The organism is Streptomyces sp. NPDC090022 (assembly GCF_044748145.1).
GTDB lineage: Bacteria > Actinomycetota > Actinomycetes > Streptomycetales > Streptomycetaceae > Streptomyces.
The window spans coordinates 57,231-166,333 of record NZ_JBIVFN010000008.1; the positions used below are offsets into that span (position 1 = coordinate 57,231).

Genomic DNA, 109,103 nt, shown 5'->3' on the forward strand with positions numbered 1-109,103 from the left:
CTTCTTCGGCGTCGCCGAACTCACCCGGGCCGTTCTCCCCCACCTGCGCGCCTCGGGCGGCCGGGTCATCACCGTGACCAGCGTCGGCGGCGTGGTCGGCCAGCCGTTCAACGAGTCCTACTGCGCGGCGAAGTTCGCCGTCGAGGGCTTCATGGAGGCCCTGGCCCCGGTCGCCGCGTCCGCGGGCGTCCAGGTGGCCGTCGTCGAACCGGGCGCCGTCTCCAGCGAGTTCGTGAACAACATCGAACTCGACGTACCGGCCCTGCTCACCGCGGCCGGGCCGTACGCCCCGGCACTCCGGGGCTACATCGACCACGCCATGCGGTCGTTCGGCAGCGACACCGCGCAGACCCCGCAGGAGGCCGCGGCGCCGGTCGTCGAGGCGCTGACCGCCGAGACGATGCCGTTCCGGATCCAGACCTCCGACTGGGCCCGCGACTTCGTGGGCCGCAAGCTCACGGACCTGGACGGCTCGGCCGTACAGACCGAGACGACCGCCTGGCTCGGCTAAGCGGCGGCTAAGCGGCGGCTAAGCGGCCTGTATCGAAAGTGGATCTCGGGCGTGCGAGGATCCTGGTTCATGGACCCGGCGGCAGCTGATCGACGGCATACGGTGGCGGACCCGGACCGGAACGCCATGGCGGGACGCTCCGGAGCGGTACGGGCCCTGGGGCCGGGCGTACGACCTGTTCCGCCGCTGGCAGCGGGACAGCGCCCTGGCCGCGGATCTTCACCGAACTGCAGGACCTGGCCGACGCCAGGGGCCTGATCACCTGGGACCTCGACGTCGACTCCACTGGCTGCCGGGCACACCAGCCCGCCGCCGCGGGGCGAGGGAAAGGGGGACCTGCAACAGCGGCCCATGTCGATCGTGGTCACGGCCGGGCAGTGCGGGGACCCCCACAGTTCGAGCCCGTCCTGGAGAAGGTCCGCGTGCCCCGCATCGGGCCGGGCAGGCCCCGCACACGGCCCGATCGCGTGCGCGCCGACAACGCGAGGACCGTCAGCGGTGGCCCAGCACGTTGACCACCCGGCCGTTGGGGTCACGGACGAGGAACCGGCGCACCCCCCACTCCTCGTCCTGCAGGGGGTGAACGATCTCCGCGCCGCTCTCCCGCATGGCCGCGTAGGCCGCGTCCACGTCATCCACTTCGACGCTCATGTCGGGCGTGACAGGTGCGGTCTTGTCACTGACCATGAAGCTGATCTGCGCTGTCGGACTGGACGGGGACGCGAGCGTCATGATCCAGCCGTGGTTCATGACCTCCTCGAATCCGAGCAGGCCGTAGAACTCCCGGCTCTCCTGCGCAGCCTCCGACTGGACATTGGGTACGACACGGCGAACGGCCATCGGTAACTCCAAGGTGACAACAGACCGGCATTGAGGCTCTCCAGGAGTACAACGCCACACCGGCCGCCGTACAGACCGAGACGACCGCCCGGCTCGGCCAGTGCCGCGCGGCGGACCACGGCCAGGGCCCCCGGGCCGCCGGCGCCGTGCCGGAGGCCCGCGGGCGGGCCTACAGCAGGCCGGCCGCCGACAGCAGGTACGCCACCATCGGGTCGTAGAAGCGCGGGTCGCGCACGTGGTCGTCCAGCGGGACCGCGACCTGGAGGGTGCCCTCCACCTCACCGATGAACAGGGCGGGGTCGTTGCAGTCGGCGTAGCCGACGGCGTCCAGCCCCCGCTGGGCCGCGCAGCCCGCCCACCCGTGGTCGGCGACGACCAGATCGGGCTGGGAGCGGTTCTCGGCGGCCAGGCCGTCGAGGATCGCGGCCATCGGCTCCGGCGAGTGCGTGTGCCACAGCGTCGCGCCCCGCTCCTGGACGGCGACGTCGGCGACCTGCCACACCGAGCCCTCGTCCGCGGTCAGGCCGCGCGGGATCACCACGATCTCGCAGCCGGCGGCCCGCAGCGCGGCCGCGGTCGCGCGGTGGACATCCAGGAGCCCACCCGGGTGACCCGTGGCGAACAGCACGCTCTGCTGGTCCAGCGCGGCCTTGCGCAGGCGCGCCGCCATCCGCTCCAGACCGTCGGCCGTGAGCTCCGGGTCGATGGTGTCCTGGCCGAAGCGGTGGGCGGGGTCGTCCACGACGCCGACCCGCTCGGCCATGACCGCGAGGACGTCCTGCTCGTCCGTCCAGCGGTCGCCGAGCTCCAGGCCGAGCCAGTAGTGGCGGTCGCCGTTCGCGAGCTTGCGGTAGTGGGAGAGGTTGTTCTCCCTGGGCGTGGCGACCTGCCCCGCGATCCGGGTGCGGACCAGGTGGTCGACGAGTTCGGCGCGGCTGGGTACGGACGTCTCAATCGGCTCTATCGGCATGATGCACATTCTGCCGTCGCCGCGCCCGGGGCGCGGCCTGCCGTCCCATCAACCGGACAGCGCGGCAAAGGCTCCGTGCGCCAGCCGGCGCAGCAGCGACTCCGTCGCCGCCCGCCCCAGCGACCCCAGGTGCGGGGTCGAGTTCAGCAGGCCGAAGACCGCGTGCACCGCGACCCGGGTCTCCGCCTCCGGCACCTCGGGATGCAGCTCCCGTACGACCTCCACCCACAGCTCGACGTACTGCCGCTGGAGCTGGCGCACCAGTTTGCGGTCGGCTTCGCGCAGCCGGTCCAGCTCGCGGTCGTGCACGGTGATCAGCGCCCGGTCGTCGAGCGCGAAGTCGATGTGGCCGTCGATCAGGGAGGACAGGACGGCCGCCGGGCCGCCCGTGGCCTCGGCCACGCGGCGCCGGCCGCCGGTCAGCAGCCGCTCGCTGATGCCGACCAGCAGCTCGGCCAGCATCGCGTCCTTCCCCGCGAAGTGCCGGTACAGGCCGGGGCCGCTGATGCCCACCGCGGCCCCTATCTCGTCCACGCCCACACCGTGGAATCCGCGCTCGGCGAAGAGGCGGGCAGCCTCGCCGAGGATCTGCTCGCGACGGGTGGGGGCGGCCGCTGAAGTGCTCATGGGAATCCATTCTAGACAGGGCCGTTAGCGGTCGTTAACCTGGCCGTGTACGCGTTAACGCTCATTAACCGAGCAAGGGAGCTCGAGCGATGCAGCAGGCACCAGTGCTTCACAGCGCCGCCGATCCGGCGTCCGAGGCCTGGCGGACCAACGAGGCCGCCCACCAGGAGCTCGCGGAGGGCCTGCGTGCCCGGCTCGCGGCGGCCCGCGAGGGGGGCGGGGAGAAGGCCCGCGCCCGCCACACGGCCCGCGGGAAGCTGCTCCCCCGCGACCGTGTCGACACCCTCCTCGACCCCGGCTCGCCCTTCCTGGAGCTGGCCCCGCTGGCCGCCGAGGGCATGTACGGGGGCGCCGCCCCGGCGGCCGGCGTGATCGCCGGCATCGGGCGGGTCAGCGGCCGCGAGTGCGTGGTCGTCGCGAACGACGCCACCGTCAAGGGCGGCACCTACTACCCGATGACGGTCAAGAAGCACCTGCGCGCCCAGGAGGTCGCGCTGGAGAACCGGCTCCCCTGCCTCTACCTCGTCGACTCCGGCGGCGCCTTCCTGCCCCTGCAGGACGAGGTCTTCCCCGACCGCGAGCACTTCGGCCGCATCTTCTACAACCAGGCCCGGATGTCCGGCGCCGGCATCCCGCAGATCGCCGCCGTGCTCGGCTCCTGCACCGCGGGCGGCGCGTACGTGCCGGCGATGAGCGACGAGGCCGTCATCGTCCGCGGCCAGGGCACGATCTTCCTGGGCGGACCGCCGCTGGTGAAGGCCGCCACCGGCGAGGTCGTCACGGCCGAGGAGCTCGGCGGCGGCGAGGTCCACTCCCGGACCTCCGGCGTGACCGACCACCTCGCGGAGGACGACGCGCACGCGCTGCGGATCGTACGGAACATCGTGGCGACCCTGCCCGCGCGCGGGGCGCTGCCCTGGAAGGTCGAGGCGCCCGAGGAGCCGAAGGTGGACCCGTACGGGCTCTACGGCGCCGTCCCGGTCGACTCGCGCACCCCCTACGACGCCCGCGAGATCATCGCGCGGCTCGTGGACGGCTCCCGCTTCCAGGAGTTCAAGTCCGAGTTCGGCACGACGCTGGTCACCGGGTTCGCTCGGATCCACGGCCACCCGGTCGGCATCGTCGCCAACAACGGCATCCTCTTCTCCGAGTCCGCCCAGAAGGGCGCGCACTTCATCGAACTGTGCGACCAGCGCGGCATCCCCCTCCTCTTCCTCCAGAACATCTCCGGCTTCATGGTCGGCCGCGACTACGAGGCGGGCGGCATCGCCAAGCACGGCGCGAAGATGGTCACGGCCGTGGCCTGCACCCGGGTCCCGAAGCTGACCGTGGTCGTCGGCGGCTCCTACGGCGCGGGCAACTACTCGATGTGCGGGCGGGCGTACTCGCCCCGCTTCCTGTGGATGTGGCCCAACGCCAAGATCTCCGTGATGGGCGGCGAACAGGCCGCCTCCGTGCTGGCCACGGTCAAGCGCGACCAGATCGAAGGCGCCGGGCAGGAGTGGGCGGCCGAAGAGGAGGACGCCTTCAAGGCGCCGATCCGGGCGCAGTACGAGGAGCAGGGCAACGCGTACTACGCCACCGCCCGGCTGTGGGACGACGGGGTCATCGACCCGCTGGAGACCCGGCAGGTGGTGGGGCTCGCCCTGACCGCGTGCGCCAACGCCCCGCTGGGTGAGCCCGGCTTCGGCATCTTCCGAATGTGACGTGTGACGTGAGGACCTCTTCGATGTTCACGACTGTTCTGGTCGCCAACCGAGGCGAGATCGCGGTCCGCGTCATCCGCACGCTGCGGGCGCTGGGCGTGCGGTCGGTGGCCGTCTTCAGCGACGCGGACGCCGACGCCCGGCACGTACGGGAGGCCGACACGGCCGTCCGGATCGGCCCGGCGGCGGCCGCCGAGAGCTACCTGTCGGTGCCCAAGCTGATCGACGCGGCCCGGCGTACGGGAGCGCAGGCGGTCCACCCGGGCTACGGCTTCCTGGCGGAGAACGCGGCCTTCGCGGCCGCCTGCGCCGAGGCCGGGCTGGCCTTCATCGGGCCGCCCGCCTCCGCGATCTCCCTGATGGGGGACAAGATCCGCGCCAAGGAGACGGTGAAGGCGGCGGGCGTGCCCGTGGTGCCCGGCTCCTCGGGCAGCGGCCTGACGGACGCGCAACTGGTCGCGGCCGCCGAGGAGATCGGCATGCCGGTGCTGCTGAAGCCCTCGGCGGGCGGCGGCGGCAAGGGCATGCGGCTGGTACGCGACGCCGGCCTGCTGGCGGACGAGATCGCGGCGGCGCGCCGCGAGGCCCGCTCCTCGTTCGGCGACGACACGCTGCTGGTGGAGCGGTGGATCGACCGGCCGCGCCACATCGAGATCCAGGTGCTCGCCGACGCCCACGGCAACGTGGTCCACCTGGGCGAGCGCGAGTGCTCGCTGCAGCGCCGCCACCAGAAGGTCGTCGAGGAGGCGCCGAGCGTCCTGCTGGACGAGAAGACGCGCGCGGCGATGGGCGCGGCGGCGGTGGACGCGGCCCGCTCGTGCGGGTACGTCGGCGCGGGCACGGTGGAGTTCATCGTCCCGGGCGGGGACCCGTCCTCGTACTACTTCATGGAGATGAACACCCGCCTCCAGGTCGAGCACCCGGTGACGGAGCTGATCACCGGGCTGGACCTGGTGGAGCAGCAGCTGTGGGTGGCGGCGGGCGAGTCCCTCGGCTTCTCCCAGGACGACGTCACGCTCACCGGGCACGCGATCGAGGCCCGTGTCTGCGCGGAGGACCCGGCCCGCGGGTTCCTGCCGTCCGGCGGTACGGTCCTGGCCCTGTCCGAGCCGGACGGCGGCCCGGTGCGCACCGACTCGGGCCTGACGGCGGGTGTGCCGGTGGGGTCGACGTACGACCCGATGCTGTCGAAGGTCATCGTCCACGGGCCGGACCGGGCCACCGCGCTGCGGATGCTGCGGGCGGCGCTGGCCGACACGGTGATCCTGGGCGTCCAGACCAACGCCGGGTTCCTGCGGCGGCTGCTGGCCCACCCGGACGTGGTCTCCGGTGACCTCGACACCGGTCTGGTCGAGCGTGACCTGGACGGACTGCTGCCGGAGGGGGTGCCGCCGGAGGTGTACGCCACCGCCGCGCTGCTGGCCGACCGGGGGCTGCGCGGCCACCGGGGCTCCGCCCCGGACCCCGGTCCTCGAACGCCGGACGGGCCGAACACGTGGGTCGATCCCTTCGACGCCGGCGACGGCTGGCGCCTGGGCGGCGTACCCGCCTGGACGGTCCACCACGTACGCCTCCCGGGCCGGGACCCGGTCGAGCTCCGGACCCGGACACCCGGTGCGGACACCGAACTGCTCCTGGCGGACGGCGCCGACCATGCTGCCCCGCCGGCCCGTGGCCGGATCGTCGCGTTCACCCCGGACGCGGTCACCGTCGAACTCGGCGGTGTCACGCACCGCTTCGCCCACGCCGCCTCCCCTGAGGGGGTCTGGCTCGGCCGGGACGGCGACAGCTGGCACGTCCAGCGGCACGACCCCGTCACCGCCAAGGGCGCGGCCGGCGGCGGCGCCGACACGCTCGCCGCCCCCATGCCGGGCACCGTCACCGTCGTGAAGGTCGCCGTCGGCGACCGGGTGAGCGCCGGTCAGAGCCTGCTCGTCGTCGAGGCGATGAAGATGGAACACGTCATCTCCGCCCCGCACGCCGGCACCGTCAGCGAGCTCGACGTGACCCCCGGTACGACCGTCGCCATGGACCAGGTGCTGGCCGTGGTCACCCCGGACGAGGACGAGGAGGGCGCATGACCGGCCTGCCCATGACCGTGCCCGCCCCCGAGCTGCCGGCCCGGGTCCGGATCCACGAGGTCGGCGCCCGCGACGGCCTCCAGAACGAGAAGTCGGTCGTCCCCGTCGAGGTGAAGGCCGAGTTCATCCACCGGCTGGCCGCCGCCGGGCTGACCACCATCGAGGCGACCAGCTTCGTGCACCCCAAGTGGGTCCCGCAGCTCGCCGACGCCGAGCAGCTGCTGCCGCTCCTGGCCGACGTACGGGCGGACCTGCCGGTGCTCGTGCCCAACGAGCGGGGTCTGGAGCGGGCGCTGGCGCAGGGGGTGACCCGGATCGCCGTCTTCGGCTCCGCCACCGAGACCTTCGCCGCCCGCAACCTCAACCGTACGGTCGACGAGTCCCTGGCGATGTTCGAGCCGGTGGTCGCCCGCGCCCGGCAGGAGAAGGCCCACGTGCGCGGCTACCTGTCGATGTGCTTCGGCGACCCCTGGGAGGGCCCGGTCCCGGTCCACCAGGTGGTCCGGGTCGCCAAGGCGCTGATCGACCTCGGCTGCGACGAACTGAGCCTGGGCGACACCATCGGCGTCGCCACTCCCGGGCACGTCCAGGAGCTGCTGAGCAGCCTCAACGAGCACGGCGTGGGCACCGACCGGATCGGGGTGCACTTCCACGACACCTACGGCCAGGCCCTGTCCAACACCCTGGCCGCCCTCCAGCACGGCGTCACCACCGTCGACGCCTCCGCCGGCGGCCTCGGCGGCTGCCCGTACGCCAAGAGCGCCACCGGGAACCTCGCCACCGAGGACCTGGTGTGGATGCTCGACGGCCTCGGCATCGAGACCGGGGTCGACCTGGCCGCCCTCACCGCCACGAGCGTGTGGATGGCCGAGCGGCTGGGCCGTCCCAGCCCGTCCCGTACCGTCCGCGCCCTCTCCCACAAGGAGTAAGAGACCCATGTCCCTCGACCACCGGCTCACCCCTGAGCACGAGGAACTCCGTCGCACCGTCGAGGAGTTCGCGCACGACGTCGTCGCTCCGAAGATCGGCGACTTCTACGAGCGGCACGAGTTCCCGTACGAGATCGTCCGCGAGATGGGCCGCATGGGCCTGTTCGGCCTGCCGTTCCCGGAGGAGTACGGCGGCATGGGCGGCGACTACCTCGCCCTCGGCATCGCCCTGGAGGAGCTCGCCCGGGTCGACTCCTCGGTCGCCATCACCCTGGAGGCCGGCGTCTCGCTGGGCGCGATGCCGATCTACCGCTTCGGTTCCGAGGAGCAGAAGCGGCAGTGGCTGCCGAAGATGTGCTCCGGCGAGGTGCTGGGCGCGTTCGGCCTGACCGAGCCGGGCGCGGGCTCCGACGCCGGCGGGACCCGCACCACCGCCGTCAAGGACGGCGACGAGTGGGTGATCAACGGCTCGAAGTGCTTCATCACCAACTCCGGTACGGACATCACCGGGCTGGTCACGGTCACGGCCGTGACGGGCCGCACCGAGGACGGCCGGCCGCTGATCTCCTCGATCATCGTGCCGTCGGGCACCCCCGGCTTCGCGGTGGCCGCCCCGTACTCCAAGGTCGGCTGGAACGCCTCGGACACCCGCGAGCTGTCCTTCGACGGCGTACGGGTCCCGCTGGCGAACCTGGTGGGCGAGGAGGGCCGCGGCTACGCGCAGTTCCTGCGGATCCTGGACGAGGGCCGGATCGCCATCTCCGCGCTCGCCACGGGCCTGGCGCAGGGCTGTGTGGACGAGTCGGTGAAGTACGCCAGGGAGCGGCACGCCTTCGGCCGCCCGATCGGCGACAACCAGGCCGTCCAGTTCAAGCTGGCCGACATGGAGATGCGCGCGCACATGGCCCGCATCGGCTGGCGCGACGCGGCCTCCCGGCTGGTCCTCGGTGAGCCGTTCAAGAAGGAGGCGGCGATCGCGAAGCTGTACTCCTCGACGGTGGCCGTGGACAACGCCCGCGAGGCCACGCAGATCCACGGCGGGTACGGGTTCATGAACGAGTACCCGGTGGCCCGGATGTGGCGCGATTCCAAGATCCTGGAGATCGGCGAGGGCACCAGCGAGGTGCAGCGCATGCTGATCGCCCGCGAGCTGGGCTTCGCCGGCTAGGCGGACGGGGCACGGTCCGGGCGCCGGGGTGCACCATCCGGCGCCCGGATGGCCGGATTTCGCCGGTCTGCGTGCGGCCGGGGGCGGTCGGCGAGCGGTCGGTGCGAGGAGTCGATGCGAGGGGGCCCGAAAAAACTTAGGGCCCCCTTATCGTTTTCGGCCAAGGTTAGGCTAACCTTCCCTCCGAACGGCCCAGTGGCCGCCCGGCACGCACGAAAACGGACACCGACATGCCCAAGTCCCGCAGTTCCCTCCTCACCCGCCGCGGTCTGATCGCGGCCGGCGGCGCCCTCGGCCTCGTCGCGACGCTCACCGCCTGCGGTGGCTCCGACAAGAAGGCCGACGCGGACGCCAAGGACAAGGGCGCGGCGGCCTCGGGCCCCTGGACGTTCAAGGACGACCTGGGCAAGGACATCAGCCTGAAGGCCAAGCCGAAGAACATCGTCGCGTTCACCGGCACCGCCGCCGCGCTGTACGACTACGGCGTGCCGGTCAAGGGCGTGTTCGGCCCGACCAAGGCGGCCGACGGCAAGCCCGACGTCCAGGCCGGCTCGATGGACATCTCCAAGGTCGAGATCCTCGGCAACGTCTACGACGAGTTCAACGTCGAGAAGTACGCCGCCCTCCAGCCCGAGCTGCTCGTCACCAACACCTGGGACGGCTCGTACTGGTACGTTCCCGAGGCCTCCAAGGACAAGATCCTGAAGCTGGCCCCGGCCGCCGCCATCTCCACCGGCGGCGACGCGACCCTCGACAAGTCCCTGCAGCGCACCGCCGAGCTCGCGCAGGCCCTGGGCGCCGACATGAACGCCAAGTCCACCGTGGACGCCAAGGCCCGCTTCGAGGCCGCCGCCGCCAAGGTCCGCGAGGCCACCAAGGCGAACCCGGGCATCAAGGTGCTCGTCGGCTCCGGCTCGGACCAGCTGTTCTACGTCTCCACCCCGAAGACCTCGGCCGACCTGAAGTACTTCGAGACCCTGGGCGTCGAGTTCGTCACCCCGGAGCAGGACAAGCTGGACGCCGGCGGCTTCTTCGAGAGCCTCAGCTGGGAGAACGCCGGCAAGTACAAGGCCGACCTCGTCCTCCTCGACAACCGCACCGGCACCCTGCAGCCGGAGCAGCTGAAGGCCAAGCCCACCTGGGCCGAGCTGCCCGCCGTCAAGGCCGGCCAGGTCACCCCGCGCGTGACCGAGCCGATCTACTCGTACGCCAAGTGCGCCCAGATCCTGGAGGACCTCGCCAAGGCCATCCAGAACGCCAAGAAGGTCGGCTGACCGCTCCAAACCGCACTCGGGGGAACTCACCGCATGACCGTCTCCGCATCCGACGCCCCGGCCGTCGCCCACTTCCGCTTCTTCGAGCTGGAGGTGCTCCGCACCCGGCGCCTGGGCCACTCCTTCCTGCGGGTCACGTTCGGCGGTGAGTCCCTCGCGGACTTCCGCTCGGGCGGCTACGACCAGAGCCTCTCGCTCTTCCTCCCGCTGCCCCACCAGGAGCACACCGTCCTGCCGTCCACGGACGAGGACACGTGGTTCGCCGCCTGGCGCGGCGTCCCGGACGAGGAGCGCCCGGTGATGCGCTCGTACACCGTGCGCGAGCAGCGCCGTATCCCCGACGGCACCGACGGCAGCGTCGAGGTCGACATCGACTTCGTCCTGCACGGCGACGCGTCGCCCGCCTCCGCTTGGGCGGGGCGGGCCTCGGCCGGCCACCGCATCATGGCGATCGGCCCGGCCGTCGCCGAGAACAAGTCCGTCCGGTTCCAGCCGCCCGCCGGGACCGACGCGCTCGTGATGTACGCCGACGAGACCGCGCTGCCGGCGGCGGCGGCGATCCTGGAGCGGCTGGACGCCGGCCTTCCGGTCACGGCCTTCTTCGAGGTCCCGCACGCGGACGACCGGCTGGAGCTCGCCACCCGCGCGGACGCCGACATCACCTGGATCGTGCGCGAGGGCTCCGGCCCCGGGCGCACCGAACAGGTCCTGGCCGCCCTGCGCGGGGCGGCCTTCCCGGACGCGGGCACGCCGTACGGCTGGATCGCCGGCGAGGCCGGCACCGTCCGCGCGGTGCGCCGCCACGTCGTGCAGGAACGTCACTTCGACCGGCGCGCGGTGCGTTTCACCGGTTACTGGCGCCTCGGCGCGAGCGAGGAACAGCTGTTGGCGGAGGCCTACGCGGGCCAGGCACCCAGCGAGGATCCCAACTCCGCGCTGTAGAGGTATCTTTGCGCGAAGAGCCCCGGTTTGTACCGGGGCTCTTCGTTATTTGTTCATCAAATAAGGTTAGGCTAACCTAAACCAAGCAACTCCCGCCCCACTCTTCCCTGCCCGGAGGAACTGTTGATGCGTTCGCATCTGCTCAATGAGACGACCGCTGACCTCTACCGGCGATCCGTCACCGAGGGCGTCGAACGCGTGGCCGCCAAGCTCGCGTCCACCGACAAGCCCCACACGGGCATATCCGTCGACGACCTCGCCCCGGTCATCGCCGGCATCGACCTGGACCGGCCGCTGGCCGACCCGGCGGCCGCCCTCGACGAACTGGAAGAGGTCTACCTGCGCGACGCGGTGTACTTCCACCACCCGCGCTACCTCGGCCACCTCAACTGCCCGGTCGTCATCCCGGCCGTGCTGGGCGAGGCGATCCTCTCCGCCGTCAACTCCTCCCTGGACACCTGGGACCAGTCCATCGGCGGCACGCTCATCGAGCGCCGCCTCATCGACTGGACCGCCCAGCGCATCGGCCTCGGCCCCGGCGCGGACGGCATCTTCACCTCCGGCGGCAGCCAGTCCAACTTCCACGCCCTGCTGCTGGCCCGCGACGAGGCCTGCCGGACCGTGATGAAGAACAGCGAGCGCGAGCTGCCCAAGTCCGAGGTGCTGCCGAAGCTGCGCATCTTCACCTCCGAGTGCAGCCACTTCTCCGTGCAGAAGTCCGCCGCCATGCTGGGCCTGGGCTACGAGGCCGTCATCTCCGTCCCCGCGGACCGCAACCGCCGCATGGACACCGCCGCCCTGGCCCTGGAGCTGGAGAACTGCGAGCGCGACGGCCTCTTCCCGATGGCCGTCGTCGCCACCGCCGGCACCACCGACTTCGGGTCCATCGACCCGCTCCCCGAGATCGCCCGCCTGGCCGCCGAGCACTCCGCCTGGATGCACGTGGACGCCGCGTACGGCTGCGGACTGCTGGTCTCCCCCACCCGCCGCCACCTGCTGGACGGCATCGAGCTGGCCGACTCGGTCACGGTGGACTACCACAAGTCCTTCTTCCAGCCCGTGTCCTCCTCCGCCATGCTGGTGCGCGACCGCGACACCCTCAAGCACGCCACGTACCACGCGGACTACCTCAACCCGCGCCGCATGGCCGAGGAGCGGATCCCCAACCAGGTCGACAAGTCGATCCAGACCACGCGCCGCTTCGACGCGCTCAAGCTCTGGATGACCCTGCGCGTCATGGGCGCCGACGGCATCGGGCAGCTCTTCGACGAGGTCATCGGCCTGGCGGCCGAGGGCTACGAGGTCATCGCCGCCGACGCGCGCTACGAGGTCGTGGTCCGGCCGCAGATCTCGACCCTGGTCTTCCGCTACGTCCCGGAGGGCGACGTACGCCCCGATCTGGTGGACGAGGCCAACCTGCACGCGCGCAAGGCCCTGTTCGCCTCCGGCGACGCGGTCGTGGCCGGCACCAAGGTGGACGGCCGCCAGTACCTGAAATTCACGCTTCTCAACCCGCAGACCACGACGGCCGACCTGCGCGCCGTCCTCGACCTCCTCGCGTCCCACGCCGAGCAGTTCCTGGGAGAATCCCTTGTCCACGCCTCGTGACCCCCGCCGAGAGCTCGACTTCATCGGTATCGGCCTCGGCCCCTTCAACCTGGGGCTCGCCTGCCTGACCGCGCCGATCGACGAGCTGAGCGGGCTCTTCATCGAGTCGAAGCCGCACTTCGAGTGGCACGCGGGCATGTTCCTGGACGGCGCCCACCTCCAGACGCCGTTCATGTCGGACCTGGTGACGCTGGCGGACCCGACCTCGCCGTTCTCGTTCCTGAACTACCTCAAGGACCAGGACCGGCTGTACTCCTTCTACATCCGGGAGAACTTCTACCCGCTGCGCACGGAGTACAACGACTACTGCCGCTGGGCCGCCGACCGCCTCGAGAACGTCCTGTACTCCACCTCCGTGACCGAGGTGACGTACGACGAGCAGGCCGGGGTGTACCTGGTCGCCACCGACGCCGGTGAGACGTACCGCGCCCGCCGGCTGGTGCTGGGCACCGGCACCCAGCCGTACGCCCCGCCGGCCTGCCAGGGCCTGGGCGGCGACTTCGTCCACAACTCCGCCTACATGCAGAACAAGGCGGAGCTGCAGAAGAAGAAGTCCATCACGCTGGTCGGTTCCGGCCAGAGCGCGGCGGAGATCTACTACGACCTGCTCTCCGAGATCGACGTCCACGGCTACCGGCTCAACTGGGTCACCCGCTCCCCGCGGTTCTTCCCGCTGGAGTACACGAAGCTGACCCTGGAGATGACCTCCCCCGAGTACGTGGACTACTTCCACGCGCTGCCGGAGGACACCCGCTACCAGCTGGAGACCCAGCAGAAGAACCTCTTCAAGGGCATCGACGGCGAGCTGATCAACGCCATCTTCGACCTGCTCTACCAGAAGAAGGTCTCCATGCCGGGCGCCGTCCCGACGACCCTGCTGACCAACAGCTCGCTCAACAGCGCCGCCTACGACTCCTCGACCGGCGCCTACACGCTCGGCCTGCGGCAGGAGGAGCAGGAGCGGGACTTCTCCCTGACCACCGAGGGCCTGGTGCTGGCCACCGGCTACAAGTACAACGTGCCGGAGTTCCTGAACCCGGTCCGCGAGCGGCTGAACTTCGACGGCCGCGGGCGCCTGGACGCGGCCCGCAACTACACCGTCGACGCCGCCGGCACCTCGGTGTTCCTGCAGAACGGCACGACGCACAACCACTCCATCACCTCGCCCGACCTGGGCATGGCGGCGTACCGCAACGCGTACATCGTCGGGGAGCTGCTCGGCCGCGAGTACTACAAGGTCGAGAAGTCGATCGCCTTCCAGCAGTTCACCGCCCCCGAGGGAAACCTGGCATGAGCACTACCGAGACCACCGGAACCACTGGCACCACCGGCAGCACCGGCAGCACCGAGATCCGCTTCACCCGCACCGACGACGCACTGGGCACCTTCGCCGTCCGGCCGCTGGACCCCTTCGCGGACGCCGAGCTGCTGCACGGCTGGGTGACGCACCCCAAGGCCGCGTTCTGGATGATGCAGGAGGCCTCCCTCCCGGACGTCGAGCGCGAGTACATGCGCATCGCGGCGCACGAGCACCACGACGCGTTCATCGGTCTGCACAACGGCGAGCCCGCCTTCCTGATGGAGCGCTACGACCCCTCGCAGCTGGAGCTGGTCGGCCTCTACGACGCCCAGCCGGGCGACGTCGGCATGCACTTCCTCGTCGCGCCGAGCGACACCCCGCTGCACGGCTTCACCCGTGCCGTGATCACGACCGTCATGGCGGCCCTGTTCGCCGACCCGGCGACGAAGCGCGTGGTCGTCGAGCCCGACGTGCACAACACCGCCGTCCACGCCCTGAACGAGGCCGTCGGCTTCGTGCCGGAGCGGCCGGTCCAGAAGCCGGAGAAGGAAGCCCTCCTCAGCTTCTGCACCCGTGCCCAGTTCGAGGCCGCCACCGGAATCTTCGCGAGCTGCCAGGAGGCGGCGATATGACCCTCCCTCTCTCCGACGGGCTCTCCGGCGCGGTCGCACACCTCGACCCGGAGCTGTGGGCCCGCGCCAACCGGGCCATGGTCCGCAAGGCGCTGGCCGAGTTCTCCCACGAGCGGCTGCTGACCCCGGCCGACCTCGGCGAGGGGCAGTACGCGGTCCGCAGCGACGACGGCAGCGTGGAGTACCGTTTCACCGCCGCCCGGCACGCCCTGGACCACTGGGCGGTCGACGAGGCCTCGGTCACGCGGACGGTCGGCGGCGAGCAGCGTCCACTGGACGCGCTCGACTTCCACATCGAGCTGAAGGACACCCTGGGCCTGAGCGCGGAGGTCCTGCCGGTCTACCTGGAGGAACTCTCCTCCACGCTGGCGGGCTCGGCGTACAAGTACACCAAGCCGCAGATCCCTTCCTCCGTCCTCGCGAAGTCCTCCTTCCAGGACATCGAGACGGGCATGACCGAGGGCCACCCCTGCTTCGTGGCCAACAACGGCCGGCTCGGCTTCGGCGTCCACGAGTACCGCGCGTACGCCCCGGAGACGGCCACCGCCGTCCACCTGGTGTGGGTGGCGGCGCACCGCTCGGTGACCACCTTCACGGCGGGCGAGGGCCTGGACCACGACTCGTTCCTGCGCGAGGAGCTGGGCGAGACGGCGGTGGCGGGCTTCGCCGCGAAGCTGTCCGCCCTGGGCCTGGACCCGGCGGACTACCTCTACCTGCCGATCCACCCGTGGCAGTGGTGGAACAAGACGACGGTCACCTTCGCGGCCGAGATCGCGAACCGGCGCCTGGTGCTGCTGGGCGAGGGCGAGGACGCGTACCTGGCGCAGCAGTCGATCCGCACCTTCTTCAACACCACCACCCCCACCAAGCACTACGTCAAGACGGCGATCTCCGTCCTGAACATGGGCTTCATGCGGGGCCTGTCGGCCGCGTACATGGAGGCCACCCCGGCGATCAACGACTGGCTGCACCGCCTGATCGAGTCGGACGAGGTGCTGCGGTCGGTCGACTTCTCGATCATCCGCGAGCGGGCGGCCATCGGCTACCGGCACATGCAGTACGAGCGGGCGACCGACCGCTACTCGCCGTACCGCAAGATGCTGGCGGCGCTGTGGCGCGAGTCCCCGGTGAACTTCCTGCGGGACGAGGACGAGCGGCTGGCCACCATGGCCTCGCTCCTCCACGTGGACTCCGAGGGCAAGTCCTTCGTGGGCGCCCTGATCGCGGAGTCGGGCCTGCCGCCGGCGGAGTGGCTGGCTCCATACCTCCGCGCGTACCTGGTCCCCCTCCTCCACTGCTTCTACCAGTACGACCTCGCGTACATGCCGCACGGCGAGAACACCATCCTGGTGATCAAGGGCGGCGTCGTGCAGCGGGCGATCTTCAAGGACATCGCCGAGGAGATCGTCGTCATGGACCCGGACGCGGTCCTGCCGCCGGCGGTGGAGCGCATCCGCGCGGACATCCCGGAGGACATGAAGCTCCTGTCGATCTTCACGGACGTCTTCGACTGCTTCTTCCGCTTCCTGGGCTCGATCCTGGCCTCCGAGGGCATCTGCGAGGAGTCCGTGTTCTGGCGGGCCGTGGCCGACTGCGCCCACGACTACCAGGCTTCGGTCCCTGCCCTGGCCGACCGCTTCGAGCGCTACGACCTCTTCGCGGACGAGTTCCAGCTGTCCTGCCTCAACCGCCTGCAGCTGCGCAACAACAAGCAGATGGTCGACCTGGCCGACCCCTCTGCCGCGCTCCAGCTGATCGGCAACCTCAAGAACCCCGTCGCGCCGTACGCGCGGCGGTGATCGCGGGGCGGGTCCGTCCCGGCCGACTACGGTCCCTCGGCCGGGACACCCGCCCCCACCCGCGTCGGCGGGTTCGCGAAGCCCTGACTGGCCCTCTTCGCGGACCCGCCGCGCCCTTTTGTTCAGTGGGGCCTCAGCGCCCGCCGAAAGTCGGTGACGATCCGCCGGTACCCGGTGTGCCCGGTCCCACGCGCGTGCCGCAGCGCCCACACGTCGGCGGCCCCCTCCTCGTCCCCGGCCCCGGACCCCTCATGACACGAGGTGCACTCCACTTCGTAGATGGCCCCACTCCCGCTCCGGTCGGCGGTGAGCAGCCAGTTACTCATGCCTCCCCCTTCACGGACACCTCGGCCCATACCCGCTTCCCGGGCCCGCCGCGCTCCCCGACGGCCCACCGGTCCGCGACGGCCGCCACGAGCCATAACCCGCGCCCGCCGTCCCCGTACGGCGCCTCCTTGAGGACGGGCCGCACCGGGCAGGCGTCGTGCACCTCCACCCGCACGCCCCGCGCGAGCCGCACGTAGCGGGTCTCGATCTCCCGGTCCCGGGGCGCGACGGCGTGCCGCACGGCGTTGGTCACCAGCTCGGACGCCACGAGCAGCGCGTCATCGGTGACCTCCTGGAGCCCCCACCGCAGGAGCGCCTCCCGCAGTTCCTCCCGCGCGAGCCCCACGCACCGCGGCTCCCGCCGCCACCGCCGCACGACCTCGTCGCTCTGCCCACACCCGCTCACCGGCACACCCCGATAAAATGCAGCACGTTGACGCTCCTCTGGTTAAGCGTTGGCCATGCCCCCGGACTGTTGGCCCAGTCGCGGGGGTTTTACGCGTCCGACATCACGCATCGTCGTGACGCGGGCACCCGTTGATGGCGCCAGCCTGCTCCGGACCACGCTCAAGTGGCAAGCCAATCCGAGCGATTGGCAAAATTGCCAACCATAGTTCCCTCCTGTGAGTGACTCCGTGCCAGCATGTGGATCTGCCGGGCCGGGAGAGCAAGACTTGTCGGCAGCAACGGAAGGGACACGTGCCCGTGACAGCACCAACCGTGCGGCGCAGGCGACTTGGCTCAGAACTACGCCGTCTTCGCGAGGGCGCGAAACTGAAGCTCGAAGAGGTCGAGGCGCGATCAGGTCTGAGCGCGTCGAAGGTGTCACGCATCGAGAGCGCCACCCGTGGAGCGAAGCCCGCCGACGTCGAACGGCTCCTGACCGTCTATGGCGTGGACAGTCCCGACGTGCGCACCTTCCTGGTCGCACTGGCCAGGGACGGCAGCAAGCGCGGATGGTGGCAGACGTACGAGCTCACGCCCAGGTACGCCGACCTGATCAGCATGGAACACGACGCAGTCACCTTCTGCACATTCGAGCCCATGCTGATCCCCGGGCTATTGCAGACCGCCGGATACGCCCGCGCCGTCATCAGCACGCTCAGCATGTCGGCCACGGCCGAGGAGATCGCGCCCCTGGTGGAGGTCCGCATGGCGCGGCAGTCGGTGCTCACCCGGCCGGATCCACTGAGGCTGCACGCCGTCATCCACGAGGCAGCCCTCACCGCCCGCGTCCCGGGCCTCGGCGTCATGCGCGATCAGCTGCAACGGCTCGCCGACGCGGCCGCATATCCCCACGCGACGATTCAGGTGCTCCCGTTGGAGTCCCCGTTGCACCCGGGAGCGGCGGGCGGCTTCGCCACGCTCGGTTTCGGCCGGCCTGGACTCGACGTCGTCCTGCTGGAGCAGCTTGACCGCAGCCTCTACATCGAGGAGCCTCACGAAGTGGCCCACTACGCCCACGCGTTCGAACGGCTCACCGCTTCGGCCCTGTCGCCGGACGAGTCGCTTTCGCTCATCTCCGCGAGAAGGGATGCCACACAGTGACGACTCAGGCACTCGAACCGCCCCAGGCGGCGCTGCGGTGGCGGAAGAGCAGTCACAGCGGCGCCGACACCAACTGCGTCGAGGTGGCCGTGACGGCCGACGGCGGGCGGGCCGTACGGGACAGCAAGGACACCGCCCGCCCCGGCATCCACTGCACCGGCGGAGCCTGGGCGGCGTTCCTCCGCGGAGTGGAGCGCGGCTAGCTAGGGCACGTCGAAGGCGGGGGCGCTGCCGTAGGACGTGGTCTCAGTGCCCTCGTGGACGAGGGTCCACTCACCGGGCGCGCGGGGCGGGGTGGAGGTCAGGACCACACCGCCCCGGCCGGTCGTCAGGTCGGCGACGGGCTGCCAGAGCGAGCCGCCGTACGGGATGTACTCCAGCCGGACCCGGAGCCCGGCGGGGGCTCCGATGTACCCGCCGTTGTCCCAGTCGGCAAGGGTCAGGCGGCCGACCACGCCGTGCGGGTAGCCGGGGCGTGGGCGTTTGGGGAACACGTCGATGGTGAGCTGGGACAGCCTCTGGATGCGGACGGAGTCGAGGTTGCCCGCGGTGACCAGGCCCCCGGAGCCGGTGTGCGGATCGAAGTCGTTGGACGTGACCAGGGCCCAGAGGCGAAAGGTGCCGGCGTCGGCGTTGGTGAGCGTGCCGCTGTTCACGGTGAAGGTGAACCGGCAGGTCGCGCGGGTGGGGCTGGTCGGTGTACAGATGCTGCTGCCGGACGGGGGGCGGTCGGACGTGAGATCGGTCGGACCGGGGCCGTCCAGGATCGCCTCGCCGCCGTCGGGCCGGATGCCCGAGTCGTCCTCGGCGTCGAACGAGACGCTGAAGGTCCGGGATCCCTCCGGACCCACCGCCACTACCGAGGGGTGGATGTTGCCGGACAGGATGCGCGGCGGAATGGCGCGATCGGCCCGAGCCGCGGTGGGCGCGGCGAAGAGCGTGAGGGCTGCAACGGCGGTGGCGAGGGTGGCGGTGACGGGTCTGCGCATGGGAACCCCCTGGAGTGTCTCGTGCGCACACCGTAGGACGGGCTCGTCACCTTGTTGAGGGGGCCGACGCCGACGGGTACCGGCCCATGACAGTCGGGACGCGCTCGTGACAGCCATGACCCGACGGTCACCGAGCGGCCGACCTTCACCGCCACCCGCACCTGAGTCCCGGCCGTTCCGCCCCCGGAACCTGAGCCGGGTGCCGGGCCATGTCCCATGAGTCCCCGCCCGGACATCAGTGCACCGGTCGGCTCACGTCGGCTCCACGTGCCTCACCCGCCCCGGAGCGTGACGTACCAAGAGGCCGGAACCGGGACGGTGAGACACCCGATACGACAAGACTTCTGACAGCTACCTCACCAGGACCACCCGGTGATCACAACTCGATACGCGCCCCAACCAATCGGTCGCCTTGCCCTCCAGCCAATCCAGGACCCAGAGGGACCGGTCGAGTTCGCGCTGGTGGACGTCGGGCCGGCGGCGGGCCAGCTCCCGGTGCACGGCCACCGCCTCGGTGACCGTGGCCAGGGCTCCCTCCCACTGCCCGAGGTCACTCAGCCGGACGGACAGGTTGTTCAGGCTGGCCGCGAGCCCGGGGGTGTCTCCCACGGCACCTCCGGTGAGCGGTGGAAGGCGATTCCCTGCGCGTCCAGACGGGCCGTCTGGGCCGCCAGACGCAGCCGGTAGCGGTCCCAGTCGTGGGCGGTCGCCGGGGACCAGCCGAGTTCGGCGATACCCAGGACGCGGGGGAAGGCCAGGTGCTCCAGGTCCGCCACCGTCGCCACGGTCTCCGTCCACAGCGGCGCCTCGACCCCGAGCACCGAGGACTCCGGCACCCCGTCCAGATACGCCCCCGGGTCCCAGTCGTAGGCGCGGCGCACCGGGACGTACCCGGCCCACGCCAGGCCCGGCTTCGTCGCCTTGTCGTACTTCATGTCCAGGTACGCGTGGTCGGCCGGCGAGAGGATCACCGGGTGGCCCGCCTTCGCCGCCGCGGCCACCTTCGCCCGCTCCGCGGCCGCCGTCCGGTCGTGCCCCCACCACTGCAGGACCGCGCCCGGAGCCGGCCTCGCCCCGGCCAGCTGGTGCCAGGCGACGACCCGCTTGCCGTACGCCGCCACGGTCCTCTGCGCCCGGTCCATGAACGCCGCGTAGTCCGCCGCGGGCGTCGCGTTCGCCTCGTCGCCGCCGATGTGCAGGTAGCGGCCCGGGGTGAGCTCGGCGACCTCCCGCAGCACGTCGTCGACGAAGGCGTACGTCAGCTCCTTGCCGACGCACAGCGAGCTGAAGCCGACCTTGGTCCCGGTGTACCGCTCGGGGGCCTTCCCGTCGCAGTTCAGCTCCGCGTACGAGGCGAGGGCGGCGTTGGTGTGGCCCGGCATGTCGATCTCCGGGACCACCTCCACGTACCGCTCGGCCGCGTACCGGACCACCTCGCGGTAGTCGTCCCTGGTCCACGCCCCGCCCGGGCCGCCGCCGACCTCGCTCGCCCCGCCGTACGCCGCCAGCCGCGGCCAGGAGGCGATGTCCAGGCGCCAGCCCTGGTCGTCGGTGAGGTGCAGGTGCAGGGTGTTGACCTTGTACTGGGCGAGCTGGTCCACGTACCGCTTGACCTGCTCCACGGTGAAGAAGTGCCGCGCGATGTCCAGCATCGCCCCGCGGTACGCGAACCGGGGCCGGTCGGTGATCCGCCCGCCCGGCACCGTGCCGCGCCCGGCCGCCGGGACCAGCTGGCGCAGGGTCTGCACGGCGTGGAAGAGCCCGGCGGGCGTGCGCGCGGTCAGCGTCACGGCGGCGGGGGCGGAGTCCAGCCGGTAGCCCTCCTCCCCCAGCTCCCGCGTGCCCTCGCCGCCGTCCAGCCGCAGCACGATGCCGGAGCCCGCCCCGGGGCCGCCGGAGCCGTCGGCCACCGGCAGCGGCGGGGCGCCGGGCGCGCGCAGCGCCTCGGCCAGCCGCTCGCCGATCCGGCGCACCTCGGCGTGGCCGGGAACGGTACGGATCACCGTGCCGGGGGCGAGCTCGTAGCCGGGGCCGCCGCCCTGGGCGGAGACGGGGGCGGGCAGCAGCCGTTCGTACGGCGCGAGGTCCACCGCGCGGGACCGCCCGCCGGCGCTCGCGCCCCCGGTGCTCGCGTCGCCGGGCTTCGCGTCGGCGGGGCTGCCGCCCCCGGCCGCGGTGCAGGAGACCGCGGCCACGAGGGCCAGCAGGACGCCGAACGTGCGCAGGACTCTCATGTCCACCAGGTATAGGCCCCAACTCCCGCCCCGTCGTGGGTGCGAGAATCGAAGGATGGCGGAAATCATCCAGAAGGACGGCACTTGGAGCTTCGACGGGGACGCGGTGCACATCGTGCCGGGCCGCGACAAGGGGGTCGGCCTGCTGCGCCAGACCCTCGGCGCGGTGACCGTGCCGCTGCACGCGATCGCCGGGGTCAGTCACGAGCCCGGCCGCAAGGCGGGCCGGCTGCGGCTGCGTGACGGGGCGGACCCGCTGCTGCGGGTGACGGCCGGACGGCTGCCGGACTCCTCGGACCCGTACCAGCTGACGGTGGAGCCGGACCGTACCGGCGTCGCCGAGTACCTCGTCGACGAGGTCCGCAACGCGCTGCTGCTGGACCAGGTGGACGCCGGCCCGGTGGCCACGTACCTGCTGCCCGGCCCCCCGGTGCCGCTCACCGTGGGCGCGGGCGACGGGACCGCGGCCTTCGACGGCTCCCGGGTCTCGCTGACCTGGAACTGGAAGACGGAGGAGGCCAAGAGCTCCGGCGGCCCGCGCACCTTCGCCGTCGAGGACCTCGCGGCGGTGGAGTGGTACCCGGCGATGGGCCTGGACAACGGCTACCTCCGCTTCACCCTGGCCTCCGCCACCGGCTCCGCGCCCGAGCCGAAGTACGACCCGCACAGCGTGGAGCTCTTCGGATTCAAGAAGGACCCGCTGATGGCGCTGGTCGCGGCGGCCGTGGCCGTCCGGATGCCGCACCCGGCCGCCGCCCCCTCGGGCCCGGCCGCCGAGGCGGCCCTGACCAAGGAGCTCGACCGCGCCCCGGAGGGTGCGCAGGATCACGACGCCCTGCTGCGGCGGCTGCGGGAGCTGGGCGAGCTGCACCAGGGCGGGATCCTGACCGCCGACGAGTTCGCGGCGGCGAAGCAGGCCATCCTGCGGCGGTTCTGAGCCACCTCCCGCATCCATCCTGGTCCAGACCAGAGGGATCCTGCCCGATATCGGGCAGGATCTTTGCGTTCCCGGGCGCGACCGGTCAGTATCTACGGGTGCTCGACCGCCGCCCGTCGCATGACGACCTTGTGGACCACCTGGTGCGCAGCACCGCGCTGCAGCGCGGTGAGGCCGCCCGGGTGATCCTCGACGTCCTCGCGTACTTCGACGAGACGACCGAGGAGTTCGTCCGCCGCCGCCACCGCGAACTGCAGTCGGGCGGCGCGGTCAACGCCGAGATCTTCGAACGGATCGCGGCCGAGCTGCCGCACCGCGCGGTGGCGCCGGCGGAGCTCTCGCTCCGGCAGCTGCGCCGCATCGTCTACGGCTGAGCACCACCACACGGCAACACCTCAGGAGGGGCAGAACTCTATGTGCGGAATCGTCGGATACATCGGCAAGCGTGACGTGGCACCGCTGCTGCTGGAGGGCCTGCAGCGCCTGGAGTACCGCGGGTACGACTCCGCGGGCATCGTCGTCAACAGCCCGAAGTCCGGCGCGCTGAAGATGGTCAAGGCCAAGGGCCGGGTCCGGGACCTGGAGGCGCGCGTCCCCAAGCGCTTCGCGGGCACCACCGGCATCGCCCACACCCGATGGGCCACCCACGGCGCGCCCAGCGACATCAACTCGCACCCGCACCTGGACCCCGAGAACAAGGTCGCCGTCGTCCACAACGGCATCGTCGACAACGCCGCCGAGCTGCGCGCGAAGCTGGAGGCCGACGGGGTCGTCTTCGCCTCCGAGACCGACACCGAGGTCATCACCCACCTGATCGCCCGCTCCCAGGCCGACTCCCTGGAGGAGAAGGTCCGCGAGGCGCTCAAGGTCATCGAGGGCACGTACGGCATCGCCGTCATGCACGCCGACTTCGCCGACCGCATCGTCGTCGCCCGCAACGGCTCGCCGGTCATCCTCGGCATCGGCGAGAAGGAGATGCTGGTCGCCTCCGACGTGGCCGCGCTGATCGCCCACACCCGCCAGGTCGTCACCCTCAACGACGGCGAGATGGCCACCCTCAAGGCCGACGACTTCCGTACGTACACCACCAGCGGTACGACGACGAACGCCACCCCGGAGACCGTGGAGTGGGAGGCCGCCTCGTACGACATGGGCGGTCACGACACGTACATGCACAAGGAGATCTCCGAGCAGCCCGACGCGGTCGACCGCGTGCTGCGTGGCCGGATCGACGACCGCTTCAACACCGTCCACCTGGGCGGCCTGAACCTGGACCCGCGCGAGGCGCGCGGCATCCGCCGGGTGAAGATCCTGGGCTGCGGCACCTCCTACCACGCGGGCCTGATCGGCGCGGGCCTGATCGAGGGCATGGCCCGGATCCCCGCCGACGCCGAGCCGGCGTCGGAGTTCCGCTACCGCAACCCGGTCGTGGACCCCGACACCCTCTACATCGCGGTCTCGCAGTCCGGTGAGACCTACGACGTGCTCGCCGCCGTGCAGGAGCTCAAGCGCAAGGGCGCCCGCGTCCTCGGCGTGGTCAACGTGGTCGGCTCGGCCATCGCCCGCGAGGCCGACGGCGGCGTGTACGTGCACGCCGGCCCCGAGGTCTGCGTGGTGTCCACCAAGTGCTTCACCAACACGGTCGTGGCCTTCGCGCTGCTCGCCGTCCACCTCGGCCGGATCCGGGACCTGTCGGTCACCGACGGCAAGCGGATCATCGAGGGCCTGCGCAAGCTGCCCGAGCAGATCCAGGAGATCCTGGAGGGCGAGGAGGACATCAAGAAGCTGGCGGCCGAGTACGCCGACGCCAAGTCGATGATGTTCATCGGCCGCGTCCGCGGCTACCCGGTCGCGCTGGAGGCCTCCCTCAAGCTCAAGGAGATCTCCTACATCCACGCCGAGGCCTACCCGGCCTCCGAGCTCAAGCACGGCCCGCTGGCGCTGATCGAGCCCTCGCTGCCGACGGTCGCGATCGTCCCGGACGACGACCTGCTGGAGAAGAACCGCGCGGCGCTGGAGGAGATCAAGGCCCGCAGCGGCCGGATCCTCGCCGTCGCCCACCGGCCGCAGGAGAAGGCCGACCACACGATCGTCGTCCCGAAGAACGAGGACGAGCTCGACCCGATCCTGATGGGCATCCCGCTCCAGCTGCTGGCGTACCACACGGCCCTGTCCCTGGGCCGGGACATCGACAAGCCGCGCAACCTGGCGAAGTCCGTCACCGTCGAGTAGTCGCGACCGGGCGACCGGGGGCGACGCCCCCGGTATGCGCAGAGGCCCCTCGTGCACCGTGTGCACGAGGGGCCTCTCCCGTTCCCCGCCGTGGGCCCCGCCGTGGCGCGGGGCCGCGCGTCAGCTCGAGGCGACCGCCCCGCGGCCGGACGCCTTGCCGAGGGCCATGGGCCATGTGGCCAGCGCGGCCGTGGTGCCGTACCAGGCCAGCAGCCCGGAGACGGCCGCGACCCAGCCGCCGGCCTTGGCCAGGCCGCCGCTGTCGGCGAAGGACGCTATCGCCAGCAGCACCAGGGACAGGAACAGCAGCCCGTACATGCCCTGGCTGAACAGCCCGCTCGCGGCGCTCACCGTGAGGGTCAGGGCGAGCATGGCGAACAGGACCAGAAACGTTCCGGCTGCGCCGTCGGAGACCTTGTCCCCGGCTCCGCTGGCCCAGGTGAACCAGAAGGCGCCGAGACCGGCGAACGCCGTGCCGTTGAAGCCGTTGCCGCCGCGGAACTCCAGGAGCCCGAGGAGGAAGAGGCCGATGCCACCGACGAAGGTGGCGAGGGAAACGGAATCCGCCGCGGACACACCGTCGATCACTCCGGTGTGGCCGATTCCGAAGGCGAGAAGGGTCAGCCCCAGAGCCAGGTGCCCCAGGGTCGAAGTCGTGGCCGTGCTTCCCGCGGAGACGTCATTGTCCACGGCGGGCTCCCTTCGATCTGCAGTTTTGTGCTGCTACCCAGCGACTTTTATCTACCCTTTACAAGGGAGCGCAACCGCACGATCCGCAGTCGGCCGGTCACGGAGGGATTACGGAATGACAACGACGGGCCGCTGGGCCCGCTTGGCGAGCCGGCCGGCGACGGAGCCGAAAATGCGCCCCACGATGCCGTGCGTGGAACCGACCACGATGGCGTCGGCCGAGTACTCGCGGCCGACCTCCTCCAGCTCGTGGCAGATGTCCCCGCCGCGCTCGACCAGGATCCACGGCACCTCGGCCAGGTAGTCGGCGCAGGCCAGTTCCAGGCCCAGCACCTCGGTGCGGTGGTCGGGCACGTCCACGAAGACGGGCGGCTCGCAGCCCGCCCACACCGTGGTGGGCAGCCGGTTGGCCACATGGACGATGATCAGGCCCGATCCGGACCGGCGGGCCATGCCGATCGCGTAGGCCAGGGCCCGCTCACTGGAGGTCGAGCCGTCGAAGCCCACCACGACGCCGTGCCGGAAGGCCGGGTCGCACGGATGGCGTGCCTCTTCCACCGCGCGCAGATCGGCCGACGCGGGGTCGGCGAGGCGCTTGCGCTTGCGGTCCGCGGGTTCGGGGTATTCGTGACCGGCCATGGGTGTCTCGGCGAAGAGTCCTCAGAATTCGGCAACGGAGGGTGACGGAGCTTGCGTCCGGGAAGCATCTTCCCAAGCCCTTACCCACCAGGGTACGGCGACACTCCTGTCCAGGACAGGGCTTGCCGCCCTTGGAGAGCGTCCCACGGAGCATGCCGGAGCGGGGCCGCCTTGGCAATGGCCGCTGGCGCATACAGGCAGTGACGAGCCACCTGTTGGGCACAGTGACCGAGTCGGGCCGCGCCGCGTTGGTCATTCGTCCGACCGTCCAGGAAGAGCCCGCAGGGAGCACGCCGTGCCCGGCCATCCGGTTCACCCCGTCCAGCCCGCTCAGCCGACGCAGTCAGCCCACCCCGCCCACCACCACACCCACCCCACCCACCCCGCTCCCCGCCACGGCGTTCACCCGTCCGTGCGCCCCGCACGCCGGCCCCGGCACGACGACCCTGCGGGTGACGTGGTGCGCTGGGCGGCCTTCAGCTGCCTGCTCGTCCCCGTGGTCCTCGTCGTCTACGGAACGTCCTTCGACGGGGCGGCGGTGGCGACCCTGGGCCTGGTCGCGGTCACGGCCGCGTGCCGGGTGATGCTGCGCCACTCCGAGAGGACGGCGCGAACGGCCCGAACGGCAGGGACGGCACGGCCGGTACGGACCGCGCGGCGCGCACCGGCCGCCCCGGCCCCGGTCCCCGCCCGGGCCCTCGCGGCCGGGCCCCTGCCCTCCGCGCACCGCGGCCGGCACTCCCGCTCAGGAGCCGGCGCGCACCGCGGCTGCCACGCCTCCGGCGGGTTCTCCCCGCACGACTGACCGGTTCGCACACGCGCGCCCGCATGTTTTCAGCCAACTTCGCGACCCCTGGCAACCGTTGCCGGAATGTCCACCCAACCCCCCTACCACCAGCGACGACGGAGCCGGGGTGCCGCGAGGACCCTATGTGTACTGGCCACAGGCGGACGGCGTGCTTCCCCCCAAGGTCGCGGAGTGGAACGCTTCCTGATCGAATGCTTTTCGCCAAGTTGCCAAGTCGACATAGCGCTGCGTGCTGAACTTGTCACGCCGACACCACGGGACGCAGTAGATTCGATCATGTATTTACGGCGGGGGACCACGTGCAAGGCCGAGGGGAAACGTGCAGGTGCGACCAGACCAAGGAGTCGCGACACCCAAGGGGGGCTTAGCGCCATGAGCCAGGACTCCACCGCCGTCGTCGCGGACGCCGGCCGGAAGCTCGCGGGGCGGCGCCGCAGGGAGATTGTCGCGGTGCTGCTGTTCAGCGGCGGTCCGATTTTCGAGAGTTCCATTCCACTCTCCGTGTTCGGCATCGACCGGCAGGACGCGGGAGTTCCACGCTACCGACTGCTCGTGTGCGCCGGTGAGGACGGTCCGCTGCGGACCACCGGCGGGCTCGAACTGACCGCGCCGTACGGGTTGGAGGCGATCGCCCGGGCAGGCACGGTCGTCGTTCCGGCCTGGCGCTCCATCACATCGCCGCCGCCTCCGGAGGCGCTGGACGCCCTGCGTCAGGCGCACGAGGAGGGCGCCCGGATCGTCGGACTGTGCACGGGGGCCTTCGTGCTCGCCGCCGCCGGTCTGCTGGACGGCCGGCCCGCGACGACGCACTGGATGTACGCGCCGACGCTGGCCAAGCGGTACCCGTCCGTCCACGTCGATCCGCGCGAGCTGTTCGTCGACGACGGCGACGTGCTCACCTCCGCGGGCACCGCGGCCGGAATCGACCTGTGCCTGCACATCGTGCGCACCGACCACGGCAGCGAGGCGGCCGGGGCCCTGGCCCGCAGGCTCGTCGTCCCGCCGCGGCGCACGGGCGGCCAGGAGCGCTACCTCGACCGGTCCCTGCCGGAGGAGATCGGCGCGGACCCGCTGGCCGAGGTCGTCGCCTGGGCACTGGAGCACCTCCACGAGCAGTTCGACGTGGAGACGCTCGCCGCCCGTGCGTACATGAGCCGGCGGACCTTCGACCGCCGCTTCCGGTCGCTGACCGGCAGCGCGCCGCTGCAGTGGCTGATCACCCAGCGGGTGCTCCAGGCACAGCGGCTGCTGGAGACCTCCGACTACTCGGTCGACGAGGTCGCCGGACGGTGCGGGTTCCGTTCGCCGGTCGCGCTGCGCGGGCACTTCCGGCGGCAGCTGGGGTCCTCCCCGGCGGCCTACCGCTCCGCCTACCGGGCGCGCCGGCCGCAGGCCGACGTACCGGTGTCCGAGCTCTCGGGCGGTCCGGTTCCGCACCAGCGCACCCCGCAGCCCCAGCGGGCCGCGGCCGCGCTGGCGGCCACCGGCCCGACCGTGACCGAGCTCTACGCCCCGGGCCGCGCCCTGCGCGAGCACGCGTAACGCCCGGACGGCACGGCACACCCTGCGCGAGGTCCCCGCACCGGTCACCACCGGTGCGGGGATCTGGCGCATAAAGTGGACGCATGAACGATCGCATGGTGTGGATCGACTGCGAGATGACCGGGCTCTCGCTGACGGACGACGCACTTATCGAGGTGGCCGCACTGGTCACCGACTCGGAGCTCAACGTGCTCGGCGACGGCGTGGACATCGTGATCCGCCCGCCGGACGCCGCACTGGAATCCATGCCCGACGTGGTGCGCGAGATGCACACCGCCTCCGGCCTGCTCGAGGAGCTGGCCGGCGGTACCACCCTGGCCGACGCCGAGGCGCAGGTCCTGGCGTACGTACGGGAACACGTGAAGGAGCCCCGCAAGGCTCCGCTCTGCGGGAACTCGGTCGGCACCGACCGCGGCTTCCTGCTGCGCGACATGCCCGCGCTGGAGAGCCACCTGCACTACCGGATCGTGGACGTGTCCTCGGTCAAGGAGCTGGCCCGGCGCTGGTACCCGCGGGCCTACTTCAACAGCCCGCCGAAGAACGGCAACCACCGCGCGCTCGCGGACATCAAGGAGTCCATCGCCGAGCTGCGCTACTACCGCGAGGCGGTCTTCGTGCCGCAGCCCGGTCCGGACTCGGACACCGCGCGGGCCATCGCCGCCAAGCACGTCCTGCCGGCCGAGTAGCGCGGCGGCGGGAGCCCCGGAGGAGGGGTGGCGGGAAACGGGGGAGCGAGCACCCTTCCGGACCCTGTACCCTTTTCTTCGGCCGGTCGGTTTCCGACCGGACATGGTGGGTGTAGCTCAGTTGGTAGAGCACCTGGTTGTGGTCCAGGTGGCCGCGGGTTCGAGTCCCGTCACTCACCCTGATCGGAAGGTCCCGGTCCGCGCGAGCGGACCGGGACCTTCCGCGTTCTGCGGGACCCCGGCCCGGTCCGGTCCGAAGGACCCGGCCTACGACGACTGCCGGACCACCAGCTCGGTCGGCAGCACCACGGACGGGGCCGGTTCCGCGGCGCCGCCGTCCCGCGCGATCCGCTCCAGCAGCACCCGCGCCATCGTCCGGCCCATCTCCTCGATCGGCTGGCGCACGCTCGTCAGCGGCGGGTCCATGTGCCGGGCCACCACCGAGTCGTCGAAGCCGACCAGGGCCACGTCCTCGGGGGTGCGGTGTCCCGCCGCGCGCAGCTCGTGCCGGGCCCCGGCGGCCATGACGTCGGAGGCGGCGAAGACGGCGTCCGGGGCGGGGCCGCGGGCCAGCAGCTCGCGCATGGCCCGGCGGCCGCCCTCCTCGGTGAAGTCGCCGTACGCGATCAGCGCCTCGTCCGCGCGGTGGCCGGCCTCGGCCAGGGCCTGCCGGTAGCCCTCCAGGCGGCACTGGGAGGCGTACACGTCGAGCGGGCCGGTGATCGTCGCGATCGTGCGCCGGCCGCGGGCCAGCAGGTGCCGTACGGCGGCCCGGCCGCCCTCCAGGTTGTCGGAGTCCACGCACGGCAGCGGTTCGTCGGCCGAGCGGCGGCCGCTGATCACGGCCGGGATGCCCAGCTCGGCCAGCAGCTCCGGCAGCGGGTCGCCGGCGTGCACCGAGACCAGCAGGACGCCGTCCACGCGGTGCCCGGACAGGTACTGCGCCAGCCGGCGCCGCTCGCGGTCGGAGCCGGCCAGGGTGAGCACCAGCTGGACGTCGGTCTCGGCGAGGGCGGCGCCGACCCCGCGGACCACGTCCGAGAAGTACGGCTCGGCGAAGAACCGGTCCTCCGGCTCGGGGATGACCAGGGCGACGGCGTCGGTCCGGTTGGCCGCCAGGGCCCGGGCGGCCCGGTTGGGTACGTAACCCAGCTCGGCCACCGCGGCCTCGACGGCCGCCCGGGTGTGCTCGCTGACCTTGGACGACCCGTTGATCACGCGGGACACGGTGCCGCGCCCGACCCCGGCCCGCACGGCCACCTCCTCCAGGGTCGGCCGTCCCCCGCCGCGCACACGCCCGTTCATGGCTTCCTCCCGATGGTGAATCTACCCCTTGACGCCGGTGGGAGCGCTCCCACACTGTGGCACACAACACACGGCACGTTCACTCCTCAAGGAGGACGCACATGCGAGCCCGAAGAGCCCGAGGAACCCTGGCCGCCGTCGTGGGCGCCGCCCTGCTGCTGGCGGGCTGCGCGCAGGACCCGGCGGACGGCCCGGAGGAAAGCGGCAAGGGCGGCGGCAAGGGCAGCGGCGCCGCGCGCGTCACCCTCACCGTCGGGGTCTTCGGGGCCTTCGGCCTCAAGGAGGCCGGCCTGTACGACGCCTACATGGAGCAGAACCCGGGTGTGCTGATCGAGCAGACCTCGATCGAGCGGAACGAGAACTACTACCCGCAGCTGCTGACCCACCTGGGCACGGGCAGCGGACTCGCCGACATCCAGGCCGTCGAGGTCAACAACATCGCCGAGATCACCGCGACGCAGAGCGAGAAGCTGGTGGACCTCGGCAAGGTGGCCGGGGTGGACAAGGCGGCGTACCTGCCGTGGAAATGGGCGCAGGGGACGGCGAAGAACGGCGCCACGGTGGGGCTCGGCACCGACATCGGGCCGCAGGGCATCTGCTACCGCAAGGACCTGTTCGCGGCGGCCGGGCTGCCCACCGACCGGGCGGCGGTCGGGGCGCTGTGGGCGGGCGACTGGAACAAGTACCTGGAGGCGGGCCGGCAGTACAAGGCGAAGGCGCCCGCCGGGACCTCCTTCGTCGACTCGGCCTCGGGCGTGATGGCGGCGGTGACCGGCGGCAGCGCGCAGCGCTTCTACGACGAGCAGGGCAAGGTCGTGTACAAGACCAACCCGGCGGTGCGCGCGTCCTTCGACCTGGCCGCGTCCTTCGCGACGGAGGGCCTGAGCGCGAAGCTCCAGCAGTTCACCCCGGCCTGGGACCAGGCGTTCGCCAACGGGACGTTCGCCACCGTGTCCTGTCCGGCCTGGATGCTCGGCTACATCCAGGACAAGGCGGGCCCGGCGGGCCAGGACAAGTGGGACGTGGCACAGGCCCCCCGGCCCAGCAACTGGGGCGGCTCGTTCCTGGTGGTGCCCAAGGCCGGGAAGAACGCGGCGGAGGCGGCGAAGCTGGCGGCGTGGCTGACGGCGCCCGCGCAGCAGGCCCGGCTGTTCGAGAAGCGGGGCAGCTTCCCGAGCGCGAGCGCGGCCTACGCCCTGCCGACGGTCTCGGGGGCCAGGCACGCCTACTTCGGGGGCGCGCCGATCGGGGAGATCTTCGCGCAGGCGGCGCAGGGGGTGCCGGTGACGGTGGTCGGCCCCAAGGACCTGGTGATCGCCCAGAACCTGGCCGACATCGGGATGCTCCAGGTCGACCAGAAGGGGCGGTCCCCGGAGGAAGGCTGGCAGGCGGCGGTCAAGGCGATCGACAACGCGCTGGACCAGTAGCCGATGGCCGACGAGACGACGGGGACCGCGGTCCTGCCCACGTCCTCCCGCGCACCGCGGGAGGACCGGGCGGGCCGGGCGGGCCCGGCCTGGCGGTCCCGGCGCTACCGCTGGGACCTGCGCCTGAGCCCGTACGCGTTCGTGGCGCCGTTCTTCCTGTTCTTCGCCGCCTTCGGGCTCTTCCCCCTGCTGTACACGGGCTGGGCGGCGCTGCACCAGGTGGAGCTGACCGATCCGGACGCGATGCGCTGGGTGGGCCTGCGCAACTTCAGCCGGCTGCTGGACGACACGTTCTTCTGGAACGCGCTGCGCAACACGGTGACGATCGGGCTGCTGTCGACGGTGCCGCAGCTGGCGGTCGCGCTGGGGCTGGCCCATCTGCTGAACTACCGGCTGCGCGGCTCGACGTTCTTCAAGGTCGCCGTCCTCACCCCGTACGCGACCTCGGTGGCGGCGGCCACCTTGGTCTTCGTGCTGCTCTTCGGCCGGGACCACGGGATGGTGAACTGGGCGCTGGACCTGGCCGGGTTCGGGCCGGTGGACTGGCAGAACGGCACCTTCGCCTCGCAGTTGGCGGTCTCGACGATCGTGATCTGGCGGTGGACGGGCTACAACGCGCTGATCTACCTGGCGGCGATGCAGGCGGTGCCGGGTGAGCTGTACGAGTCGGCGGCGCTCGACGGGGCCTCCCGGTGGCAGCAGTTCTTCCACGTGACCGTGCCGTGCCTGCGGCCGACGATCCTGTTCACCTGCGTGGTCTCGACGATCGGGGCGACGCAGCTGTTCGGCGAGCCGCTGCTGTTCAACGGCGGGGCGGGCGCGACGGGCGGCTCGGACCACCAGTTCCAGACGCTGGGCCTGTACCTGTACGAGCAGGGCTGGGTGAACCTGCACCTGGGGCGGGCCTCGGCGATCGCGTGGACGATGTTCCTGATCCTGCTGCTGGTCGCCGGGGTGGCGCGGCTGCTGCGCGGGCGGGGTGAGCGGTGAACTCACTGCGCGCGAGCCGGCTGACGTATCTCGTCCTCGGTCTCTTCACGGCGGTCTCCCTCTTCCCGCTGGTGTGGACGGCGGTCGCGGCCTCGCGGACCAGTACGCGGCTGGCGCAGACCCCGCCGCCGTTCTGGTTCGGCGGGAACCTGGGCCGCAACCTCACCGTGGCCTGGAACGACGCGAACATGGGCACGGCCCTGCTCAACACCGTGGTGGTGGCGGGCACGGTCGCCGCGGGCACGGTCCTCTTCTCGACCCTGGCCGGGTTCGCGTTCGCCCGGCTGCGGTTCCGCGGCCGCCGGCTGCTGCTGATGCTGGTGGTCGCCACCATGCTGATCCCGCCGCAGCTGAGCGTGGTGCCGCTCTACATGCTGATCGCGAAGCTGTCGTGGACCGATCAGCTGCAGTCGGTGATCCTCCCCTCGCTGGTCTCGGCCTTCGGGGTGTTCTTCATGCGCCAGTACCTCACCCAGGTCCTCCCGGCGGAGCTGGTGGAGGCGGCCCGGGTGGACGGCGCGAGTTCGCTGCGGATCGTGTGGCACGTGGTCTTCCCGGCGGCCCGCCCGGCGATGGCGGTCCTGGGCATGCTGACGTTCGTCATGGCCTGGAACGACTTCTTCTGGCCGATCGTGGCGCTCACCCAGAACGGCAGCCCCACGGTCCAGGTGGCCCTGACGGGCCTGGGCCGCGGCTATATCCCGGACCAGTCGGTGATCATGGCGGGCGCGCTGCTGGGCACGCTCCCGCTCCTCCTCGTCTTCGTCGTCTTCGGCCGCCAGATCGTGGGCGGCATCATGCAGGGAGCAATCAAGGGATGAGCACACCCACGACGCTGACCTTCCCGGAGAAGTTCCTCTGGGGCGCGGCCACGGCGGCCTTCCAGATCGAGGGCGGCGCGGACAGCCGCGGGCCGTCGATCTGGGACACCTTCTGCCGCACCCCGGGCAAGGTGCACGCCGGTGACACGGGCGACGTCGCCGTGGACCACCACCGGCTGTGGCGGCAGGACGTACGCCTGATGGCGGAGCTCCATCTGAACTCCTATCGCTTCTCGGTCTCCTGGCCACGGGTACTGGCGGGCGGCATCGGCTTCTACGACGCCCTGGTGGACGAACTCCTGGCGTTCGGCATCGAGCCCTGTCTGACGCTGTACCACTGGGACCTGCCGCAGTACCTGGAGGACGCGGGCGGCTGGGCGGAACGGGAGACGGCGTACGCCTTCGCCCAGTACGCACATGACGTCGGCGCGGTGCTCGCCGACCGGGTCCGGTTGTGGTGCACCCTCAACGAGCCCTGGTGCAGCGCCTTCCTCGGCTACGCCTCGGGCGTGCACGCCCCGGGCCGGACCAGCCCGGCGGACGCGCTGCGCGCGGCGCACCACCTCAACCTCGCCCACGGCCTGGCGGCGCGGGCGCTGCCCTCCGCCGCCCACGTCGGCATCGCGCTCAACCCGAGCGCGGTCCGCCCGCTGACGGCCTCCCCCGCCGACCGGGACGCCCGGCGCCGCATCGACGCGCTGGCCAACCGCGTCTTCACCGGACCGCTCCTGCACGGCGCCTATCCCGACGACCTGCTGACCGACACGGCCACCGTGACGGACTGGTCGTTCGTCCACGAGGGTGACGAGAGCCTGATCCAGCAACCCCTGGACTTCCTGGGGGTGAACTACTACAGCCCCGCCGTGGTCTCGGCGGCCACCGCCGGCGACGGCCCCCGCAGGGACGGCCACGCCACGACCGTCCACTCCCCCTGGCCCGCGGCGGAGACGGTGGCCTTCCACCAACCCCCGGGCGAACGGACCGACATGGACTGGTCCATCGATCCGACGGGCCTGTACGACCTGCTGATGCGCTTCTCCAAGGAGGCCCCCGGCCTGCCGCTGATGGTCACGGAGAACGGCGCGGCCTACCCCGCCGACCTCCACGACCCGCTGCGGATCGCCTATCTGGAGGCCCACCTGACCGCCGTCCACCGGGCCCTGTCGGACGGCGCCCCGGTCGAGGGCTACTTCCTGTGGTCCCTGCTGGACAACTTCGAGTGGTCCTACGGCTACAGCAAGCGCTTCGGCATCGTCCACGTCGACTACGCCACCCAGATCCGCACGCCCCGGTCCAGCGCCCACTGGTACGCCCGGCTGGCCCGCACGGGCCGGCTGTGAGCAGCGGGGGCGCGGGTCAGGAGAAGGCCTCCGCGTGGTCCTCGGCCCAGGTCTCGAAGGTGCGGGCGGGGTGGCCGGTCAGACGCTCGACCTCGTCGGTGACCGACATCGCGATCCCGTCCTGGGCGGCCCAGTGGGCGAGCAGGGCATCGGCATAGGAGCCGGGTACGAAGCCCTCCACGTCGGCCTTCCACTGCTCGGGGGTGATGGTCTCGAAGGGGACGGACCGACCGAGGACGCCGGAGAGGACCGCGAGCTGCGCGGCGAAGGTGAGGGACTGCGGGCCGGTGAGCGTGTACGCCCCGCCGGCCAGGGCGGGGTCGGAGAGGACGGCGACGGCCGCGTCGGCGATGTCGGCCTCGTGGACCGGGTCGGCGTACGCACCGGGGTAGGGCAGCCGGATGGGCGTCCCGGACTTCATGGCCCAGGCCCAGCCGAGGGCGTTGCTCGCGAAGGCGCCGGGGCGCAGCAGGGTGGTGCGCAGCGGCGAGGCGAGCAGGGCCTGCTCGACCGCGAGGTGGGAGGCGGCCAGGGCGTTCTCGGTGGCGTCGGCGCCGAGGACGCTGGAGGAGGACAGCAGCACGACATGCTCGACGCCGGCGGCGGTGGCCTCCTTGACGAAGGCGTCGATCGCCGCCGCCTCGGCGTAGAGGAAGACGGTGCGGATGCCCTCCAGGGCCGCCGGGAAGGTGGCGGGATCGGTCAGGTCCAGATGCACGGCGCCCGGGGCGCCGGACGCACCCGACGCGCCGGGAGGCCCGGGCTCGCGGGAGCCGAGGCGGAACGGGATCGCGCGCTCGGCCAGGCGGGCGGCAACGGCGCGGGCCACGGCGCCGCGGCCACCGGTGACCAGGACGGACGGCCCGTACGACGAAGACGACACCGACGACGTGGCTGACGCGGACAGAGACCGGGACGGAGACGGCGACGCGGACGCGGACGCGGATGCGGATGCGGATGCGGATGCGGACGGGAACGATGCCGGGAGGGAGGCCGCGGACATGGAAGGCTCCTTGTGATCGGACGCGACACGGCTACAATCTCCGTGACGCAGATTCTGTGCGACGCATTCCCTGCGTCACACAGATAAATTTGGAGCACGGAGAAGCCGATGTCAACCGATTCCCCCCGTTCGGGTGAATGGAGCCGCGCGGAGCTGCTCGCGCGCGTCATCACGGAGAGCCAGAAGCACTACGCCGACTACTCCGTCTTCAACCAGGCGATGGCCGACCACGTCGGCCTGCACCCCACCGATATGCAGTGCGTGGCCCTGCTCGACCTCGAACCCGACCCCGTGAGCACCGGCGACGTCGCCCGCCTGACCGGCCTGACCTCGGGTTCCGCCACCCGCCTCGTCGACCGCCTGGTCAAGGCAGGCGTCGTCGAACGGCACGCGGACCCCCACGACCGCCGCCGTTCCCTGGTGGCCCTCTCCCCCACCGCCCGCACCCGCATCTCCACCGCCTGGGACACCCCCGGGCGCGCGTTCGGCGAGGTCCTGAGCGGCTACTCCGACGCCGAACTGGCCGTCATCGCCGACTACCTCCACCGCACCGCCGCGGTCGGCCGCGAGCAGGCCGAACGCCTCTCCCACACCCCCCACGCGGCCCCCGGCACCCCCTGACAAGCGGGTGCGCGGGTGCGCGGGTAAATCGATGGGTGCGCGCGGCCGCTCAGCCCGGGGTCGCCGCCATCGCCTTCAGGCCCCGCTCCAGACCTTCGCGGTCCATCACCGGAGCGACCTCGATCTCGGCGCCCAGCTCCATGAACAGGCCCTCCAGCACCGGCGGCAACGACGCGCTGTCGTCCATGTCGAAGACGATCCAGCAGGAGCGGACGCCCTCCGACAGGCCGAAGTAGGCCGCCTCCGGCTGGAGGGCCTTCAGCAGCTTCTCCATCGTCCGCTGCAGCGACCCGCTCTTGAGGGCCTCGTTGCCCGCGGTGGTGTCGATGTGGGCCCGGAGCATGACTCTCATGCGTGGCTCCCTTCCGTCACGCCCACCCTCGGCGGCCCCACCGGGGGCGGCAACTGTTGCGCACCCGTCAGTGGCCGCCCCAGGCCCCGCCGCCGCCCGCGCCCTGGATGTGGAAGTTGAAGTCGGTGTGCCCGAGGGTGCCCATCAGGCGCAGCCAGACCGGCAGCAGCATCTCCGTGCCGCGCGCGGACTCGATGCCACCGAGGTCCAGCACGCTCGATTCCGGCCAGCCGAAGGAGTACAGCAGCTCCCGCACCGTCTTCTTGGCCTCCGCGTCCTCGCCGGAGACGAAGACGTGGTGCTCGCCCGCGACCCGGCTCGGGTCGACCATGACGGCGCAGTTCATGGTGTTCAGGGACTTCACCACCCGCAGGCCCGGGAAGGTCCGCTGGATCCGCTCCCCGAGGCTGTCGGTGTTCACCGGGTCCAGCGAGGGCGGAAACCCGTGGCTGAAATCCAGCGGGTTGGCGATGTCCAGCAGCACCTTGCCCTCCAGGTGGGCGGCGTCGGCGGCGGCCAGCGCGTCCAGGCTGACCCGGCCGCCCGTGGCGTTCACCAGCACCTCCGCGGCCGCCGCGGCCCCGGCGAAGGGCGCCAGCGCCACGTCGGGATGGGAGGCCTGCCAGACGGCGTACGGGCCCACGCCCGTCTCGCCGGGCTCCGTACGCGCGAGGGTGGCGGCCGGGTCACGGGTGCCGATGACCACCTCGTGGCCGAGCGAGACGAGCTTGGCGGCAACGGTCCGGCCGACGATTCCGGTGCCGAGGACGGCGTAACGCATGGCGGACTCCTTCTGGAGCGGGACGGACGAGTCCAGGATGCCCACGCCGGAGTGGAAACGGGTACCGCGCCGTACCGGGGACCCGCCCCCTCACCCCCGTCGCTTGCGCCGCCCCCGCCGCGCCTGCGGCCCGCCCGCACCGCCCCGGCTGCGCCCGTCCAGCGCGATCCACACCCGCACCTCGGTGCCGCCGAGCACCGAACGCCCGATCCGTACGTCGCCGCCCGTCGACTCCGCCACCCGGCGGACGATGTCCAGCCCCAGCCCGGTGGAACCGTCCCGGCCCCCGTCGTTGCCGCGCCGCAGCGCGGCGTCCGGGTCGGCGATCCCGGGGCCGGCGTCGGAGACCAGCACGATGACCGCGTCCCCGGCGTCGTGCACGTCCACCGCGAACGGGGTGCCCTCGGGGGTGTGCCGGAAGACGTTGCCGAGCATGGCGTCCAGGGCGGCCGCGAGCTCCGGGCGGGCCACCGGGATCCGTACCGTCCGGTCGACGCCCGCGAGGCGCACCTCGCGGCCCTCGTCCTCGGCGAGCGCGGACCAGAAGTCCATCCGGTCGCGGATCACCTCGGAGGCGTCGCAGCCCGCGCCGGCCCCCTGCGTCGCCGGCCGCTGCTCGCGCGCGGTCCGGATGATCGTGTCGACCTCGCGCTCCAGCTGCTCGACGGCGGCCCGGGTCTGGTCGGCGGCCGGTCCGTCCCCGAGGGAGGCCGCGTTGAGCCGCAGCACCGTCAGCGGCGTCCGCAGCCGGTGCGAGAGGTCGGCGGCCAGCTCCCGCTCGTTGGCGAGGAGTTCGACGACCTGGTCCGCCATCGAGTTGAACGCCACGGCGGCCGACCGCAGTTCCTTGGGCCCGGCCTCGGGCACGCGCGCGCCGAGCCTGCCCTCGCCCAGCTGGTGCGCGGCGTCCGCGAGCCGCTCGGCGGGCCGCACCAGACGGGCGCCGAGCCGGTCGGCGACCGCCACCGAACCCACGATCAGGGCGAGCCCGACGCCCGCGAGGACCAGCCAGGCGGTGGTGACCCCGTTGCTGACCTCGCTCTCCGGTACGAAGATCTCCACGACCGCGATGTCGCCGGTGCCGATGGCGGTGGGCTGGAGGAGCGCCGAGCCGCCGCCCGGCACCGAGGCGGTGGTGGCCCGCCCGTACTCGCGGGTGCGGGCCACGTCACCGGCGGCCGCCCGGGCCCTGCCGATGGTCACCTCGGCCGCCCCGCCGACCCCCGGCACGTGCACGGCCATCCGCTCGGCAGCGCCCATCTGGGTGGACTCCACGGCCTTGCGCAGCTGCTGCGGGTCGGTGGTGATCGACAGGGTGGGCCCGATGGTGGCGGCCTGCCGCTCGGCGTTGGAGAACGCCCGGTCGCTGGCCATCTCCTGGACGACCATCCCCAGCGGTACGGCGAACGCGACGACCACCATGGCGGTGACCGCGAGGCACACCTTGACCAGGGCCCATCTCATCGCGCGCGCCCCCCGCCCGCCGCACGGGCCCTCTCCATGACGCCCGCCGCACCCGCCCCGCTCACGCGGGTGGCTCCAGCTTGACCCCGACACCCCGCAGGGTGTGCAGATAGCGGGGGTTCGCAGCCGTCTCGCCCAATTTGCGCCGCAGCCACGACAGATGGACGTCGATGGTCTGGTCGTCCCCGTACGACTGCTGCCAGACCTCCGCCAGCAGCTCGCGCCGTGCCACGACCACCCCGGGCCGGCCGGCCAGGAAGGCCAGCAGGTCGAACTCGCGCCGGGTCAGGTCCAGTACGGCCCCGTCCAGCTCCGCGAGACGGCGCAGCGGGTCGATGGCCAGCCCGCCGACCCGCAGCACGCGCGAGGGCGGTTCCGCCCCGGCGGCGGCCCGGGCGCGGCGCAGCACGGCGGCCATCCGGGCGGAGAGGTGTTCCACGGAGAAGGGCTTGGTCAGGTAGTCGTCGGCGCCGGCGTTGAGCAGCCGGACGATCTCCGTCTCGTCGTCCCGCGCGGTCGCGATGATCACCGGGACGTCGGTGATGCCGCGCAGCATCTTCAGCGCCTCCGACCCGTCCAGGTCGGGCAGCCCGAGGTCCAGGATGACCACGTCGAAGCGGTGGTGGGCGACTTCGCGCAGGGCCTCCAGGGCCGTACCGACGCTCCGCACGGTGTGGGAGGCATCGGTGAGGTGCCGGATGAGGGCGGAACGCACGAACTGGTCGTCCTCGACCACGAGCACACTTGCCATGGGCGGCACCGTACGCCATTCGGGGGACCGCGCGGGGTGGCGGTCCACCTCTGCGACGCGTGGTGCAGTATGTGCCCTGATGCGACGAGGACTGGTACACGCTTTCGCCTGGACACTGGCCACCGGGGCGGCGGTGACGCTGTCGTGGTGGGGCGTGCACACGGTCATGTCCGGTACGGCGTACGACCGGCCGCTCGCCGTTCCGCTCACCACGCAGGCCCTGTCCTCGGCCACCCAGGGCACGCGGCCCCCGGCTCCGTCCGCCTCGCCCGGCACCGCCGCGCCCTCGGCGCCGGCCCCCTCCGCCCCGCCGTCCGCGTCCGCGTCCGCCGCGTCCCGGCCGCCGGCCGCCGCGAAGCCCGCGCCGAGCCGGCAGCCGTACGGCGGCGGGCCGGCGAAGGAGGGCACGGGCGATGTGAAGGGTTACACGGTCCCCGGCGGCCGGGTGGTCTTCGACCTCGGCGCCACCTCGGCGGAGCTGGTCTCGGCGACGCCCGCGGCCGGATGGCGGATGCAGGTGTGGAAGCAGCCGTTCATGATCCGGGTCACCTTCACCCGTGACGGCCGCGAGTCCTCCGTCTTCTGCACCTGGCACGACCACCCGCCGCTGGTGGAGTTCGACGAGCGCTGAAGGGCTGAAGGACAGAGCGCACCGGTCAGGACCTGGACTACCGGAACACCGACGGCGGCGGCGCCGGCGAGGCCACCGCCGAGGCGTCGGCCACCGGGGCCGCGCCGCCCGTGAAGTCCGCCAGGTCGCGGCCGTGCAGCACCCGGCCGGGGTGCGGGTCGCCGGCCACCCGGCGGGTGAACTCGGCCACCGGGAGCTCACGGTCGGACGCCACCAGCACGGCATTACCGAAACGTTTCCCCCTGAGGACCACCGGGTCCGCCGCCAGCGCCAGCCGCTCGAAGCGGACCGCCGCCGTCGCGATCTGCCCGCGCAGATGGGCCAGCGGCGGGCCGTCGGCGAGGTTCGCGACGTACCACCCGGTGGGCGCCATCGCCCGCCGTACGTCGTCCAGGAACTCGGTGCTGGTCAGGTGCGCCGGGGTGCGCGCCCCGCTGAACACGTCCGCGATCACCAGGTCCGCCCAGCCGTCCGGCACCTTGGCGAGTCCGGCCCGGGCGTCGACGGCGCGGACCCGTACCCGTGCCTGCGGATCCAGCGGGAGGTGCTCCCGTACGAAGGCCACCAGGCCCGCGTCGATCTCCACGACCTGCTGGGCGGACCGGGGCCGGGTGGCCGCGGTGTAGCGGGCCAGGGTGAAGGCACCGCCGCCCAGGTGCACCACGTTCAGCGGCTGCCGGGCCGGGGCGGCGAGGTCGACGAGGTGCCCGATCCGGCGCTGGTAGGCGAAGTCCAGGTGCGCCGGATCGTCGAGGTCCACGTGGGACTGCGGGGCGCCGTCGATCAGCAGGGTGAACGCCCGGGGGCGCTCCCGGTCGGGGGCCAGCTCGGCCGTACCGCCGTCGACCTGTCCCACGACCGTCTCGGCGGCCGCCGTCCGTCCACTTCTCCTGCCCTTTGCCACGCCCCCATTATCGCTGGTCAGAGCCGGGCCCTCGCGGCGGCGAGCCAGCGGCCGGCCAGCGGCGGGGACCGGGACGCCCGGCGCCGGTGCGAGGTCTCAGTGGCAGCCGTCCGCCGCCTCGATCAGGCGGGCCGCCTCGCCGAGGGCCGCGCGCAGCACCTCGGGGTCGGTCAGACCGCCGGTGACCTCCGGCGGCAGCAGCCAGGCGGTGGGGCCCGCGGCGGGCGCGTCGCCGAAGCGCATCCCGCGCCCGTTGGTCTGCGTACACGCGCTGCCCGGCATGTCCCAGGCGTCGGCGGTGCCGGGCGGGACCAGGAAGCCGAGGGTGTCGCCGGATCCGTCGTGGAGCACCGGACCGACGCCGGCGGCCGGGGTCGGTGAGGCGCGCAGGATGATGTCCACCGCCTCCAGTCCCTGCCGGGTGGGCACGGTCACCAGATCCGGGGCCGGGGTCGCGCCAGGCTCGGGCGCGGTGCTCGTTCCACTGCTCTCCATGCCACCCTCCAACAAGGGAACCCCTCCTCGATGCTCGAGTCCGCATGGTTCAACGCACCGGAACGTCAACGGTGGCGGCGCGAGAACGCCGCAAAGGATGGCACTTCATGGCGGATCGCGGGTGAGATATCCCTTTTGTAGCCAAACACCGTGTGGCGCCACCGGTGTCGGCGGTACGTTCATGCGCGCCGGACCCCACCCGTCACCGGCACTCTTCCTCGCCAGAGAGGCCAGGTCCATGGCGGCGTCCCCCCACGCACCGAACGCCACGTTCCGCCGGCTGCGCGGGCAGCGTTCGCCCGCCGAGTTCGCCGCCCTGGTGCGCAGGGCGGCGAAGGAAATCGGAGAAACGGTTTCCTGCGACGCCCGCTACATCGGCCGGGTCGAGTCCGGCGAGATCCGCTGCCCCAACTACGCCTACGAGCGGGTGTTCCTGCACCTGTTCCCCGGCCGCACGCTGACCGACCTCGGTTTCGCCCCGCGCGAGGTGGTGCGCGGCCGCTCGGCCCGCGTCCCGGCCGCCCCGTCCCCCACCCCCCACCCCTCCAAGGAGAGCGACGTGCTGCGTCGCGCGTTCATGGCGGGCGGCTCGGCGACCGTGGCCGCCGCGACGCTCACCTTCAGCCTGCTCGGTGACCACCGCCCCCCTCCCGCGCGGGCCGGGGAGGCGGAGGTGGCCGCGGTGGAGGACGCCGTCCGCCAGATCCGGCTGCTGGACGACCGGCACGGCGCCGACGCCCTCTACCGCAGGGCCGCCGAGCCGCTGCGCGCCGCGTACGCGCTGCTGGACGCCGGGGCCGCCCGGCAGTCGACGGAGGACCGGCTGCACGCGGGCGCCGGCGAACTCGCCCTCTCGGTGGGCTGGCTGGCGCACGACTCGAACCGTTTCGAGGACGCCCGCTCCCACTACGCCGAGGCGCTGGCCACGGCCCGGGTCGCCGGGGACGCGGGCCTGGAGGCGCATGCCTTCTGCAACACGGCTTTCCTGGCCCGGGACTGCGGGCGGCCGCGCGAGGCGGTCCGGGCCGCCCAGGCCGGGCAGCGCGCGGCCCGGGGGCTGGGTTCGGCGCGGCTGCTGTCGCTGCTCTCGCTGCGGGAGGCGGGCGGCTGGGCGGGGCTGGCGGACCGTTCGTCCTGCGAGGACGCGCTGAGCCGGGCGCACACGCACTTCTCGCGGGGCGCGGTGGAGGCCGATCCGGAGTGGATGTCCTTCTTCGGCGAGGCGGAGCTGGAGTCGCTGGAGGCCAAGTGCTGGGCGGAGCTGGGCGAGTACGGCCGGGCCGCCCGGCACGCCCGGCGGGCGGCCGACCTCCAGGACCCGCACTTCGCGCGCAATGTCGCGCTGTACACCGCCGAGCTCGCCGACGACCTGGCCCGCGCGGGCGCCCCCGACGAGGCCGCCTGGGCCGGCGGCCGGGTGCTGGACCTGCTCACCGAGGTGCAGTCCACCCGGGTGCGGTCGCTGCTGGCGGGCACCGCGCGGACCCTGGTCCCGCACCAGCGCTCGCCGCGCGTCGGCGACTTCCTGGCCCGGCACGCCCCGGTCTGAGCCCCGCCCCGCTCTCGCAAGGGCACGGAAGGCGGGAGGGGGCGGGAGGGGGCGGCCGCGGTTACGCGTCCAGGTGCCCCGTGTCGTTCCAGCGCTCCAGGGCCGGCTCCCCGTACGCCCAGCCCAGGACGGACAGGGAGGTCGGGTCCAGCCGGATGCGCGCGCCGAAGGAGGCGTCCAGGCCGAGCCAGCGGGCCGCCAGGGTGCGCAGGATGTGACCGTGCGCGAAGACCAGGACGTCATGCTCGGCCGCGCGGGCCCAGCGCACGACCTCGTCGGCGCGGGCGGCGACGTCGGCGACCGACTCGCCGCCGGGGACGCCGTCGCGCCAGATCAGCCAGCCGGGGCGGACGGCCTGGATCTCGGCCGGGGTCATGCCCTCGTAGTCGCCGTAGTCCCACTCCATCAGCGTGTCCCAGGGATCGGCACGGGCGCCGAAACCGGCGAGGTCGCAGCTCTCGCTCGCCCGCAGCAGCGGGCTGGTGCGCACCTCGACGCCCGGCAGCCCCGCCCACGGGTCCTTGGCGAGCCGCTCGCCGAGGAGCTTCGCGCCGCGCCGGCCCTCCTCGAGCAGGGGGACGTCCGTGCGGCCCGTGTGCTTGCCGGACAGCGACCACGCGGTCTGCCCGTGGCGGGCCAGCAGGATGCGGGGGGCCATGTGCGTTTCTCCCAGGTTCGTGCCGGTCATGGCCGGTTATCGCCGGTTGTATCGTCCGACCATCATCCATCACAGGAACACCAGGCAACCCGTCCGTACATACGTGCGTCTTACACCGTATGACTCACAGGCCCCGGCCCACCCGTTGGTGGGCCGAACTGCTGCTCCTGGGGCTCGTCTACGCCGCGTACTCGGGCGGCAGACTCCTCGCCCGCGGCGACGTGCAGCTCGCCGTCGACCACGGGCTCGCGATCCTGCGCTTCGAGGGCGCCCTCGGGATGGACTTCGAACGGCCCCTCAACCGGCTGTTCACCGACCAGGCCTGGCTGGGCGTGCCCGCCGACTTCGTCTACGCCTCGCTGCACTACCTGGTGACCCCGGCCGTGCTGGTCTGGCTCTACCGCCGCCGGCCCGCCCACTACCGCCTCGCGCGCACCTGGCTGGTGGCGTCCACGCTGCTCGGGCTGATCGGCTTCACGCTGATGCCGACCTGCCCGCCACGGCTGCTGGACGCGGCGCACGGGTTCAGCGACACGATGGCGCAGTACAGCGGGTACGGCTGGTGGGGCGCGGAGGCCAGCGCGCCGCGCGGGATGGGCTCGTTCACCAACCAGTACGCCGCCATGCCGAGCCTGCACGTCGGCTGGGCCCTGTGGTGCGGCGTCCTGCTGTGGATGTACGGCCGCCGGCCCCTGGTACGGGCGTTCGGCGTGGCGTATCCGCTGGTCACGACCCTGGTCGTGATGGGGACGGCCAACCACTACTTCTTCGACGCGGTCGCGGGCGCGGCGGTCATGGGAGCCGGTTGTCTGCTGGCCCGGCGAATCGTTTTCCGCCGCGGCCCCACGATTGTCAGTGGCGGATGGGACACTTCCGCGGGTGAGCTCCTACCCGCCCAGCGGCCCTCCGCAGACGACTCTCCGGCAGCGGCTCGCTGACCTGCGCGGCCCCGCCGTGCCGCCCCGCCCGCTCGACGCCCGGGCGCTGGCGGCGCTCGCCGCCAACCCCGGCTGCGGCAGACGCGCCCTGCTGGACGGGGCCGGGGTCGACAAGACCGCGCTGGCCTCGGCGCTGGGCTCGCCCGCGGCCTTCGGCCAGTCGCAGTTCGCCATGATCCGCGGCAATTCCTTCGAGGCCAAGGTGAAGGGCGACGGCGGGGCGGAGCTGCTGCGCCTGGTCCACGAGCACCTCGGCGCCGGGGCCGAGCCGCCCGGCCGGGGCGCCCGCGTCCCCGACCTGACCGCCGCCGGCCCCGAGGGCCGTGCGGCCCGTACGGCGCTGGCGCTGCGCGAGGCCACCGCGGCCGGCCGCGACGAGGGCGCGTGGACCCTGCTGGACCACCCGATGCTGGCGCTGGAGGTGGCGGGCACCCCCGCCTATCTGGAGCCGGACGCCGTGGTGGTGCACCCCGACGGCCGCTGGACGGTCGTCGAGATCAAGTCCTTCCCGATGATCGACGGGGCGGCGGACGCGGCGAAGGTCGGCGCCGCCGCCCGCCAGGCCGCCGTCTACGTACTGGCGCTGGAGAAGACCGCCGACCTGCTGCCGCAGGCGCGGGTGGGGCACACGGCGCTGCTGGTCTGCCCCAGGGACTTCTCGAACCTGCCCACCGCGGCCGCCCTGGACGTCCGCAAGCAGCGCTCCGTCACCCGGCGCCAGCTGGAGCGGCTCACCCGCGTCGAGGAGCTGGCCGCCGCACTGCCCGCGGGCCTGAGCTTCGACGTGGCCCGGCCCGCCGAGGAGCTGACGGAGGCGGTGGCCGCGGTCGACGCGGTGTACGCGCCGGAGTGCCTGGCCTCGTGCGAGCTGGCCTTCCACTGCCGTTCCGCGGCGCGCGCCGCCGACACCGTCACGGCGCTGGGCCGCTCGGTCCGGGGCGAGCTGGGGGCGCTGACCACCGTCGGCGAGGCCCTCGCGGCCGCCCGCGGGGAGGGCGCCGGGGACGACCCGACCGCCGCCGCGCTGTACCGGGCGGCCCGGCTGCGCGCGGAGGCCCTGGAGATCGCGGCCGCCGATCCGTACGAGGTGCCGGAGGCCGTCGAATGCCCCTGCTGAACACGCTGGCCCGGCTGGAGGCCGTGCGCGCGGGCCGGGCCCAGCCGCTGGCGACCGTCCGGCACCGGCACATCGGCGCGGAACCGCTGGTGTTCGTGCCGCTGACCACGGCCGGTGAGGCCGGTGCGCCGCTGGGCGCGATGGTCGGCACCGACCGGCACGACCCGCGGATCCTCGTCGTACCGCAGCCGCGCGACCGGGACCTGCGCTGGGAGTTCCTGGCGGACCTCGCGGCGCGGGTCATGCCGTACCTCGACGGGTACGCGGACGTGGTGGAGCCGGCCGAGCGCACCGAGACCGACCCGGAGACGGGCAAGCGGGTCAAGGTGGAGACCGAGCTGTGCGTGGACGCGCCGCAGCTGATCGTGCCGAGCCGGGCGGGCATCGAGTACGTCCGGCTGCTGGGCCGGTCGATGCGGTTCCGGCGGACGGCGGAGGAGGACCCGGACAACCCCTACCCGGCGCCCACCCAGGTGCCGCTGCTGGGCCGCTGGTTCACGCACCTGGGCGAGCGCGCACGGGTGCCGGGCTCCTCGATGCTGCTGTCGGCGACCGATCTGCTGGCGCGGCACTGGGCGACCGGGCAGAGCAACCTGGAGGACCAGCACCTGGGCTCGCTGCTGGCCTGGATCGATCCCCCCGAGGGCGCTTCCGGGGCGGAGGCCGCGCTGCGCGCCGAGCACGGCCGGGACGCCGACGGCCAGCTGCTGGTGCCGCCGGCCGGTCCGGCCACCGACCCGGCCTTCGACAACAAGCTGCTGGCCCCGGCGATGGCGAAGTTCGACGCGGCCCGGGCCGGCGGGCTGCCGCGCGACGCGGACCCGGTGCGGCTGGCCGAGCGGGCGATCCGGCGCCTGGTCGTGGCGCAGATGGCGAACACCTGGTGGTCGGTGTGGGAGGCCGTCGACCTGATGCGCACGCTGCGGCCGGGCGAGCGGGCCGAGGAGCGCTGGACGCGCGACCGCTGGTCCTACACCGGTCACCGGGACCGGGTGCGGGCGGGCGAGCCCCCGCAGCCGCGCCGCGACGACGCGGTGACGGCGGCGCAGAAGCTGGCCACGCGCGAGACCGAGCAGGTCCGCCTGGACGCCCAGGAGGCGCTGGACGATCCGCTGGTGATGGCGGGCCGGCGGCTGGCGGGCGAGGCGTTCGCGGGCGAGGTCACCGAGGTGGTGATGGCGTGGACGGAGTCGAAGCGGCCCAGTCCCCGCCCGCTGGTGACGGTCGCCACGGAGGACACCCCGCAGCTGGCGGAGGCCGGCGGCGGCAAGGTGTACCGGGTGCTCGACGGCCGGACGCAGACCGCCGAGTTCGTCCGCTTCGAGGAGGACGGGCAGCTGGTGCTGCGGCTGCTGGACCGGATGGGCCGCGGCCGGGAGCCGGAGCCGGGCTCGGTGCCGGAGAAGGGCGACCGGCTGTGCTGGACGCTGTTCGAGCACGACGCCCGGGGCGGCCCGAAGCTGCCGGACCCGGAGAACACCCCGTGGACCCACGGCGGCCCGCCCGGATCGCCCGCCGCCGCGCTCTTCCCCCACCCCGTTGACGCCGTGACCGACGAGGACGTCCTGTGACCGCGACCGCGTTCGACCCGGGCACCGCCGCCGCTCGGGCCACCGAGGCGATCCTCGATGACACGCTCCACGGCACCGAGCGGGGAGTGGTCGTCGACTCCCCGCCCGGCGCCGGCAAGTCCACGCTCGTGGTCCGGGCCGCCCGCGAACTGGCCGGGGCCGGCCGCCGGCTGATGGTGGTCGCGCAGACCAACGCGCAGGTCGACGATCTGGTGCTGCGGCTGGCGCAGAAGGACCCGGAGCTGAAGGTGGGCCGGCTGCACAGCAGCGACGGCGACGCGTACGACCCGGCGCTGCGCGAGCTGCCCTCGGTCACCCTCTCGGCCAAGGCGGGCGATCTGGCCGAGCTGCCGATCGTGATCTCCACGGCCGCCAAGTGGGCGCACACGCAGGGTGTGGAGCCCTGGGAGCACGCGATCGTCGACGAGGCGTACCAGATGCGTTCGGACGCGCTGCTGGCCGTGGCCGGGCTGTTCGAGCGGGCGCTGTTCGTGGGCGACCCGGGGCAGCTGGACCCGTTCAGCGTGGTGGGCGCCGAGCAGTGGGCGGGTCTGTCGTACGACCCGTCGGCGAGCGCGGTCTCCACGCTCCTGGCGCACAATCCGCATCTGCCGCAGCACCGGCTGCCGGTGTCCTGGCGGCTGCCGGCGTCGGCGGCGCCCCTGGTGTCCGGCGCGTTCTACCCGTACACCCCGTTCCGCAGCGGTACGGGCCACGGCGACCGGCGGCTGTCGTACGGCGTGGCCTCGGACGGCTCGGGCCCGGACCGGGTCCTGGACGAGGCGGCGGAGGCGGGCTGGGGCCTGCTGGAGCTGCCCGCGCGGCACACCCCGCGCACGGATCCGGAGGCGGTACGGGCGGTCGCCCTGGTCGTACGGCGCGCGCTGGACCGCGGCGCGGTGACGGCGGACGAGCAGTCCCCGGACCCGCGGCCGCTGTCGGCGGACCGGATCGCGGTCGGCACGGCCCACCGCGACCAGGCCTCGGCGGTCCGCGCGGCGCTGGCCGAGCTCGGGGTCACGGGCGTCACGGTGGACACCGCGAACCGGCTGCAGGGCCGCGAGTACGACCTGACGGTGGTGCTGCACCCGCTGTCCGGCCGCCCGGACGCGACCGCCTTCCACCTGGAGACGGGCCGGCTGTGCGTGCTGGCGTCCCGGCACCGGCACGCGTGCGTGGTCGTGGCCCGGGCGGGCATCGCGGACCTGCTGGACGACCACCCGTCGACGGAACCGGTGCAGCTGGGCGTGACGGTGAAGTTCCCGGACGGCTGGGAGGCCAACCACGTGGTGCTGGCGCACCTGGCGGAGCACCGGGTGACGTGGCGGCCGTGAGGCCCGTCAGGGCCCTTCCTCCGCCAGCCGCTCGGTGATGGCGTCACCGAGCTGGGTCAGGGCCTCCATCTGGGCGGGGGTGAGCAGGTCGATCAGGTGCCGGCGTACGGAGGCCACGTGGGGCGGGGCGGCCTCGGTGATCGTCTCCAGCCCGGTCTCCGTGAGCCTCACCTCGGCGCCGCGGCCGTCGCAGGCGACCTCCTCGCGGCGGACGAGGCCGCGCAGCTCCATCCGGGTGATCTGGTGGGAGAGCCGGCTGCGCGACCAGAGCATGCGTTCGGCGAGGTCGCTGACGCGGCGGCGGTGACCGGGGCTCTCGCTGAGCACGGACAGTACGTCGTAGTCGGCTTCGGAGAGGGCGCTGTCCTGGCCGAGGTCGCGGGCGATCCGGGCGTTGACCAGGGGGAACATCCGGCGCCAGGCGCGCCAGGCGCGCTGCTCGGACTCCGTGAGCCAGGCGGGCTCGGCGGTCGGCGCGGGTTCCGTCATGCGGAGACTGTAGCTGTTGGGTGACACGTCATCTACCTGGTTGACACATCACACAGCGCCCGCTTTGATCAGTGACACGTCAACTACTACTCCCTGTCGGAGGCCGCGCGATGCCGCGTCTGCTCGTCCTGTCCACCAGCACCCGCCCGACCTCCCTCGGCCGCCCCCTCGCCGCCTGGGTCACCGAGACCGCGCGTGCGCACGACGGCTTCGCCGTGACCCCCGCCGACCTCGGCGAGATCGCCCTGCCGCTCCTGGGCGAGCCGGAGCAGCCGGCCACCGGCGTCTACACGCACCAGCACACCAAGGACTGGAGCGCGCTCGTACAGTCGGCGGACGCCGTGCTGTTCGTCATGCCGATGTACAACGGCAGCTTCAACGCCGCGCTGAAGAACGCCGTCGACTACCTCTACCAGGAGTGGAAGGGCAAGGCCGTCGGTCTCGTCAGCTACAGCGCGGGGCCGTCCGGGGGCGCGCCGGCCGCCGAGATGATCCGCACCGTGCTGGACCGCATCGGCACGCGTACGGCCGCGCAGGCCCCGGCCGTGGCGGGCATCCACACCCTGGTCGCCGACGGCGCCTTCCAGGCCCCGGAGGGCCTCGGCGGCCAGGTCACCGAGCTGCTCGACGAGCTGGCGAAGCTGGCTGCGGAGGCGTAGGGGCCTGGGCCCCACGGGGTGGTCTTGCGCGGGGTTGGACAATGGTGGATGGCCCGGAAAGCCGGCACCGACGTAGGAGGACAGGGATGGCAGAGCCCGAGCGGAGGCTGCGGCCCGCGCCGCTGCTCTTCGAGCCCGCGGAGGCCGCCGCGGACCCCGAGCACTTCTTCGACCTCGAGTCGATCGAGGACCCGGGCGAGCTGCTGGCACGTGCGACCGAGCTGACGCTGGCGTTCCGGGCGGCGCAGGACCGGGCGGTGGAGTTCCAGGCGATCGCCGCCGCGCAGCTGGCGGATCCGCGCCGCTTCGACCGGGTGCCGGCGGCCGCGATCGCCGAGCGGGCGGAGTGGACCGAGGACTACGCGCTGAAGATGATCGAGTTCGGCGAGGCCCTTCTCCGCGGGGCGCCGGACCCCGAATAACGCGGACCCCGCCCCCTGGCCTCCCCCGGATTCCCCCTGGCCTCCCCCGGATTCCCTCCGGGGGAGGTCCGGCCCCGCCCCGGCGGGGCCATAGCGCACTCCGGTGGGCGGCGTCCTCCGTTTGCGCAACTCTGCGCAAGCGACCGGGCACGCCCGGTACATCTGGTCCGCATGACGACGATGCTGACCGCGGACACGCGCCCCCACGTCACCCCGCACGGCGCCGCCTGGCTCGCCTCGGCCGCGCCGTACCCCCGCAGCACCCTCGCCCTCTGGCAGGCGCGGCCCGGCGCGCCCGCCGTGCTGCCGTGCGGGACCGTGTTCGACGTCGTCAACGTGCCCGTCGTCTTCGGGCGGCGGATGCTGGACCTGCTGTGGAACGAGGGGCCCGGGTCCGGGCCGGTGGCCGTGCACCGGGGGCGCATGCTGCTCCTCGCCGAGCCCGGCACCGCCGACCGGCTGCCCTCGCTGCTGCGCTGGGAGGAGTGGGAGGACGACGTCCCGAGCCCGCTGTGCCACGGCCGCGGGGACGCCGTGACCGTCCCGGCGCTCGCCGCCACGCCCGGCCCCTCCCGCTGGCTGGTGGCCCCCGACAGTCGCGACCCCTGGCTGCCCGGCCCCGAGGCCCTGCTGTGGGCCTGCGTCCGGGCCGGACGGGCAGAACGAGCCGGACGGGCAGGACGAGCCGGACGAGCAGGTCAGGCCCGTCGGGCCGGTGAGGCCGGTGCGGCCGATCGGAGCGGCCGCCACCGCGGACCTGCGGATATCGATTTTTCGTTCCGCCGGTCCGGGTGCTAATGTCTACGACGTCAGCAGGCGCCGCTAGCTCAGTTGGTTAGAGCAGCTGACTCTTAATCAGCGGGTCCGGGGTTCGAGTCCCTGGCGGCGCACGACAAGAGCAAGGCCCCCTTCGCGAGAAGGGGGCCTTGCTCGTCTGTCCACCGGCTACGTGGTGATCTTCACCGTGTACGCGCCCGACCGCGTCCGGTCCGCGACCTCGATCCGGATCCGCTCCCCCGGCACCGCGTAGGACTCCCCCACCTCCAGCGGCGCGTCCGCCAGCGGCGGGTACACCGATCGGTCCCAGCAGGCCTCCGACTCCGGGTGCGCGTCGAGGACCTCGATCGGGCCGCCGCCCGACGCCGCCTCGTTGCGCACCCGGTAGACCAGCACGCCCTCCGTGCACGTCTCCCCGTCGTTGCCGGCGGAGCCCCGCGCCTCGACGGCGATCGCGCTGCCCGGGCCGGTACGGACCACCGCCAGCCGGGTCCCCCCGCTGCCGCCCCGCGGCGGGGCCTCGCCGAGCGGGACCAGGGTGTGCAGCGAGGAGCCGTTCTGCACGCAGTCCACCTGCGCCGCGCCCAGCCAGCCCAGCTTCCACTTGTGCCAGCCGAACAGGTCCGGGGCCATGCCGAACTGGCTGCCCATGACGTCCCAGTCCCCGACGTACGTGTCCCAGTCCCCCTTGCCGTCCGTCGGCCGGTGGTAGAGGTCGGGCAGGTCGAAGACGTGGCCCGTCTCGTGGGCCAGGACGTTGCGGTCTGGCGGGTGCTGCTCGAAGACGGTCACGATGCGCCGCAGGTCCGTGCCGTCCGCCCGGATCGGACGGTCGAAGTTGACGACCTTGGTGGCGTCGGAGTCCACCCCGGGCGCGTCCGGGTCGGCCACGAAGTAGACGACGTCGTACGCCGAGAAGTCGACCTTCTCGTCCGCGGTGGCGACCGCGTCGCGCAGGTAGGCCGCCCGGTCCTCCGGGGCCCAGTCGCGCTGTATCCCGTACGCGGTGGACGCCTTGGGCATCTGGACCCACTCCGGCTGCGGGTGCGGCACCAGCGTGAACTTCCCGTACGAGGCGCGTTCGAAGAACTCGCTGGTCGCCGGGAAGTAGTCGCCCGTCAGCTCCTTCGGCGTGACCCGCGGCCCGGCGTCGGGGAAGGAGAGGAACACCATGACCGCGTTCAGGGTGCGCACGGGCCTGGGGTAGGCGCGGTTCCAGGTGTCCAGACCCAGGGAGTGGTGTGCCGCCGTACGGGTGAGGGCGCAGGGCCCGGCCCCCGAGTCGGCGACCGCGGGCCCCGCGACGAGAGACATGGCGGCGAGTGCCGTCAGGGAGGTGAGGGCGGCCGCGGCGCTGCGGGCGCGGTCGCGGTCGCGGGCGCGGTCGCGGTCGCGGTCGGGACCGTGGTCCCGGTCGCGGTCCCGGTCGCGGTCACGCTCCACTCCCCCGGGTGTCTGCTGTCGCGGCACATCGACCTCCGGTGGTGGTTTTTGCCATAACTCCTCCACCTTGCGGCGACTTACTGTCATATGTCCTGTTCCGCTGCCCCACGCGAGTGAGCGGACGGGCGCGCCGATGACCCCCGGCCTTCACGTCTCGCCTACAGAACGTCACGACCGATCACCTGAGATCAGCTGCGGAGTTTGCCTGCTCAGAGCCGTGCAGAAACGATCAGGCGGTACCCCCCGCCCGTACCGTCACGCTGACGAAGTGCTGCCCCACGGACGGCGACGCCGCTGGATAGGCCCGTGCGGGTGGCTCTATGATCGGCACACTTTCCTGCGCGGCCATCACGAGAACTGCGGGAGCGAGCGGTGAGCGGAACCTCAGAGGGAACCGGTTCGGCGGCCGACAGCATCCGTCCGGCCACTACGGAGCGTTACTCTCCGATGGCGGCAGGGCCGTCCCGGAGCGGCTTCGAAATGCGCGACTACCGGGCCGCGTTCAACGCCGCCCACCTCCCGATGGCCGTCGTCGACCGGGACGGATTCGTCGTCGCGGCCAACGACGCGCTGGCCACGCTGCTGGGCACCGAGCCGCACGCGCTCGTCGAGCAGCGGGCTGCCGAGCTCGTGGACCTGGCCGCCGAGGCCCGGACCTGGCAGGCGTACCGGGAGGTGCTGCGCGGCCGGCAGGCGCGGCTGCGCTGCACCCGCCGGCTCAAGCACCCCGACGGGCACTCGGTGTGGACCGAGGTCACGCTGGGGCCCGTACCCGGCAGCCGTGACGTGCTGCTGTCGGTCGCGGACATCAGCGACCGGCGCGACCTCCAGGCCCGGCTGCGGCACCTCCAGATGCACGACCCGGTCACCCGGCTGCCCAACCGGGCGCTGTTCTTCGAACGGCTCTCGGCCGCCCTGGAGTCCTCCTCGTACGAGCACGGTGGCACCGGCCGGATCGGGCTGTGCTACCTGGACCTGGACGGTTTCAAGGCCGTCAACGACACCCTCGGGCACCGGGTGGGCGACCGGCTGCTGACGGCGGTGGCGGCGCGCCTGACGACGTGCGCCGACCAGTCGGGGTACGGGCGCACGGGCGGCCACCTGGTGGCGCGGCTGGGCGGGGACGAGTTCGCGCTGCTGGTGGAGGACTCCACGGGCACCGAGCAGCTGGCCGACCTGGCCCGGTCCGTCCTGGCCGCCGTCCAGGAGCCGTTCGACCTGGCCGGGCAGCGGCTGTCGGTGTCGGCGTCGATCGGGGTGGTGGAGCGGACGACGGAGGGGACCTCGGCGACGGGGCTGATGCAGGCCGCGGACACGACGCTGTACTGGGCGAAGGCGGACGGCAAGGCCCGCTGGACCCTCTTCGACCCGGAGCGCAACGCGCACCGCATGACCCGCCAGGCCCTGTCCTCCACCCTCCGGCCGGCGGTCGAGCGGGGCGAGTTCGAGCTGGAGTACCAGCCGCTGGTGGACCTGGAGAGCGGGGCCGTGCGCGGGGTGGAGGCCCTGGTGCGCTGGAACCACCCGCAGTTCGGAACGCTGACGCCGAATCGGTTCATCGGAATTGCGGAAGAGGACGGGTCGATCGTCCAGCTGGGGCAGTGGGTGCTGCGTACGGCCTGCCGGCAGGCCCGGCGCTGGCAGATCGAGCACCCCAGCGACTCGCCGGTGTTCGTGTCCGTCAACGTGGCGGTGCGCCAGGTGTGGGACTCCGACCTGGTGGGCGATGTCGCGGAGATCCTCGCGGAGACGGGCCTCACCCCGCAGCTGCTGCAACTGGAGCTGACCGAGTCGGCGGTCATGGGCTCGGCCGGGCGCCCGCTCCAGGCCCTCCAGGCGCTCAGCGACATGGGCGTGCGCATCGCCATCGACGACTTCGGCACCGGCTACTCGAACCTGGCGTACCTGAGCCGGCTCCCGGTCTCGGTGCTCAAGCTGGACGGGTCCTTCGTCCGCGGCTTCCGCTACGAGGAGGGCACGCACCCCAACCCGGCCGACGAGACCATCGTCGAGGCCATGGTCCAGCTCGCCCACCGGCTGGGGCTGACGGTCACCGCCGAGTGCGTGGAGACGGCGGGGCAGGCGGCCCGGCTGCGGCGCGTCGGCTGCGACACGGGCCAGGGCTGGCTGTACTCCCGGGCGGTGGCGCCGGAACGGATCGCGGAGATGATCGTCACGCGGGAGGCCGTCGCCCCGGCCGCGGGGTAAGCCGGGGGGGCGGGCGGTACGGGCGGTACGGGCGCGCGAGGCCCGTGGAGGCTCCCCGGCGACCCGTCCATCCGAACCCGCTCACGTCCGCGGAATCCGGCCGGTATTGACACACCGCCACCCCGCACCCGGAATCCGGGGCGGGGCGGAGGCGTCGCTCGGCGCGGGGTGGGGGGATCAGCAGGCGCCGAGGTCCTTCCAGACACCCCATTCACCGGTGGTGCCCGGCGTCTCGTTCTGCGTCCACCACTGGGCCTTGTACGTGCGGCCGTTGTGGGCGACCTCGCTGCCGCCGGTGTAGACGGTGCCCGCGACGTACGCCGGGGTGGAGCCGCAGCCCGTGGGCGGGGTCGTCGGCGGCGTGGTCGGCGGGGTGGTCGGAGGCGTGGTCGGCGGGGTCGTGGGAGGCGTGGTCGGCGGGACCGTGGGGCCGCCCAGCGCGGTGTTGATCTGGTTCAGCAGCGTGATGTTGTTGTCCAGGCCGAGCAGGGAGTACATCATCGCGCCGGCCAGGCCGCGCTGCTTGCCGTAGTCCACCCGCGCCTGGATCGACTTCTGGTTCAGGCCGGTGAAGAACTCGCCGTCCTTGTAGAAGTACGAGGACTTCGACTGGTCGTCCCAGAAGGTGGTCGCCGGGTTGTCGACGATGCCGCCGAGCTCCTTGAAGTGCGCGATGCCGGCCTGCTGGCTCAGCGGACGGGCGCCCGAGCCGCCGGTGGCGCTCTGCGCGAGACCGTTGGTGGTGCCGGCGGGCACGCCCTTCCAGCCGCGGTAGTAGAACTCGTAGCCCAGCGTCAGCTTGTTCGCCGGGAAGCCGCCCGTGATGCCGTACGCCGGGTTGCCGTCGATCCAGGAGTCGATGGCGTTGTCGATCGAGTACTTCTCGGTGCCCGGCGCGATCGGGTCGGTCGGGTCGGCCGCGGACGGGTACAGCGGGGACTGGTGGTACGTCGGCCCGTCGCCGTCCCAGGCGCCGTGCATGTCGTACGTCATGATGTTGGCGTAGTCCAAGTACTGGCCGATCTTGTCGGTCTCGATGTACTTGATCTTGTCCTGGCCGGCCGGCAGGGCCGCGGTCAGCATGTACTTCTTGCCGCCGCCCGCCGCACCCTCGGCGTCGAGCTGCTTGCGGAACTCCGCCAGCAGGAGCGTGAAGTTGGCCTTGTCCTCGGGGCCGTAGTGGTTGCCCAGGTGGCCGCCGGAGGAGCCCGGGTACTCCCAGTCGATGTCGATGCCGTCGAAGATGCCGGCCGCGGTGCCGGGCCCGCCGAAGCCGCCCTCCACCGGGAGGTCGCCCTTGATGTACTGCTTGATGCAGGAGGCGACGAACTTCTTGCGGGAGGCGTCGGTCTTGGCCGCGTCGTGGAAGTACTTGGAGTACGTCCAGCCGCCCAGCGAGATGTTGATCTTCAGGTGGGGGTATTTGGCCTTCAGTTCCTTGAACTGGTTGAAGACGCCCACGATCGGCTGGTCCCACTTGTCGGCGACGCCGTCGACGCTGTCGGCCGCGCTGAAGGACTTCTGGTAATCGGCGTACGAGTCACCCGCGCCGTCACCGGCGTTCGGGTTGTTGTCGTCGCCGGCGGCCTTGTTCGCCTCGAAACACGTGAGCTCGGTGGGGTGGATGTTGCCGAACGAGTAGTTGATGATGTCCAGCTTGCCCGCGATGCCCCGGGTGTCGAGGTGCTTGGGATAGAAGGCGTTGCCGTACACGCTCCACTGGTCGTAGTACGCGATGCGCACCCCGCCCGCGGCGGCGGTCGTACCCGCGGTGGAGTCGGCGGCGGCGGCCGTGCCGAGACCCGCGAACGCGGCCAGCGCTCCGGCGGCGAGCGCGGCCGTGGCGGCGGCCGCGACAAGGGGTTTACGGATGTGCATGAACAGCCTCCGAATGTGGGAGGGGAGGATGTGACAGCCCGGGTGGAAGCAGTGATAGCGATCACGTGAACACCGCGTCAATGGTTTGCGCCAAATAAGGACTAGACCACTCGCGGCGTATTTTCCCAAGTCAGGGGCCTGACGTCACATCAGAAACCGCTCGCCACCCCTGGTGACGAGCGGGTTAAGGCTCCCTTGAGGAGGCCCGGCGCACGGTTTCGGCAACAAACCAGCCAAACCCCGTTCACGCGCGGCCGGCCGGGTCAGAGGGCGGCCGTCGGCATCCCGTACGCATCTGCGACGAGCTCGTACGACCGCAGCCGCGCCGCGCCGCTGTGCGCGTTGGTGGTCAGCATCAGCTCGTCCGCGCCCGTCCGCTTGGCCAGGTCGTCGAGCCCGGACCGGACCTCGTCGGGCGTGCCGTGCACGATCGTGGCGAGCCAGCCGTCCACGAACTCCCGCTCCAGCGGGGTGTACGGGTACGCCGCCGCTTCCTCGGGCGTCGGCACCAGCCCGGGGCGGCCCGACCGCAGCCGCAGCATCGACAGCGCGCCCGTGAGCACCTGGGCCCGTGCGGTGGCCGCGTCCTCGGCGGCGAGCGCGGCGACCCCGATGACGGCGTACGGCTCGTCCAGCACGGCGGAGGGGCGGAAGCTGTCCCGGTAGAGCTCCAGCGCCGGCACGGTGCCCGCCGCCGAGAAGTGGTGGGCGTACGCGAACGGCAGCCCGAGCTGCCCGGCCAGGCGCGCGCTGAACCCGGAGGAGCCCAGCAGCCACAGCGGGGGCCGGGCGGCCGGACCCTGCACCGGACCGGGGACGGCGTGCACGCGGGCGTAGGGGTGGCCGTCGGGGAAGTCGTCGTCGAGGAACCGGGTCAGCTCCGCGAGCTGGCGCGGGAACTCCTCGGCCGCCTCGTCCAGCCGGCCCGGCCCGCGCAGCGCGAGGGCGGTGCGCCCGTCGGTACCGGGGGCACGGCCGAGCCCGAGGTCGACGCGGCCCGGCGCCAGCGCCTCCAGGGTGCCGAACTGCTCGGCGACGGCGAGCGGCGCGTGGTTGGGCAGCATCACCCCGCCCGAGCCGAGCCGGATGCGGGAGGTGTGCGCGGCGAGGTGGGCCAGGATCACCGCCGGGGAGGAGCTGGCGACCCCGGGCATGGAGTGGTGCTCGGCGACCCAGTGGCGCTCGAAGCCACGGGACTCCGCCAGCCGCGCGAGGGCCACGCTGGTGCGCAGGGAGGCGTGGGCGGTGCTGCCGACGCCGACGGTGACCAGGTCCAGTACGGACAGCGGCACCGGCGCGGTGCCGCGGGCGGTGCCGCGGATCGGGTCGGCGGGGGTAGCGGAACCCTCGGTCCGGGGTTCGGAAGGCCCCTCGGTCCGGGGTACGGAAGGACCCTCGGTCCGGTGTGCGACGGGATCCTCGGCCCGGTGTTCGGAGGGACTCCCGGACCGGCGTTCGGAGGGGCTCTCGGTCTTTGGTTCGACGGGCCACCCGGTCTGGCGTTCGCCCCGCACCCCGGCGGCCGGCTCCTCCCGGCCCCCGACCCCGTCCCCGGCGTCACTCATCGTCGCTCCCCTCACATACCGCTCAGGTCAGTCCGCCCGTACGAAGGGATCGAACAGGCTGTGGCGGGCAGGCATTCCCGGCACACCGGGAGACTGCTCATGACCTTGGCATATGCCATGCGAGTGGCCACTGGCGAAGGGGCATGATTGAGCCATCAATCTCATCAACAGGCGCTCCACATGGGCCTCTTGATGGCTATCGTGGTAGGGCAAGCGGTAACAACCTGCTAGGGGGAAACCGTGGCGCTGAAGCCCGAGCCGACCGCGCCGTTCCACTCGGTGCAGTACGCCCTGCGCGTGCTGGAAACGATCGGACGGCACGCGGGCGGCGTGACCGACGTACAGATCGCCCGCGAGACCGGCCTGCCCGCCGTCCATCTCGCCCCCATGCTCCTCATGCTGCGCCGTGAGGGGTACGTCCTGCAGGTGTCGGACGGCGCGTACACGATAGGCGACTCGCTCGTCCTGCTCGGCTCGGGCATCGACCGCCAGCAGGCCCTGCACAACAAGCTGCAGGAGACCCTGGACCGGCTGCGGGACTCGGTGGGGGCCGCCGTCTACATCAGCCGGTACGTCGACGGCGAGGTCAAGATCACGCAGTTCGCGGACAGTCCGCGCACACCGAAGGTCCACGAGTGGGTCGACTTCCGCTCGGCGGCGCACGCGAGCGCCGTGGGCAAGTGCCTGCTGACGCAGCTCGACCAGAACGGGCGCCGCGACCACCTCTCCCGGCACAAGATCGCCCGTCTGACGTCGAAGACGATCGTCAACGAACGGATCCTGTTCTCGAAGCTGGACTCCCAGCCCGCCACGGTGCCGGTGCTGGACCTCCAGGAGTACGCGGTGGGGACGGTCTGCGCGGCGGTACCGATCACGGCCGGGGCCTCGGTCGGCTGCCTGGCCCTGTCGATGCCGGTCGAGCACGCGCACCGGCTGCGGGCCGCGGCGGACGCGCTGAACCGGAAGGCCGCGCCCCTGCTGCTGTCGCTGACGCTCTAGACGAGCCCCGGGCGCTGGGACCGCTGGAACCTCCGGAAACGCCTCAGGGCGGGTACCGGTGAACCGGTACCCGCCCTGAGCTTCAGGTGCGCCGCCAGGGACTCGAACCCCGGACCCGCTGATTAAGAGTCAGCTGCTCTAACCAACTGAGCTAGCGGCGCCTGCTGACAGAGAAAATACTACCTGGTCCCGAGGGGTGCTCGTGACCGCCACCCCGGGGCCGCCAAACGTGACCCCGGTCACCTCGGCCACTCCGGTCACTCTGGTCGCCCCGGCCGCGACAGGCCTAGCGGCCCAGCAGGTCCGCCCGCCCCTGCGCGGCGTACGCGGCGAGCAGCTCCGTCCGGTCCCGGCCGGTCAGCGGGCGGTACGCGGCGGACCCCGGCGGGCGCCACCAGACCGGGTCGGGGTGATCGGCGAAGCCGGCCCGGCGCAGGGCCACCCGGTGGATCTTGTTGGTCGCGGTGACCGGCAGGGCGGCGAGGACCCGTACGTAGCGCGGGGCCATCTTGGTGCCGAGGTCGGGCTGGGCCGCGAGGAAGGCGGTGAACGCCTCCGGGTCGAACGCGGCGGCGCCGTCACGCAGCGCGAGGGCCGCCATGACCTGGTCGCCCGCCCGCTCGTCGGGAACCGCGTAGACGGCGACGGCGCTCGCGGCGTCCCAGCGGGCCAGAATGTTCTCGATCACCGCGGCGGCGAGGTTCTCGCTGTCCACGCGCAGCCGGTCGTCCGTGCGGCCCGCGAAGTAGAGGAACCCCTCGGCGTCGCGGAAGAACAGGTCGCCGGTCCAGTACCAGCCGTCGCGGGTACGGGCGGCCTCCGCGCCGGGGTTGCGCCAGTAGCCCTCGAAGAGGCTGCGGCCCCGGTTGACCAGCTCGCCGATGGCCTCGGAACCGTTCAGCAGCCGGCCGTCGGCGTCCAGGCGGGCCGGCGGGCACTCCGCGCCGGTGGCGGGGTCGACGACGGCGAGGTCGTCCCCGGCGCCGGCCCGGCCGAGCGCCCCGGGCGGGGTGTCCGGGGTCCGCTGGACGGAGGCGCCGCCCTCCGTGGCGCCGTACCCCTCGACCAGCCGTACCCCGAACCGCTCCGCGAAGCGCGCCGCGTCCACGGCCCCGGCCTCGGTGCCGAAGCCGAGGCGCAGCGCGTGGTCGCGGTCCTCGGGGCGCGGCGGGGTGGCCAGCAGGTACTGGACGGCCCGGCCGACGTAGGTGAAGTAGGTCGCGCCGTACGCACGGACGTCGTCCAGGAACGCGGAGGCCGAGAAGCGCCGGCGCAGGGCGACGGAGGCGCCGGCCGCGAGGGCCGGGAGCCAGTCGGCGATGACGGCGTTGCCGTGGAACATCGGCATGCAGACGTAGTGGACGTCGTCCGGGCCGACGGAGAACCGGCGCGCCAGGGAGCTCCCGGCGGCGGCCAGCCGGCCCTGGGTGCAGATGGCGGCCTTGGGCGCGCCGGTGGAGCCCGAGGTGAAGTAGAGCAGCAGCCGGTCGGCGGGACCGGGGGCGCGGGCGGCGACGTCCTCGGGGCGGGCGCCGGCGTAGGGGGCGAGCAGGGCGGCGTACTCCTCGCCGAGCCCGGCGCCGTGCTCGCCTCCGTGCTCGCCGCCGCGCGCGGGGCTGTCGGTGACCAGGATCCGTACGCCGGGCAGGTCGAGCCCGGCGAGCAGCGGCAGGTGGGCCTGCTCGGTGACCAGCACGGCGCACTCGGTGTGCAGGATGTCGCGGGCGAGCTCGGGGCCGCGCCGGGTGGGGTTGATCCCGGCGACGGCGGCCCCGGCGAGGGCCGCCGCGCCGAGCCAGAACGGGAACTCGGGGGTGTTGTCGAGCAGCACCCCCACGTGCGGCTGCGCGCCCGGCGGCAGCAGGTCGCCCAGGAGCGCGGCGCGGGCGGCGGCCTCCTGGGCGGTCCGGTGGTGGCTGAGGACGGTGTCGCCGTACCGCAGCCCGGGCCGGTGGTCGCCCCATTGGCGCGTGATGAGCTCCGCGACGGTTCCGGGTGTGGTCCGCATGCGGCCGGAGGGTAGCTGACGATGAGTCAGAAATGAACGCCGGAGATCTGGACGCCGGAGATCTGGACGCCGGAGAACCGACCGCCGGAGAACCGACCGCCGGACCGGACGTCAGGACCCGACGTCAGGACCCGACGTCAGGACCGGACGTCAGAACTGGACGTCGGAGCAGGCGTAGAAGGCGTTGGCGGTGTCGTTGATGGTCCAGACGGCGAGGATCAGGTGGCGTCCGGTCTTGCCGCTGGGGAGCGCGCCCTGGTGGGAGAAGGTCATCGGCGGGCGGGCGCCGTTGTAGGCGATGGTCAGGAAGGGCTGGGACTCCAGGGAGGCGCGGGTGAGGGGCTTGGAGGGGTCCCAGCCGTTCTTGGTGACGTAGTACTTGAAGTCCGTGGTGGAGTGGTTGGCGGTGAACTGCCACCGGAAGGTGAAGTTCTGGCCACTGGTCAGCCGGGTGGTGGGCCATGCACCGGCACGGGGGTCGTCGAGCTCGGCGAACTGGCCGTTGCCGCCGGCGCATATCTTGCCGTCGGCGGGGCCGGCGGCCGGGAAGCCCTTGAGGCCCTCGACGCTCTGCGGCTCCCACTGGATCTGACCGCAGTTGGCGACAGTCCTGTTGGCACAGAGCTTCTGGCGGCTGATGGGGCTGTCGGTGTAGCCGTGACTGCTCGCGCTCGGCGCCATGAGGAGGGAGGCGCCGGCTATGAGACCGAGGCCGAGCGTGGCGGCGCCGGCCCGTCTGGCGGAGACGGTGCGGGTGTTACGCATGATGCTCCCTTGAACGTGGGGGGATGTCCGGTGAGCGTGGGGATGTGGGGATGACGGTTCCCCGGTGCGGCCGGCACCGGGGATCCAGGTCTAGACCAAGTCTCAGATTATTGACGCGAGTTGACGTTGTCCATACCAATCGCGGTGCGGGGTGGGGCGTACCGCTGGGCTATTCGGCGCGGCCGGTGTAGAAGGCGACGGTGAGGTCCTTGACCAGAGCCTTGCGCTCGTAGTCGTCGAGCTCGACCAGGCCCCGGGTGGTCAGCCGGTTGACGGTGTCGTCGACGGCGTCCACGACCGAGGTGAGCACGCTGTCGCGGTGCTTGGCGTCGATGGCGGCGACGCGGCGGCGCTGCATGGCGGCGGCGACCTCGGGCGCGTACTCGATCCGGGTGGGCTGGGCCGAGTACACCTCGATGCCGATGGCCTCGGTCTCGACGGCGAGCATCCGGGTCAGCGCGTCACCGACGGCCTCGGCGTCGCGGAGGGTGGGCGCGTCCTCGTGGAAGGCGTCGGCGGGCAGCTGGGAGAGCACGCGGGCCATGGCGGACTCGACCTGTTCGGCCAGGTACGCCGTGTGGTCGGCGACGGCGAAGGTGGCGCGGGCGGTGTCCTTGACCCTCCAGACCACCTGGACGACGACACGCAGGGCGAGGCCGCCCGCGTCGACGGCGGGCATGGGCTCGCTGCGCCAGTGGCGGATGCGTACGTCGACCCTGCGGCGCAGGAGCAACGGGCTGATCCAGAGCAGCCCGGCCCTGCGGACCGTGCCCCGGTAGCGCCCGAAGAGGGTGAGCACCCAGGCGTGGCCGACCTTGCCGCGGCCGAGACCGCCGAGGGCGAGCAGCGCGACGATGCCGAGGAAGGCGAGCGGGGGCCAGTGGTACGCCCGCAGCCCGGCGTACGGCCGGGGCTCGGCCCCGAACGCCGCCACCAGCTGGGCCGGCAGCACCCCGGCCCGCCACAGCACGCCCGCGCACCCGACGACCGCGACGAGCCCGACGAGCACCCCGGCCCACCCGGGCAGCACGGGCCCGCGCACCTCCCGCAACCGCGCGTCGCCGAGCGGCACACGGCGCGGGGGTACGGCGACGGGGCGCGCGGTCCGGGGCGCGGCGGGGGTGGGCGTGGGGGTGGGGGCGGTGTCGATCCGGTGCAGGGTTCCGGTGTCGGGGTCGGGGACGGTGTTCCGGTTCACCCCGGCCCGGCTGACGGCCTTCCCGGCGACGACGAACGAAGCCGCGGCCCCGGCGAGGGCGGCGGGACCACCGCCGAGCGAGGCGCCGGCGAGGCGAACCCTGCGGGTGCCGGGGGCGGGGTCGGGGTCGGGGGCTGGGGCGCCGTCCGGCGCGCCCTCGGACAGGGACACCGGGTGGGACCCGGTCCCCTCGGCGGTATCGGGGCGGGGTGGGGTGCTGGCGGGGGTCCCGTCGGCCGGGGCGGGGGTACCGTCCGCCAGGGCGGAGGTCGAAGCGGCGGATGCGGGAACACCGTCGGTCGAGGCCGGGGCGGGGGTGGACAGGTCCGGGGCGGACACGCCGACCGCCGTGCCTGGGTGGGCGGCGGCCGGGGCGGCCAGGTCAAGGGCGGGCGCGCCATCCGCCGGGGCCGGGTGGGCGGCGGCCGGGGTGGACAGGGCCAGATCGGGAACGCCGTCCGCCGGGGCCGGGGCCGGGGCGGGCAGGTCCAGGGTGGGAACGCTGCCCGTGGTGCCCGAGTGGGCGGCGGGGGCGGGGGGTTCGGCTGCCTCAGCCGGGGCGGAACCGGCCGGGGCGGGGGTTGCGGCCGCCGCTCCGTCGGGACGGGGTCCCACTCGGGGCGCGTCGTCGGCCGGGGCCACCGGAGGACGGGCCGGGCGGGGACCGTCGCCCTTCAGGTCCCGGCCTGTGGCGGCGGCGCCACGCGTGACGTCGGAGCGGGCAGGCACGCGTCGCGAGCCGTCGTCCGTCGTCCCCGTGCCGACTGCCGCATCCCCGGAGAGCGGGACCGCGGGGGCCGTGGCAGCGGGCCGGGAAGCCATGTGCGGTGCGCCGTCCGTGGGGGCCGGGCCGAGGGCCGACGGGGCCGAGGAGGCCGTGTCGGCGACAGGGCCGCGGAGAACGGCGGAGGCGGGTGCGGCAGCGGGGCCGGTGTGGGCCGCCGCCGGGGCGGGACCGGTGTCCGGGTGCCCGGCGAAGCCCAACGGGCGGACCGGCAGGGAGGTGTGCGCCGCGCCCTCGGCACGTGGCCGGCCGCCGGGGGCGGCGTCCGTCGCCTGCCCCACGAAGCCGTGTGCGACGGGGCCGGGGTCCGGCGCGGAGCCGTCGTACGACGGTTCCGCAGCGATGTCGGCGTCGACTCCGGAACCGGATACGTCCCTCGGCAAGGGTCCGGCGGACCGCACGGAGCCTGGCACGACGTGCGGTTCCGCGTCGGCGCGGACATCCGCCTCGGGTGCGGCACGGCGCTCCGCGTCCGACGCGGAGCGGGCCGCCGGGTGGGCGGCGTACGTGTCCCCGGGGAGGGTGCCACCGGTCAGTCCGTCGGCCGCGAGCGACCGCGACGCGTCACTGGCGTCCGGGCCGGACGGGGCCGTGCGTCCGGGTACGGAAGCGGCGGCCCAGCCGGTGGCGAACACCGGGTCGTCGGTGAACGCCCTCGTCGACGGCTTCCCGGCCCGTCGGCCGGCCGCCGCCGACTCCGCCGAGGACAGCGGCGAAGGGGCGCGCCCTTCGTCCGCCGAAGGGCGGGTGTCCGCGTATGCCGCCTGCGGGCCGTGGTCTCCTACCGGCCGCACGAACCGATCGGCCGCCGTCGACTCCGCGTCGGCGCGAGTGCCCGGACGGAGCCCGACCGCTGGGCCTGCCGCCGCCGATCCGCCGGACGCCCCCTCCAGACCGTCGGCGGCCACCGGCTCCGCCGGGGCCGAGGCGTGGGGTGCCGGGGACCCGGCGGGCCCGGCGGGCCACGCGGGGGCGGACGGGGTCTGCGGGAGGGGGCCCGACGGCTGTGGCGCGCGGGCTGCGGAGGGGCCCGAGAGAGGGGTCGCTGGGGACGGTGCAGCGGGCAGCGGCGGTCCCTGGGAGGCGGTCGGGGCCGGGAGCGGGTCGTCGACGGAGGCGGTGGGGCGCGCCGGGGCGCGGGGGACCGCGAATGGCAGGTCCGCCGGGACCTCCGTGACGAGGCTTCCGCCGACCGCCGTCAGCCGCGGCAGGTCCAGCGTGTCCACCTCGGCCATCGCGTGAGCCACGGCCTGCGCCACGGCCACCTCGACCCCGGGGGCGGGGATCCGCCCGTACTCCGCGGCCCGGGCCCCCGGCAGGTCCGCCTCGGGGACGGCCCAGGCCGGGACCACCCCGTACCCCGAGCTGACCGGTGCCGCGGGCGGCAGAGGCGGCGACAGCGGCGACAGCGGAGACAGCGGTGATGACAGGCGTGACGGGGTCAGCCGCAGGGTGCCCGTCGTGAACGTGGTGCGCGTGGGGTACATCGTTGCCTCCGTCATGCGAACAGCCGGCGCCAGGTTTCCGGGCCCGGGTAGCCGTCGGCCGAGGCGCCGCGCCAGCCCTGGGCGCGTTGGAAGGCCTCGACGTTGCGGCGGTCGGCCTCGGTCCAGCGGGCGCCCGGACCGGAGGTGTAGTGCGTACCGAAGCCCTTCTTGCGGAGCTGCCGCCCCAGCGCCTCGATCGAGGGGTGGCTGCTGCCCGGGCGGAAGACCCCCGCACCCGGGAACGCCGGGATCCGGTGCCCGGCGCCGGTGACGGGACGGGCGCCCGCGCCCGTGGCGGGACGGACACCGTTGCCCGTGGCGGGGCGGACACCGTTGCCCGTGGCGGGGCGGGCCGCGGCACCGCCTGTAGTCGGGCGGGCGCCAGTGCCCTTGACCGGACGAGCCGCAGCACCCGTAGCCGGGCGGACACCGTTGCCCTTGACCGGGCGGGCCGCGGCACCCGCAACCGGGCGGGCACCGTTACCCGTAGCCGGCCGGGCGCCGTTGGGCGTGGCCTGGGGCGGCGTGCCCGTGCGGATCGGGGTGATGTCCTTGCCCTGCTTCTGCACCAGCAGGCGCCAGGTGTGCTCGCCCGGGATGCCGTCCGCGTCCGCGCCGGTCCAGCCCTGCGCCTCCTGGAAGGCCTGCGTGGCCAGCCGGTCGGCGTCGCTCCACTTGGTACTGGCGCCCTTCGGGTAGAAGCGGCGGCCGCCCCGGTCGATCAGCATCCGGCCGAGCTGGGCGACGTACTCGTTGTCGGCGCCCGGCCCGAACTTCGCCGCCCCCGGGAACGTCTGCGAGATCGACCCCTGCGCGGCCGGCCCCGTCGGCGGTTGCGGCTGGGGCTGCGGCGTCGGCTGCGGCTGGGGTTGCGGCTGGGGCTCGACGCCGCCCGTCACGCCGGTGAAGCGGTACGGGAGGTACTTGGCCGAGTTCTTCCAGTACCCGTACGGCGTCGCCAGCTTCCGCGTGTTCGGCTTCGTCTGCTCGTACGCGATGTAGTGCGTCCGCGTGTCGTCCACCCACCCGCCGAAGATCACGACGTGCGAGCCCTTGTTGGGGTCGGCCGGGTTGTGGAAGAGCAGCATGTCACCGGGGAGCAGCTCATCCTTGGTGATCTTGGTGGCGAACTTGTCCAGGCTGCCGGTCCACTCGTTCGTACCAAGGTTCCACGCCATCGAGACGTAGCCGGAGCAGTCCTGCCGGTAGCCGTCCGTCCAGTACTTCTCCATGCTGTAGGGGACCTCGGCGTCCAGCCACAGCTTCGCCCGGTTGATGATCGTCGCCCGGTCGATCCGCTTCGCCGCCCCCGCCGCTCCCGCCTGCGGCCCGGGCCGGCCCGGCCGGCCGTGCAGCGGGGACCGCTTGCCCTGGGGCGAACCGGGCGGATCCTCGGCCTGCGGCGGGTCCGTCCGCGGTGGGTCGGTCCGCGGGGCTGCCGGGACGGCGTCCGGGGTCAGGGCAGCGGCCGTCCCCGCGCCGCCGATGCCGATGCCGGCGCCACCGCCGCCGCCCAGCACCACGCCGGCCGCCGTGGCCAGTACCAGCACGCGCCGGGCGCCGTGCGCGGCGGGGTGTCCGCCGTCCCGCAGCGCTATGGCCGGCGCCCGGCGGCGCTCGGCGCAGCCCTGGCAGGCGCAGTCGCCGGCAGGCTCGTACTCCTCGAAGACCGGAATCGGCATCTGCGGCTGTTGCATGCCCAACCCACTCCCCTGCTCGTCCACGTCTCGGTCTCGTCCCGGGCGGCAGCCGACAGCGCACATCTGGCGGGGCGTCAGATGTGGATCGACCGAGAGATATCGTGCACGAAAACCCCTCGAATATTCGTTAATCGGACAAGTCGGGCGTGGCTGGTCACGGGCACCGTGAAACGTGGGGTAGAGTTTTCTCTGTCAGCAGGCGCCGCTAGCTCAGTTGGTTAGAGCAGCTGACTCTTAATCAGCGGGTCCGGGGTTCGAGTCCCTGGCGGCGCACAGACGGAAGAAGCCCCTCGCGCAAGCGGGGGGCTTCTTCGTTGTTCAGGGAGGGACGTACCGGGACTGCCGGGACGTGCCGGCGGGGCTCAGACGTCGCGCGCGACGCCGCTTGTTCCCGTCAGGTACGCCGACACCACCACGTTCGCCGTGTACTGCTTGGCCACCTTGTCGTACGTCCCCCCGCACGTCACCAGGCGCAGCTCCGCCCGCCCCTTGACCCGCGGCCCGTACGCCTTGTGCGGGTCGAAGGCCTGCCGCTCGTAGACCTGCACGTCGTCGACGGTGAACTCGGCCACCGTCCCGTCGTCCCGTACGACGCGCACCTTGTCCCCCGGCCGGGCCGTGCTCAGCCCGTAGAAGACGGCCGGCTTGGACTCGGTGTCCACGTGCCCCACCAGCAGCGCGGTCCCGGCCGCGCCCGGCCGGGTGCCGTCGGACCACCAGCCCACGGTGCCCGGCCTGTCGTACGGCGGGGGGTCGATCGCGCCCTGCGCGTCCAGGCCGCGCGCGATCACCGGGGCCTGGATGCGCAGCGACGGTACGTCCAGGCGTCGCGGCAGGCCGGCGGCGGTCTGCGGGGTGTGCGCGGCGGGCAGGCCGACGACGTACGCCGATCCCCCGCCGCCCGGGTCCGGGGACGGCGCCTCGGTGATCTCCCGGCCCCACAGCCACAGCCCCAGCACGAGGACGGTCCAGGCGGCGGTGGTCAGCAGCCGGCCGCCGCCGCTGGCCCGGGGCTCGTCCGTCATCCGCGGGCCCCCTCGCTCACTCGGCGCTGCGGCGGCGCCGCATGGCCAGCGCCTTTCCGGCGACGGCGAGCGTGGCGACGGCCGCCAGTACGGCACCGATCACGGTGTGGGGCAGGCCGGGGCCGTCACTGTCGTGCTGCTTCTTCGCGGTCGACGCGGCGAGTTCGGCCGACATCCCGCCGCCGCCCGCGTGGACGGGCCAGACGGGCGTGGGGCGGTGATCGGGCCGGTGCTCGCCGTGGTGGTCGCCCTTCTGCCCGCTGCCGTGGTGGTCACCCTGGTGGCCGCCGCCGTGGCGGACGATCTGGATCGAGCCGGTCGCCTTGTCGTGCCGGCCGTCGCAGTTCACCCGGATGGTGTGCCAGCCCGGAGCGGCGTGTACGCGGATCTTCGCGTCGCCGAACAGCGGACTGCCGTGCCCCTCGCGGCCGAAGAGCTCGGCGTCGGCGACGAAGACCGGGGACTTTGCCCAGCCGCGACGGCCGTCGCAGCCGTGGACGCGCAGCTCGACCTCCTCCCCGGGGCGGGCGGTGGACGGGCTGACCGAGACCGTGCCCCGGTTGCCTTCGTCCGCCAGCGCGGCGGGAACGGTCACCGCGGAGACGGCCGTCAGGACGACCGCGGCGCCGGTGACACGGAGAGCGAGCAGAGCAGTGCGCATCGTGAACCTCCTCGTCCCAGAAGATTCACTCGCAGAGCGCCGCTCCGCATCCGGAGCGGCGCGCCGCTGATCCGTACGGGTTCAGAAGACCCCGCAGCCCGTCAGACCAGGTCGACGAGGTCCGCGATCGAGTCGACGATCTTGGTGGGGCGGAACGGGAACTTCTCGGTGTCCTCGACCGTGGTGAGACCGGTCAGCACGAGGAAGGTCTGCATGCCCGCCTCCAGACCCGCCAGCACGTCGGTGTCCATCCGGTCGCCGATCATGGCGCTGGACTCGGAGTGCGCGCCGATCGCGTTCAGGCCCGTCCGCATCATCAGCGGGTTCGGCTTGCCCGCGAAGTACGGCTTCTTGCCGGTCGCCTTGGTGATCAGCGCGGCGACGGCGCCGGTCGCCGGCAGCGGGCCCTCGGTGGAGGGGCCGGTCTCGTCGGGGTTGGTGCAGATGAAACGCGCGCCGGCGTTGATGAGGCGGACCGCCTTGGTCATGGCCTCGAAGCTGTACGTGCGGGTCTCGCCGAGGACGACGTAGTCCGGCTCGTGGTCGGTGAGCACGTAGCCGATGTCGTGCAGCGCGGTCGTCAGGCCGGCCTCGCCGATGACGTACGCGGTGCCGCCCGGGCGCTGGTCGTCGAGGAACTTCGCGGTGGCGAGGGCGGAGGTCCAGATGTTCTCGACGGGCACGTCCAGGCCCATACGGCTCAGCCGGGCCTGGAGGTCGCGCGGGGTGTAGATGGAGTTGTTCGTCAGCACCAGGAAGGGCTTGCCGGACTCGCGCAGCCGCTTGATGAAGGCGTCGGCTCCGGGAATCGGGGTGCCCTCGTGGATGAGGACCCCGTCCATGTCGGTGAGCCAGGATTCGATCGGCTTGCGCTCTGCCACGACTTCTCTCCGCTCTGCGGTGGCCTCTGACCTCTGGGGTCGGTTGGTCTCGACCACCCTATCGAGGTCCGGCGAACGGGTGACCCGGCGTCCGAACCGTGATCACGGGTCCCGCACGGGCCGGGCACGGCGGGGCCCCGGCACGGCCACGGCTCCGGCACGGCCACGGCCCTGCGGGGCCGTGGCCCTGCGCGGTGATCAGCCCAGGGTGACGTTGTCGACGGTCCAGTACCAGTTGTTGTTGCCGCTGTAGCGGAAGCGGACCTGGACGTCGGTGGCACCGGCCGGGACCTGGAGGCTGATGGCCTCGCCCTTGGCTACGGCGTCGGCGGTGTAGTTCTTGACCACCGTCGGGGTGCCGCCGTTGTAGGAGACCAGGACCTGCGCGGTCTGGCCGGCCTCCTGGCGGTAGTGGGTCTGGTAGCGCAGCGTCGCGACGGAGCCGCCGGCGACCGCCCACTTGGGCGTGATCAGCGTGGAGTCGAAGGTGCCGGTGTGGCTCTTGTCGTCCCACTCGTCGGAGTCGGCGACGGCGAAGACGTCACGGGAGCGGACGTTCAGCTCGCGCCACTGGTCGCGCTGCGCCTGGCTCCAGAACTCGTCGGTCGCGAACGCCCAGCCGGCCCACTCGGTGACGCCGCCGGTGCCCATCTTGGAGTTGTCCACCGACCAGCCGGCCGGCGGGGTGTGCGTGAAGCCCTTGACCCCAGCGGGTATGCCCGTCTCGTCCACGCGCGCCCGGAGGGCCGGGCGCAGGGCGTCGAAGGGGTCGCTGTCGGGGGCGTTCAGCGGTACGCCGTCCAGGCCGGCCGTGGAGACGCCGACGTGCTGGAGCGCGGTCGCGGCGACGTCGACGAGACGGACGTCGTCACGGACCGAACCGGCCGGGATGCCCGCGCCCTTGGCGATGACGAACGTGCCGCGCTCGGCGATGGAGGAGCCGCCGTGACCGCCGGAGCCGGTGTGCCCGTGGTCGGTGGTGACGAGGATCTTCCAGTTCTCCTGGGCGTACGTCGGACGCTGCTGGACGGCGGTGAGCAGCTGGCCGACGAGCGCGTCGACGCGGGCGATGGCGTCGAGGTACGCCTGGCTGCCGGCGCCGCTGGAGTGGCCGGCGGCGTCGACCTCGCCGAAGTAGACGAAGGAGGCGTCCGGGTTGCCGGTGCGCAGCTCGGTGGCGGCCGCGGCGGCGATCTTCGGGTCCTCGTTGCGGTAGCCGTCGCGGTCGCCCTTGAGGGAGAGGCGCTTGTCCACCTTCGGAGAGAAGATCGGGCCGTTCTGGTCGGTGGAGGTGATGGGCTCCCAGTCGGCGGCCGCGTAGGTGTTGAGCGCCGGGTTGGCGTTCTCGACGCGCGTCAGGAAGTCCGGGTACGCGGTGTAGTTCTTGCCGGTGAAGGAGTTGTCCTTCACCCCGTGCTTGTCGGGCCAGACGCCGGTGGCGATGGTCGACCAGCCCGGGCCGGAGGAGGTGGCGCCCATGGGGTTGGCGTACAAGGTGCTCTTGGCCGTGAGGCCCTGAGCCATCAGACCGTTGAGGTGCGGGGCGTTGGCGGCCTTGACGCGGTCGACGACCACGCCGTCCAGGCCGATGACGAGGACCTTGTCGGTGTTCGCAGCGGCGGCAGCGGCAGCAGCGGCGGGGACGGCCGCGGTCGCGGCGCCGGCCGGGGCGGCGGCGACGGTGGCGGCGATCAGGGCGGCGGCCGAGGCGGTCAGGGCCACGGCACGGCGTCCGGGCAGGACAGGGGACACGTACTCCTCCTGGGAGCAGGTGGTGAAGGACGGGGGTGCGGGTGCGGCACGCGTTTGGTCCAGACCCGTTATCAAAGCGATGCACGGGCGACCGGTCCAGAGCATGTCCGGCCCGCATGGCCGCCCGGTTAAGAGCTGATTGCGCTCGCCCGTCGGCCTCCGGGACGCGAGCCGCCACCCCGCGTGAACGCGGCGGTGCCCCGCCGGAGGATCCGACGGGGCACCAGGAGAGGAGCGCGCGTCCAGCCCTTCAGCCCTTCAGCCATGCAGCCGTTGAGCCGTTGAGCCGTTGAGCGTGCCGGACGTCAGCTGCCCGTCGCGGCCTTCCAGGCGTCCACGTACGACGAGAGGTTCTTGTCGATGTCGGCCCAGTCGGGCTCGAAGATCTCGACCCCGCCCATCAGCTTGGTGAGTTCGACGGCGTTGGCGTCGGTGGGCTTGACGTCCGTACGCGCCGGGAAGCCGCCGCCGACCTCGCTGACCAGCTTCTGCGCCTCCTCGCTGAGCAGGTGGTCCAGGAGCTTCTTGCCGTTCTCGGAGTGCGGGCCGTCGGCCACCAGGCCGGCCGCGTACGGGAGGGCGAAGCTGGTGGGCTTGCCGCCGTCCTTGGCGGGGAACCAGATGCCCAGGTTCGGCATGGACTTGGACTGGGCGAAGTTCATCTGCACGTCGCCGTTGGCCACGAGCAGCTCGCCCTTGTCGGTCTTGGGCGCGAGCTTGCTGGTGGAGGAGGACGGGCCGACGTTGTTGGCCTGGAGCTTCTTCAGGTACTCCATCGCCGGCTCCTTGCCGCCGAAGTCGTGCATCGACTTGATGAGCACGGCGGTGCCGTCGCCCGCGACGCCCGGGGTGGAGTACTGCAGCTTGCCCTTGTACTTGGCGTCCAGCAGCTCCTCCCACGTCGTGGGCGCGGCGGGGAGCTCCTTCTTGTTGTAGATGAACCCGAAGTAGTTGTTGACGACCGAGGTCCACTTGCCGTCGGGGGCCTTGTCGGCACCGTTGACCTTGTCGGAGCCCTGCGGCTTGTAGGACTGCAGCAGCCCCTTGCCGTCGGCCTGCTGGATGAACGGCGGCAACGTGATCAGTACGTCGGCCTGGGTGTTGGTCTTCTCGCGGACGGCGCGCTGCACCATCTCGCCGGAGCCGCCCTCGACGTACTTCACCTCGATGCCGGTCTTCTTGGTGAAGTCGGCGAAGACCCGGTCGTACCAGCCGTCGCCCTTGTCGCTCTTGAGGCCGTCGGCGCTGTAGACGGTGACGACCTTCTCGCCACCGCCCTTGGACTCGGCGGAACCGGAGGCGTCGGACGAACCGCCGCAGGCGGTGAGGGAGGCGGCCAGGGCGAGGCCGCCGGAGAGGGCGGCGAGGGGGCGGACGTAACGGGGCATGGCGTGGAGCTCCTCGGGACAGGGACTGCGGGGAGATGCGGGGCGGCGGGGGGGGTGCCGGGTACGGCTGGGGAGCGGCTAGCGGTAGGTGGCTCGGGTGCGGATACGGGAAACGGCCAGCAGGACGAGCAGGGTCGTGGCCATCAGGACCACCGCGACGGCGGAGCCGCTGAAGAGCGAACCGCGGTCGGTGGCAGTGAAGATACGGACCGGCAGCGGGAGCCAGTCCGGCGGGTAGAGCATCATCGTGGCGCTCAACTCGCCCATGGACAGGGCGAAGCAGAGTCCGGCCGCCGCCGTGAGGGACGGCAGCAGGAGGGGCAGCTTGACCCGCCACAGCACGTACGCGGGACGGGCGCCCAGGGACGCCGCCGCCTGCTCGTACGCGGGATCGAGACGGACGATCGCGGCCGACACCGACTGGTAGGCGAACGCCGTGACAAGGATGGTGTGCGCGAGGATGACGATGCTGCTGGTGCCGTTGAGCAGCAGCGGAGGCCGGCTGAAGGCGACGAGGACGGCGAGGCCGACGACCACGGACGGCACGGCGACCGGCAGCATGAACAGGGCGTCGAGCGTCCGCTTCCCGCGCTTCCTCAGGCCGGCGGCCGCCAGGGCCGCCCAGCTGCCGACGGTGAGGGCCAGCACGCTCGCCACCACGGCCGTCACCAGGCTGGTGGTCAGCGCCTCCAGGGACTCGCCGCGGACGGCCGCGGCGTAGTGCTCGGTGGTCGGGTCGGAGGGGAAGGCCCCGGACCAGTGGCCGGCGAAGGAGGCCGCGACGACCACGAGCAGGGGCAGGGCGAACAGCGGCAGGAAGAGGACCCCGAAGACGCCCCAGGCGGCCCAGCGGCCCGCCTTGCTATGCACCAGCACGCTTGCTCACCACCCGGTAGAGGCCGAACAGGCCGACGGAGATCGCGATGTTGACGACGGCGACCACACAGGCGGCCGGGTAGTCGGATTCGAGGATGGCCTTGCCGTAGATGAGCATCGGGAGGGTCGTGACGCCCTTGGCTCCGGTGAAGAGGACGATCCCGAACTCGTTGAGGCACATGACCAGGACGAGGCTGCCGCCGGCACCGAGCGCGGGGAGTGCCTCGGGAAGGATCACCCGGCGGATGATCCGGCCGGGTCGCGCGCCGAGGCTGGAGGCCACCTCCAGTTGCGCGGTGTCGAGCTGGGAGAACGCGGCCAGGAGCGGGCGCATGACGAACGGGGTGAAGTAGGTGATCTCCGCGAGGAGGACGCCCCACGGCGTGGTCAGGAAGTGGAACGGGCCCTCGGCCGCGCCGGTGAGGTCGGTCCAGACCCCGTTGGCCATCCCGACCGTTCCGTAGATGAACAGGAGGGCGAGGGTGATGAGGAAGGAGGGGAAGGAGAGGAAGACGTCGATGAACTTGGCGACGGCCCGCGCCCCGGGGAACGGCACGAAGGCGATGATCAGCGCGAGGGTGAACCCGAGGACGAGACACCCGACGGTGGCGCCGACCGCCAGCCACACCGTGGTTCCCAGCGCGTCCCGGAAGGCGTTCGAGCCGAAGACGCCGGCGTAGGCGGAGAAGGCGCCACCGCCGTTGTCGGGGGTGAGGGACTGCTGGACGACCAGGGCGAGCGGGTAGAGGAAGACGAGGGCGAGCACGGCGAGCGGGGGCAGCGCCCACACCCAGCCCGGTACGCCGCGCGGGCCGCGGCCGCGGCCGGGGACGGGGCCCGGGGCGGGATCGGGGACGGCGCCCGGGTGGGCGTGCGGCCGCTCCGGGAGCGTGCGGGTGTCCGTGGCCGGACCCGTGGCCTCAGCCATGGGACACCCCGGCCGTCAGGAGGACGGCGTCGCGGGGTTCGAAGTGCAGGGTCACCTCGTCGCCCAGGGCCGGGGTCTCGCGCAGTTCGGGGAGGTCCGCCGTGACGCGGTGGCCGGCCACGTCGACGTACAGCCGGTGTGTCGAGCCGCGCCACTGGACCTCGGCGATGCGCCCGCGCAGGGCGTTGGGCCCTTCGCCCAGGGACAGCAGGTGCGGGCGTACGCACAGGGTGGCGCGCGAGCCGGGAGCGGCGCAGCCGACGTCGAGGGTGAGGGCGCGGCCCTCGAAGACCGCGCCGGAGTCCGCCACCGTCACGGGCAGGAGGTTGGCGTTGCCGACGAAGGACGCGGTGAACTCCGTACGCGGGGCGCGGTACAGCTGCTGCGGGGTGCCGCAGTCCTGGAGGCGGGCGCGGTCCATGACGGCGATCCGGTCGGCGAGCGTGAGCGCCTCGACCTGGTCGTGGGTGACGTAGAGAATCGATACGTCGGGCAGTTCGCGGTGCAGCCGGGCCAGTTCGGCGAGCATCCCGGAGCGCAGCTGCGCGTCGAGCGCGGAGAGCGGCTCGTCCAGCAGCAGCACGCCCGGCCGGATGGCGAGCGCGCGGGCGATGGCGACGCGCTGCTGCTGGCCGCCGGAGAGCTCGCGCGGGTAGCGCTTGGCGTACGCGCCCATGCCGGTCATCTCCAGGGCCTCGGCGACCCGGGCGGGGATCTCGGCCTTGGGGGCCTTCTGCGCCTTGAGGCCGAAGGCCACGTTGTCCTCGACCCGCATGTGCGGGAAGAGCGCGTACTGCTGGACGACCATGCCGATGCCGCGCCGGTGCGGCGGCAGCCCGGTGACGTCGCGGCCGCCGATCAGCACCCGGCCGGAGACCGGGGTGACGAAGCCGGCGACGGCCCGCAGCGCGGTGGTCTTGCCCGAACCGGAGGGCCCCAGCAGCGCCATGACCTCGCCCGGCTCGACGGTCAGGTCCAGGGAGTCCAGGACGGTCGTGCCGTGGTAGGCGACCGAGACCGCGTCGAAGCGGATGCCGCTCACGGCCGCTCCAGGAGGGTGGGCAACTGCGCGACGGAGTCGAGCACGTGGGTGGCGCCGTGCTCCTCCAGGGCCTGGCGGCCGTGCGCGCCGGTCAGCACGCCCGCGACCAGGCCGGCGCCGGAGCGGGTGCCGCTGAGCATGTCGTACGCGGTGTCGCCCGCGACGACGATGTCGCGCACGTCGTCCACGGCGCCGGTGCGCAGGAACGCGGCGAGCACCATGTCCGGGTACGGGCGGCCGCGGCCGCCGGCGTCGGCGGGGCAGAGGGTGAGGTCGGCCAGGTCCTGCCAGCCGAGGGCGTCGAGGATGGCGTCCTGGGTGACCCGGGCGAAACCGGTGGTCAGGACGACCGTGCGGCCGCCGGCGCGGAGCTTTTCGATGGCCTCGCGGGCGCCGGGGACCGGCTCGATCAGGCCGCCGTCGACGAGTTCGGCGTACGCCTGCTCGAAGGCGGTGTTGGCCTGCTGGGCGAGGTCCTCGGTGCCGAAGAGGTGGCGGAAGACCGAGATCTTCGACTCGCCCATGGTGTCGCGGACGTACTGGAGCCTGGCGTCGTGGTCGGCGGAGCCGGGCTCGACACCGAGGCGCTGCGCGGCGCGCTCGAAGGCGCGCTCGACGAGCCCGCCGTCGGCGACGGTGGTACCGGCCATGTCGAGGACGACGAGCGCGCGCCGGTTGCTGTTGCTGTTGCTGCTGTTGCTGTTGCTGTTGCTGTTGCTGTTGCTGCTGTTGCTGTTGCTGTCGTTGGTGGGGGTGTTGTCGCTCATGTTCTCTACCAGCCCAGTTCGTTCGCGGTGGTCTCGGCTATGGCGGGCGAGCACGTCATGCCGCGGCCGCCGGGTCCGGTCACCAGCCAGACGCCGTCGCGCACCTGCTGGCGGTGGACGACGCGGGAGGTGTCGGTGCACTGGGCGTACACGCCCGCCCAGCGGTGCTTGATCTTCGGCAGTGGGCGGCCCAGGAAGGACTCGACGACCTCGGTGAGGTGGTCGTAGGGGTCTTCGAGGGTGTCGAAGGCGAAGGGGTGCTCGTACTCGTGGGTGTCGCCGATGGTCAGACCACCGTCCAGGCGCTGGACCATGAGCAGCTGCATCTTGTGCGCGGCGGCGATCGGGGCCTGCGCCTGCTCGGCGTTGAGCGCGTCCAGGGCGGCGGACTTGTACGCCGGGTAGTAGCGGAAGCTGTCGGCGTCCGCGACCGAGGTGGTCAGGGCCTCGCCGAGGGGCTCGGTCTGCATCATCTGCAGGCGTACACGGCGTACGGGCAGGTCGGGGACCAGCTCGCGGACCAGGCCGGACAGCCAGGCGCCGGTGGCCAGGACGACCGCGTCGCCGCGGTGGACGTCACCGTGGTCGTCGCGGACCGCGGCGGCGCCGACGACCTCGCGCACCTCCCGTCCGGGCAGGAAGGTGTAGCGGCCGGTCGCCCGGAGGGCCTCGCGCAGGTGCAGCTGGGCGGTGCGCGGCTCGACGGCGGCGTCGCGCTCGCACCACAGGGCGGCCTCGAAGTCGCCGCGCAGGGCGGGGTTGACGGCACGCGCCTCGTCGGCGGTGACCAGTCTGTAGCCACGGGCAGCGGCGTCGGGGCGGGCGGTGGCCGCCTCGGCGACCGCGTACTCGCGGGCGCCCCGGACCGGGGTCAGCGATCCGATGGCGCGGAAGCCCAGGCCGGGGACCTGCTCACCGATCCGCTCCCAGAGCTCGCGGGCCCGCAGGGCGGTGTCGAGCTCCTCGCCCCCGGCCCGGCCACTGACCCAGATCTGGCCGAAATTGCGCAGTGAGGCGCCGCGCGCCTCGACCTCACGCTCGATCTGGACGACCTCGTGGCCGCGTTCGACTGCTTGCCAGGCGTGCATGGTGCCGACCACGCCGCCTCCGACGACTATGACTCTCACGTCGGCAACGGTGGTCGCGGTCCATGACCCGGAAAGGTCCGACGGGCAACGGAACGGTGAACGGGCCTCGACGGTTGGACTAGACCCGTTATCTTTTTGTGATATGCAGGTGCCCGGTTCGGGCGTGATGCGCAGGTGGAGCGGGGCGGGAGCGGGCTATTCGGGACGCAGGTGGGTCGTAAAGCTGAACCGATCACCACGGTAGAGCGAACGGACCCGCTCGAGGGGACGGCCGTCCTGGTCGCGTGAGAAGCGGTGGATGAGAAGCATCGGGAGGGCCGGCGGCGTACCGATGAGCAGTGCCTCGCGGGGGGTGGCGAGGACGGTCTCCAGCTTCTCGTCGGCGTCGCCGAAGCTGATGCCGAGGCTGTCCTTCAGGTAGAGGTAGAAGGAGGAGTCGGGCTTGAATTCGACGTCCAGGCGGGGGGCGCGGGCGACCCGGATGTAGGTGCTCTCCAGGCCCACGCGCTCGTCGTCGGCGAGCAGGACGCGCTCCATGTGCCAGACGGGCTCGCCGGGTTCGGCGCCGAGGGCGGGGGCGAGGTCGGGCGGGCAGGGGAACTGTTCCAGACCGATGAGGTTACGGCCGGGACGCCGGCCCTGGCGGCGTACGCCTTCGGTGTAGCTGGCCAGCGACAACGGCTGTTCCAGCTTGGGTCCGGCGACGACGGTACCGCGCCCGGAACGCCGGAGCCGGCCCTCGAGCAGCAACTCGCGCAGCGCCTGGCGCACGGTCTCGCGGGAGACCTCGTACCGCTCGGCGAGATCGCGCTCGGTGGGCAGCAGCCCCCCTTCGCCGAGCTCCTCGACGAGCTCGGAGATGCGGGCCTTGACGGCGTAGTACTTGGGGATGCGCCCGTGCTCGGGAATGCCGGAGCGGACGGGCGAGCCGGGGCGGTGCTGGGTCGGTTCTTCCACGGAGGGACTGTACGGGGGAAAGGGGACGGGGGCGGTGCGCGGGTTGCCGCACGGACTTGGATCAGGACTGCCGTCTCAGACGGCGGGCCGCGACGAGCAGGGCGGCGCCGGCGGTGGTGGCGGCGAGGGCGGCGATGCCGTATCCGGCGGCGGAGCGGCCGGTCCGGTCACCGGCGTGGCCGCCGGTATGGGCCAGCGAACCCGCGGCCTCGGACGGCTCCTGCAGTCCCTCGACGCTGAACCGGTACGCACCGGCCTCGCCGACCCAGTCGCCGTCGTCGCCCTTGCGCTGGACGAGGGCCGCGTCGGCGAGGACCTCGCCGGTGGGGGCGTCGGGGGCGAAGGCGAGGCGCACCTTGACGGTGACGGTGCCGCCGGGGCCGACGGAGAAGCCGGGGAAGGCGCTGCCGCCGTCGAAGACGGCGACGATCTCGTCGCGGTCGGTGCGTTCGAGGCTGACATGGAAGGGGCCGCCGGGGGCGTCGAACTCCATGCGCAGGTGGGCGGGGCGCAGCAGGCGGGCCTGGTCGGTGAAGACGACGACGGGGTGGATGGCCGTGCAGTTGCCGGCGGTCATGTTCGTCAGGTCGAGGTACCAGGCCTGCGGGTCGCCGCCGGTCCGGTAGACGGCGGGGCCGCCGCGAATGCGGGCACCGATGGGGAAGGCGGTGCTCCTGCCGTCCCCGCAGGTGGCCTTCGCGCGGGAGGGCAGGGCGGGTGCGGGCCGGGCGCCCGGCCCGCCGCCGGAGCCGGACCCGACGTCCCGGGTGGGCGGCGGTACGGGCAGGCTGGCAGCCGCGGCGGTGGCGGCCGGCGCGGCGACGGCGGCCAGGACGGCGGTGAGGGCAAGGGCTTTGCGTGCGCGCATGAAGGGCCTTCGCAGCTCGCCGGACGATGATCTGACGAGGTGACAATCACCCCGCCCTCCCGCACCCTCCCACGCCGGCCCGCGATCCCCCTCCAAGACGCCACCCAGCACCGCCCGGTTTACCCCCATTCAGCCGAAACCGTCAAGCGCACGGAGCCGCGGCGGCGGGGACGGGAGCTACACCCACCGTGCTGCCCGGAAGGCAGCCCACCCCCTCCCCTGGGCCCTCCGAGGCCCGGGGGCCGCGAGCCGCGAGGCCGCGAGGCCGCGAGGCCGCGAGGCCGCCAACGCAGATCGGTACGCCGTACCGGCCCGGCCCTCCGACGGCGCACGGCCACCCCGTGGCGTGCCACCCACACGGGACGTGCAGCCACCCCCACCGAACACCGGGCACCGGGCGCTGCCACCGGCACCAGCACAGGCACAGGGCGACGGGCGACGGGGCGACGGGGCGACGGGGCGACGGGGCGACGGGGCGACGGGGCGACGGGGCGACCGTCAATCCGCCCGGCGCCGCCCGCGGCCCACCGTCACCCCGCCCGCCCAAACAGCCGCGGCCCCAGCACCAGCTCCGCCGCCCCCTCCGCCACGCCGCCCCCCGCCAGGCCGACCGATGCCACCACCGGCCCCAGCGCCCGCTCGGCCAGCACCTGCCGTACCCCGGCGACGAACACCTCCGGCGCCGCCCGTACCACCCGCCCGCCCAACCGCACCCGCTCCACGTCCAGCAGCGCGACCAGGTTCGCCGCCGCCTCCCCCAGCACCCGCGCCGCCTCCCGGACATCCCCCCGCGCCACTGCCGCCAGGCACAGCGCCTCCACGCACCCCCGCGCCCCGCACCGGCACACCGGCCCGTCCAGCAGCAGCACCTGGTGCCCGAACTCCCCCGCCCCCGACCGCACCCCCCGGTACACCTCGCCGTCCAGGCACAATCCGGCCCCGACACCCGTCCCCACGTGCACGTACGCCGAGCTGCCCGAACCCAGCCCCGCCGCCCCGGCGTTCGTGTCCTTGTCCAGGACCACCGGCCACCCCAGCCGCCCCGCCAGCACCTCCCGCAACGGGAATCCCGCCCATGCGGGGAAACCCGTCACCCGCCCCAGCACCCCGGACTCCCGGTCCAGCGGCCCGGGCGCCGCGACACCCACCCCCACAACCGGCACACCACCCCCCGTCGCGGTCGCCGCCCCGGCCCCGGCCCCAGCCCCGGCCCCGGCCCCGGCCACCATCCCCGTCACCGCCCCCACCGCCGTCGGCGCCACCACACCCACCGCCCGCACGACCGCGTCGACGACCGCCGCCGGGCCCTCCCCCAGATCCAGGCCCCCGCGCCACTGCGACACCACCCGCCCCGCCAGGTCCACCCGCACCACGCGCAGCTCGTCCCGGTCCAGGTGCACCCCCACCGCGTACCCGGCCTCCGGCACCAGTCGCAGCAGAGTGCGCGGCTTGCCTCCCGTCGACGCGCCCCGGCCCGCCTCGGCCACCAGCCCCTCCGCCCGCAGCCGCGCCGTGATCTTGCTGACGGCCTGCGGCGTCAGCCCCGTACGGTCGGCCAGTTCGCCCCGGCCGACCCCCTCGGCCCCCGCGCCCCGCAGCAGATCCAGTACCAGCGCCTCGTTGTGGCTCCGCAGCGCCGGCAGATTGAAGCCCACGGCGCCGCCGCTCGCCCCGCCGTCCCCCGTACCGCCCCTGGCACCCCTCTTACCCCTGTTCACGCACCCATTCTCCCCCCTCCTTGCACTTCGGCAACACTGTTGCCAAAGTGGCGGTCATGAACGCCCCCTCCCGCCCCCTCCACGTCGACCCCCGCCACGTCGACCCCCGCCACGTCGACCCCCTCCGCGTCGGCCTCATCGGCTACGGACTCGCCGGCTCCGTCTTCCACGCCCCGCTCGTCACCGCCACCGCGGGCCTGGTCCTGGACACCGTCGTCACCTCGAACCCCGAGCGCCAGGCCGCCGCCCGCGACGCCCATCCGGACGTGACGATCGCGTCCCACCCCGACGAGCTCCGGGACCGCGGCCTCGACCTCGTCGTGATCGCCTCCCCGAACAAGACCCACGTCCCGCTCGCCACCACCGCCCTGGAAGCCGGCACCGCGGTCGTCGTCGACAAGCCGCTGGCCGCCACCGCCGCCGAAGCCCGAGCCCTGGCCGCGCTCGCCGACCGGAGCGGCACGTTCCTCTCCGTCTTCCAGAACCGCCGCTGGGACAACGACTTCCTCACCCTGCGCCGCCTCCTGGCCTCCGGCGAACTCGGCGAGATCCAGCGCTTCGAGTCCCGCTTCGAACGCTGGCGCCCGCAGCTCAAGGGCGGCTGGCGCGAGTCCGGGGCGCCGGAGGAGATCGGTGGCCTGCTCTACGACCTGGGCAGCCATGTCGTGGACCAGGCGCTGGTGCTCTTCGGTCCGGCGGTCCGGGTCTACGCCGAGGCCGACGTACGCCGCCCCGGCGCCGAGACCGACGACGACACGTTCATCGCCCTCACCCACGCCGGCGGGGTCCGCTCCCACCTGTACGTCAGTGCCACCACCGCCCAGCTCGGCCCGCGCTTCCGCGTCCTGGGCTCGGCGGCCGGATACGTCAAGTACGGCCTGGACCCGCAGGAGGCCGCGCTGCGCGAGGGCCGCCGCCCGGAACCGGGGCAGCCGTGGGGCGAGGAGCCCGAACACTGCTGGGGCCGCGTCGGCTCGGGCGAGTCCCCGCTGACCGGGGGCGGCCGGCCCGAGCCGACCGTCCACGGCGACTACCCGGCGTACTACGCGGCGGTCGAGGAGGCCCTGCGCACCGGCGGCCCGGCCCCGGTCACCGCGCACGAGGCCGCGGCCTGTCTGGCCGTACTGGAGGCGGCGCACCGCTCCTCCCGGGAGGGCGTGGCCATCACCCTCGACTGAACCGGCCGGACCGAACCAGCCGGACCGAACCAGCCGGGCGAAACCAGCCGGGCGAAACCAGCCGGGCGAAACCAGCCGGGCGGAGACGGGAGCTGGCGGGAAGCGCGCCGGAGCCGGACACGACACGACCCGCCACCGCACGGCGCCGGCCTTGAGACGGCGCCGGCGACCGCGTCGGCGACCGCGACCGCCACCCCCACCGCGCCGGCGGCTACGCGCTCTTGAACTCCTGGCGCTGCCGCCCGAGCCCCTCGATCGCCACCTCGACCACGTCACCGGCCCGCAGGTACGGCTTCGGCTCCGGCTGGCCCATCGCCACGCCCGCCGGCGTGCCGGTGATGATGACGTCGCCCGGGTGGAGCGTCATGAACTGGCTCAGGTACCGGACCACCTCGCCCACCGGGAAGATCTGGTCCGAGGTCTCGCCGTCCTGCTTGAGCTCGCCGTTGACCCACAGCTTCACGTCCAGGGCCTGCGGGTCCGGGATCTCGTCGGCCGTGACCAGCCACGGGCCGAGCGGGGTGAAGGTCTCGCAGTTCTTGCCCTTGTCCCAGGTGCCGCCGCGCTCGATCTGGAACTCCCGCTCGGAGACGTCGTTCACCAGCAGGTAGCCGCCGACGTGCGCGAGGCCCTCCTCGGCGGTGGCCAGGTAGCGGGCGGTGGCGCCGATGACGACACCCAGCTCGGCCTCCCAGTCGGTTTTCACGCTGCCGCGCGGGATCAGTACCGTGTCGTCCGGGCCGACGACCGTGTCGGGCGCCTTGAGGAACATGATCGGCTCCTCGGGCGTCGCCGCGCCGATCTCGGCGGCGTGGCCGTGGTAGTTCAGGCCGATGCCGACGATCTTGCCGATGCGGCCGACCGGCGCACCGGTGCGCAGCCCCTCGCCGTCGAGGACCGGAAGCTGCCCGGACTCCGCCGCGTCCCGCACCTGGGACAGCACGGACGCATCGGCGAGCAGTCCGCCGTCCACATCCGTGATCAGGCCCGACAGGTCGCGCAGGGTCCCGTTCTGGTCGAGCAGCGCGGGGCGCTCTGCCCCCACCGGTCCGACACGCAGCAGCTTCATGGGCATTCTCCCGTGGTCGAGGGTGGTCGGCGCGCGGGCATGCCCCGGGCCGGACGATGGGTTGCGGCCATCGGAGGATTGGCTGATCCTCCAAGAAGCCGGCCCAATCCGCAAGACCCTGTTCACAGACTGGAACGCACCGCAGCGCCGGCCTTCGCCTCCCCTCGGCTCGCCCGGTTCTTGCGCCACTCCAGCCAGATCCGCTCGACGACGGTCCACGCGGTGGTCGTGAGCAGGTAGAGCCCGGCCGCGAGCGGCACGATGGCAGCGGTGATCAGCGTCCCGAACGACAGCAGCGGCAGCACGCCGATCACCTTGCGCACGGCTTCCTCCTGCTCCGGAGTCGGCACCGGACCCGTACGGCCCGCGAGCGGCGACTTCCCGGCCGCGGCACCCTTTGCCCCACCTGCGACGCCGGCCCCGCCCCCGGCGCCCGCGATGCCCGCGACGCCGGCCGTGCGCGCCGCCCGGCGGCCCCGGACCGCGCTCCACGCCGCCACGGCGGCGATCGCCGCGAACAGCCCGAGGAACACCAGCCCCGACTCCCCGACCAGCCCGCCGTCCCCGAGGGCGTCCGCCCACCGGTCCCCGAGCGGCGCCGCGAACAGCTGGTGGCCGAGCAGTTCGTTGGCCGCGCCGCCGACCTCGGAGGCGGAGAAGGCCTGGTACATCACGAAGAACACCGGCAGTTGGAGCAGCACCGGCAGGCACCCGGCCATCGGGGTCGCGCTCCGGAAGGCGGCCCTGTTCAGGGGGTGCAGGACCAGCCGTACCAGCAGGGTGAACAGCACGATCGCCGCAGCGGTCGCGGACTGGGCCAGCACCGGCTCCAGCAACTGGGCCAGCTCGGCAACAAGGTGGGTGAATACGGACACGCGGGCCCTCCGAGGGGTCTCGTCGAACGTCGAAAACGGGTTTCGGCGTGACGACCCACGAGGGGCGACAACAGCGGTGTGAAGGGTGAGGAAGCGGGCTGAGCGCCCCTACGCGGCCGTCAGGACGGGACGACCGGGCGCCCTGGGACGCGACCTGCCCTGCGCGTCGGGATCGCGCTGCGGCAGGAACGCCGTGCGCTGCTCACGATCACGGATCGCGGTACGTATTCGATGCGGCGGCACGGGGCGCGCACCGCGCGCCGCGAAGGCGGCACAGGCCACCAGGGCCACCCCGGCGGCCGCGGTGGCCGCCACGGTCACGAGGGCCGCGAAGCCGCCCTCGCCGAACAGCGCCGCCGGCCCGAGCACCCCGAACACGCTCAGGAGCAGCACGGACACCCACATGTTCCTGCCCACAGGTGCCCCCTCCCGGCATCGGCAACGCAACGCAACGCAACGCAACGCGAACGCGCCACACGGCAACAACTCGCGATTCGAGTACGGATTCGATCCTAGCCACCGCCACCCGTCGACGGCCTCACTCTCAAGTCGCATCTTTCAGCGTCCCCCATACGACCAACCGGTACTTGGAGGTGTACTCGGGCGTGCACGTCGTGAGCGTGATGTACGCGCCGGGCTCGGCGTAGCCGTACCCGGGCTTCACCACACTCCGCGGTACGGGCGCGATGACGCCCGTGTCCCGTTCCGTGGTCTCCGGAAGCACCTTCCCGACCACGTACGTGAACCGCCTCCCCTTCACGTCGACCAGCAGCTCGTCCCCCGCCCGCAACCGGTTGATGTACCGGAACGGCTCGCCGTGGGTGTTGCGGTGCCCGGCCAGCGCGAAGTTCCCCGCGGCCCCGGGCGCCGCGGTCCCCGGGTAGTGCCCGGCGTACCCCTTGTCCAGCACCCCGCGCTTGCCCACTCCCTCGGCGACGGGCACGACCACCCCGAGCCGGGGGATGCGCAGCACGGCGTACGCCTGGTCCAGCCGCGGCGCCGACCCGCCCCCGGCCGGCTTCCCCCCACCGGGCGCCGGCCGGGCCGATGCCGTACCACCACCCCCACCCGCAGCAGGCACCTCCGGCACCTCCGGCACGACCGACGCACCCGCCGCATCCGGCACACCCGCCCCGCCGACACCCCCGGCCGACGCCCCTGTCCCGCCGGCCGCCCCGTCGGCCGTCCCGCCGGCCCACTCCCCCTCCAGCCCCCGCACCAACTCCCGCGCCCCGGCCGCCGCCTGCCGATTGGTCCACCACACCTGATGCACCACCAGCAACGCGACCACCACCCCCACGGTGGTGATCACCTCGGCCCCGACCCACAGCATCCGCGCGACCCGCACCCGCCATACCCGCACCGTGTGATCTCGCACGGCCCGCACCTTAAGTCCTCCCCCGTCAACTGACCAGCGGCAGTACGGTGTGAACCATGCGCCCCGACACGCCTGCCGAGCACATCGCCGAAGCCGAGCGCCTCATCCGCACGGCGACCCGCTACCCCGAGGACCAGGAGCCACTGCTCCTCCAGGCCGCGGCCCACCTCGAACTGGCCGACGCCCGGGACCGCGCCAGCGCCCTCTACGACCAGCTCCTGTCGGCCTCGCCCGCCAAGCCGCACCTGATCAAGGCGCTCCAGGCGGCCAACCTGTGGGAGTACGGACACGAGGCCGAGGCGCGCGCCCTCATCTCGGGCATCCGCGACGCGGCCCCGACCGACCCGGCCCCCTGGGAGGTGATCGCCGAGGCCCTGGAGACCCACGACGAACTCGACGCCTCCCACGAGGCCTTCACCCAGGCGGCCACCCTCCTGATCTCCGACGACGCCCCGCTGACCCCCGCCACCACGGCCCTGCTCACGGGCCGGCACCGGGTACGCCGCCTCCTCGCCCTCCCCCATGACGACTGGGACATGGTGGCCGACACCCGCCACACCGGCCCCATCCCGCTCGACGAGCTCCACGACCCCAAGCGCATCTGGGCCCTGGGTTCCAACGACCCGGCCGAACTCCGCGCCGAGATCGCCCGCCTGCGCGCCGAACTCGGCGACCGCCGCGCCGCGCTCTCCCGCCCGTTCCCCGTGGCCCTCCTGCACTGGCCGGCGGCGGAACTGGCCGAGCTCATCACCGCCTACCCCACCCTGAAGGCGGAGTACCCCTCCCACACGGCCCACCTGACGGAGATCGAGGCCTCCCTGCGCGCCCTGGCGGCCTCGGGCACGACGAACCTGGGCATCGTGACGGCGAGCGTCCCGTCGTACGAAGCCTTCGCGGCGTCCGAGAAGACCTCCCCGGCCTCCCCGTCCCTCCTCCCCGAGTACGCCACGACCCTCGCCGCCCGCGGCAAGGCCACCCCCTGGCCCCCCACCCCCACGGCCCCCTGCTGGTGCACCTCGGGCAAGCCGTACGCCCACTGCCACGGCGAGACATCACGACCGTGAGCCCCTGACAGGAAGGGCGCGGGCTACTCGCCGGTGGTCTCACCCCAGAGCTTGTCCCACCATTCGCGCTGGTAACGGGCGTATCCGGGATGGAGCCCGTGCCCCTTCTTCATCAGCAGCTTGGGCCGAGTCGTCCGAGGTTCTCCCTCGGGCGCGCGGTCGATCACCGACCAGTCGTCATCGAAAGAGATGGCTCCGAGGTCGAGGCGCACATGGCAGTTCGGGCAGAGGCAGAGGATGTTGCGCTCGACGTCGGGACCCCGGTGGGGCGCGGCAAGCGGCTTCAGGTGGGCGCCCTGGCTGTACGGCTTGGCCCCCGCGCCGACCAGCCGTATGCCGCAGGTCTGGCACTGGCCGTCGTAGAGCTCCTTGATGCGGCGGGCAGCGGCCGTATCGCGGATCATGCGCTGAACCTGCGTGGTGCGGGTCTGCGGGAACTTCTCCCCGTCACCGAATCCGAGCACTTCAGCTGCGGCAATCTCGATCTGCGTGAGCTCCTGCGCCGGCTCCGGCAGGCGCTCGAGGTCGAACTGACAGATCTCGATGGGCTCACCCGCCGGGCCGACGGCGTGCTGGGAGGTGGCGGTGCGGATCGCGGTAATCACGTACAGACCGTCGTAGCGGTAGCCGGACCTCGGCGAGTACCGGGCATCACCCTTGTGACCACGAAGGATGCGGATGGGGTGCTTCCGCTCCCAGCTGAGCTTCAGCGCGGCATTGTCGCGGTAGTCCCAACTCTGATTCTTCATGGGCTGCTTGGTTTCGGGGTGCTTCTCCGCGTCCGGCGAGGCTCCGGTGTAGCGGATCTGATGCCACGCATCGTCATCGTCGAGATAGCCGCCACTGAGGACGATCGCATCGGATACGTACGTGCCGTCTGCGTCCTTCAGCCGCGAGATGCCACGCATCGTGTCGCTGTGCAACGACGCGTCCCGGACGTCCGTCCGCCGCTCAAGCACGCGGCCCGGTACGACGCCTTCGATATGCCCGATGACTCTCTCTGCCTTCATCAGCTCACCCTAATCGTCGTGGTTCTCCATCCGGCAGACCTTTTCTGCCGCCTCCTGCCCTACAGCGGGAGGGCGAGTTGTTGGTGGCCGCGGGCCTGGGCTGTGGGGGGCGTGGGGCGGGTGGTGGTCAGGGTGAGGAGGGTGCGGAGGGCCGAGGTGACCTCCGTCGGGGTGTCGCGGAGGATCGAGGGGGTCGTGGAGACGACCAGGACGCCGTGGGCTTCGAGGTGGAGCCGGCGGCGGAGGGTGGCGTGCCAGGAGTCGCGCGTGTAGTGGTACTCCGCCGAGTCGATCTCCAGGGCCACGCCCTCGTCCGGCCAGTACGCGTCGGGGCTGGCCAGGAACGTGCCGTCCGGGGTGTGCAGGCGGGCGTTCCACAGGGGTTCGGGGAGGTCGGTGGCGGCCAGGGCGTCGCGGGCGTGGGCCTCGGCGATGGAGCGGACGCCGGCCAGGAGTTCGGCGGCGGCCGTGCGGACCGCGGGGCGGGCCAGGAGGCGGCCGGCGCGCAGTTCGGCGTACAGGTCCGTCGGGTGGCACCAGCCGGACTGGACGGTGTTGGCGAGGACCGAGCGGACCAGGTCGGCGTCGGGGGCGCCGGCACGTAGCGCGAAGTCGGCCGCCGCGCGCAGGGGCCGGGTGCAGGGGATGCCGGAGACGGACATGGTGGCCGGCCACCGGGTCGTCGGCAGGGGACGGACGCCGGGTTGGGGCTTCAGCCTTCGGGGCGCCCGGACCAGGACGTCGTGCGGCGCGGGCGGGGCGTCGCGGATGCCGAGCAGGGCGAGGGCCGCGCCGCCGGTGAGGGCCGCCGTGGCGCCGGAGAGCGGGTCGCCTGTGGGGTCCGCGGCGTACAGGACGGCGGCCAGGGCGCGTTGGTGGCGCGAGGGCGGGCCGGTCTGGAGGAGGTAGACGCGGGGCAGCAGGCGTTGCCAGGGGCCGCCGGGGCGGGTGCGGCGGGTGAGGGTGGCCGGGGAGAGGCCGGTGCGGAGGAGCTGGGGGCGGGTGGCCAGGTCGAGCTGGCGGTGGGTGGGGTGGGCGAGGTGGGTGGAGTGGGTGGCTTGGCGTGGTGCGGCTGAGGGGTTCATGGTCCGGCTATGCCCGCCGGAGGGTGCGGTGACGCTCAGTGACCGGGGCGATCGGTGCGATCCGGGTGATCGGGAGAGAGGAGGACGAGGACGCCGTTCTCGGTGCCGGGCAGCGGGGTGACCTCGTGCCAGCCCAGGCGGCGGTACGTCGCCACGGTGTCCGTGGCCTTGCGGGCGGTCAGCAGCCAGGCTCGCCGGCCGGGGGCATCGGCGGTGATCTCGGCGAGGAGGGCGCGGCCGGTGCCGTGTCCGCGGGCGTGGGCGCGGACGGCGAGTTCGTCGATCTCCAGGGCGCCGACCAGGAGTTGCCTGACGCGGTCGGGGCCGAGCTGGGCCGCGACGTGCGCGTACGAGCGGTCGGCGGGGAAGGGGTCGCGGGTCACCCAGGCGGTGGCGAAGCCGTCGATACCGGCGGCCGACTGGACGAAGGCGGTACGGAAGCCGGGGCGGCGGGCGTCGGCCTGGAGCCGGGCCCCGAACTGGCGAATGGTTTCTTCGTCCTCGTTCCACGGCGGGGCGGCGAAGACGTCGGCGTAGGCATCGACCAGCTCGTCCACGAGATCGAGGACGGCCGGTCCGTAGGAGATCACGATTGTCCGCTCCTGGTCGGGTTCTACGGTTTTCCGGGTTCTTGGCTGGAAGAGTGAATTTACGGGGTGCGGGTTCCGGAGGTGAGCGGATGGGCGGATCCGGCGAGTGTGCGACAAATCGCCTCTCCTGTCGTTGAACACCGCGTGGACCGACTGCTGCTCGGCGCCGGCGGCGCCGCCGTCTCCTTCCTGCTCGTCCTCGGGGGCGTGGCCCTGCTGCCGGACGCCCTGCGGGACTCGGTGCCCAACAGCGTGATCGGTGGTGTGGTGCTGGTGCTGGGGGTGGTGGGGGCGCTGAGGTTGGGGCGGCGGGCGCGTTAGCCTCGGGTCGGGCGCGGGTCGCAGGACGCGGCCGTCGCGCGTGCAGGTGTGGACTACGTACGGGGAGTTGGTCGGCGATGGCACAGGTACCGACGGCGGCGGTGGCTGCGGTGGGACTGGTCGGTGGGTACGCGGTCGCGCGGTGGACGCGGAAGCGGCCGCTGGGCGGGGTCGTCCTGGGCGCGGCGGGGGCCGTGGCCGGGCGGGATTGACGTCCGCCTCCCCGCGCTGAAGCACGGGGATTCCCCGCCTGCGGGTGGCCCTGTCGTATCGGGGCTGCCCGCTTCGGGTGGGTTCCTGGTTCCTCCCCACGTGGTGGGGGTTGTGCGCGCTGCCGGACTACGTCCGGTCTTACGTGCGCTCCGCAGGCGTTTACCTCGCTCGTTACCGAGAGAGGGCCCCTCGTCCGGGGGTGGGTGGTGATGTAGGTCAGGCTGCCGCGAGGGTGCGGCGGCCTTCGTAGAGGACGTTCCGGCCAGCATTCCAGTCCCGGTCATGAACGGTTTGGCAGGTGGGTTCGGCACAGGTCCAGGTGCGGACGTTGAGAGGCTTGGGGCCGTCGCGGTGTCCACAGGCGGAACATATCTGCGAGCTGGGGAAGGCGCCGTCGATCTTGGCGAAGGTGCGTCCGCGTCGTGCGGCCTTGTACTCCAGCATGGTCACGAACTGGGCCCAGCCCGCGTCGTGGATGCTCTTGGCCAGGCGGGTGCGTGCCAGTCCTCGCACGTTCAGGGTCTCGGTGTAGACGGCTTGGTTCTCGCTCGTCAGCTTGTGAGACCACTGATGGTGGAAGTTCCGGCGCGCATCGGCCACGGAGGCGTGAGCGCGGGCTACCTTGATGCGGGCCTTGTCCCGGCTGTTCGATCCCTTCGCCTTGCGCGACAGCTCGCGCTGCCGCTTCTTCAGCTTCTTCTCTGCCCGCCGCAGGTACTTCGGCGAGGCGATGTGCGTGCCGTCCGAGAGGACCGCGAAGCGGGTCAGCCCGAGGTCGATGCCCTGTTCCCCCTCGACCGGCGGGAAGAGGTCAGCGGCCGGGTCCGTGTCCACGACGAAGCTGGCGAAGTACCGGCCGGACCGGTCCTTGACCAGCGTCACCGACGTCGGGTCGGACGGCAGGTCACGTGTCCACTTCACCCGCACGTCCCCGATCTTCGGCAGGCGCAGCCGGCCGTCCTCGGTGACCGACCAGCGGTCGGAACGGGTGAAGCGGGCGGACTGCCGGTTGTCCCTCTTGGACTTGAATCGCGGGGGCTGGACCTTGGGCCCTTTGCGCTTGCCGGACTTGGAGTCCTCGTGCGCCTTCCATGCCGCGTCCAGGTCCCGAAGTGTCTGCTGGAGCACGCCGACCGGCGCGTCGGACAGGAAGGCCCGCTCCTCGGTCTTCTTCGCGACCGTCACGAGCGTCCTGGCCAGGTCCGCGTTCTTCGGCACCCGCAGGTACGGCCCCTGGGCGATCCGGTGGGACGGGTTGCCCAGCAGCTTGTTCGCCGCCTTCACCGGCTTGATCAGGGCCAGCGCGTCGTTCCAGACCACGCGACGGCATCCGAACACCCGGGCCGCGCTGATGCGCTGACCGGGCGTCGGGTAGACGCGGAACTGGTAACGAAGCTGCATGACCGCGATGCTACTACAGTTGGGTTATGGCTGAGTATGAGAACATCCGCACTGGTAGACACTGCACTTTCCTCATGCACGCCCACTTGGTTTTCGTGACCAAGTACCGGCACGGCGTCTTCACCGACACCCACCTCACGCGCATGGAAGAGATCATGCGCGCCGTCTGCGCCGACTTCGAGACGGAGCTCGTCGAGTTCAACGGCGAGGCCGACCACGTCCACCTCCTGGTCAACTTCCCGCCCAAGGTCGCCGTCTCCAAGCTGGTCAACAGCCTCAAGGGCGTCAGCTCCCGCAGGCTCCGCCAGGAGTACCCCGAGCTGACCCGGCACTACTGGCGGGCGCAACGACTGTGGGCGGGTTCCTACTTCGCCGGCTCCGTCGGCGGCGCTCCCCTCGCGACCGTCCGCCGCTACATCGAGCAGCAGAACCGACCGACCTGACCGTCAAGACAGAGCCGCAAAGAACTCCGGCGCTCCGCGCCTCCGCCCCGAGGACGCATTCCCTACCGCCCTGAAGGGCGGTACTCCCTGCGAGAAATCAGGTGGCGGGGATAGTGGGGGCGGCAGCCTGGGCCACCGTTGACCGGCGGGGCGTACGGGCGCAGGGCTGGGCTGGGCTGGGCTGGGCTGGGCTGGGGAACGGAACCCCCATACTCCGGCCCCGGCCCCACCGGCCCCCGCGGGGCCACCGGCCCAGGCCACCCAGAGCACCCAAGGCCCAGGCCACCCAGAGCACCTGAGGCCCGAGGTGGCCGGAGCACCCGAGGCCCGGACCACCCGCCGCCCAGAGCACCCGGAGCACCGGGGGCGGGAAACAGGAGCGTCGGGTGTGGGTGGGGCGTCGCGGGGCCGGGTGCGGGGGGTTATGCCCCCAGGGCCTTTGACAGCGTGTAGATCAGTAGGCCCGCCAGGGCGCCGACCACCGTGCCGTTGATGCGGATGAACTGCAGGTCGCGACCGATGTGGGCCTCGATCTTGCGCGAGGTGTGTTCCGCGTCCCAGCTCGCCACCGTGTCCGTGATCAGGGACGTGATCTCCGTGCGGTACGTCGTCACCACGTACACCACCGCGCCCTCGATCCAGCCCTCCACCTTCGACTGGAGGCGATCGTCCGTGGCCAGTCGGCGGCCCAGGGAGATCAGGGACGCCCGCACACGCAGGCGCAGTTCGCTCTGTTCGTCCTCCGCCGCGGAGATGATCATGGTGCGGATCGCCGTCCACGCCGAGGCGATCACGTCCTGGACCTCGTCCCGGGCCAGGATCTCCGACTTCAGGCGCTCCACGCGCACCCGCGTCCGGGTGTCCGACTGCAGGTCCGACGCGAAGTCGTGCAGGAAGCGGTCCACCGCGCCCCGCGCCGGGTGTTCCGGCATGTCGCGCATCTCCGTGACGAAGCGCAGCAGCTCCTTGTAGACGCGCTCGCCGACCTTGCGGTCCACGAAGCGCGGGGTCCAGCCCGGCGCACCCCCCTGGACCGCGTCCGAGATCGAGTCGCCGTGCGTGACCAGCCAGTCGTGGGCCTTCGCGCAGACCATGTCCACCACCCGCCGGTGGCCGCCGTCCGCGACGACCCGTTCCAGCGTCTTGCCGATGCCCGGCGCGATCTCCGCCGTCTCCGCGCGCCGCGTGATGGCCTCGCCGACCACCGCCTGGACGTCCGAGTCGCGCAGGACCGTCAGCGCACCCCGCAGCGCGGTGGCCAGTTCCGCCGTGACACGGTCCGCGTGCGCCGGCTCCGCCAGCCACGCGCCCAGTCGGCTGCCGATGCCCAGGGCGTGCAGGCGGTCGCGCACGACCTGCGGGGAGAGGAAGTTCTCGCCGACGAACTCACCGAGCGAAACGCCCAGCTGGTCCTTCTTGGTCGGGATGATCGCCGTGTGCGGGATCGGCAGGCCCAGGGGGCGGCGGAAGAGGGCGGTGACCGCGAACCAGTCCGCCAGTGCGCCCACCATGCCCGCCTCGGCGGCGGCCGCCAGGTAACCGGCCCAGGCGCCGGCCCCCTCCTGCTGGGCCCACTTCGCGAGGACGTAGACCAGCGCCACCAGCACGAGCAGGCCGGTGGCCGTCCTCTTCATGCGGCGTACGCCGCGGCGGCGTTCCTCGTCCGCCGCGTTGAAGACGAATGAGCTGGATGTCACGCGGGCCTGCCTTCCCCCGGGGGCGTCGTCGGGTTTGTCTGCATAGCATCCGACTCCCGGGAGGCCCCGAGAGTTCCCGACGGCTCCCGGCGCGTCGCCCCCGTCGCCCCGTCGCCCGGTCGTACGGCCGCCCCGTCGCCCCCTACAGCTCCTTGCGGGCCTTGCCCCCGCCCAGCCCCTTGCGTGCCTTCACCTTGATCTCCACCCCGCCCCAGAACGCCAGGCCCGTGATCACCACCCGCGGTGCCCCGGGATCCGCCGGTGACGGGCTGTCGCGCTGGTCGAAGGCGCCCATGATGCCGATGCCGCGCACGTCGACCTCCACCCCCGGCGGTACGACGATCTCGATGCCGCCCATGATCGCCACGCACGTGATCTCGACCTCGCGCTCGGCGAAGTTCGCCTCGCGCAGGTCGATCTCGCCGCCGCCCCAGAACGCCACCGCCGTGAACCGGCCCGGCACCGTCCAGTGCCCCTTGCGCTGGAACCCGGACATGATCGCCACGGCCCCCGAGGAGGTGCCCGCGCCGCCGATCCGGGCGGGCCAGGACGTGCCGGTGCCCGGCGCCGGCCGGTCGGCGGGCGGATAGGCCGCGGCGACCGCCGGGAGGTCGCGCGTCAGCGGTTCCAGTTCGGCGTACGTACGGGACGTGTACGCCGCCTCCAGCCGCTCCTCGAACTCGTCCATGTCGAGCCGGCCCTCGGCCACGGCGTCCCGCAGCCGCTCCACCACCCGCTCACGGTCCGCGTCCGACGCCCGCAGCGCCGGCCGCGGATCGGACGCCGGGGTGCTCCCCGCCGCCGGCTCCTTGCTCAGGTCCGCCTTGCGTGGCATCACCTCATCCGGGGCCGCCTCCCGCGGCTTCACCCCGTCCGGGGCCGTGTTCCGCGGGGCCGCCCCGTCCACGTCCGCCTTCTCCGGCAACGGCTTCTCCGGCCGCTCGTCACTCATGGGCACAGCCTATTCAGTACGCCATCCATGTCATACGACTTGATCGCGCGGAAACGCGCTCGGCCACCGCTCCCCCCGCCGGCGTACAGCTACCCCCGCCCGGCGTACATCCGCGCGATCACGTCCTCGATGTCCGGCTCCCGCACCGACAGGTCCACCAGCGGGTACCGCTCCGCCACCGCCGCCACCAGCGGCGCCGCCGAGGATCCCGCCGGGAACGCCAGCCACTGCCGCGGCCCCTCCACCCGCACGATCCGCGCGCCCGGCAGGTCGATCGGCGGAAGTTCCCGTTCCAGGTCCACCACCAGCGTCCGCTCGATCTCCTCCACCGACCCCGCCGCCCCCGCCGCGTGCAGACCGCCCAGCGGGCCGTCGTACATCAGCCGCCCGTGGTCGATCACCATCACCCGCTCGCACAGTTGCTCGATGTCCTGGAGGTCGTGCGTGGTCAGCAGCACCGTCGTACCGAGCTCCTCGTTCAACTGCCGCAGGAATCCCCGCATCTTCGCCTTGCTCACCACATCGAGCCCGATCGTCGGCTCGTCCAGGTACAGCACGTCCGGATCGTGCAGCAGCGCCGCCGCGATGTCCCCGCGCATCCGCTGCCCCAGCGACAGCTGCCGCACCGGTACGTCCAGCAGCTCGCCCAGGGCCAGCCGCTCCACACACCGCGCCAGGTTGCGCCGGTAACGGTCCTCCGGGATCCGGTACATCCGGCGCATCAGGCCGTAACTGTCCTTCAGCGGCAGGTCCCACCACAGCGTCGTGCGCTGCCCGAACACCACCCCGATCCGGTGCGCCAGCCGGGTCCGCTCGCGCGCCGGGTCGATCCCCGCGACCCGCAGCCGGCCGCCACTCGGCGTCAGGATGCCCGTCAGCATCTTGATCGTGGTGGACTTGCCGGCGCCGTTCGGACCGATGTAGCCGACCATCTCACCGCGCCGCACCGTGAACGAGATCCCGTCCACCGCCCTGACCTGCCGCTTCTCCCGCCGCCACCGTCCGGTGCGGCGCCGGACGTCGAAGACCTTCGCCACCTCCTCCAGCTCGATCACCGGCTCCGACTCCCGCGATGCCGACCTCGGCGTCGACGTCGATGTCGTTGACATCGTTCCTCAGCTCCCCGTGCTCCGGTACGAACGGACACCCGCGCGCCACGCCAGCGACGCCGGTACGAACACCACGAACGCCACCAGCGGGCTCGCGTACGCCAGCCACCCCGGCAGCCCCAGCGGATCGGGCCGCCCCAGCACCTCCAGCGCCGGCAGCCAGTTGACGAACGCCAGCGGCACCAGGAACGTCACCCCGCGCACCAGCTCCTTGGCGAAGATGGCCGGCGGGTACTGCAGCATCGTGCTGCCGCCGTACGTGAAGGAGTTCTGCACCTCCGCCGCGTCCCCCGCGACGAACTGGAACGCCGCCCCCGCCACCATCACCGCCCCGAAGATCGCCGCCCCGGCCACCACCATCACGGGCACCAGCAGCACCCGCCCCACCGTCCAGTCCACGTCCAGCACCGAGACCGCCCACCCCAGCACCGCCAGCCCCTGCACGATCCGCCCGACCCGGCGCAGCGCGAACCGGTCCGCCGCGACCTGCGCCAGCACCGGAACCGGCCGCACCAGCATCGTGTCGAGCGAACCGTCACGCACCCGCGTCCCGATCCGGTCGGTGTTGCCCAGGATCAGGTCCGCCAGCCCCAGCGAGGCCGAACAGGACCCGTACAGCAGCGCGATCTCCGCCAGCGAGAAACCGCCCAGCGCGTCCACGTGCCGGAACATGATGAAGATGCCGACGAAGTCGAGCCCGGTGATCGCCGCGTTGCCGAACACCGACAGCAGGAACGACGTCCGGTACGTCATCGTCGCGCGGATCCACATCGCGGCGATCAGCCCGTAGCCGCGTACGCCTTCCAGCGCGCGGTTGCGCTCCGGGATCCCGGCCGGCTCCCGCCGTACCGCCACCCGCTCGCCGCCGCCGGCCGTCGTCGCCTCAGCCACCCTGGACCACCACCTTCCGCGTCGCCGCGGACTGCAGCAGCCGCCCGCAGCCCAGCAGTACGACCGCCCACAGCACCTGGAAGCCCAGCGCGGGCGCCGCGCCGCCCGCCCCCGCGTGCTCGCCCAGCAGCACGTCCAGCGGCACCTGGAGCATCGCCGCCCACGGCAGCGCGCGCACCAACTCCCCGAAGGCGCCCGGGAAGACCGTCAGCGGCAGCAGCATCCCCGAGAAGAAGATCGACACGACGGTCGCGACCAGGTTGAGACCGGACCCGTCGAGCAGCCAGAACGCCGCCAGTGCCAGCAGGTAGCGCAGCGCGAAACCCACCACCAGCCCCAGCGTCACCGACATCAGGAACAGCAGCCAGCGGACCGGATCGGCGGGCAGCGCGAGCGGGAACGCCAGCGCCCCCGCCACCAGCGGCACCACGCCCCGCCCGGCCAACTGGAAGGCGGCCCGGCCCAGATCGGCCGCCAGCCACCACACCTGCAGATCGGCCGGCCGGTACAGGTCGACCGCGATGTCACCCGTACGGATCCGCTCCTGGACCTCCTCGTGGAAGCCGCCCCCGATCAGCGCGCCCGCCGCGAGCAGCGCCTGACTGACCCACACGAAGGTCAGTGCCTGCGCCATGTCGTAGCCGCCGAGCCCGGGACGCTGCTCCCACAGCGCGATGTACGTGTAGGCGACGATGAACCCGAAGACGGTGTTGGTGAACACCCCGGCCGCGGTCGCGGTCCCGTAGGTGGCGTAGCGGCGGAAGCCGCCCGCGGCGACCGCCAGATACAAGCGCAGGTGCAGGCGCACCCTGTCTCCCCTCCCACTCGTTCCCCTGCGTCGGCCAAAGCGCGCGAGCTTAGTGCGGAGGGGCGATCCACGCGACCGAATTACGGCCGTCCGGCACGGATCGTTCCGCCATCGGGTAGACAGCTTCAGATAGAGCAGCAAGCAGACCTTCAGGTACAAACGTGGATGTTTCCCACGGCGTCGAGGAGCCCCGGAGATGAGCGACCCCTCCCCCCGACCGGGCTGGAGCCCCCGGGACCCGGACACTCCGCACCCCCCGCCGCCCCACCACCCGCCGCCGCACCGGCGGAGCGCACCCGGCGAACAGGCCGCACCGGACCGCCCCGTGCGCCGACAGCGCACCGGGTGGCGCCGGTTCGTCCCCACCTGGCGCGTGGTCGTCGGCACCGTCCTGTTCGTCGCCCTGGTCATCGGCGCCTGCCTCGTGGCCGGCTACCTGCTCGTCAACATCCCGCCCGCCAACGCCGCCGCCACCGCGCAGTCCAACCTCTACCTCTACTCCGACGGCTCCCAGCTCGCCCGCGACGGCGAGGTCAACCGCGTCAACGCGCCGCTCTCCCAGGTCCCCCGCACCGTCCAGGAAGCCGTACTCGCCGCCGAGGACCGGGACTTCTACTCCGAGCGGGCCGTCGACCCCAAGGCCATGGTGCGCGCCGCCTGGAACACCGCGACCGGCAAGGGCACCCAGTCCGGCTCCACCATCACCCAGCAGTACGTCAAGAACTACTACCTGGGCCAGGAACAGACCATCAAACGCAAGGTCAAGGAATTCTTCATCGCGATCAAACTCGGCCGCGAGAAGTCCAAGGACTACATCCTCGAAGGCTATCTGAACACCAGTTACTTCGGCCGGAACGCGTACGGCATCCAGGCCGCCGCCCAGGCCTACTACGGCAAGGACGTCAGCGACCTCACCACCGCCGAGGGCGCCTACCTCGCCACCCTCCTCAACTCCCCCAGCGCCTTCGACGTCGTCGCCCACCCCCAGAACCGCGACCGCGCCCTCGCCCGCTGGAACTACGTCCTCGACGGCATGGTCAAGAAGAAGTGGCTGACCCCCGCCGAACGCGCCGCCACCCGGTTCCCCGAACCCGGCAAGGTCCGCCCGGCCGCCGGCCTGTCGGGGCAGCGCGGCTACCTCGTCGAGGCCATCAAGGACTACATCGTCGAGAACGAGATCGTCGACGACCGGTCCCTCGCCGAAGGCGGCTACCGGATCACCACCACCATCGACAAGGCCCGCCAGAACGACTTCGTCACCGCCGTCGAGCAGCAGATGCTCTCCCGGCTCGACCCCGCCTCCCACCCCGCCGACCGCGTCGTCCGCGCCGGCGGCGCCTCCATCGACCCCCTCACCGGCAAGGTCGTCGCCCTCTACGGCGGCGTCGACTACACCAAGCAGTACGTCAACAACGCCACCCGGCACGACTACCAGGTCGCCTCCACCTTCAAACCGTTCGTCTTCGCCTCCGCCGTCGACAACGACTCCCGCACCCAGGACGGCCGCCTCATCACCCCCAACACCCTGTACAACGGCGACAACAGGCGCCCCGTCGCCGGAAGCCGCATCCCCTACGCCCCCGAGAACGAGGACCAGCGCTCCTACGGCCCCATCACCGTCCGCACCGCCACCGACCTCTCCGTCAACAGCGTCTTCGCGCAGATGGTCGTCGACGTCGGCACCCAGAAGGTCAAGCGGACCGCCGTCGCCCTCGGCATCCCCGAGAACACCCCCAACTTCGACGCCGGCCCCGCCATGGCGCTCGGCACGCTCCAGGCCAGCGTCCTCGACATGACCGTGGCGTACGCGACACTGGCCGACCACGGCCGGTACACCCCGTACACCTTCCTCGAGAAGATCACCAAGGGCTCCGACGGGATCCCCCTGCCCGAGCGCACCCCCACCCAGGCCATCAGCCGTGAGGCTGCCGACACCACCACCTCGGTCCTCATCGGCGTCGTCGACAACGGCACCGGCACCGCGGCGCTGGCCGCCGGGCGCCCCGCCGCGGGCAAGACCGGCACCGGTGAGCTCGACCGCTCGGCCTGGTTCGCCGGCTACACCCCCGGCCTCGTCACGGTCGTCGCCATGATGGGCCAGGACCCCGACACCGGAACCCTGAAGTCCCTCTACGGAGCACTGGGCGAACCGCGCATCGGGGGCGGCGGCTACCCGGCGCGCATCTGGGCCGCGTACACCAAGGCGGCACTGGGCGACAGCGACCCGCTGGACTTCGAGCTCGACCTCCAGCCCGGCGCCGACCGCCGGCCCCCGCCACCGCCACCGCCCGGCCACGAATCCCCCGGCGTCCGGCCGCCGTCCCCGCCGACCCCCGGCGACACCGACGGCGGCCCCGGCGGCACCCCGACCGACAGCGCCCCCACGGACGGGGACGACACCGGCGGAGGCGACACGAACGGGAACGACACGGGCGGCGGCACCCCGACCGGCAGGGACGACACACCGCCACCCGATGGGGGCGACACAGGCGGCGGCAACCCCGCGAACGGCGGCCGGACCTCCGGCGGCAACCCCACCGGAGGCCGCCCCGACGGCGCGACGGCGGAAGGCGGCCGCCCGCCGGAACGATGAACGCCGGGTCGATGAACGCCGGGTCGATGAACGCCGGAACGACGATCGCCGGGTCAGTGACCGGAAGTGGCCTTCAGCCCCACCACCGCCACCAGCAGCAGACAGACGAAGAAGATCCGGGCCGCGGTCACCGGCTCGCCCAGGACCGCCATCCCCACCACCGCGGCCCCCGCCGCGCCGATGCCGACCCACACGCCGTACGCCGTACCGATCGGCAGCGTCTTGGCGGCGTACGACAGCAGCAGCATGCTGGCCACGATCCCGGCACCCGTGAACACGGACGGCCACAGGCGGGTGAAACCCTCGGTGAACTTCATACCGATCGACCAGCCGACCTCGAGCAGACCGGCGAGCAGCAACAGAACCCAGGCCATGACGGGCACCTCCGGAACGAGAGCGGAACAGGGTGCGTCGTCTTGTCCTGACCCGGTACGGCGCGTCTCGTCGGGGTCCCACTTCACCGTAACAAACGGCACGCCAAAGGGCCGGTGACCTCGGTCACCGGCCCTTTGGCACGGAGAGGACGCCTGCCGCAGACGCGGACGACGGTCAGAGGTACAGCCCGGTGGAGTCCTCGGACCCCTCCAGCCGCTCCGCCGCCACCGCGTGCAGATCCCGCTCCCGCATCAGCACGTACGCCACGCCGCGCACCTCGACCTCGGCGCGGTCCTCGGGGTCGTACAGCACCCGGTCGCCGGGCTCCACGGTCCGCACGTTCTGCCCGACCGCGACCACCTCCGCCCAGGCCAGCCGCTTGCCGACCGCGGCCGTCGCCGGGATCAGGATGCCGCCGCCCGAGCGGCGCTCGCCCTCGGGCGCATCGGACCGCACGAGCACACGGTCGTGCAGCATGCGGATGGGCAGCTTGTCGTGGGTGGTGTGGTTGCTCACGACTCGAACCTACCTGCCGGCGCCGGCCTTGTAATCCAGCGGGTCAGCCGCGCCGACGGCGCGCCGACACCACCAGCAGACCGACCAGCCCTACGGCCACCAGCGCGACCGGCACCAGCCGCTCCACGCGCGGCGCGCCGTCATCGCCGCGGAACCCGGCCTTGACGTCGGTGACCACCCGGTTCACGGCGAAGACCGCCCGGCCCGCCGCCTGCTCCACCGACGAGGCGACCCGGGCCTTCGCGTCCCCGATGATCGTCTTCGGGTGCACGCGCACGCCGATCTCGTCGAGCGTCTCGGCGAGCTGCTCGCGCCTGCGGATGATGTCCGCCTCGATCTGCGCAGGGGTCCTTGCTTCGGGCACCGCGCTGCCTCCGTCGTCGTGTGTGGGCATGGTCCTGGGTGGACAGTCTGTCAGCTTACGCTCGGGTGGTACCGATCCCCTCCCGAGGAGACTGTGAGACATGAGCGAGCGACTCCAGCCGGGCGACACCGCCCCCGCCTTCACCCTGCCCGACGCGGACGGCAACGAGGTCTCGCTCGCCGACCACAAGGGCCGCAAGGTGATCGTCTACTTCTACCCGGCGGCCCTGACCCCGGGCTGCACCAAGCAGGCCTGCGACTTCACGGACAACCTGGCACTGCTGGCCACGGCCGGTTACGACGTCATCGGCGTCTCCCCGGACAAGCCGGAGAAGCTGGCGAAGTTCCGCGAGAAGGAGGACCTGAAGGTCACCCTCGTCGGCGACCCCTCCAAGGAGGTCCTGACGGCGTACGGCGCCTTCGGCGAGAAGAAGCTCTACGGCAAGACGGTGACCGGCGTGATCCGCTCCACGGTGGTCGTGGACGAGGAGGGCAAGGTCGAGCGCGCCCTGTACAACGTGAAGGCCACCGGCCACGTAGCCAAGATCATCAAGGACCTGGGCATCTGACCCGTACGGGTTGCCTCCCGGCTCCTTTTCGACCCTCCCTTTGCCCTCGGCGCGTGGCGTCGCTGCCCTAGACTGACCGCAGCCGGCCAGACCCGATGTCCGAATCGGGATGGTTCGCTGGCGGTTGTGGTGGAATTGGCAGTCACGCTGGGTTTAGGTCCCAGTGGGGTAAAACCCGTGGGGGTTCGAGTCCCCCCAACCGCACCTGTGCCGAAGGCCCCGTACGCGACCGCGTACGGGGCCTTCGGCGTACCGGGTCAGCCCACCAGTTCCCGGACCACCGGGACCAGGGCGCGGAAGGCCTGGCCTCGGTGGGAGATGGCGTTCTTCTCGGCCGGGGTGAGTTCCGCGCAGGTGCGGGTCTCGCCCGCCGGCTGGAGGATCGGGTCGTAGCCGAAGCCGCCCGTGCCGGACGGGGTGTGGCGCAGGGTGCCCAGGAGGCGGCCCTCGACGACGCGTTCGGTGCCGTCGGGCAGGGCGAGGGCGGCGGCGCAGAAGAAGTGGGCGCCGCGGTGGGCGTCGTCGATGTCCGAGAGCTGGGCGAGGAGCAGGTCGAGGTTGGCCCGGTCGTCGCCGTGCCGGCCGGCCCAGCGGGCGGAGAAGACGCCCGGGGCGCCGTTCAGGACGTCGACGCAGAGACCGGAGTCGTCGGCGACGGCGGGCAGGCCGGTGGCCTTGGCCAGGGCGTGGGCCTTGAGCAGGGCGTTCTCGGCGAAGGTGACGCCGGTTTCCTTGACGTCCGGGATCTCGGGGTACGCGTCCGCGCCGACCAGCTCGTGGGGCAGGCCGGCCGCGGACAGGATGGCGTGGAGCTCGGCGACTTTGCCCGCGTTGCGGGTCGCGAGGATCAGGCGGGTCATGGTCACCGATTATCTCCGGTCAGCTGGGTGTGCAGACCTTGGAGATCTCGGAGGCGGCGTCGGCGACGGGCTTGACGTCGGGGGTGGGGTTGCCCTGCTCGATGGCGGTGCGGGCGTTCTTGACGGCCGTGTTCATCGAGTCGATGGCCTTGCCGAGGTCGGCGTTGTCGGTCTGGTCGCCGATCTTCTTCAGGCTCGTCTCGATCTGGTTGAGGGCGTTCTGGGCGTCCTGCGGGCTGTTGCCGGCCTGGGAGACGGCCTGCTGGAGGTCGTTGGCGCCGTCGGCGATGGCGACGGCGGTGTTGGCGCAGTCCAGGGCGGTGGAGAGGGCGGAGCAGGAGGCGAGGGCCGGGACCACGAGGGCTCCGGCGAGGGCGAGCGCGGCCAGACGGTGGCGGTGGTGCGTGGTCATCGGGACGGATCCCCCCTGGGTCGGATACGTGGACGGGCGCACGATGGTGGATCGTGCGCCCGTACTGGTGGAGACGGTGCGGAGCGGGCCGCGGTTGCGTCAGAGGCCGAGCGCTCCGCGCTGGATGGCCTCGAGGTCGGCGCAGCCGCCGGCGGCGAGGTCGAGCAGGGCGTTGAGTTCCTTGCGGTCGAAGGGCTCGCCCTCGGCGGTGCCCTGGACCTCGACGAAGCGGCCGTCGCCGGTGCAGACGACGTTCATGTCGGTCTCGGCGCGGACGTCCTCCTCGTAGCAGAGGTCGAGGAGGGGTTCGCCGTCGACGATGCCGACGCTGACGGCGGCGACGGTGCCGGTCAGGGGCTTGCGGCCGGCCTTGATGAGCTTCTTGGACTGGCCCCAGGCGACGGCGTCGGCCAGTGCGACGTAGGCGCCGGTGATGGCGGCGGTGCGGGTGCCGCCGTCGGCCTGGAGGACGTCGCAGTCCAGGACGATGGTGTTCTCGCCGAGGGCCTTGTAGTCGATGACGGCGCGCAGCGAGCGTCCGATGAGGCGGGAGATCTCGTGGGTGCGGCCGCCGATCTTGCCGCGGACGGATTCGCGGTCGCCGCGGGTGTTGGTGGAGCGGGGCAGCATCGAGTACTCGGAGGTGACCCAGCCCTCGCCGCTGCCCTTGCGCCAGCGCGGGACACCTTCGGTGAAGGAGGCGGTGCAGAAGACCTTGGTGTCGCCGAAGGAGATGAGGACGGAGCCCTCTGCGTGCTTGCTCCATCCGCGTTCGATGGTGACCGGGCGGAGCTGTTCGGGGGTGCGGCCGTCGATGCGAGACATGGTGGTGAGCCTAGTCGTTGCGGGTGAACGGCAGGGACGGGCGAAAAGGACGGGTGAACGGGAAGACCCCGTCCGGATGCGGCCGGGACGGGGTCTTCGGGGTGAGCCGCGGGCTCAGCTCACATCATGTCTTCGATCTCGCCGGCGATCGGGTCGGCGTCGGTGCCGATGACGACCTGGACGGCGGTGCCCATGCGGACGACGCCGTGGGCGCCGGCGGCCTTGAGGGCGGCCTCGTCGACGAGGTCGGGGTCGGCCACCTCGGTGCGCAGGCGGGTGATGCAGCCCTCGACCTCTTCGATGTTGTCGATGCCGCCGAGTCCGGCGACGATCTTCTCAGCCTTGGTGGCCATGTGTTCTCCCTGAGTGCCTGTATGCGCGGGGTCCGCATGCGGGGACCGCTTTGTCACGGTAACCCACGGTTGGCCCATCTTCGCGAGCGCGGGTGGTGCTTCTGCCGAATGATGACGATCAGCGGCGACCTGCCCTCCGGGCGGGTGAAGGCGACCGCATCACAGGTGGTCTACACCAGTGTGCCGCACCGGCCGCCGCCACCAAAACGGGCCGTCAGGAGGTTGCCGGATGAGCGCGGACAGCGCCGCGGCCGCGGGGCCGCGACAGCCGTGGCGGAACAGTCTGTTCCAGGGGCTGCAGAAGATGGGCCGCAGTCTCCAGCTGCCCATCGCGGTGCTGCCGGCGGCCGGCATCCTCAACCGGCTGGGCCTGGCCGACGTGTTCGGTTCGGACGGTCTGGGCTGGGACACCGTCGCGAGGGTGATGGCGGGTGCGGGCGGTGCGCTGCTGGACAGCGATCTCGGGCTGCCTCTGCTGTTCTGCGTCGGTGTCGCGATCGGTATGGCGAAGAAGGCGGACGGGTCGACGGCGCTGGCGGCGGTGGCGGGGTTCCTGGCGTACCGGGGGGTGCTGCGGGCGTTCCCGAACCCGTGTCCGCCGGGGTTCCGGGACATCAGCGGCGCGTGTCTGGGGCCGGACGAGGCGTTCGCGGGGTACACGTACACGAATCCGGGGGTGTTCGGCGGCATCGTGATGGGGCTGCTGACGGCCTGGTTCTGGCAGCGCTACCACCGGGTGAAGCTGGTGGACTGGCTGGGCTTCTTCAACGGCCGCCGGCTGGTGCCGATCATCATGGCGGGCGTGGCGATCGTGTTCGCGTCGCTGTGCCTGTGGATCTGGCCGCCGATCGGCGACGGGCTGGAGGCGTTCAGCGACTGGCTGGTGGCCATCGGCTCCTGGGGCGCGGGGATCTTCGGGGTGGCGAACCGGGCGTTGCTGGTGATCGGCCTGCACCAGTTCCTGAACGTGCCCGTCTGGTTCCAGTTCGGCTCGTACACGACGCCGGACGGGCGGGTCGTGCACGGTGACATCCCGATGTTCCTGGAAGGCGACCCGAACGCGGGGCAGTTCCTGTCGGGCTTCTTCCCGATCATGATGTTCGCGCTGCCGGCGGCGGCGCTGGCGATCACGCACTGCGCGAAGCCGCAGCGCCGCAAGGAGGTCGGCGGGCTGATGCTGTCGGTGGCGCTGACGTCGTTCGTCACGGGCATCACCGAGCCGCTGGAGTACTCGTTCCTCTTCGTGGCGCCGATCCTGTACGTGATCCACGCGGTCCTGACCGGTGTGTCGATGGCGGTGACCTGGGGGCTGGGGGTCCACGACGGGTTCTCGTTCTCCGCGGGCCTGATCGACTACGTCATCAACTGGGGGCTGGCGACCAAGCCGTGGCTGATCATCCCGATCGGACTGGGGTTCGCGGTGGTCTATTACGTCGTCTTCCGGGTGCTGATCACGGCGATGGACCTGGCGACGCCGGGGCGGGAGTCGGACGAGGAGATCGCGGAGATGCAGCGGGACAACATCAAGGCGTAGCCGCGCCGAGGCGTAGCCGCGCCGAGGCGTAGCCGCGCCGAGGCGTAGCCGCGCCGAGGCGTAGCCGCGCCGAGGCGTAGCGGCCCCGAGATGCAGCGGCCCCGAGGTGCAGCGGCCCGCGGGCGTAGCGGCCCCTCGGCGCCGCAGGGCTTCCGGCCCGGCGGGAAGGGCCCTCGGATCCAGCGGTCCGGGGGCCTTCGGCGCGCCCGGAAACGGGCGGTGCGGGCACCTCCGACCCGGGACGGAGAGTGTGATCCAGGCCACAGGAAATCGAAGGTTCCTTATCTAACCCGGACCATGCTACAACTGGTCTACACCACGCATTGGTGTAGACCACGCGCCCCTCACCGGGGCCCGTGCGTCCCCTGTTTCTGAAGACGCCGCCGGTCCCCGTGCTTTCCACCCCCGGGCGGCGCCTTGCCCACTGGAGGAACTTGTGACCACGGCTGCCGCCCCCGCGGCCGAGAAGAAGAAGGGCTCCGGCGCGATGGCCGTGGCCCAGCGCATCGGCCGCAGCCTCATGCTGCCGATCGCCGTCCTGCCGGCCGCCGCCCTGCTGGTCCGGTTCGGCCAGAACGACATGCTGGGCAGCACGTCGCTCCCCGAGTTCGTCAACACCATCGCCTCGTACATGGCCGCCGGCGGTGGGGCCATCTTCAGCAACATGGCCCTGCTCTTCGCCGTCGGCATCGCCGTCGGCTTCGCGAAGAAGGCCGACGGTTCCACCGGTCTCGCCGCGGTCACCGGCTACCTGGTCTTCAAGGCGGTCCTCGGCAAGTTCACCGACGGCAGCCTGCCGAAGGTCGAGGCGATCGTCGACCACAAGATCGTCATGGTGGCGCCCGCGGTGGACGCCGGTGTGCTGGGCGGCGTGGTCATGGGCATCGTGACCGCCCTGCTGTACCAGCGGTTCTTCCGCACCAAGCTGCCGGACTGGGCGGGCTTCTTCGGCGGCCGCCGCCTGGTGCCGATCCTCTCCTCCTTCGCCGGTCTGGTCCTCGGCATCGTCTTCGGTCTGATCTGGCCGATCCTGGGCAAGGGCATCCACGGCTTCGGCGAGTGGCTGGTCGGCTCCGGCGCCGCCGGCGCGGGCATCTTCGGTGTCGCCAACCGTGCGCTGATCCCGGTCGGCATGCACCACCTGCTGAACTCCTTCCCGTGGCTCCAGGCCGGTTCCTTCGAGGGCCCCGACGGCACCGTGCACGGTGACATCGCCCGCTTCATCGCCGGTGACCCGACCGCCGGCCAGTTCATGACCGGCTTCTTCCCGATCATGATGTTCGCCCTCCCGGCGGCCTGCCTCGCGATCGTCCACTGCGCCCGTCCCGAGCGCCGCAAGGTCGTCGGCGGCATGATGTTCTCCCTCGCGCTCACCGCCTTCATCACCGGCATCACCGAGCCGATCGAGTTCACCTTCATGTTCATCGCTCCGGTGCTGTACGCGATCCACGCGCTGCTGACCGGTGTCTCCATGGCGCTGACCTGGGCGCTCGGCATGAAGGACGGCTTCGGCTTCTCCGCCGGTGCGATCGACTACCTGCTGAACTTCGGCATCGCGTCCAAGCCGCTGGGCCTGCTGCTGGTCGGCGTGTGCTTCGCCGCCCTCTACTACGTGATCTTCCGCTTCGCGATCACCAAGTTCAACCTCCCGACGCCGGGCCGCGAGTCCGACGAGGAGCTGGCCGAGCTGGCCAAGGCCGAGGCCAAGTAACACCCCGGGCAATACGGCGGAGCCCCCGCCCTCCTTGATGGGAGGGCGGGGGCTCCGCCGTATCCGTACATGCCGTGCGGACCCGCCGTGCGGACCCGCCGTGCGGACGCGCCGTACGGGCCCGGTCAGACCTCGTAGACGGCGCCCGCGTACGCGAGGTCGACCGGGCCGCCGTACACCGCACGGGCGTCGGCGAGGTTCTCGTCGGCGGAGGTCCACGGCGGGATGTGGGTGAGGACCAGGCGGCCGACGCCGCCCCGATGCGCGTACTCGCCGGCCTCGCGGCCGTTGAGGTGCAGGCCGGGGATGTCCTCCTTGCCGTGCGTGAACGAGGCCTCGCACAGGAAGAGGTCGGCGCCCTCGGCGAGCAGTCCCAGCTCGGGGCAGACGCCGGTGTCCCCGGAGTACGTCAGGGAGCGGCCGTCGTGCTCGACGCGGATGCCGAACGCCTCGACGGGGTGGCAGACGCGCTCGGTGCGGACCTGGAACGGGCCGATCTCGAAGGTGCCGGACTTCAGGGTCCGGAACTCGAAGACCTCGCTCATCGAGCGCTCGTCGGGGACGTCCTCGTAGGCGGCGGTCAGGCGCTTCTCGGTGCCTTCCGGGCCGTACACGGGGATCGTGCCGCAGCGGCCGCCCTCGTGGCGGTAGTAGCGGGCCACGAAGTACGCGCACATGTCGATGCAGTGATCGCTGTGCAGGTGGCTGAGGAAGATCGCGTCGAGGTCGTAGAGACCGATGTGGCGCTGCAGCTCGCCGAGGGCGCCGTTGCCCATGTCGAGGAGCAGCCGGAAGCCGTCGGCCTCGACGAGGTAGCTCGAGCAGGCCGATTCCGCGGACGGGAACGAACCCGAGCAGCCGACGACGGTGAGCTTCATGGGAGCGGGAACCTCCGTGGACGGTCCGTGGCGGGCGGAGACGGGGAGGGCGTCGGGGGTCGTGCGGTGCGTCGAGCGTAAGGCGCGAAACCTCCGGTCGCTCCTCCACGGCGTGCCGTTGTGGGGGAACTCACCTGTGGTGTCACCCGGGGGAGCGACGGGGCCGCGGGGGTTGCCGTGCCGGGTGGCCGGGGCGCGGTTACGGTCGATCCATGGACACGTCCTGGTGGCCGGCCGTGGCCGCGGTGGTGGCCGTGGCGCTGGTCGTGCTGGTGGCGGGCGGCCGGGCCCGCGGTGCGCCGGCGGCCCGTGCGGTGCACGGTCCGGGGCCGGCGCCGCGGCCCCGGGCGGGCGAGCTCTGGCGGCTGGCCGACGACCGGGCGTGCCTGGTGCTGTCGGTACGGAGGCGGCGGGCGCGGATCGCGCAGGTCACCGGGAAGTACCACGACGAGCGGGCCGGGGTGATCCCGCTGCCGCCCGGCATGGTGGGCGACGCGCACGGCCGGCCGGGGTTCCTGGAGGCGGACCGGCCGGAGGAGGTGTCGGTGTGGGAGTTCCGGCGCCGGGTGGGTGTGCTGGACCCCGCGGTGTGGGACGAGGTCAAGGGACTCGGAGGTGGGCACGGA

At 72.5% G+C, this 109,103-nt stretch carries 109 protein-coding genes, 5 tRNA genes and 1 riboswitch (3 of these 115 running past the window's edge); of the genes, 52 read left to right on the forward strand and 62 right to left on the reverse strand.

Translation table 11 applies throughout. The features are described from left to right. On the forward strand, positions 1-511 hold the 3' portion of the coding sequence (locus tag ACIPXB_RS17395; RefSeq protein ID WP_401450340.1) for an SDR family NAD(P)-dependent oxidoreductase. The gene continues 356 nt to the left of window position 1, outside the view; only the last 511 of its 867 coding nucleotides appear in the window; its start codon lies off the left edge, out of view; the stop codon is at positions 509-511. A 97-nt stretch (positions 512-608) separates the two neighbouring features. After that, positions 609-1,094 carry a transposase gene (locus ACIPXB_RS17400; protein ID WP_401450787.1) on the forward strand — a complete coding sequence of 162 codons (486 nt, stop codon included), beginning with the start codon at positions 609-611 and terminating at the stop codon, positions 1,092-1,094. Here ACIPXB_RS17400 and ACIPXB_RS17405 read toward each other — a convergent pair. The 3 genes from ACIPXB_RS17405 to ACIPXB_RS17415 form a co-directional block, all read right to left on the reverse strand. After that, positions 1,004-1,351 carry a VOC family protein gene (locus ACIPXB_RS17405; protein WP_401450343.1) on the reverse strand — a complete coding sequence of 116 codons (348 nt, stop codon included), beginning with the start codon at positions 1,349-1,351 and terminating at the stop codon, positions 1,004-1,006. The genes ACIPXB_RS17400 and ACIPXB_RS17405 overlap by 91 nt on opposite strands. A gap of 169 nt (positions 1,352-1,520) precedes the next feature. After that, positions 1,521-2,321: a phosphatase gene (locus tag ACIPXB_RS17410; protein ID WP_401450346.1), complete on the reverse strand. Its 801-nt coding sequence runs from the start codon at positions 2,319-2,321 to the stop codon at positions 1,521-1,523. 48 nt (positions 2,322-2,369) lie between these two features. Beyond that, positions 2,370-2,948: a TetR/AcrR family transcriptional regulator gene (locus ACIPXB_RS17415; protein ID WP_401450349.1), complete on the reverse strand. Its 579-nt coding sequence runs from the start codon at positions 2,946-2,948 to the stop codon at positions 2,370-2,372. Positions 2,949-3,037: 89 nt separating this feature from the next. Between ACIPXB_RS17415 and ACIPXB_RS17420 the strand changes: the two genes are divergently transcribed. The 10 genes from ACIPXB_RS17420 to ACIPXB_RS17465 all read left to right on the forward strand — a co-directional run bounded on the left by ACIPXB_RS17420 (position 3,038) and on the right by ACIPXB_RS17465 (position 16,387). After that, entirely contained in the window at positions 3,038-4,654 is a 1,617-nt protein-coding gene (locus tag ACIPXB_RS17420; RefSeq protein ID WP_401450352.1) for a carboxyl transferase domain-containing protein, read from the forward strand. A 23-nt stretch (positions 4,655-4,677) separates the two neighbouring features. Beyond that, positions 4,678-6,735 (forward strand): acetyl/propionyl/methylcrotonyl-CoA carboxylase subunit alpha, encoded by a 2,058-nt coding sequence (locus ACIPXB_RS17425; protein ID WP_401450355.1) that lies wholly within the window; start codon positions 4,678-4,680, stop codon positions 6,733-6,735. After that, entirely contained in the window at positions 6,732-7,664 is a 933-nt protein-coding gene (locus ACIPXB_RS17430) for a hydroxymethylglutaryl-CoA lyase (protein WP_401450358.1), read from the forward strand. Before ACIPXB_RS17425 ends, ACIPXB_RS17430 begins: the two co-directional genes overlap by 4 nt. A gap of 7 nt (positions 7,665-7,671) precedes the next feature. Then, positions 7,672-8,832 carry an acyl-CoA dehydrogenase family protein gene (locus tag ACIPXB_RS17435; RefSeq protein WP_401450360.1) on the forward strand — a complete coding sequence of 387 codons (1,161 nt, stop codon included), beginning with the start codon at positions 7,672-7,674 and terminating at the stop codon, positions 8,830-8,832. Positions 8,833-9,062: 230 nt separating this feature from the next. Next, positions 9,063-10,106: an ABC transporter substrate-binding protein gene (locus tag ACIPXB_RS17440; protein WP_401450363.1), complete on the forward strand. Its 1,044-nt coding sequence runs from the start codon at positions 9,063-9,065 to the stop codon at positions 10,104-10,106. A 33-nt stretch (positions 10,107-10,139) separates the two neighbouring features. After that, on the forward strand, positions 10,140-11,048 hold the full coding sequence (locus tag ACIPXB_RS17445) for a siderophore-interacting protein (RefSeq protein WP_401450366.1): 909 nt from the start codon (positions 10,140-10,142) through the stop codon (positions 11,046-11,048). A gap of 126 nt (positions 11,049-11,174) precedes the next feature. Beyond that, positions 11,175-12,656, forward strand: a complete 1,482-nt coding sequence (locus ACIPXB_RS17450; protein ID WP_401450369.1) for a pyridoxal phosphate-dependent decarboxylase family protein — start codon at positions 11,175-11,177, stop codon at positions 12,654-12,656. Then, positions 12,640-13,950 carry a lysine N(6)-hydroxylase/L-ornithine N(5)-oxygenase family protein gene (locus ACIPXB_RS17455; protein WP_401450371.1) on the forward strand — a complete coding sequence of 437 codons (1,311 nt, stop codon included), beginning with the start codon at positions 12,640-12,642 and terminating at the stop codon, positions 13,948-13,950. The genes ACIPXB_RS17450 and ACIPXB_RS17455 overlap by 17 nt, the downstream gene beginning before the upstream one ends. Beyond that, positions 13,947-14,588, forward strand: coding sequence for a GNAT family N-acetyltransferase (locus tag ACIPXB_RS17460; RefSeq protein ID WP_401450374.1), 642 nt, complete (start codon positions 13,947-13,949; stop codon positions 14,586-14,588). Before ACIPXB_RS17455 ends, ACIPXB_RS17460 begins: the two co-directional genes overlap by 4 nt. After that, complete coding sequence (locus tag ACIPXB_RS17465; protein ID WP_401450377.1) at positions 14,585-16,387, forward strand: IucA/IucC family protein; 1,803 nt, start codon at positions 14,585-14,587, stop codon at positions 16,385-16,387. Before ACIPXB_RS17460 ends, ACIPXB_RS17465 begins: the two co-directional genes overlap by 4 nt. A 122-nt stretch (positions 16,388-16,509) precedes the next feature. Here ACIPXB_RS17465 and ACIPXB_RS17470 read toward each other — a convergent pair whose 3' ends face one another. Both ACIPXB_RS17470 and ACIPXB_RS17475 read right to left on the reverse strand, forming a co-directional pair. Further along, positions 16,510-16,713 carry a hypothetical protein gene (locus ACIPXB_RS17470; protein WP_401450380.1) on the reverse strand — a complete coding sequence of 68 codons (204 nt, stop codon included), beginning with the start codon at positions 16,711-16,713 and terminating at the stop codon, positions 16,510-16,512. After that, positions 16,710-17,060: an ATP-binding protein gene (locus tag ACIPXB_RS17475; protein WP_401450382.1), complete on the reverse strand. Its 351-nt coding sequence runs from the start codon at positions 17,058-17,060 to the stop codon at positions 16,710-16,712. Before ACIPXB_RS17475 ends, ACIPXB_RS17470 begins: the two co-directional genes overlap by 4 nt. Positions 17,061-17,419: 359 nt before the next feature. On the opposite strand from ACIPXB_RS17475, the gene ACIPXB_RS17480 reads away from it, so the two are divergent. Next, positions 17,420-18,262, forward strand: coding sequence for a helix-turn-helix domain-containing protein (locus tag ACIPXB_RS17480; protein WP_401450385.1), 843 nt, complete (start codon positions 17,420-17,422; stop codon positions 18,260-18,262). Continuing rightward, entirely contained in the window at positions 18,259-18,465 is a 207-nt protein-coding gene (locus tag ACIPXB_RS17485) for a DUF397 domain-containing protein (protein WP_401450387.1), read from the forward strand. The genes ACIPXB_RS17480 and ACIPXB_RS17485 overlap by 4 nt, the downstream gene beginning before the upstream one ends. Here ACIPXB_RS17485 and ACIPXB_RS17490 read toward each other — a convergent pair whose 3' ends face one another. From ACIPXB_RS17490 to ACIPXB_RS17500, 3 genes are all read right to left on the reverse strand, one after another. After that, positions 18,466-19,251, reverse strand: a complete 786-nt coding sequence (locus ACIPXB_RS17490) for a hypothetical protein (RefSeq protein WP_401450389.1) — start codon at positions 19,249-19,251, stop codon at positions 18,466-18,468. Positions 19,252-19,602: 351 nt separating this feature from the next. After that, entirely contained in the window at positions 19,603-19,860 is a 258-nt protein-coding gene (locus ACIPXB_RS17495) for a tetratricopeptide repeat protein (RefSeq protein ID WP_401450392.1), read from the reverse strand. Beyond that, the gene (locus tag ACIPXB_RS17500) at positions 19,827-21,485 is read right to left on the reverse strand and encodes a beta-N-acetylhexosaminidase (protein WP_401450394.1); all 1,659 of its coding nucleotides are present in this window, start codon (positions 21,483-21,485) and stop codon (positions 19,827-19,829) included. The genes ACIPXB_RS17495 and ACIPXB_RS17500 overlap by 34 nt, the downstream gene beginning before the upstream one ends. Positions 21,486-21,540: 55 nt before the next feature. On the opposite strand from ACIPXB_RS17500, the gene ACIPXB_RS17505 reads away from it, so the two are divergent. The 3 genes from ACIPXB_RS17505 to glmS all read left to right on the forward strand — a co-directional run bounded on the left by ACIPXB_RS17505 (position 21,541) and on the right by glmS (position 24,654). Further along, a complete protein-coding gene (locus ACIPXB_RS17505) occupies positions 21,541-22,422 on the forward strand; it encodes a DUF4429 domain-containing protein (RefSeq protein ID WP_401450397.1) in 882 nt (293 codons plus the stop codon). A gap of 98 nt (positions 22,423-22,520) precedes the next feature. Then, positions 22,521-22,796, forward strand: coding sequence for a hypothetical protein (locus ACIPXB_RS17510; protein ID WP_401450400.1), 276 nt, complete (start codon positions 22,521-22,523; stop codon positions 22,794-22,796). A gap of 40 nt (positions 22,797-22,836) precedes the next feature. Beyond that, positions 22,837-24,654, forward strand: coding sequence for a glutamine--fructose-6-phosphate transaminase (isomerizing) (gene glmS, locus ACIPXB_RS17515; protein WP_401450403.1), 1,818 nt, complete (start codon positions 22,837-22,839; stop codon positions 24,652-24,654). A 120-nt stretch (positions 24,655-24,774) separates the two neighbouring features. Here glmS and ACIPXB_RS17520 read toward each other — a convergent pair whose 3' ends face one another. Together ACIPXB_RS17520 and ACIPXB_RS17525 are read right to left on the reverse strand one after the other, a co-directional pair. Then, complete coding sequence (locus ACIPXB_RS17520; protein ID WP_401450405.1) at positions 24,775-25,344, reverse strand: GPR1/FUN34/YaaH family transporter; 570 nt, start codon at positions 25,342-25,344, stop codon at positions 24,775-24,777. A 108-nt stretch (positions 25,345-25,452) separates the two neighbouring features. Further along, the gene (locus ACIPXB_RS17525; protein WP_401450407.1) at positions 25,453-25,983 is read right to left on the reverse strand and encodes a universal stress protein; all 531 of its coding nucleotides are present in this window, start codon (positions 25,981-25,983) and stop codon (positions 25,453-25,455) included. A 295-nt stretch (positions 25,984-26,278) separates the two neighbouring features. Here ACIPXB_RS17525 and ACIPXB_RS17530 point away from each other — a divergent pair, with 295 nt between their 5' ends. From ACIPXB_RS17530 to ACIPXB_RS17545, 4 genes are all read left to right on the forward strand, one after another. Continuing rightward, positions 26,279-26,788, forward strand: coding sequence for a hypothetical protein (locus ACIPXB_RS17530; protein ID WP_401450410.1), 510 nt, complete (start codon positions 26,279-26,281; stop codon positions 26,786-26,788). A 375-nt stretch (positions 26,789-27,163) separates the two neighbouring features. Further along, positions 27,164-28,333: a helix-turn-helix domain-containing protein gene (locus ACIPXB_RS17535; protein ID WP_401450412.1), complete on the forward strand. Its 1,170-nt coding sequence runs from the start codon at positions 27,164-27,166 to the stop codon at positions 28,331-28,333. 83 nt (positions 28,334-28,416) lie between these two features. Further along, positions 28,417-29,019, forward strand: coding sequence for an oligoribonuclease (orn, locus tag ACIPXB_RS17540; RefSeq protein ID WP_401450414.1), 603 nt, complete (start codon positions 28,417-28,419; stop codon positions 29,017-29,019). Positions 29,020-29,125: 106 nt separating this feature from the next. After that, a tRNA-His gene (locus ACIPXB_RS17545) sits at positions 29,126-29,198 on the forward strand. Between the two features lie 88 nt (positions 29,199-29,286). Here ACIPXB_RS17545 and ACIPXB_RS17550 read toward each other — a convergent pair. Next, entirely contained in the window at positions 29,287-30,324 is a 1,038-nt protein-coding gene (locus ACIPXB_RS17550) for a LacI family DNA-binding transcriptional regulator (protein ID WP_401450416.1), read from the reverse strand. Positions 30,325-30,425: 101 nt separating this feature from the next. Between ACIPXB_RS17550 and ACIPXB_RS17555 the strand changes: the two genes are divergently transcribed. The 4 genes from ACIPXB_RS17555 to ACIPXB_RS17570 are packed head-to-tail and all read left to right on the forward strand — an operon-like array spanning position 30,426 to position 34,902. Further along, positions 30,426-31,751, forward strand: a complete 1,326-nt coding sequence (locus ACIPXB_RS17555; protein WP_401450418.1) for an ABC transporter substrate-binding protein — start codon at positions 30,426-30,428, stop codon at positions 31,749-31,751. A gap of 3 nt (positions 31,752-31,754) precedes the next feature. After that, positions 31,755-32,741 (forward strand): carbohydrate ABC transporter permease, encoded by a 987-nt coding sequence (locus ACIPXB_RS17560; protein ID WP_401450421.1) that lies wholly within the window; start codon positions 31,755-31,757, stop codon positions 32,739-32,741. Then, complete coding sequence (locus ACIPXB_RS17565; protein WP_401450423.1) at positions 32,738-33,562, forward strand: carbohydrate ABC transporter permease; 825 nt, start codon at positions 32,738-32,740, stop codon at positions 33,560-33,562. Before ACIPXB_RS17560 ends, ACIPXB_RS17565 begins: the two co-directional genes overlap by 4 nt. Further along, positions 33,559-34,902, forward strand: coding sequence for a GH1 family beta-glucosidase (locus ACIPXB_RS17570; RefSeq protein WP_401450427.1), 1,344 nt, complete (start codon positions 33,559-33,561; stop codon positions 34,900-34,902). Before ACIPXB_RS17565 ends, ACIPXB_RS17570 begins: the two co-directional genes overlap by 4 nt. 16 nt (positions 34,903-34,918) lie before the next feature. Here ACIPXB_RS17570 and ACIPXB_RS17575 read toward each other — a convergent pair whose 3' ends face one another. Then, on the reverse strand, positions 34,919-35,785 hold the full coding sequence (locus ACIPXB_RS17575; RefSeq protein ID WP_401450429.1) for an NAD(P)H-binding protein: 867 nt from the start codon (positions 35,783-35,785) through the stop codon (positions 34,919-34,921). On the opposite strand from ACIPXB_RS17575, the gene ACIPXB_RS17580 reads away from it, so the two are divergent. After that, positions 35,748-35,921, forward strand: coding sequence for a hypothetical protein (locus ACIPXB_RS17580; protein WP_401450827.1), 174 nt, complete (start codon positions 35,748-35,750; stop codon positions 35,919-35,921). The two genes, ACIPXB_RS17575 and ACIPXB_RS17580, sit on opposite strands and share 38 nt — an antisense overlap. Positions 35,922-36,013: 92 nt before the next feature. After that, complete coding sequence (locus ACIPXB_RS17585; RefSeq protein ID WP_401450432.1) at positions 36,014-36,526, forward strand: MarR family winged helix-turn-helix transcriptional regulator; 513 nt, start codon at positions 36,014-36,016, stop codon at positions 36,524-36,526. A gap of 49 nt (positions 36,527-36,575) precedes the next feature. Here ACIPXB_RS17585 and ACIPXB_RS17590 read toward each other — a convergent pair whose 3' ends face one another. From ACIPXB_RS17590 to ACIPXB_RS17605, 4 genes are all read right to left on the reverse strand, one after another. Then, a complete protein-coding gene (locus ACIPXB_RS17590; protein WP_401450434.1) occupies positions 36,576-36,878 on the reverse strand; it encodes a hypothetical protein in 303 nt (100 codons plus the stop codon). 67 nt (positions 36,879-36,945) lie between these two features. Next, positions 36,946-37,659, reverse strand: coding sequence for an NADPH-dependent F420 reductase (locus ACIPXB_RS17595; RefSeq protein WP_401450436.1), 714 nt, complete (start codon positions 37,657-37,659; stop codon positions 36,946-36,948). Positions 37,660-37,749: 90 nt separating this feature from the next. Then, entirely contained in the window at positions 37,750-39,123 is a 1,374-nt protein-coding gene (locus ACIPXB_RS17600) for a sensor histidine kinase (RefSeq protein WP_401450438.1), read from the reverse strand. Between the two features lie 61 nt (positions 39,124-39,184). Next, complete coding sequence (locus ACIPXB_RS17605) at positions 39,185-39,874, reverse strand: response regulator transcription factor (RefSeq protein WP_401450440.1); 690 nt, start codon at positions 39,872-39,874, stop codon at positions 39,185-39,187. Between the two features lie 79 nt (positions 39,875-39,953). On the opposite strand from ACIPXB_RS17605, the gene ACIPXB_RS17610 reads away from it, so the two are divergent. Further along, entirely contained in the window at positions 39,954-40,505 is a 552-nt protein-coding gene (locus ACIPXB_RS17610; protein ID WP_401450442.1) for a hypothetical protein, read from the forward strand. Positions 40,506-40,542: 37 nt separating this feature from the next. Here the strand turns inward: ACIPXB_RS17610 and ACIPXB_RS17615 are convergent, their stop codons facing one another. Further along, a complete protein-coding gene (locus tag ACIPXB_RS17615) occupies positions 40,543-41,409 on the reverse strand; it encodes a spermidine synthase (RefSeq protein ID WP_401450445.1) in 867 nt (288 codons plus the stop codon). 96 nt (positions 41,410-41,505) lie between these two features. Then, a complete protein-coding gene (locus ACIPXB_RS17620) occupies positions 41,506-41,904 on the reverse strand; it encodes a hypothetical protein (RefSeq protein ID WP_401450448.1) in 399 nt (132 codons plus the stop codon). 238 nt (positions 41,905-42,142) lie between these two features. On the opposite strand from ACIPXB_RS17620, the gene ACIPXB_RS17625 reads away from it, so the two are divergent. Continuing rightward, on the forward strand, positions 42,143-43,453 hold the full coding sequence (locus tag ACIPXB_RS17625) for a tetratricopeptide repeat protein (RefSeq protein WP_401450450.1): 1,311 nt from the start codon (positions 42,143-42,145) through the stop codon (positions 43,451-43,453). Positions 43,454-43,514: 61 nt separating this feature from the next. Here the strand turns inward: ACIPXB_RS17625 and ACIPXB_RS17630 are convergent, their stop codons facing one another. Further along, positions 43,515-44,111, reverse strand: a complete 597-nt coding sequence (locus ACIPXB_RS17630; RefSeq protein ID WP_401450451.1) for a histidine phosphatase family protein — start codon at positions 44,109-44,111, stop codon at positions 43,515-43,517. A 119-nt stretch (positions 44,112-44,230) separates the two neighbouring features. Here ACIPXB_RS17630 and ACIPXB_RS17635 point away from each other — a divergent pair, with 119 nt between their 5' ends. From ACIPXB_RS17635 to ACIPXB_RS17650, 4 genes are read left to right on the forward strand one after another with little or no spacing between them, the layout of a single operon-like run. Beyond that, the gene (locus tag ACIPXB_RS17635) at positions 44,231-45,049 is read left to right on the forward strand and encodes a phosphatase PAP2 family protein (RefSeq protein ID WP_401450454.1); all 819 of its coding nucleotides are present in this window, start codon (positions 44,231-44,233) and stop codon (positions 45,047-45,049) included. Next, the gene (locus ACIPXB_RS17640; RefSeq protein ID WP_401450456.1) at positions 44,991-46,166 is read left to right on the forward strand and encodes a hypothetical protein; all 1,176 of its coding nucleotides are present in this window, start codon (positions 44,991-44,993) and stop codon (positions 46,164-46,166) included. Before ACIPXB_RS17635 ends, ACIPXB_RS17640 begins: the two co-directional genes overlap by 59 nt. After that, entirely contained in the window at positions 46,154-47,737 is a 1,584-nt protein-coding gene (locus tag ACIPXB_RS17645; RefSeq protein WP_401450459.1) for a hypothetical protein, read from the forward strand. The genes ACIPXB_RS17640 and ACIPXB_RS17645 overlap by 13 nt, the downstream gene beginning before the upstream one ends. Next, entirely contained in the window at positions 47,734-49,071 is a 1,338-nt protein-coding gene (locus ACIPXB_RS17650; RefSeq protein WP_401450461.1) for an AAA domain-containing protein, read from the forward strand. The genes ACIPXB_RS17645 and ACIPXB_RS17650 overlap by 4 nt, the downstream gene beginning before the upstream one ends. A 6-nt stretch (positions 49,072-49,077) precedes the next feature. Here the strand turns inward: ACIPXB_RS17650 and ACIPXB_RS17655 are convergent, their stop codons facing one another. Further along, positions 49,078-49,560 carry a MarR family winged helix-turn-helix transcriptional regulator gene (locus ACIPXB_RS17655; RefSeq protein ID WP_401450463.1) on the reverse strand — a complete coding sequence of 161 codons (483 nt, stop codon included), beginning with the start codon at positions 49,558-49,560 and terminating at the stop codon, positions 49,078-49,080. Between the two features lie 110 nt (positions 49,561-49,670). Between ACIPXB_RS17655 and ACIPXB_RS17660 the strand changes: the two genes are divergently transcribed. The 4 genes from ACIPXB_RS17660 to ACIPXB_RS17675 all read left to right on the forward strand — a co-directional run bounded on the left by ACIPXB_RS17660 (position 49,671) and on the right by ACIPXB_RS17675 (position 51,531). Further along, positions 49,671-50,219, forward strand: a complete 549-nt coding sequence (locus ACIPXB_RS17660) for an NADPH-dependent FMN reductase (protein ID WP_401450465.1) — start codon at positions 49,671-49,673, stop codon at positions 50,217-50,219. 86 nt (positions 50,220-50,305) lie between these two features. Continuing rightward, positions 50,306-50,641 (forward strand): hypothetical protein, encoded by a 336-nt coding sequence (locus tag ACIPXB_RS17665; protein ID WP_401450467.1) that lies wholly within the window; start codon positions 50,306-50,308, stop codon positions 50,639-50,641. Positions 50,642-50,812: 171 nt separating this feature from the next. Beyond that, complete coding sequence (locus ACIPXB_RS17670) at positions 50,813-51,439, forward strand: bifunctional DNA primase/polymerase (protein ID WP_401450469.1); 627 nt, start codon at positions 50,813-50,815, stop codon at positions 51,437-51,439. A gap of 18 nt (positions 51,440-51,457) precedes the next feature. Then, positions 51,458-51,531, forward strand: a tRNA-Lys gene (locus ACIPXB_RS17675). Between the two features lie 55 nt (positions 51,532-51,586). Here the strand turns inward: ACIPXB_RS17675 and ACIPXB_RS17680 are convergent. After that, positions 51,587-52,948 carry a M6 family metalloprotease domain-containing protein gene (locus ACIPXB_RS17680; RefSeq protein WP_401450471.1) on the reverse strand — a complete coding sequence of 454 codons (1,362 nt, stop codon included), beginning with the start codon at positions 52,946-52,948 and terminating at the stop codon, positions 51,587-51,589. A gap of 360 nt (positions 52,949-53,308) precedes the next feature. Here ACIPXB_RS17680 and ACIPXB_RS17685 point away from each other — a divergent pair, with 360 nt between their 5' ends. Further along, positions 53,309-55,069 carry a putative bifunctional diguanylate cyclase/phosphodiesterase gene (locus ACIPXB_RS17685; RefSeq protein ID WP_401450473.1) on the forward strand — a complete coding sequence of 587 codons (1,761 nt, stop codon included), beginning with the start codon at positions 53,309-53,311 and terminating at the stop codon, positions 55,067-55,069. Between the two features lie 177 nt (positions 55,070-55,246). Here the strand turns inward: ACIPXB_RS17685 and ACIPXB_RS17690 are convergent, their stop codons facing one another. Further along, complete coding sequence (locus tag ACIPXB_RS17690) at positions 55,247-56,947, reverse strand: glycosyl hydrolase family 18 protein (RefSeq protein WP_401450476.1); 1,701 nt, start codon at positions 56,945-56,947, stop codon at positions 55,247-55,249. 263 nt (positions 56,948-57,210) lie between these two features. Beyond that, positions 57,211-58,269 carry an LLM class flavin-dependent oxidoreductase gene (locus ACIPXB_RS17695; protein WP_401450790.1) on the reverse strand — a complete coding sequence of 353 codons (1,059 nt, stop codon included), beginning with the start codon at positions 58,267-58,269 and terminating at the stop codon, positions 57,211-57,213. A gap of 483 nt (positions 58,270-58,752) precedes the next feature. Between ACIPXB_RS17695 and ACIPXB_RS17700 the strand changes: the two genes are divergently transcribed. Beyond that, complete coding sequence (locus ACIPXB_RS17700; protein ID WP_401450478.1) at positions 58,753-59,511, forward strand: IclR family transcriptional regulator; 759 nt, start codon at positions 58,753-58,755, stop codon at positions 59,509-59,511. Between the two features lie 87 nt (positions 59,512-59,598). Here the strand turns inward: ACIPXB_RS17700 and ACIPXB_RS17705 are convergent. The 5 genes from ACIPXB_RS17705 to ACIPXB_RS17725 all read right to left on the reverse strand — a co-directional run bounded on the left by ACIPXB_RS17705 (position 59,599) and on the right by ACIPXB_RS17725 (position 67,435). Next, positions 59,599-59,672, reverse strand: a tRNA-Lys gene (locus ACIPXB_RS17705). 125 nt (positions 59,673-59,797) lie between these two features. Continuing rightward, positions 59,798-61,519, reverse strand: a complete 1,722-nt coding sequence (locus ACIPXB_RS17710) for an AMP-binding protein (RefSeq protein ID WP_401450480.1) — start codon at positions 61,517-61,519, stop codon at positions 59,798-59,800. Positions 61,520-61,669: 150 nt separating this feature from the next. After that, entirely contained in the window at positions 61,670-62,284 is a 615-nt protein-coding gene (locus ACIPXB_RS17715) for a lytic polysaccharide monooxygenase (protein WP_401450483.1), read from the reverse strand. A gap of 169 nt (positions 62,285-62,453) precedes the next feature. Next, entirely contained in the window at positions 62,454-65,753 is a 3,300-nt protein-coding gene (locus ACIPXB_RS17720) for an SPFH domain-containing protein (RefSeq protein WP_401450486.1), read from the reverse strand. A gap of 11 nt (positions 65,754-65,764) precedes the next feature. Further along, positions 65,765-67,435, reverse strand: a complete 1,671-nt coding sequence (locus ACIPXB_RS17725; RefSeq protein ID WP_401450793.1) for a peptidoglycan-binding protein — start codon at positions 67,433-67,435, stop codon at positions 65,765-65,767. Between the two features lie 217 nt (positions 67,436-67,652). Between ACIPXB_RS17725 and ACIPXB_RS17730 the strand changes: the two genes are divergently transcribed. After that, positions 67,653-67,726: transfer RNA gene (locus tag ACIPXB_RS17730), tRNA-Lys, on the forward strand. A gap of 89 nt (positions 67,727-67,815) precedes the next feature. On the opposite strand, the gene ACIPXB_RS17735 is transcribed toward ACIPXB_RS17730, so the two are convergent. The 13 genes from ACIPXB_RS17735 to ACIPXB_RS17795 all read right to left on the reverse strand — a co-directional run bounded on the left by ACIPXB_RS17735 (position 67,816) and on the right by ACIPXB_RS17795 (position 81,404). Further along, positions 67,816-68,478, reverse strand: coding sequence for a class F sortase (locus ACIPXB_RS17735; protein ID WP_401450488.1), 663 nt, complete (start codon positions 68,476-68,478; stop codon positions 67,816-67,818). Between the two features lie 16 nt (positions 68,479-68,494). After that, entirely contained in the window at positions 68,495-69,139 is a 645-nt protein-coding gene (locus ACIPXB_RS17740) for a hypothetical protein (protein WP_401450490.1), read from the reverse strand. A gap of 101 nt (positions 69,140-69,240) precedes the next feature. Then, complete coding sequence (locus tag ACIPXB_RS17745) at positions 69,241-70,020, reverse strand: HAD-IIA family hydrolase (RefSeq protein WP_401450493.1); 780 nt, start codon at positions 70,018-70,020, stop codon at positions 69,241-69,243. Positions 70,021-70,218: 198 nt separating this feature from the next. Continuing rightward, the gene (locus tag ACIPXB_RS17750; protein ID WP_401450495.1) at positions 70,219-71,772 is read right to left on the reverse strand and encodes an alkaline phosphatase family protein; all 1,554 of its coding nucleotides are present in this window, start codon (positions 71,770-71,772) and stop codon (positions 70,219-70,221) included. A 305-nt stretch (positions 71,773-72,077) separates the two neighbouring features. After that, positions 72,078-73,160 (reverse strand): 2-aminoethylphosphonate ABC transporter substrate-binding protein, encoded by a 1,083-nt coding sequence (locus ACIPXB_RS17755; RefSeq protein WP_401450497.1) that lies wholly within the window; start codon positions 73,158-73,160, stop codon positions 72,078-72,080. Positions 73,161-73,238: 78 nt separating this feature from the next. Further along, positions 73,239-74,036: an ABC transporter permease gene (locus ACIPXB_RS17760; protein ID WP_401450500.1), complete on the reverse strand. Its 798-nt coding sequence runs from the start codon at positions 74,034-74,036 to the stop codon at positions 73,239-73,241. After that, positions 74,023-74,964: a 2-aminoethylphosphonate ABC transporter permease subunit gene (locus ACIPXB_RS17765; protein WP_401450502.1), complete on the reverse strand. Its 942-nt coding sequence runs from the start codon at positions 74,962-74,964 to the stop codon at positions 74,023-74,025. Before ACIPXB_RS17765 ends, ACIPXB_RS17760 begins: the two co-directional genes overlap by 14 nt. After that, positions 74,957-76,006, reverse strand: coding sequence for an ABC transporter ATP-binding protein (locus ACIPXB_RS17770; RefSeq protein WP_401450506.1), 1,050 nt, complete (start codon positions 76,004-76,006; stop codon positions 74,957-74,959). Before ACIPXB_RS17770 ends, ACIPXB_RS17765 begins: the two co-directional genes overlap by 8 nt. After that, a complete protein-coding gene (locus tag ACIPXB_RS17775) occupies positions 76,003-76,656 on the reverse strand; it encodes a phosphonatase-like hydrolase (RefSeq protein WP_401450795.1) in 654 nt (217 codons plus the stop codon). The genes ACIPXB_RS17770 and ACIPXB_RS17775 overlap by 4 nt, the downstream gene beginning before the upstream one ends. Before the next feature lie 122 nt (positions 76,657-76,778). Then, complete coding sequence (locus ACIPXB_RS17780; protein ID WP_401450509.1) at positions 76,779-77,900, reverse strand: TIGR03364 family FAD-dependent oxidoreductase; 1,122 nt, start codon at positions 77,898-77,900, stop codon at positions 76,779-76,781. A 156-nt stretch (positions 77,901-78,056) separates the two neighbouring features. Next, entirely contained in the window at positions 78,057-78,818 is a 762-nt protein-coding gene (locus tag ACIPXB_RS17785; RefSeq protein ID WP_401450511.1) for a GntR family transcriptional regulator, read from the reverse strand. 61 nt (positions 78,819-78,879) lie between these two features. Continuing rightward, the gene (locus ACIPXB_RS17790) at positions 78,880-79,686 is read right to left on the reverse strand and encodes a hypothetical protein (RefSeq protein ID WP_401450514.1); all 807 of its coding nucleotides are present in this window, start codon (positions 79,684-79,686) and stop codon (positions 78,880-78,882) included. 530 nt (positions 79,687-80,216) lie between these two features. After that, positions 80,217-81,404, reverse strand: coding sequence for an ROK family protein (locus tag ACIPXB_RS17795; protein WP_401450516.1), 1,188 nt, complete (start codon positions 81,402-81,404; stop codon positions 80,217-80,219). Between the two features lie 56 nt (positions 81,405-81,460). Here ACIPXB_RS17795 and ACIPXB_RS17800 point away from each other — a divergent pair, with 56 nt between their 5' ends. Continuing rightward, positions 81,461-82,582, forward strand: coding sequence for a Gfo/Idh/MocA family oxidoreductase (locus tag ACIPXB_RS17800; RefSeq protein WP_401450518.1), 1,122 nt, complete (start codon positions 81,461-81,463; stop codon positions 82,580-82,582). Between the two features lie 211 nt (positions 82,583-82,793). Here the strand turns inward: ACIPXB_RS17800 and ACIPXB_RS17805 are convergent, their stop codons facing one another. The 4 genes from ACIPXB_RS17805 to ACIPXB_RS17820 form a co-directional block, all read right to left on the reverse strand. Continuing rightward, positions 82,794-83,651 (reverse strand): fumarylacetoacetate hydrolase family protein, encoded by an 858-nt coding sequence (locus ACIPXB_RS17805; protein ID WP_401450521.1) that lies wholly within the window; start codon positions 83,649-83,651, stop codon positions 82,794-82,796. Positions 83,652-83,773: 122 nt separating this feature from the next. Then, positions 83,774-84,526, reverse strand: a complete 753-nt coding sequence (locus ACIPXB_RS17810; protein ID WP_401450524.1) for a YidC/Oxa1 family membrane protein insertase — start codon at positions 84,524-84,526, stop codon at positions 83,774-83,776. Positions 84,527-84,634: 108 nt separating this feature from the next. Next, complete coding sequence (locus ACIPXB_RS17815) at positions 84,635-84,931, reverse strand: DUF6412 domain-containing protein (RefSeq protein ID WP_401450798.1); 297 nt, start codon at positions 84,929-84,931, stop codon at positions 84,635-84,637. Between the two features lie 139 nt (positions 84,932-85,070). After that, positions 85,071-85,904, reverse strand: coding sequence for a class E sortase (locus ACIPXB_RS17820; protein ID WP_401450526.1), 834 nt, complete (start codon positions 85,902-85,904; stop codon positions 85,071-85,073). 56 nt (positions 85,905-85,960) lie between these two features. Here ACIPXB_RS17820 and ACIPXB_RS17825 point away from each other — a divergent pair, with 56 nt between their 5' ends. Then, positions 85,961-86,968, forward strand: a complete 1,008-nt coding sequence (locus ACIPXB_RS17825) for an SEC-C metal-binding domain-containing protein (protein ID WP_401450528.1) — start codon at positions 85,961-85,963, stop codon at positions 86,966-86,968. A gap of 23 nt (positions 86,969-86,991) precedes the next feature. On the opposite strand, the gene ACIPXB_RS17830 is transcribed toward ACIPXB_RS17825, so the two are convergent. Genes ACIPXB_RS17830 through ACIPXB_RS17840 form a run of 3 tightly spaced genes read right to left on the reverse strand, consistent with a single transcriptional unit; the run spans position 86,992 to position 89,653 of the window. Next, positions 86,992-87,978, reverse strand: coding sequence for a YDG/SRA domain-containing protein (locus ACIPXB_RS17830; RefSeq protein ID WP_401450531.1), 987 nt, complete (start codon positions 87,976-87,978; stop codon positions 86,992-86,994). A 59-nt stretch (positions 87,979-88,037) separates the two neighbouring features. Then, positions 88,038-89,063: a hypothetical protein gene (locus ACIPXB_RS17835; protein ID WP_401450533.1), complete on the reverse strand. Its 1,026-nt coding sequence runs from the start codon at positions 89,061-89,063 to the stop codon at positions 88,038-88,040. Between the two features lie 35 nt (positions 89,064-89,098). Next, entirely contained in the window at positions 89,099-89,653 is a 555-nt protein-coding gene (locus ACIPXB_RS17840) for a GNAT family N-acetyltransferase (protein ID WP_401450535.1), read from the reverse strand. A gap of 144 nt (positions 89,654-89,797) precedes the next feature. Between ACIPXB_RS17840 and ACIPXB_RS17845 the strand changes: the two genes are divergently transcribed. Together ACIPXB_RS17845 and ACIPXB_RS17850 are read left to right on the forward strand one after the other, a co-directional pair. Next, on the forward strand, positions 89,798-89,974 hold the full coding sequence (locus ACIPXB_RS17845) for a hypothetical protein (RefSeq protein WP_401450538.1): 177 nt from the start codon (positions 89,798-89,800) through the stop codon (positions 89,972-89,974). 77 nt (positions 89,975-90,051) lie between these two features. Continuing rightward, the gene (locus ACIPXB_RS17850; RefSeq protein ID WP_401450829.1) at positions 90,052-90,186 is read left to right on the forward strand and encodes a hypothetical protein; all 135 of its coding nucleotides are present in this window, start codon (positions 90,052-90,054) and stop codon (positions 90,184-90,186) included. A 217-nt stretch (positions 90,187-90,403) separates the two neighbouring features. Here the strand turns inward: ACIPXB_RS17850 and ACIPXB_RS17855 are convergent, their stop codons facing one another. Next, a complete protein-coding gene (locus ACIPXB_RS17855; RefSeq protein ID WP_401450539.1) occupies positions 90,404-91,588 on the reverse strand; it encodes an RNA-guided endonuclease InsQ/TnpB family protein in 1,185 nt (394 codons plus the stop codon). Between the two features lie 26 nt (positions 91,589-91,614). Here ACIPXB_RS17855 and tnpA point away from each other — a divergent pair, with 26 nt between their 5' ends. Further along, positions 91,615-92,031 (forward strand): IS200/IS605 family transposase, encoded by a 417-nt coding sequence (tnpA, locus tag ACIPXB_RS17860; protein ID WP_401450541.1) that lies wholly within the window; start codon positions 91,615-91,617, stop codon positions 92,029-92,031. 422 nt (positions 92,032-92,453) lie between these two features. On the opposite strand, the gene ACIPXB_RS17865 is transcribed toward tnpA, so the two are convergent. The 5 genes from ACIPXB_RS17865 to ACIPXB_RS17885 all read right to left on the reverse strand — a co-directional run bounded on the left by ACIPXB_RS17865 (position 92,454) and on the right by ACIPXB_RS17885 (position 97,482). Beyond that, positions 92,454-93,728 carry a DUF445 domain-containing protein gene (locus ACIPXB_RS17865; protein WP_401450543.1) on the reverse strand — a complete coding sequence of 425 codons (1,275 nt, stop codon included), beginning with the start codon at positions 93,726-93,728 and terminating at the stop codon, positions 92,454-92,456. A 142-nt stretch (positions 93,729-93,870) separates the two neighbouring features. Then, positions 93,871-94,680 (reverse strand): DUF1707 domain-containing protein, encoded by an 810-nt coding sequence (locus ACIPXB_RS17870; protein ID WP_401450545.1) that lies wholly within the window; start codon positions 94,678-94,680, stop codon positions 93,871-93,873. Between the two features lie 89 nt (positions 94,681-94,769). Beyond that, entirely contained in the window at positions 94,770-95,789 is a 1,020-nt protein-coding gene (locus ACIPXB_RS17875; protein WP_401450547.1) for an ATP-binding cassette domain-containing protein, read from the reverse strand. Between the two features lie 6 nt (positions 95,790-95,795). Continuing rightward, the gene (locus ACIPXB_RS17880; RefSeq protein ID WP_401450549.1) at positions 95,796-96,680 is read right to left on the reverse strand and encodes an ABC transporter permease; all 885 of its coding nucleotides are present in this window, start codon (positions 96,678-96,680) and stop codon (positions 95,796-95,798) included. Further along, the gene (locus ACIPXB_RS17885; RefSeq protein ID WP_401450801.1) at positions 96,673-97,482 is read right to left on the reverse strand and encodes an ABC transporter permease; all 810 of its coding nucleotides are present in this window, start codon (positions 97,480-97,482) and stop codon (positions 96,673-96,675) included. The genes ACIPXB_RS17880 and ACIPXB_RS17885 overlap by 8 nt, the downstream gene beginning before the upstream one ends. A 202-nt stretch (positions 97,483-97,684) precedes the next feature. Between ACIPXB_RS17885 and ACIPXB_RS17890 the strand changes: the two genes are divergently transcribed. After that, complete coding sequence (locus tag ACIPXB_RS17890) at positions 97,685-100,081, forward strand: transglycosylase domain-containing protein (protein ID WP_401450551.1); 2,397 nt, start codon at positions 97,685-97,687, stop codon at positions 100,079-100,081. Between the two features lie 53 nt (positions 100,082-100,134). Here the strand turns inward: ACIPXB_RS17890 and ACIPXB_RS17895 are convergent, their stop codons facing one another. The 3 genes from ACIPXB_RS17895 to ACIPXB_RS17905 form a co-directional block, all read right to left on the reverse strand. Then, complete coding sequence (locus ACIPXB_RS17895) at positions 100,135-100,455, reverse strand: DMT family transporter (RefSeq protein ID WP_401450553.1); 321 nt, start codon at positions 100,453-100,455, stop codon at positions 100,135-100,137. Positions 100,456-100,486: 31 nt separating this feature from the next. Continuing rightward, a riboswitch (guanidine-III (ykkC-III) riboswitch) is annotated at positions 100,487-100,559 on the reverse strand. 71 nt (positions 100,560-100,630) lie between these two features. Beyond that, positions 100,631-100,933: a GroES family chaperonin gene (locus ACIPXB_RS17900; RefSeq protein ID WP_401450803.1), complete on the reverse strand. Its 303-nt coding sequence runs from the start codon at positions 100,931-100,933 to the stop codon at positions 100,631-100,633. An 82-nt stretch (positions 100,934-101,015) separates the two neighbouring features. Further along, on the reverse strand, positions 101,016-101,336 hold the full coding sequence (locus ACIPXB_RS17905; RefSeq protein ID WP_401450556.1) for a DUF3618 domain-containing protein: 321 nt from the start codon (positions 101,334-101,336) through the stop codon (positions 101,016-101,018). Positions 101,337-101,436: 100 nt separating this feature from the next. On the opposite strand from ACIPXB_RS17905, the gene bcp reads away from it, so the two are divergent. Both bcp and ACIPXB_RS17915 read left to right on the forward strand, forming a co-directional pair. After that, entirely contained in the window at positions 101,437-101,904 is a 468-nt protein-coding gene (gene bcp / locus ACIPXB_RS17910) for a thioredoxin-dependent thiol peroxidase (RefSeq protein ID WP_401450559.1), read from the forward strand. A gap of 120 nt (positions 101,905-102,024) precedes the next feature. After that, a tRNA-Leu gene (locus ACIPXB_RS17915) sits at positions 102,025-102,108 on the forward strand. A gap of 53 nt (positions 102,109-102,161) precedes the next feature. On the opposite strand, the gene rdgB is transcribed toward ACIPXB_RS17915, so the two are convergent. The 4 genes from rdgB to ACIPXB_RS17935 form a co-directional block, all read right to left on the reverse strand. Beyond that, positions 102,162-102,764, reverse strand: coding sequence for an RdgB/HAM1 family non-canonical purine NTP pyrophosphatase (gene rdgB, locus ACIPXB_RS17920; RefSeq protein ID WP_401450562.1), 603 nt, complete (start codon positions 102,762-102,764; stop codon positions 102,162-102,164). Between the two features lie 19 nt (positions 102,765-102,783). Beyond that, entirely contained in the window at positions 102,784-103,176 is a 393-nt protein-coding gene (locus ACIPXB_RS17925) for a hypothetical protein (protein WP_401450564.1), read from the reverse strand. 99 nt (positions 103,177-103,275) lie between these two features. Continuing rightward, the gene (rph, locus tag ACIPXB_RS17930; RefSeq protein WP_401450567.1) at positions 103,276-104,001 is read right to left on the reverse strand and encodes a ribonuclease PH; all 726 of its coding nucleotides are present in this window, start codon (positions 103,999-104,001) and stop codon (positions 103,276-103,278) included. Positions 104,002-104,120: 119 nt separating this feature from the next. Beyond that, positions 104,121-104,432 (reverse strand): glucose PTS transporter subunit EIIB, encoded by a 312-nt coding sequence (locus ACIPXB_RS17935; protein WP_401450569.1) that lies wholly within the window; start codon positions 104,430-104,432, stop codon positions 104,121-104,123. 151 nt (positions 104,433-104,583) lie between these two features. Between ACIPXB_RS17935 and ACIPXB_RS17940 the strand changes: the two genes are divergently transcribed. After that, positions 104,584-105,888, forward strand: a complete 1,305-nt coding sequence (locus tag ACIPXB_RS17940; protein ID WP_401450572.1) for a PTS transporter subunit EIIC — start codon at positions 104,584-104,586, stop codon at positions 105,886-105,888. Between the two features lie 487 nt (positions 105,889-106,375). Next, positions 106,376-107,599, forward strand: a complete 1,224-nt coding sequence (locus ACIPXB_RS17945; protein WP_401450805.1) for a PTS transporter subunit EIIC — start codon at positions 106,376-106,378, stop codon at positions 107,597-107,599. Between the two features lie 125 nt (positions 107,600-107,724). On the opposite strand, the gene ACIPXB_RS17950 is transcribed toward ACIPXB_RS17945, so the two are convergent. After that, entirely contained in the window at positions 107,725-108,477 is a 753-nt protein-coding gene (locus ACIPXB_RS17950) for an MBL fold metallo-hydrolase (RefSeq protein WP_401450574.1), read from the reverse strand. A 212-nt stretch (positions 108,478-108,689) separates the two neighbouring features. On the opposite strand from ACIPXB_RS17950, the gene ACIPXB_RS17955 reads away from it, so the two are divergent. Beyond that, positions 108,690-109,103: the 5' portion of a hypothetical protein gene (locus tag ACIPXB_RS17955; RefSeq protein WP_401450577.1), read on the forward strand. Its footprint extends 3 nt past the window's final position; 414 of the gene's 417 nt are visible here — the first part of the coding sequence; its start codon is at positions 108,690-108,692; its stop codon lies beyond the right edge, outside the window. Continuing rightward, a protein-coding gene (locus ACIPXB_RS17960; RefSeq protein ID WP_401450580.1) for a DUF488 domain-containing protein crosses the window boundary here: on the forward strand, position 109,103 shows a 1-nt sliver of it. 353 nt of this gene lie beyond the right edge of the window; only 1 of the gene's 354 nt is visible here; only part of the start codon is in view: it crosses the right edge, with 1 base visible at position 109,103; the stop codon falls past the right edge of the window. Before ACIPXB_RS17955 ends, ACIPXB_RS17960 begins: the two co-directional genes overlap by 4 nt.

Bases quoted from the DNA above. Each gene is read 5' to 3' on its own strand.
- ACIPXB_RS17405 (WP_401450343.1), bottom strand. From the start codon at position 1,351: ATGGCCGTTCGCCGTGTCGTACCCAATGTCCAGTCGGAGGCTGCGCAG.
- ACIPXB_RS17410 (WP_401450346.1), bottom strand. From the start codon at position 2,321: ATGCCGATAGAGCCGATTGAGACGTCCGTACCCAGCCGCGCCGAACTC.
- ACIPXB_RS17415 (WP_401450349.1), bottom strand. From the start codon at position 2,948: ATGAGCACTTCAGCGGCCGCCCCCACCCGTCGCGAGCAGATCCTCGGC.
- ACIPXB_RS17420 (WP_401450352.1), top strand. From the start codon at position 3,038: ATGCAGCAGGCACCAGTGCTTCACAGCGCCGCCGATCCGGCGTCCGAG.
- ACIPXB_RS17425 (WP_401450355.1), top strand. From the start codon at position 4,678: ATGTTCACGACTGTTCTGGTCGCCAACCGAGGCGAGATCGCGGTCCGC.
- ACIPXB_RS17430 (WP_401450358.1), top strand. From the start codon at position 6,732: ATGACCGGCCTGCCCATGACCGTGCCCGCCCCCGAGCTGCCGGCCCGG.
- ACIPXB_RS17435 (WP_401450360.1), top strand. From the start codon at position 7,672: ATGTCCCTCGACCACCGGCTCACCCCTGAGCACGAGGAACTCCGTCGC.
- ACIPXB_RS17440 (WP_401450363.1), top strand. From the start codon at position 9,063: ATGCCCAAGTCCCGCAGTTCCCTCCTCACCCGCCGCGGTCTGATCGCG.
- ACIPXB_RS17445 (WP_401450366.1), top strand. From the start codon at position 10,140: ATGACCGTCTCCGCATCCGACGCCCCGGCCGTCGCCCACTTCCGCTTC.
- ACIPXB_RS17450 (WP_401450369.1), top strand. From the start codon at position 11,175: ATGCGTTCGCATCTGCTCAATGAGACGACCGCTGACCTCTACCGGCGA.
- ACIPXB_RS17460 (WP_401450374.1), top strand. From the start codon at position 13,947: ATGAGCACTACCGAGACCACCGGAACCACTGGCACCACCGGCAGCACC.
- ACIPXB_RS17465 (WP_401450377.1), top strand. From the start codon at position 14,585: ATGACCCTCCCTCTCTCCGACGGGCTCTCCGGCGCGGTCGCACACCTC.
- ACIPXB_RS17470 (WP_401450380.1), bottom strand. From the start codon at position 16,713: ATGAGTAACTGGCTGCTCACCGCCGACCGGAGCGGGAGTGGGGCCATC.
- ACIPXB_RS17490 (WP_401450389.1), bottom strand. From the start codon at position 19,251: ATGCGCAGACCCGTCACCGCCACCCTCGCCACCGCCGTTGCAGCCCTC.
- ACIPXB_RS17500 (WP_401450394.1), bottom strand. From the start codon at position 21,485: ATGAGAGTCCTGCGCACGTTCGGCGTCCTGCTGGCCCTCGTGGCCGCG.
- ACIPXB_RS17505 (WP_401450397.1), top strand. From the start codon at position 21,541: ATGGCGGAAATCATCCAGAAGGACGGCACTTGGAGCTTCGACGGGGAC.
- glmS (WP_401450403.1), top strand. From the start codon at position 22,837: ATGTGCGGAATCGTCGGATACATCGGCAAGCGTGACGTGGCACCGCTG.
- ACIPXB_RS17525 (WP_401450407.1), bottom strand. From the start codon at position 25,983: ATGGCCGGTCACGAATACCCCGAACCCGCGGACCGCAAGCGCAAGCGC.
- ACIPXB_RS17535 (WP_401450412.1), top strand. From the start codon at position 27,164: ATGAGCCAGGACTCCACCGCCGTCGTCGCGGACGCCGGCCGGAAGCTC.
- orn (WP_401450414.1), top strand. From the start codon at position 28,417: ATGAACGATCGCATGGTGTGGATCGACTGCGAGATGACCGGGCTCTCG.
- ACIPXB_RS17550 (WP_401450416.1), bottom strand. From the start codon at position 30,324: ATGAACGGGCGTGTGCGCGGCGGGGGACGGCCGACCCTGGAGGAGGTG.
- ACIPXB_RS17555 (WP_401450418.1), top strand. From the start codon at position 30,426: ATGCGAGCCCGAAGAGCCCGAGGAACCCTGGCCGCCGTCGTGGGCGCC.
- ACIPXB_RS17560 (WP_401450421.1), top strand. From the start codon at position 31,755: ATGGCCGACGAGACGACGGGGACCGCGGTCCTGCCCACGTCCTCCCGC.
- ACIPXB_RS17570 (WP_401450427.1), top strand. From the start codon at position 33,559: ATGAGCACACCCACGACGCTGACCTTCCCGGAGAAGTTCCTCTGGGGC.
- ACIPXB_RS17585 (WP_401450432.1), top strand. From the start codon at position 36,014: ATGTCAACCGATTCCCCCCGTTCGGGTGAATGGAGCCGCGCGGAGCTG.
- ACIPXB_RS17590 (WP_401450434.1), bottom strand. From the start codon at position 36,878: ATGAGAGTCATGCTCCGGGCCCACATCGACACCACCGCGGGCAACGAG.
- ACIPXB_RS17595 (WP_401450436.1), bottom strand. From the start codon at position 37,659: ATGCGTTACGCCGTCCTCGGCACCGGAATCGTCGGCCGGACCGTTGCC.
- ACIPXB_RS17600 (WP_401450438.1), bottom strand. From the start codon at position 39,123: ATGAGATGGGCCCTGGTCAAGGTGTGCCTCGCGGTCACCGCCATGGTG.
- ACIPXB_RS17605 (WP_401450440.1), bottom strand. From the start codon at position 39,874: ATGGCAAGTGTGCTCGTGGTCGAGGACGACCAGTTCGTGCGTTCCGCC.
- ACIPXB_RS17610 (WP_401450442.1), top strand. From the start codon at position 39,954: ATGCGACGAGGACTGGTACACGCTTTCGCCTGGACACTGGCCACCGGG.
- ACIPXB_RS17620 (WP_401450448.1), bottom strand. From the start codon at position 41,904: ATGGAGAGCAGTGGAACGAGCACCGCGCCCGAGCCTGGCGCGACCCCG.
- ACIPXB_RS17625 (WP_401450450.1), top strand. From the start codon at position 42,143: ATGGCGGCGTCCCCCCACGCACCGAACGCCACGTTCCGCCGGCTGCGC.
- ACIPXB_RS17630 (WP_401450451.1), bottom strand. From the start codon at position 44,111: ATGGCCCCCCGCATCCTGCTGGCCCGCCACGGGCAGACCGCGTGGTCG.
- ACIPXB_RS17635 (WP_401450454.1), top strand. From the start codon at position 44,231: ATGACTCACAGGCCCCGGCCCACCCGTTGGTGGGCCGAACTGCTGCTC.
- ACIPXB_RS17645 (WP_401450459.1), top strand. From the start codon at position 46,154: ATGCCCCTGCTGAACACGCTGGCCCGGCTGGAGGCCGTGCGCGCGGGC.
- ACIPXB_RS17655 (WP_401450463.1), bottom strand. From the start codon at position 49,560: ATGACGGAACCCGCGCCGACCGCCGAGCCCGCCTGGCTCACGGAGTCC.
- ACIPXB_RS17660 (WP_401450465.1), top strand. From the start codon at position 49,671: ATGCCGCGTCTGCTCGTCCTGTCCACCAGCACCCGCCCGACCTCCCTC.
- ACIPXB_RS17665 (WP_401450467.1), top strand. From the start codon at position 50,306: ATGGCAGAGCCCGAGCGGAGGCTGCGGCCCGCGCCGCTGCTCTTCGAG.
- ACIPXB_RS17670 (WP_401450469.1), top strand. From the start codon at position 50,813: ATGACGACGATGCTGACCGCGGACACGCGCCCCCACGTCACCCCGCAC.
- ACIPXB_RS17680 (WP_401450471.1), bottom strand. From the start codon at position 52,948: ATGACAGTAAGTCGCCGCAAGGTGGAGGAGTTATGGCAAAAACCACCA.
- ACIPXB_RS17685 (WP_401450473.1), top strand. From the start codon at position 53,309: ATGGCGGCAGGGCCGTCCCGGAGCGGCTTCGAAATGCGCGACTACCGG.
- ACIPXB_RS17690 (WP_401450476.1), bottom strand. From the start codon at position 56,947: ATGCACATCCGTAAACCCCTTGTCGCGGCCGCCGCCACGGCCGCGCTC.
- ACIPXB_RS17710 (WP_401450480.1), bottom strand. From the start codon at position 61,519: ATGCGGACCACACCCGGAACCGTCGCGGAGCTCATCACGCGCCAATGG.
- ACIPXB_RS17715 (WP_401450483.1), bottom strand. From the start codon at position 62,284: ATGCGTAACACCCGCACCGTCTCCGCCAGACGGGCCGGCGCCGCCACG.
- ACIPXB_RS17720 (WP_401450486.1), bottom strand. From the start codon at position 65,753: ATGTACCCCACGCGCACCACGTTCACGACGGGCACCCTGCGGCTGACC.
- ACIPXB_RS17725 (WP_401450793.1), bottom strand. From the start codon at position 67,435: ATGCCGATTCCGGTCTTCGAGGAGTACGAGCCTGCCGGCGACTGCGCC.
- ACIPXB_RS17735 (WP_401450488.1), bottom strand. From the start codon at position 68,478: ATGACGGACGAGCCCCGGGCCAGCGGCGGCGGCCGGCTGCTGACCACC.
- ACIPXB_RS17740 (WP_401450490.1), bottom strand. From the start codon at position 69,139: ATGCGCACTGCTCTGCTCGCTCTCCGTGTCACCGGCGCCGCGGTCGTC.
- ACIPXB_RS17755 (WP_401450497.1), bottom strand. From the start codon at position 73,160: ATGCCCCGTTACGTCCGCCCCCTCGCCGCCCTCTCCGGCGGCCTCGCC.
- ACIPXB_RS17765 (WP_401450502.1), bottom strand. From the start codon at position 74,964: ATGGCTGAGGCCACGGGTCCGGCCACGGACACCCGCACGCTCCCGGAG.
- ACIPXB_RS17775 (WP_401450795.1), bottom strand. From the start codon at position 76,656: ATGGCCGGTACCACCGTCGCCGACGGCGGGCTCGTCGAGCGCGCCTTC.
- ACIPXB_RS17790 (WP_401450514.1), bottom strand. From the start codon at position 79,686: ATGCGCGCACGCAAAGCCCTTGCCCTCACCGCCGTCCTGGCCGCCGTC.
- ACIPXB_RS17800 (WP_401450518.1), top strand. From the start codon at position 81,461: ATGAACGCCCCCTCCCGCCCCCTCCACGTCGACCCCCGCCACGTCGAC.
- ACIPXB_RS17805 (WP_401450521.1), bottom strand. From the start codon at position 83,651: ATGAAGCTGCTGCGTGTCGGACCGGTGGGGGCAGAGCGCCCCGCGCTG.
- ACIPXB_RS17815 (WP_401450798.1), bottom strand. From the start codon at position 84,931: ATGTGGGTGTCCGTGCTGCTCCTGAGCGTGTTCGGGGTGCTCGGGCCG.
- ACIPXB_RS17825 (WP_401450528.1), top strand. From the start codon at position 85,961: ATGCGCCCCGACACGCCTGCCGAGCACATCGCCGAAGCCGAGCGCCTC.
- ACIPXB_RS17830 (WP_401450531.1), bottom strand. From the start codon at position 87,978: ATGAAGGCAGAGAGAGTCATCGGGCATATCGAAGGCGTCGTACCGGGC.
- ACIPXB_RS17835 (WP_401450533.1), bottom strand. From the start codon at position 89,063: ATGAACCCCTCAGCCGCACCACGCCAAGCCACCCACTCCACCCACCTC.
- ACIPXB_RS17850 (WP_401450829.1), top strand. From the start codon at position 90,052: ATGGCACAGGTACCGACGGCGGCGGTGGCTGCGGTGGGACTGGTCGGT.
- ACIPXB_RS17855 (WP_401450539.1), bottom strand. From the start codon at position 91,588: ATGCAGCTTCGTTACCAGTTCCGCGTCTACCCGACGCCCGGTCAGCGC.
- tnpA (WP_401450541.1), top strand. From the start codon at position 91,615: ATGGCTGAGTATGAGAACATCCGCACTGGTAGACACTGCACTTTCCTC.
- ACIPXB_RS17870 (WP_401450545.1), bottom strand. From the start codon at position 94,680: ATGAGTGACGAGCGGCCGGAGAAGCCGTTGCCGGAGAAGGCGGACGTG.
- ACIPXB_RS17875 (WP_401450547.1), bottom strand. From the start codon at position 95,789: ATGTCAACGACATCGACGTCGACGCCGAGGTCGGCATCGCGGGAGTCG.
- ACIPXB_RS17890 (WP_401450551.1), top strand. From the start codon at position 97,685: ATGAGCGACCCCTCCCCCCGACCGGGCTGGAGCCCCCGGGACCCGGAC.
- ACIPXB_RS17895 (WP_401450553.1), bottom strand. From the start codon at position 100,455: ATGGCCTGGGTTCTGTTGCTGCTCGCCGGTCTGCTCGAGGTCGGCTGG.
- ACIPXB_RS17900 (WP_401450803.1), bottom strand. From the start codon at position 100,933: ATGCTGCACGACCGTGTGCTCGTGCGGTCCGATGCGCCCGAGGGCGAG.
- bcp (WP_401450559.1), top strand. From the start codon at position 101,437: ATGAGCGAGCGACTCCAGCCGGGCGACACCGCCCCCGCCTTCACCCTG.
- rdgB (WP_401450562.1), bottom strand. From the start codon at position 102,764: ATGACCCGCCTGATCCTCGCGACCCGCAACGCGGGCAAAGTCGCCGAG.
- ACIPXB_RS17925 (WP_401450564.1), bottom strand. From the start codon at position 103,176: ATGACCACGCACCACCGCCACCGTCTGGCCGCGCTCGCCCTCGCCGGA.
- rph (WP_401450567.1), bottom strand. From the start codon at position 104,001: ATGTCTCGCATCGACGGCCGCACCCCCGAACAGCTCCGCCCGGTCACC.
- ACIPXB_RS17935 (WP_401450569.1), bottom strand. From the start codon at position 104,432: ATGGGCCAACCGTGGGTTACCGTGACAAAGCGGTCCCCGCATGCGGAC.
- ACIPXB_RS17940 (WP_401450572.1), top strand. From the start codon at position 104,584: ATGAGCGCGGACAGCGCCGCGGCCGCGGGGCCGCGACAGCCGTGGCGG.
- ACIPXB_RS17945 (WP_401450805.1), top strand. From the start codon at position 106,376: ATGGCCGTGGCCCAGCGCATCGGCCGCAGCCTCATGCTGCCGATCGCC.
- ACIPXB_RS17950 (WP_401450574.1), bottom strand. From the start codon at position 108,477: ATGAAGCTCACCGTCGTCGGCTGCTCGGGTTCGTTCCCGTCCGCGGAA.